The organism is Pseudomonas sp. LRP2-20, assembly GCF_024349685.1.
Classification (GTDB): Bacteria; Pseudomonadota; Gammaproteobacteria; order Pseudomonadales; family Pseudomonadaceae; genus Aquipseudomonas.
The window spans coordinates 2,817,005-2,932,347 of sequence record NZ_AP025944.1 but is presented as its reverse complement, the minus strand read 5'-3'; the positions used below and the strand labels follow the sequence as shown (position 1 = coordinate 2,932,347).

The 115,343-nt window shown below is 61.4% G+C and carries 97 protein-coding genes, 8 pseudogenes and 1 riboswitch (2 of these 106 running past the window's edge); of the genes and pseudogenes, 65 read left to right on the top strand and 40 right to left on the bottom strand.

Annotation, left to right across the window (positions count from 1 at the left end; translation table 11 throughout):
• From OCX61_RS12980 to tssI, 21 genes and pseudogenes are all read right to left on the bottom strand, one after another.
• On the bottom strand, positions 1–497 hold the 5' end (the start) of the coding sequence (locus tag OCX61_RS12980; protein WP_261944171.1) for a lipocalin-like domain-containing protein. Its footprint begins 568 nt before the window's first position; only the first 497 of its 1,065 coding nucleotides appear in the window; the start codon lies at positions 495–497; the stop codon falls past the left edge of the window.
• On the bottom strand, positions 487–2,934 hold the full coding sequence (locus tag OCX61_RS12975) for an ABC transporter permease (RefSeq protein WP_261944170.1): 2,448 nt from the start codon (positions 2,932–2,934) through the stop codon (positions 487–489). Before OCX61_RS12975 ends, OCX61_RS12980 begins: the two co-directional genes overlap by 11 nt.
• The gene (locus tag OCX61_RS12970) at positions 2,934–3,590 is read right to left on the bottom strand and encodes an ABC transporter ATP-binding protein (RefSeq protein ID WP_261944169.1); all 657 of its coding nucleotides are present in this window, start codon (positions 3,588–3,590) and stop codon (positions 2,934–2,936) included. The genes OCX61_RS12975 and OCX61_RS12970 overlap by 1 nt, the downstream gene beginning before the upstream one ends.
• A gap of 329 nt (positions 3,591–3,919) precedes the next feature.
• Complete coding sequence (locus OCX61_RS12965) at positions 3,920–4,693, bottom strand: IclR family transcriptional regulator (protein ID WP_261944168.1); 774 nt, start codon at positions 4,691–4,693, stop codon at positions 3,920–3,922.
• A 69-nt stretch (positions 4,694–4,762) separates the two neighbouring features.
• Positions 4,763–6,220 (bottom strand): amidase, encoded by a 1,458-nt coding sequence (locus OCX61_RS12960; protein ID WP_261944167.1) that lies wholly within the window; start codon positions 6,218–6,220, stop codon positions 4,763–4,765.
• Positions 6,217–7,527, bottom strand: a pseudogene (locus tag OCX61_RS12955) (citrate-proton symporter). Before OCX61_RS12955 ends, OCX61_RS12960 begins: the two are co-directional and overlap by 4 nt.
• Positions 7,528–7,609: 82 nt before the next feature.
• Positions 7,610–8,785 (bottom strand): M20 aminoacylase family protein, encoded by a 1,176-nt coding sequence (locus OCX61_RS12950; RefSeq protein WP_261944166.1) that lies wholly within the window; start codon positions 8,783–8,785, stop codon positions 7,610–7,612.
• A gap of 140 nt (positions 8,786–8,925) precedes the next feature.
• Entirely contained in the window at positions 8,926–9,276 is a 351-nt protein-coding gene (locus OCX61_RS12945) for a hypothetical protein (RefSeq protein ID WP_261944165.1), read from the bottom strand.
• A gap of 93 nt (positions 9,277–9,369) precedes the next feature.
• Positions 9,370–9,783: an alternative ribosome rescue aminoacyl-tRNA hydrolase ArfB gene (gene arfB, locus OCX61_RS12940; RefSeq protein WP_261944164.1), complete on the bottom strand. Its 414-nt coding sequence runs from the start codon at positions 9,781–9,783 to the stop codon at positions 9,370–9,372.
• A gap of 290 nt (positions 9,784–10,073) precedes the next feature.
• Positions 10,074–10,613: a DUF4303 domain-containing protein gene (locus tag OCX61_RS12935; RefSeq protein WP_261944163.1), complete on the bottom strand. Its 540-nt coding sequence runs from the start codon at positions 10,611–10,613 to the stop codon at positions 10,074–10,076.
• Positions 10,614–10,647: 34 nt separating this feature from the next.
• The gene (locus OCX61_RS12930; RefSeq protein ID WP_261944162.1) at positions 10,648–10,995 is read right to left on the bottom strand and encodes a hypothetical protein; all 348 of its coding nucleotides are present in this window, start codon (positions 10,993–10,995) and stop codon (positions 10,648–10,650) included.
• Between the two features lie 21 nt (positions 10,996–11,016).
• Positions 11,017–11,457: an immunity 22 family protein gene (locus OCX61_RS12925; protein WP_261944161.1), complete on the bottom strand. Its 441-nt coding sequence runs from the start codon at positions 11,455–11,457 to the stop codon at positions 11,017–11,019.
• A 119-nt stretch (positions 11,458–11,576) separates the two neighbouring features.
• Complete coding sequence (locus OCX61_RS12920) at positions 11,577–11,945, bottom strand: immunity protein PIM1 family protein (protein ID WP_261944160.1); 369 nt, start codon at positions 11,943–11,945, stop codon at positions 11,577–11,579.
• A gap of 231 nt (positions 11,946–12,176) precedes the next feature.
• Positions 12,177–12,713 carry a DUF8309 domain-containing protein gene (locus OCX61_RS12915; protein ID WP_261944159.1) on the bottom strand — a complete coding sequence of 179 codons (537 nt, stop codon included), beginning with the start codon at positions 12,711–12,713 and terminating at the stop codon, positions 12,177–12,179.
• Positions 12,714–12,895: 182 nt separating this feature from the next.
• Positions 12,896–13,414, bottom strand: a complete 519-nt coding sequence (locus OCX61_RS12910; protein WP_261944158.1) for an SMI1/KNR4 family protein — start codon at positions 13,412–13,414, stop codon at positions 12,896–12,898.
• Between the two features lie 72 nt (positions 13,415–13,486).
• Positions 13,487–13,867: a hypothetical protein gene (locus OCX61_RS12905; protein ID WP_261944157.1), complete on the bottom strand. Its 381-nt coding sequence runs from the start codon at positions 13,865–13,867 to the stop codon at positions 13,487–13,489.
• 14 nt (positions 13,868–13,881) lie between these two features.
• The gene (locus tag OCX61_RS27355; RefSeq protein WP_410011108.1) at positions 13,882–14,013 is read right to left on the bottom strand and encodes a hypothetical protein; all 132 of its coding nucleotides are present in this window, start codon (positions 14,011–14,013) and stop codon (positions 13,882–13,884) included.
• Between the two features lie 79 nt (positions 14,014–14,092).
• Positions 14,093–16,609 (bottom strand): annotated as a pseudogene (locus OCX61_RS12900) (DUF6531 domain-containing protein); the annotation flags it as partial.
• A 6-nt stretch (positions 16,610–16,615) separates the two neighbouring features.
• The gene (locus tag OCX61_RS12895) at positions 16,616–17,083 is read right to left on the bottom strand and encodes a DcrB-related protein (protein ID WP_261944155.1); all 468 of its coding nucleotides are present in this window, start codon (positions 17,081–17,083) and stop codon (positions 16,616–16,618) included.
• 37 nt (positions 17,084–17,120) lie between these two features.
• On the bottom strand, positions 17,121–17,705 hold the full coding sequence (locus OCX61_RS12890; protein ID WP_261944154.1) for a hypothetical protein: 585 nt from the start codon (positions 17,703–17,705) through the stop codon (positions 17,121–17,123).
• Between the two features lie 10 nt (positions 17,706–17,715).
• Positions 17,716–18,750: pseudogene (gene tssI / locus OCX61_RS12885) on the bottom strand (type VI secretion system tip protein TssI/VgrG); the annotation flags it as partial.
• Positions 18,751–18,852: 102 nt separating this feature from the next.
• Here tssI and OCX61_RS12880 point away from each other — a divergent pair.
• The 3 genes from OCX61_RS12880 to OCX61_RS12870 all read left to right on the top strand — a co-directional run bounded on the left by OCX61_RS12880 (position 18,853) and on the right by OCX61_RS12870 (position 20,108).
• Positions 18,853–19,161, top strand: coding sequence for a hypothetical protein (locus OCX61_RS12880; protein ID WP_261944153.1), 309 nt, complete (start codon positions 18,853–18,855; stop codon positions 19,159–19,161).
• A gap of 73 nt (positions 19,162–19,234) precedes the next feature.
• Positions 19,235–19,579, top strand: a complete 345-nt coding sequence (locus tag OCX61_RS12875) for a hypothetical protein (RefSeq protein WP_261944152.1) — start codon at positions 19,235–19,237, stop codon at positions 19,577–19,579.
• 64 nt (positions 19,580–19,643) lie between these two features.
• The gene (locus OCX61_RS12870) at positions 19,644–20,108 is read left to right on the top strand and encodes a DUF1240 domain-containing protein (protein WP_261944151.1); all 465 of its coding nucleotides are present in this window, start codon (positions 19,644–19,646) and stop codon (positions 20,106–20,108) included.
• A gap of 30 nt (positions 20,109–20,138) precedes the next feature.
• Here OCX61_RS12870 and OCX61_RS12865 read toward each other — a convergent pair whose 3' ends face one another.
• Together OCX61_RS12865 and tri1 are read right to left on the bottom strand one after the other, a co-directional pair.
• Positions 20,139–20,840 (bottom strand): hypothetical protein, encoded by a 702-nt coding sequence (locus OCX61_RS12865; RefSeq protein ID WP_261944150.1) that lies wholly within the window; start codon positions 20,838–20,840, stop codon positions 20,139–20,141.
• Positions 20,841–20,936: 96 nt separating this feature from the next.
• The gene (gene tri1 / locus OCX61_RS12860) at positions 20,937–22,052 is read right to left on the bottom strand and encodes an ADP-ribosylarginine hydrolase Tri1 (RefSeq protein WP_261944310.1); all 1,116 of its coding nucleotides are present in this window, start codon (positions 22,050–22,052) and stop codon (positions 20,937–20,939) included.
• 127 nt (positions 22,053–22,179) lie between these two features.
• On the opposite strand from tri1, the gene OCX61_RS12855 reads away from it, so the two are divergent.
• From OCX61_RS12855 to OCX61_RS12685, 36 genes and pseudogenes are all read left to right on the top strand, one after another.
• Positions 22,180–22,728, top strand: coding sequence for a hypothetical protein (locus tag OCX61_RS12855; protein WP_261944149.1), 549 nt, complete (start codon positions 22,180–22,182; stop codon positions 22,726–22,728).
• Between the two features lie 27 nt (positions 22,729–22,755).
• Positions 22,756–23,325, top strand: a complete 570-nt coding sequence (locus tag OCX61_RS12850) for a hypothetical protein (protein WP_261944148.1) — start codon at positions 22,756–22,758, stop codon at positions 23,323–23,325.
• Between the two features lie 439 nt (positions 23,326–23,764).
• Positions 23,765–24,514 carry a hypothetical protein gene (locus tag OCX61_RS12845; protein WP_085679696.1) on the top strand — a complete coding sequence of 250 codons (750 nt, stop codon included), beginning with the start codon at positions 23,765–23,767 and terminating at the stop codon, positions 24,512–24,514.
• Positions 24,515–24,578: 64 nt separating this feature from the next.
• The gene (tssB, locus tag OCX61_RS12840; protein WP_261944147.1) at positions 24,579–25,112 is read left to right on the top strand and encodes a type VI secretion system contractile sheath small subunit; all 534 of its coding nucleotides are present in this window, start codon (positions 24,579–24,581) and stop codon (positions 25,110–25,112) included.
• A gap of 14 nt (positions 25,113–25,126) precedes the next feature.
• On the top strand, positions 25,127–26,629 hold the full coding sequence (gene tssC / locus OCX61_RS12835; protein ID WP_261944146.1) for a type VI secretion system contractile sheath large subunit: 1,503 nt from the start codon (positions 25,127–25,129) through the stop codon (positions 26,627–26,629).
• Positions 26,630–26,661: 32 nt separating this feature from the next.
• A complete protein-coding gene (tssE, locus tag OCX61_RS12830) occupies positions 26,662–27,144 on the top strand; it encodes a type VI secretion system baseplate subunit TssE (RefSeq protein WP_027917415.1) in 483 nt (160 codons plus the stop codon).
• Complete coding sequence (gene tssF / locus OCX61_RS12825) at positions 27,144–28,976, top strand: type VI secretion system baseplate subunit TssF (protein ID WP_261944145.1); 1,833 nt, start codon at positions 27,144–27,146, stop codon at positions 28,974–28,976. The genes tssE and tssF overlap by 1 nt, the downstream gene beginning before the upstream one ends.
• Positions 28,940–30,010 (top strand): type VI secretion system baseplate subunit TssG, encoded by a 1,071-nt coding sequence (gene tssG / locus OCX61_RS12820; RefSeq protein ID WP_261944144.1) that lies wholly within the window; start codon positions 28,940–28,942, stop codon positions 30,008–30,010. Before tssF ends, tssG begins: the two co-directional genes overlap by 37 nt.
• Positions 30,007–32,610 carry a type VI secretion system ATPase TssH gene (gene tssH / locus OCX61_RS12815; protein ID WP_261944143.1) on the top strand — a complete coding sequence of 868 codons (2,604 nt, stop codon included), beginning with the start codon at positions 30,007–30,009 and terminating at the stop codon, positions 32,608–32,610. Before tssG ends, tssH begins: the two co-directional genes overlap by 4 nt.
• A gap of 83 nt (positions 32,611–32,693) precedes the next feature.
• A complete protein-coding gene (gene tssJ, locus OCX61_RS12810) occupies positions 32,694–33,416 on the top strand; it encodes a type VI secretion system lipoprotein TssJ (protein ID WP_261944142.1) in 723 nt (240 codons plus the stop codon).
• Entirely contained in the window at positions 33,413–34,756 is a 1,344-nt protein-coding gene (tssK, locus tag OCX61_RS12805) for a type VI secretion system baseplate subunit TssK (RefSeq protein WP_261944141.1), read from the top strand. The genes tssJ and tssK overlap by 4 nt, the downstream gene beginning before the upstream one ends.
• Positions 34,753–35,466: a type IVB secretion system protein IcmH/DotU gene (gene icmH / locus OCX61_RS12800; RefSeq protein WP_261944140.1), complete on the top strand. Its 714-nt coding sequence runs from the start codon at positions 34,753–34,755 to the stop codon at positions 35,464–35,466. Before tssK ends, icmH begins: the two co-directional genes overlap by 4 nt.
• 21 nt (positions 35,467–35,487) lie before the next feature.
• Complete coding sequence (locus OCX61_RS12795) at positions 35,488–39,399, top strand: type VI secretion protein IcmF/TssM N-terminal domain-containing protein (RefSeq protein ID WP_261944139.1); 3,912 nt, start codon at positions 35,488–35,490, stop codon at positions 39,397–39,399.
• A 34-nt stretch (positions 39,400–39,433) separates the two neighbouring features.
• Positions 39,434–40,354: a type VI secretion system-associated protein TagF gene (gene tagF / locus OCX61_RS12790; RefSeq protein ID WP_261944138.1), complete on the top strand. Its 921-nt coding sequence runs from the start codon at positions 39,434–39,436 to the stop codon at positions 40,352–40,354.
• Complete coding sequence (gene tssM / locus OCX61_RS12785) at positions 40,354–42,846, top strand: type VI secretion system membrane subunit TssM (RefSeq protein WP_261944137.1); 2,493 nt, start codon at positions 40,354–40,356, stop codon at positions 42,844–42,846. Before tagF ends, tssM begins: the two co-directional genes overlap by 1 nt.
• 108 nt (positions 42,847–42,954) lie before the next feature.
• A complete protein-coding gene (locus OCX61_RS12780) occupies positions 42,955–43,473 on the top strand; it encodes an Hcp family type VI secretion system effector (protein ID WP_028687575.1) in 519 nt (172 codons plus the stop codon).
• A gap of 101 nt (positions 43,474–43,574) precedes the next feature.
• Positions 43,575–44,672: a type VI secretion system protein TssA gene (gene tssA / locus OCX61_RS12775; protein WP_261944136.1), complete on the top strand. Its 1,098-nt coding sequence runs from the start codon at positions 43,575–43,577 to the stop codon at positions 44,670–44,672.
• Positions 44,673–44,707: 35 nt separating this feature from the next.
• Positions 44,708–44,962 (top strand): PAAR domain-containing protein, encoded by a 255-nt coding sequence (locus OCX61_RS12770; RefSeq protein WP_261944135.1) that lies wholly within the window; start codon positions 44,708–44,710, stop codon positions 44,960–44,962.
• A gap of 11 nt (positions 44,963–44,973) precedes the next feature.
• A complete protein-coding gene (locus OCX61_RS12765) occupies positions 44,974–46,095 on the top strand; it encodes a hypothetical protein (RefSeq protein ID WP_261944134.1) in 1,122 nt (373 codons plus the stop codon).
• A 19-nt stretch (positions 46,096–46,114) separates the two neighbouring features.
• Positions 46,115–48,868 carry a type VI secretion system Vgr family protein gene (locus OCX61_RS12760; RefSeq protein ID WP_261944133.1) on the top strand — a complete coding sequence of 918 codons (2,754 nt, stop codon included), beginning with the start codon at positions 46,115–46,117 and terminating at the stop codon, positions 48,866–48,868.
• Positions 48,865–49,854, top strand: coding sequence for a DUF2515 family protein (locus OCX61_RS12755; protein WP_261944132.1), 990 nt, complete (start codon positions 48,865–48,867; stop codon positions 49,852–49,854). The genes OCX61_RS12760 and OCX61_RS12755 overlap by 4 nt, the downstream gene beginning before the upstream one ends.
• 52 nt (positions 49,855–49,906) lie before the next feature.
• The gene (locus tag OCX61_RS12750; RefSeq protein ID WP_261944131.1) at positions 49,907–50,707 is read left to right on the top strand and encodes a hypothetical protein; all 801 of its coding nucleotides are present in this window, start codon (positions 49,907–49,909) and stop codon (positions 50,705–50,707) included.
• Between the two features lie 35 nt (positions 50,708–50,742).
• Positions 50,743–53,439: a type VI secretion system Vgr family protein gene (locus OCX61_RS12745; protein ID WP_261944130.1), complete on the top strand. Its 2,697-nt coding sequence runs from the start codon at positions 50,743–50,745 to the stop codon at positions 53,437–53,439.
• A 47-nt stretch (positions 53,440–53,486) separates the two neighbouring features.
• On the top strand, positions 53,487–55,172 hold the full coding sequence (locus OCX61_RS12740) for a Tle4 family T6SS lipase effector (protein WP_261944129.1): 1,686 nt from the start codon (positions 53,487–53,489) through the stop codon (positions 55,170–55,172).
• A gap of 88 nt (positions 55,173–55,260) precedes the next feature.
• On the top strand, positions 55,261–56,139 hold the full coding sequence (locus OCX61_RS12735) for a T6SS immunity protein Tli4 family protein (RefSeq protein ID WP_261944128.1): 879 nt from the start codon (positions 55,261–55,263) through the stop codon (positions 56,137–56,139).
• 267 nt (positions 56,140–56,406) lie between these two features.
• A pseudogene (locus OCX61_RS12730) lies at positions 56,407–57,472 on the top strand (type VI secretion system protein VgrG); the annotation flags it as partial.
• Positions 57,473–57,747: 275 nt separating this feature from the next.
• Positions 57,748–58,545, top strand: coding sequence for a lipase family protein (locus tag OCX61_RS12725; RefSeq protein WP_261944127.1), 798 nt, complete (start codon positions 57,748–57,750; stop codon positions 58,543–58,545).
• Between the two features lie 7 nt (positions 58,546–58,552).
• Positions 58,553–59,446: a hypothetical protein gene (locus OCX61_RS12720; protein WP_261944126.1), complete on the top strand. Its 894-nt coding sequence runs from the start codon at positions 58,553–58,555 to the stop codon at positions 59,444–59,446.
• Between the two features lie 28 nt (positions 59,447–59,474).
• Entirely contained in the window at positions 59,475–60,443 is a 969-nt protein-coding gene (locus OCX61_RS12715) for a T6SS immunity protein Tli4 family protein (protein WP_261944125.1), read from the top strand.
• Positions 60,444–60,772: 329 nt separating this feature from the next.
• Complete coding sequence (locus OCX61_RS12710) at positions 60,773–61,099, top strand: hypothetical protein (protein ID WP_409261930.1); 327 nt, start codon at positions 60,773–60,775, stop codon at positions 61,097–61,099.
• Between the two features lie 236 nt (positions 61,100–61,335).
• Complete coding sequence (locus OCX61_RS12705; RefSeq protein ID WP_261944124.1) at positions 61,336–62,223, top strand: T6SS immunity protein Tli4 family protein; 888 nt, start codon at positions 61,336–61,338, stop codon at positions 62,221–62,223.
• A 176-nt stretch (positions 62,224–62,399) separates the two neighbouring features.
• Positions 62,400–63,068, top strand: a pseudogene (locus OCX61_RS12700) (type VI secretion system Vgr family protein); the annotation flags it as partial.
• 992 nt (positions 63,069–64,060) lie between these two features.
• The gene (locus OCX61_RS27350; RefSeq protein WP_410011107.1) at positions 64,061–64,255 is read left to right on the top strand and encodes a T6SS immunity protein Tli4 family protein; all 195 of its coding nucleotides are present in this window, start codon (positions 64,061–64,063) and stop codon (positions 64,253–64,255) included.
• A 126-nt stretch (positions 64,256–64,381) separates the two neighbouring features.
• A pseudogene (locus OCX61_RS12695) lies at positions 64,382–65,572 on the top strand (type VI secretion system Vgr family protein); the annotation flags it as partial.
• Between the two features lie 227 nt (positions 65,573–65,799).
• Positions 65,800–66,678 (top strand): T6SS immunity protein Tli4 family protein, encoded by an 879-nt coding sequence (locus tag OCX61_RS12690; RefSeq protein ID WP_261944123.1) that lies wholly within the window; start codon positions 65,800–65,802, stop codon positions 66,676–66,678.
• An 11-nt stretch (positions 66,679–66,689) separates the two neighbouring features.
• A complete protein-coding gene (locus tag OCX61_RS12685) occupies positions 66,690–66,815 on the top strand; it encodes a hypothetical protein (protein WP_261944122.1) in 126 nt (41 codons plus the stop codon).
• Between the two features lie 97 nt (positions 66,816–66,912).
• Here OCX61_RS12685 and OCX61_RS12680 read toward each other — a convergent pair whose 3' ends face one another.
• Positions 66,913–67,203 carry a hypothetical protein gene (locus OCX61_RS12680; protein ID WP_261944121.1) on the bottom strand — a complete coding sequence of 97 codons (291 nt, stop codon included), beginning with the start codon at positions 67,201–67,203 and terminating at the stop codon, positions 66,913–66,915.
• Positions 67,204–67,332: 129 nt separating this feature from the next.
• Between OCX61_RS12680 and uvrA the strand changes: the two genes are divergently transcribed.
• The 5 genes from uvrA (at position 67,333) to OCX61_RS12655 (ending at position 75,865) form a co-directional block, all read left to right on the top strand.
• Positions 67,333–69,861 carry an excinuclease ABC subunit UvrA gene (gene uvrA / locus OCX61_RS12675; RefSeq protein WP_261944120.1) on the top strand — a complete coding sequence of 843 codons (2,529 nt, stop codon included), beginning with the start codon at positions 67,333–67,335 and terminating at the stop codon, positions 69,859–69,861.
• 389 nt (positions 69,862–70,250) lie between these two features.
• Positions 70,251–72,005 carry an L-lactate permease gene (locus OCX61_RS12670; RefSeq protein WP_261944119.1) on the top strand — a complete coding sequence of 585 codons (1,755 nt, stop codon included), beginning with the start codon at positions 70,251–70,253 and terminating at the stop codon, positions 72,003–72,005.
• 325 nt (positions 72,006–72,330) lie between these two features.
• Positions 72,331–73,980 (top strand): MFS transporter, encoded by a 1,650-nt coding sequence (locus tag OCX61_RS12665; protein WP_261944118.1) that lies wholly within the window; start codon positions 72,331–72,333, stop codon positions 73,978–73,980.
• On the top strand, positions 73,977–75,119 hold the full coding sequence (locus OCX61_RS12660) for an HlyD family secretion protein (protein WP_261944117.1): 1,143 nt from the start codon (positions 73,977–73,979) through the stop codon (positions 75,117–75,119). The genes OCX61_RS12665 and OCX61_RS12660 overlap by 4 nt, the downstream gene beginning before the upstream one ends.
• Positions 75,120–75,232: 113 nt before the next feature.
• Positions 75,233–75,865 carry an SEN1982 family lipoprotein gene (locus tag OCX61_RS12655; protein WP_261944116.1) on the top strand — a complete coding sequence of 211 codons (633 nt, stop codon included), beginning with the start codon at positions 75,233–75,235 and terminating at the stop codon, positions 75,863–75,865.
• A 55-nt stretch (positions 75,866–75,920) separates the two neighbouring features.
• Here the strand turns inward: OCX61_RS12655 and OCX61_RS12650 are convergent, their stop codons facing one another.
• A complete protein-coding gene (locus OCX61_RS12650) occupies positions 75,921–76,796 on the bottom strand; it encodes an AEC family transporter (RefSeq protein ID WP_261944115.1) in 876 nt (291 codons plus the stop codon).
• A 531-nt stretch (positions 76,797–77,327) separates the two neighbouring features.
• On the opposite strand from OCX61_RS12650, the gene OCX61_RS12645 reads away from it, so the two are divergent.
• The 3 genes from OCX61_RS12645 to OCX61_RS12635 all read left to right on the top strand — a co-directional run bounded on the left by OCX61_RS12645 (position 77,328) and on the right by OCX61_RS12635 (position 80,008).
• Positions 77,328–78,626 (top strand): MFS transporter, encoded by a 1,299-nt coding sequence (locus OCX61_RS12645; RefSeq protein ID WP_261944114.1) that lies wholly within the window; start codon positions 77,328–77,330, stop codon positions 78,624–78,626.
• A 476-nt stretch (positions 78,627–79,102) separates the two neighbouring features.
• Positions 79,103–79,408, top strand: coding sequence for a hypothetical protein (locus OCX61_RS12640; protein WP_261944113.1), 306 nt, complete (start codon positions 79,103–79,105; stop codon positions 79,406–79,408).
• A gap of 48 nt (positions 79,409–79,456) precedes the next feature.
• A complete protein-coding gene (locus OCX61_RS12635; RefSeq protein WP_261944112.1) occupies positions 79,457–80,008 on the top strand; it encodes a YbhB/YbcL family Raf kinase inhibitor-like protein in 552 nt (183 codons plus the stop codon).
• Positions 80,009–80,266: 258 nt separating this feature from the next.
• Here the strand turns inward: OCX61_RS12635 and OCX61_RS12630 are convergent, their stop codons facing one another.
• Positions 80,267–81,199, bottom strand: a complete 933-nt coding sequence (locus OCX61_RS12630; RefSeq protein WP_261944111.1) for a LysR family transcriptional regulator — start codon at positions 81,197–81,199, stop codon at positions 80,267–80,269.
• Between the two features lie 125 nt (positions 81,200–81,324).
• Here OCX61_RS12630 and OCX61_RS12625 point away from each other — a divergent pair, with 125 nt between their 5' ends.
• Complete coding sequence (locus tag OCX61_RS12625) at positions 81,325–81,585, top strand: DUF2790 domain-containing protein (protein ID WP_261944110.1); 261 nt, start codon at positions 81,325–81,327, stop codon at positions 81,583–81,585.
• Between the two features lies 1 nt (position 81,586).
• Here OCX61_RS12625 and OCX61_RS12620 read toward each other — a convergent pair whose 3' ends face one another.
• Positions 81,587–82,282, bottom strand: coding sequence for a tRNA (adenine(22)-N(1))-methyltransferase (locus OCX61_RS12620; RefSeq protein WP_261944109.1), 696 nt, complete (start codon positions 82,280–82,282; stop codon positions 81,587–81,589).
• A gap of 140 nt (positions 82,283–82,422) precedes the next feature.
• Between OCX61_RS12620 and OCX61_RS12615 the strand changes: the two genes are divergently transcribed.
• The 3 genes from OCX61_RS12615 (at position 82,423) to OCX61_RS12605 (ending at position 87,251) form a co-directional block, all read left to right on the top strand.
• Positions 82,423–82,782 carry a RidA family protein gene (locus OCX61_RS12615; protein WP_261944108.1) on the top strand — a complete coding sequence of 120 codons (360 nt, stop codon included), beginning with the start codon at positions 82,423–82,425 and terminating at the stop codon, positions 82,780–82,782.
• Positions 82,783–82,957: 175 nt separating this feature from the next.
• Positions 82,958–85,051, top strand: coding sequence for a TonB-dependent receptor family protein (locus OCX61_RS12610; RefSeq protein ID WP_261944107.1), 2,094 nt, complete (start codon positions 82,958–82,960; stop codon positions 85,049–85,051).
• Between the two features lie 199 nt (positions 85,052–85,250).
• Positions 85,251–87,251 (top strand): peptidase U32 family protein, encoded by a 2,001-nt coding sequence (locus OCX61_RS12605; protein WP_261944106.1) that lies wholly within the window; start codon positions 85,251–85,253, stop codon positions 87,249–87,251.
• A 131-nt stretch (positions 87,252–87,382) separates the two neighbouring features.
• Here the strand turns inward: OCX61_RS12605 and OCX61_RS12600 are convergent, their stop codons facing one another.
• Positions 87,383–88,777 (bottom strand): aspartate aminotransferase family protein, encoded by a 1,395-nt coding sequence (locus OCX61_RS12600; RefSeq protein WP_261944105.1) that lies wholly within the window; start codon positions 88,775–88,777, stop codon positions 87,383–87,385.
• 84 nt (positions 88,778–88,861) lie between these two features.
• Positions 88,862–89,710, bottom strand: a complete 849-nt coding sequence (locus OCX61_RS12595; protein WP_085678937.1) for a helix-turn-helix transcriptional regulator — start codon at positions 89,708–89,710, stop codon at positions 88,862–88,864.
• Positions 89,711–90,111: 401 nt separating this feature from the next.
• Positions 90,112–90,336, top strand: a riboswitch (cobalamin riboswitch).
• Positions 90,337–90,444: 108 nt separating this feature from the next.
• Between OCX61_RS12595 and OCX61_RS12590 the strand changes: the two genes are divergently transcribed.
• The 7 genes from OCX61_RS12590 to OCX61_RS12560 all read left to right on the top strand — a co-directional run bounded on the left by OCX61_RS12590 (position 90,445) and on the right by OCX61_RS12560 (position 96,946).
• Positions 90,445–90,630 carry a CbtB domain-containing protein gene (locus tag OCX61_RS12590; protein ID WP_060512890.1) on the top strand — a complete coding sequence of 62 codons (186 nt, stop codon included), beginning with the start codon at positions 90,445–90,447 and terminating at the stop codon, positions 90,628–90,630.
• Positions 90,631–90,637: 7 nt separating this feature from the next.
• Positions 90,638–91,330: a CbtA family protein gene (locus OCX61_RS12585; RefSeq protein WP_261944104.1), complete on the top strand. Its 693-nt coding sequence runs from the start codon at positions 90,638–90,640 to the stop codon at positions 91,328–91,330.
• 17 nt (positions 91,331–91,347) lie between these two features.
• A complete protein-coding gene (locus OCX61_RS12580; RefSeq protein WP_261944308.1) occupies positions 91,348–91,740 on the top strand; it encodes a cobalamin biosynthesis protein in 393 nt (130 codons plus the stop codon).
• A gap of 30 nt (positions 91,741–91,770) precedes the next feature.
• Positions 91,771–92,523 (top strand): precorrin-4 C(11)-methyltransferase, encoded by a 753-nt coding sequence (gene cobM / locus OCX61_RS12575; RefSeq protein ID WP_261944103.1) that lies wholly within the window; start codon positions 91,771–91,773, stop codon positions 92,521–92,523.
• 61 nt (positions 92,524–92,584) lie between these two features.
• The gene (locus OCX61_RS12570; protein ID WP_261944102.1) at positions 92,585–92,827 is read left to right on the top strand and encodes a DUF1272 domain-containing protein; all 243 of its coding nucleotides are present in this window, start codon (positions 92,585–92,587) and stop codon (positions 92,825–92,827) included.
• Positions 92,828–93,041: 214 nt separating this feature from the next.
• Positions 93,042–93,656, top strand: coding sequence for a response regulator transcription factor (locus OCX61_RS12565; protein ID WP_261944101.1), 615 nt, complete (start codon positions 93,042–93,044; stop codon positions 93,654–93,656).
• A gap of 14 nt (positions 93,657–93,670) precedes the next feature.
• A complete protein-coding gene (locus OCX61_RS12560) occupies positions 93,671–96,946 on the top strand; it encodes a transporter substrate-binding domain-containing protein (protein WP_261944307.1) in 3,276 nt (1,091 codons plus the stop codon).
• Here the strand turns inward: OCX61_RS12560 and OCX61_RS27345 are convergent.
• From OCX61_RS27345 to gnuR, 3 genes and pseudogenes are all read right to left on the bottom strand, one after another.
• Positions 96,921–97,349: pseudogene (locus OCX61_RS27345) on the bottom strand (methyl-accepting chemotaxis protein); the annotation flags it as partial. The gene OCX61_RS12560 and the pseudogene OCX61_RS27345 sit on opposite strands and share 26 nt — an antisense overlap.
• Positions 97,350–97,505: 156 nt before the next feature.
• Positions 97,506–98,135 (bottom strand): annotated as a pseudogene (locus OCX61_RS27340) (PAS domain-containing protein); the annotation flags it as partial.
• Positions 98,136–98,355: 220 nt separating this feature from the next.
• The gene (gnuR, locus tag OCX61_RS12550) at positions 98,356–99,375 is read right to left on the bottom strand and encodes a transcriptional regulator GnuR (RefSeq protein ID WP_261944099.1); all 1,020 of its coding nucleotides are present in this window, start codon (positions 99,373–99,375) and stop codon (positions 98,356–98,358) included.
• A gap of 206 nt (positions 99,376–99,581) precedes the next feature.
• Between gnuR and OCX61_RS12545 the strand changes: the two genes are divergently transcribed.
• The 3 genes from OCX61_RS12545 to OCX61_RS12535 all read left to right on the top strand — a co-directional run bounded on the left by OCX61_RS12545 (position 99,582) and on the right by OCX61_RS12535 (position 101,971).
• Entirely contained in the window at positions 99,582–100,121 is a 540-nt protein-coding gene (locus tag OCX61_RS12545) for a gluconokinase (protein WP_261944098.1), read from the top strand.
• A 111-nt stretch (positions 100,122–100,232) separates the two neighbouring features.
• Positions 100,233–101,585 carry a GntP family permease gene (locus tag OCX61_RS12540; RefSeq protein ID WP_261944097.1) on the top strand — a complete coding sequence of 451 codons (1,353 nt, stop codon included), beginning with the start codon at positions 100,233–100,235 and terminating at the stop codon, positions 101,583–101,585.
• An 83-nt stretch (positions 101,586–101,668) separates the two neighbouring features.
• Positions 101,669–101,971, top strand: a complete 303-nt coding sequence (locus OCX61_RS12535; RefSeq protein WP_261944096.1) for a hypothetical protein — start codon at positions 101,669–101,671, stop codon at positions 101,969–101,971.
• A 135-nt stretch (positions 101,972–102,106) separates the two neighbouring features.
• Here OCX61_RS12535 and OCX61_RS12530 read toward each other — a convergent pair whose 3' ends face one another.
• The 4 genes from OCX61_RS12530 to OCX61_RS12515 all read right to left on the bottom strand — a co-directional run bounded on the left by OCX61_RS12530 (position 102,107) and on the right by OCX61_RS12515 (position 107,464).
• Complete coding sequence (locus tag OCX61_RS12530; RefSeq protein WP_261944095.1) at positions 102,107–103,534, bottom strand: sigma-54-dependent transcriptional regulator; 1,428 nt, start codon at positions 103,532–103,534, stop codon at positions 102,107–102,109.
• Complete coding sequence (locus OCX61_RS12525; protein WP_261944094.1) at positions 103,509–105,002, bottom strand: sensor histidine kinase; 1,494 nt, start codon at positions 105,000–105,002, stop codon at positions 103,509–103,511. Before OCX61_RS12525 ends, OCX61_RS12530 begins: the two co-directional genes overlap by 26 nt.
• 289 nt (positions 105,003–105,291) lie before the next feature.
• Positions 105,292–106,764 (bottom strand): sensor histidine kinase, encoded by a 1,473-nt coding sequence (locus tag OCX61_RS12520; protein ID WP_261944093.1) that lies wholly within the window; start codon positions 106,762–106,764, stop codon positions 105,292–105,294.
• A gap of 106 nt (positions 106,765–106,870) precedes the next feature.
• On the bottom strand, positions 106,871–107,464 hold the full coding sequence (locus tag OCX61_RS12515) for a lytic transglycosylase domain-containing protein (RefSeq protein ID WP_261944092.1): 594 nt from the start codon (positions 107,462–107,464) through the stop codon (positions 106,871–106,873).
• Positions 107,465–107,650: 186 nt separating this feature from the next.
• On the opposite strand from OCX61_RS12515, the gene gspG reads away from it, so the two are divergent.
• Both gspG and OCX61_RS12505 read left to right on the top strand, forming a co-directional pair.
• A complete protein-coding gene (gene gspG / locus OCX61_RS12510; RefSeq protein ID WP_261944091.1) occupies positions 107,651–108,076 on the top strand; it encodes a type II secretion system major pseudopilin GspG in 426 nt (141 codons plus the stop codon).
• An 11-nt stretch (positions 108,077–108,087) separates the two neighbouring features.
• On the top strand, positions 108,088–109,278 hold the full coding sequence (locus OCX61_RS12505) for a type II secretion system F family protein (RefSeq protein WP_261944090.1): 1,191 nt from the start codon (positions 108,088–108,090) through the stop codon (positions 109,276–109,278).
• A 114-nt stretch (positions 109,279–109,392) separates the two neighbouring features.
• Here OCX61_RS12505 and OCX61_RS12500 read toward each other — a convergent pair whose 3' ends face one another.
• Entirely contained in the window at positions 109,393–110,307 is a 915-nt protein-coding gene (locus OCX61_RS12500) for a site-specific integrase (RefSeq protein ID WP_261944089.1), read from the bottom strand.
• A 132-nt stretch (positions 110,308–110,439) separates the two neighbouring features.
• On the opposite strand from OCX61_RS12500, the gene OCX61_RS12495 reads away from it, so the two are divergent.
• Positions 110,440–111,087: a DUF1345 domain-containing protein gene (locus tag OCX61_RS12495; RefSeq protein WP_261944088.1), complete on the top strand. Its 648-nt coding sequence runs from the start codon at positions 110,440–110,442 to the stop codon at positions 111,085–111,087.
• On the opposite strand, the gene OCX61_RS12490 is transcribed toward OCX61_RS12495, so the two are convergent.
• Entirely contained in the window at positions 111,013–112,242 is a 1,230-nt protein-coding gene (locus OCX61_RS12490) for a pyridoxal phosphate-dependent aminotransferase (RefSeq protein WP_261944087.1), read from the bottom strand. The two genes, OCX61_RS12495 and OCX61_RS12490, sit on opposite strands and share 75 nt — an antisense overlap.
• 295 nt (positions 112,243–112,537) lie before the next feature.
• On the opposite strand from OCX61_RS12490, the gene OCX61_RS12485 reads away from it, so the two are divergent.
• Positions 112,538–112,798, top strand: coding sequence for a DUF1652 domain-containing protein (locus OCX61_RS12485; RefSeq protein WP_261944086.1), 261 nt, complete (start codon positions 112,538–112,540; stop codon positions 112,796–112,798).
• On the opposite strand, the gene OCX61_RS12480 is transcribed toward OCX61_RS12485, so the two are convergent.
• Positions 112,795–114,882, bottom strand: coding sequence for a putative bifunctional diguanylate cyclase/phosphodiesterase (locus OCX61_RS12480; protein WP_261944085.1), 2,088 nt, complete (start codon positions 114,880–114,882; stop codon positions 112,795–112,797). The genes OCX61_RS12485 and OCX61_RS12480 overlap by 4 nt on opposite strands.
• Positions 114,883–115,288: 406 nt before the next feature.
• On the bottom strand, positions 115,289–115,343 hold the final stretch of the coding sequence (locus tag OCX61_RS12475; protein ID WP_261944084.1) for an efflux transporter outer membrane subunit. 1,433 nt of this gene lie beyond the right edge of the window; only the last 55 of its 1,488 coding nucleotides appear in the window; its start codon lies beyond the right edge, outside the window; it ends in the stop codon at positions 115,289–115,291.

The following is a 115,343-nucleotide window of genomic DNA, read 5'->3' as shown; positions in this document are numbered from 1 at the left end:
TCATAGCCAAAGCCCTGGCCGCCAGCACGCATCTGCAAGCGCTGCAGGTTGTCGTCACCTTGCAGCGACCAGTCGTTGATCCACGCCCGGAACGGCCCGGTCTCGACGCCAGCCTGGCCGATGCCGCCACGGGCCAGGGTTTCGCTGACCTGGTGGCCGCTCGGGTCGGTCAGGGCGGCATGGCCCATCCACAGGTTGGGGCTGTTCCAGCCGTGGGTTTCGGGGCCGGGGCGCAGGGCTGACCGGAACAGCGTCCATTGCACGCCCCAGTCGCGGCCCTGGGCATCGCGCAGGTTGGCGGTGACATACCACCATTCGATGCGATAGCCGTCGTGGGCGCCGTGGTCGCGGGGGAACACCAGCGCGGTGTCACGCGTGACCTGCTTGAACGCCGCCGCCTGCGCGCCGAGGCCGGCATAACCGCTGGCCGGCGGCGCAGGCGCGTCACACCCGGCCAGCAGCAGGCAGACCAGCAACAGCCAGGCTTCAACCTTCATCGGCAAACCGCCGCAACAACTCACTCGGCTGGCGCCGCGCCAGTTGCCACAACGGCCAGGCGCTGGCCAGCAGGCTGGTCAGCACGCCAAGCGCGGCCAGTTGCAGCAGTTGGCTGGCAAACACGTGCCAGGGCAGCCGCCAACCGAATGCCTGAACGTTCACCACCGCCACCAGGCACCAGGCCAGCAGCAACCCGAGGGGGATGGCCAGCAGCACGGTGAAGGCACTGAGCATCAGCGTCTGGCCCAGGCTCAGCCAGGCCAGCCAGCGGCGCGGCACGCCCAGCGCCCACAGCGGTGCCAGCTGCCCCAGGCGCTGCTGGCCCAGGGTCAGCTGGCTGATGAACAGCGCCACGCCAGCCACACCGAGGGTGAGGCTGTTCAGGGCTGCGGTGACGGCGAAGGTACGGCTGAATATCTGCGTCGACCAGGCTTTGAGGCTGGCCTGCTCGACCAATTGCGATTCGTCCAGGCCATAGCGCTGCTGCAACGCGCCCTTGACCTTGGCAACCTGCCCAGGCCGGATCAGCAGGCTCAGACCGCTCAGGCTGGCCGTCGCCGCGTGCTGGCGCAGCCAGTCGGCATTGACCAGTACATGCCCTTTCGGGTTGCCGTAGTCGGCGTGAATGCCCACCACCCGCATGCCCTGCGGCGGTTCGCCCGGCAGCTGCACGGTATCGCCGATGCCTACACCTAGGCGCCGCGCCAATTGTTCGCTGAGCATGGCGCCCTGCCCGTTGGCCACCTGCGCCCAGGCGTCCGGAGCCTGTTCCAACAGCGGCCAGTGGCTGCGGTAGAACGGATGATCACTCACCCCTTGCACCTGCACCGGCCACCGCTGCAGGCGCCACTCCACTCGCCAGCTTGGCAGCACGGCATCGATGTCGGGGGCCTGCTGCAAGTGTTGGTACATCTGCAGCGCCTGCGTGCTGTCGCGGGGTGTGACATACAGGTCCGCAGCCAGGCGCTGGTCGAGCCAGCCGACGAAGGTGCGGCGGAAACCTTCGGTCATGCCACCCACCCCGACGCTGGCGGCCAATGCCAACAGCAGCGCCATCAGCGCCAGGCTCAGCGCCGGCAACTGCTGGCGGCTGTCGGCGACGAACCACTGCGCCAGCGGCCGCCGGGCATGCCGCGCCAGGCCAGCCAGCAACAGGGCCAGCGTGCCCGGCAACAGCAATGCGGCCGCCAGCAACAGGGCGGCCAGCAGGGTGAAGGCACTCGGCAGGCTGTTGCCGAAGGCGCCGCAGCCCAAGGCCAGCAACGCCAGGGCTGCGGCAACCCACGCCTGGCGCTGCAACCAGGGCCGCTGGGCCAACCGCCAGGCTTGCGGTTGAGCCAACGCCAGCAACGGCAACCGCGCTGCACGCAACAGGCTGTCGATGCCCGCCAGCAAGGCGCCGAGCAGGCTCACGGCGATGCCCACCAGCCACCAGTACAGCGGCAGATGCAGCTGCCCGGAGACCTGGGCACCATACAGGCCGCGCAGGCTGGAGGCGAAGTCGGGCAGCAACAGCGCGGCCAGCAGGTAACCCGCCGCCACACCCGCCAGGCCGCCGACCAAGGCGAATGCTCCCAGCTCCAGGGCCAACGCCGCCAGCAGCACCTTGAGGCTCACGCCGCAAGCTCGCAAGGTGCGCATCAGGCCGCGCCGCTGCTCCAGCGCCAGGCCGATGGCGGCATGGGCAATGAACAGCCCGACCACGAAGGCCAGCAAACCGAGGGCCGTCAGGTTGAGATGAAAGCTCGCGGTCAGGCGTTGCAGGTCGCTGTCATCGTCCGGCGGCTGGACCTTCAAACGCTCTGCGAAGGCCTGTGGCAACGGCCGGTCGGTGTCGCTGATCAGCCGCGACAGCTGGCCCGGCGCATCGAGCAAGGCCTGGGCCACGCCGATATCCACCAGCAGCACGCCGGGTGCCAATTGCTCATTCAGGGCCAGTGGCGGCAACGCCTGGCCATCGGCCGTGCGCCGCTTGCCCGCCAATTGGCGCAGGGTATCCGGCCCGGCCCAGGCTTGCCCTGGTGTGCCGATGAAAGCCTGCAGATCGAAGCTCGCCGGGTCGGCACCTGCGACGGCCATGCCGGGCAGCAGGCTCAGTGGCTCGATGCCGATCAGCCTGACGGCAACGGCTGGCTCACCGGCCAGGCGCAAGCGCCCCTCCAGCACCGGCGTCACGTGCCAGCCTTGCCTGCGCAGCTGCACATACAGCGCCTGGTCGAAACGCTGCCCGTCGCGGGCAACGATCTGCCGCTGCGCCGGCCCGCTCAATACGGCGCTGGCCTGGGCATAGTCGCTGCGCGCCTGGGCGTTGAGGGCCTGTACACCGGTCCACAACGCCGTGGCCAGCCACAGGCCAGTAAAGACGCTGATGCACTGCAAGCGGTGGCGCCCCCAGTGGCTGCCCAGTGCCTGCAGGGCGAGCAGCAGGTTGTTCATCAGCCTTGCACCCGGCCCTGGTGCAGCACGCAGCGGCGCTGCAGGCGAGCGGCCAGGCGCGGGCTGTGGGTCACCATCAGCACGCTGCTGCCGGCCTCGCCGACCAGTTGCAGGAGCAAGGCCAGCACCTCGTCGCTGCTGGCTTCGTCGAGGCTGCCGGTGGGCTCGTCGGCGAGCAACAACGCTGGTCGGCTGGCCAGTGCCCGGCCGATGGCGACACGTTGCTGCTGGCCGCCGGACAGCTGCTCCGGGTAGCGCTCGAGCAAGGCGGTCAGCCCCAGGCGCTCGGCCAGGTAGGCCAGCCACTGCGGGTCGTGGCGCTTGGCCAGGCGCGCCTGGAAGGCCAGGTTGGCTGCCACGTCGAGGCTGCTGATCAGGTTGTATTGCTGGAATACCAGGCCGATGCCCTCGCGTCGCCAGCGGGCCAGGGCGGCTTCGCCTTGGCCATGCAGGGGGGTGCCGTCGATGAAGATGCGCCCGCTGTCGGCGCGGTCGAGGCCGGCGACCAGGTGCAGCAAGGTGCTCTTGCCGCTGCCGGATTCACCCATCAGCGCCAGGCTGCTGCCGTGGGAAAGGCTCAGGTCGACGCCGCGCAGGACCTGAAGCGGGCCTTGGGCGGTGGGGAAGGACTTGTGCAGGTGCTCGATGACCAGCATGGGGTTACCTTTGGGAGGTAAATGCTGAGTGTATGCCTTGAATTTTATAGCGCCTGGGAGATCGAGCGCCGCCCGCGCGGCGCATCGCGAGCTTTGCTCGCTCCTACGTTTGTTTCGGGCCAGTAACGCCTGTGACAGGCGCGCGCGACCGCCTGGTTTGTACGACGGGATGTCGCGCCATGCGCCAAGGCGTTCGCGCGCATATCCCCCAGGACTGATTGGCCCGAAACAAACGTAGGAGCGAGCAAAGCTCGCGATGCGCCGCGCGGGCGGCGCTCGATCTCAAACCCACCAAAAATCTACCGCCAAACACCCCACCCCTAACGCCCCTAACCCACCAACGCATGCTGAACCTCCCCCACCGTCGCCGCCAAGCTGTTCAGGTGCAAACTCAACACCTGCTCAACCGGCGCCTGGTCCAGCGGCCAGTGCAAGGCAATGCTCCCGGCCAGTTGCCCCTGCACCCGCACCGGCAAGGCAATCGCCCGGATCAGGAACGGCAAACGCACCGGATACTCCCAATACCCCTCGGTACGCTGCCCGAAGCCCTTCTGCGCATCGCCTTCCAGATCGCGCAGCAGCGCTTCACCGCCTACCCGCTCGTGCTGGGCCAGGCGCTGCACCTCATCGACCGCCAACTCCTTGAGGCACGCCCGGCCCATCGCCGAATGAAACAGGCTGGCATGCTGGCCGACGATCTGGCAGTTGTTCGGGTAACGTTTGCGCAATACCTGGGGAATCGCGCTTTCCATCACCTCCAGCCGCTCCCCATCGAAGCACGACAGGTCGACCACCAGCCCGGTGCGCTCGCTAAGATCCAGCAACAGCGGCGCGGCGCTTTCCACCAGCTGGCGCTTGAAGCGCTGCTGGCGGTCGCCGAACAGGCGGCGGGCGCACAGGCGGTAGCGCCGGTCGCTGAGCCCACGGTAGACCCAGCCCTGCTCCTGCAAGGTGGCGAGCATGCGCGAAGCCGTGGCCTTGGGCAGCCCGGTGAGGTAATGCAGCTCTTCCAGGCCGAGGGCCTGATGCTCGCCAAGCAGTTCGACGATGGCCAGCGCACGCTCCACCGAGCGCACGCCGCCGCTGTCTGTCGCTGTGCCCATGTTTCCGACCTCCCTGTCTGTGCGTGGATGGTCATCATGCCCAGCAAGATACGGGCCGGGCCAGCCCCCTCAACGTGGCAACAGGCTCGGCGGCGGGCACCGTTCCACCCAGCGGGTCAACTGTTCATGGGCATAGGCCAGCTGCAGCACGGCATGGTCGGCCTGGGCCGGGCCTATGATCTGCAGGCCCGTGGGCAGCCCGGCGGCATTGAAACCGACCGGCACGCTCATGCTCGGCAAGCCGGCCAGGGTCGGCCCGATCACCACCTCCATCCAGCGGTGATAGGTGTCCATGGTCCGCCCCCCGACCACCTTCGGCCACGCCTCGGCTGCGTCGAAAGGGAACACCTGGGCCGCAGGCAACAGCAGGTAATCGTAACGCTCGAACAGTTTCTGCATGGCCTGGTACCACGCGCTGCGGTCCAGCGACGCCTGATACACAGCAGCGGCGCTGAGCTGCAGGCCACCCTCCACTTCCCATTGCGCTTCGGGCTTGAGCAGCGCCCGCTTGGCTGGGTCGGCATAGGCCGCCGCCAGGTTGCCGTGCACCAGGAAGTGGCGGTGCGTCAGCCAGCATTGCCATAACCGCGCCAGATCAAAGGCGGGCTGGCAAGCTTCGACCACGCAGCCCAGCTCGGCGAAATCGGCCAGGGCGGCTTCGCACAGGCCCAGCACCCCATCCTCCATCGGCAGGTAACCGTCGTAGTCGCCCAGCCAGCCGATGCGCGCCCCCTTGAAGTCACGCTGCAGCCCCGCCGCGAAATCCCGCCCGCCGTCATTGAGCGACAAGGGCACCCGCGCGTCATGGCCGGCCTGCACCGTCAGCAAGCGAGCGACATCGGTCACGCTGCGCCCCATCGGCCCCTCGGTGGCCAGTTGCTGGACGAACAGCTCAGGCGTCGGCCCATAGGGCACCCGCCCCAGCGACGGGCGCAGGCCGAACACGTTGTTGAACGCCGCCGGGTTGCGCAGCGAGCCCATCATGTCGCTGCCATCGGCCACTGGCAGCAAGCGCATGGCCAGCGCCGCCGCGGCGCCACCGCTGCTACCCCCGGCCACGCGGCTGTGGTCGTAGGCATTGGTGGTGGTGCCGAACAACGTGTTGTAGCTCTGCGAACCCAGGCCGAATTCCGGCACATTGCTCTTGCCGATGATGATCGCCCCGCTCGCCCGCACCCGCGCCACGCTGATGGCGTCGTGTGCCGGCACCTGCTCGGCGAACAGCGGCGAACCCAGCGTGGTTCGCAGCCCGGCCGTGGCGGCCAGGTCCTTGATCGCCTGGGGCATGCCATGCATCCAGCCACGGGACTGGCCGCGCGCCAGTTCGCGGTCGCAGGCCTCGGCCTCGGCCAGCAACTCCTCCCCTGCGCGCAGCGACACCAGCGCGTTGACCTGCGGATTGCAACGCTCGATATGGCCCAGGTAAGCCTGCATCACCTCGCGGCACGCCACCTGGCGGGCATGAATGGCCCGGGACAGGGCCTCGGCGTCGAGGGCGACGATTGGGTCGATAGCTAACGCGTTCACGGTTTTACTCCAAGGTTGTAGGCGACGGCCTTGCCGGCGCGCGGTGCTTCTTTCAGGCAATAGGTGCCAAGCAGGGTCAGCAGGCAGGCGAACAGCACGTAGAACGATGGCGCCACCGGGGTGCCGAGCACCTTGCTCAGCCAGGTGACGATCAGCGGGGCAAAGCCGCCGAACACCATCACCGCCACGTTGTAGGCCACCGACACGCCGGTTGAGCGCACCTCGACCGGGAACTGCTCGGCCAGCGCGGTCGGCGCAGGGCCGAAGAAGCCGCCGATGGCGCTGCACAGCAGCAGCTGCATCACCAGCAGGCGCTCGATCGAGGGCGCCGCAGCCACCCACACATACAGCGGGTAGACCATGACGAAGAACGCCAGGGTGAAGGCCATCAGCACCGGCCGCCGGCCGAGCCGGTCCGACAGTGCGCCGGACAGCGGAATCACCACGGTCATCAGGCCCACCGCGAGCATCTGCACCAGCAGCACCTGGTCCAGCGGCAGGCCGAGGTTCTTGTGGGCGAAGGTCGGCATGTTCACCAGCACCACTTAGAACGACACCGTCGCGCCACAGGCCAGGCCCATCGACACCAGCAGGCTGCGGCGGTGCTCACGCAGCACCTGCCACAGGCTCGGCGCCTGGCCCTTGGCCTGCTTGCGCGCCTGCAGAAACTCCTCGGGCTCTTCCATGTGCTTGCGAATCCACAGCCCCACCGGGCCGATCAGCAGGCCGAGCACGAACGGAATCCGCCAGCCCCAGCTGTCCAGCGCCTCGGACGTGCACAGGTGGGTGACCAGCGCGACCATCGCCGCCCCGGAAAACACCGCCAGGCACTGCCCCACCAGCTGCCACGAGCCATACAGGCCCTTGCGGTTGGCCGGCGCGCTCTCCACCAGAAACGCCGTGGCGCTGGCGTACTCACCGCCGGTGGCAAAGCCCTGCAGCATGCGCGCGACCACGATCAGCAGCGGCGCGCCCATGCCGATGGCCAGGTAGTTGGGGGCGAAGGCGATCATGGCGATCGACACGGTCATCAGGCGGATGATCAGCTGCATCGCCGCCTTGCGCCCCTTGCGGTCGGAATACACACCCAGCAGCACCCCGCCCACCGGGCGCATGAAAAAGCCCACGCCAAAGGTGGCCAGGGCCATCAGCAGCGAGGCGTATTCGTCATCCGAGGGGAAGAACTGGCGGGCGATGATGCTCGCCAGAAAGCCGTACACGATAAAGTCATACCACTCCAGCGCATTGCCGATGACCGCCGCGACCACTTGCCGGGTACGCGACGCGCCTGTATTGGAAATCTGCATGCGGAACACTCCATCTTCTGTTCAAGTGATCACCAGGCGCAGCCGCGCCCGGGCTCCAGCGGCAGTCGTCAATACAGGGCAGTCAGGCAGGCTTGAGCCAGCTCTCGGTCAGCGCGCCCCAGTAGGCGGCGCCGGTCAGCAGGATGTCGTCGTTGAAGTCGTAGGCCGGGTTGTGCACCATCGGCCGCTGTACGCCGTTGCCGATGAACAGGTAGGCGCCCGGGCAGCGCTGCAGCATCCAGGCAAAGTCCTCGCTGCCCATCAGCTTGCGGGTGTTGCCATCGACCTTGTCGGCGCCCAGCAACGCCTCACCCACCTGCTGGGCAAAGGCATTTTCCTTGGCATGGTTGACCAGCACCGGGTATGCCGGGCGGTGTTCGATACGGGCCGTGCAGCCAAAGCTTTCGGCCTGACTGACGATGATCGCCCGCACCCGCTCCAGGGTCTGCGCCCGCACCTGGGCATCCAGCGCACGCAGGCTCAGGCGCAGCAGCGCCTGCTGCGGAATCACATTGGCCGCCTCGCCCGCCTGCAGCGCGCCGACCGTGACCACCGCCGCCTCCTGGGCATCGATGTTGCGCGCCACCACCGTCTGCAGCGCCATCACCACACTGGCCGCTGCCACCAGCGGGTCGACCGTCAGGTGCGGCATCGAACCATGCCCGCCGACGCCCTCGAGGGTGACCGTCAGCAGGTCCTGCGAGGCCATCATCGGCCCCTCGCGAAAACCCAGATGCCCGGCCGGCAGCCCCGGCATGTTGTGCATGCCGAACAGCGCATCGCAGGGGAAGCGCTCCAGCAGCCCATCGGCGAGCATCGCCTCGGCACCGCCCTGGCCCTCCTCGGCCGGCTGGAAGATCAGCGTCAGCGTGCCATCGAACTGGCGCGTCGCCGCCAGGTAGCGCGCCGCGCCCAGCAGCATGGTGGTGTGGCCGTCGTGGCCGCAGGCGTGCATGCAGCCCTGGTGGCGGCTGCTGTACGCGGCACCGGTGGCCTCATGGATCGGCAGCGCGTCCATGTCGGCACGCAGCCCCAGCTTGCGCGGGCTGCTGCCATTGCGCAGCACACCGACCACACCGGTCTTGCCGATACCGGTGTGCACCTCGTAGCCCCACTGCTGCAGCAGCGTGGCGACCAGGGCCGAGGTGCGGCTTTCTTCGAAACCGAGTTCAGGGTGAGCGTGGATATCGTGGCGGATGGCGTGCAGGTCGCTGGCCACGTCGTTGAGCCAGACCAGGATGTGCTGGTGTTGCTGCATGGGGAATCTCCTCGCGCGGGTGGGTCCCGTTCTTGTTGTTCGCTTGAGATCACGACGGGAAAGGCAGGTCGTGCTTGGCGACAGATAAGCGCGAGTGGCGAGGGAGTACAAACGAATGTGGTTCCACGCAGTGGAACCACTTAGAAAAAGTGATTGTAGATTGCGTATCCACCCGCCAGTACCCAGAGGTTCAGGATGATCATGGATATGCTCCGCCCCTCATAGATATGACTCCAGGGCACCACATGGACCAGCTTATCAGGTGGTACGCTTTTCAAGTAACGGTGGCGGATGATGAAGTAGACGATGCTGATCACGGGGTAGATGAAGAGGGCTATTCCCACAGCACCGAGGCCGACAAAAAGCGCCAGGAACGCCGGTGTGAACAGGTAGGCGCACTTGACCCAGAAATCCATTTCTACCAGGTAATCGTGTACCTCACCGCCGGGGGGCGGTGGTTTTTTCTTGCGCTTGGTCGTCCTTGAGGGCATTTGCAGCTCCGTTTGAATTCACTGTACCGGTGCCTCCATGCTCTCCGATCAACCGGGAAAGCGACGGTTGGTATTTTGGGATTTCACAGAGTCTTAGAACTCCACCTTGCCCCGCCCCGCCTTGACCGTGCTGCGCCTGGCTTTTCCTTCGAGGCGACGGGTCTTCGAGCCGAGGGTCGGCTTGGTGGGGCGGCGTTTTTTCTCAGTCTTGCCGGCAGCGATGATCAACTCGGCAAGACGCGCCAGTGCGTCAGTGCGGTTCTGCTCCTGGGTGCGGTACTGCTGGGCCTTGATGATCAGCACGCCGTCGCCGGTGATGCGACTGTCACGCAGTGCCAGCAGCCGCTCCTTGTAAAACGCGGGCAGCGACGAGGCGGGAATGTCGAAGCGCAGGTGCACGGCGCTGGACACCTTGTTGACGTTCTGCCCACCGGCGCCTTGCGCGCGGATGTAGGTCAGTTCGATGTCGGCATCGGGCAGATGCACGTTGTTAGAGATGGTCAGCATGGCATGGCTCTTGTGATTGCCCTCCATTATCACAGCCTTGGCCGCTTGCTCACAGAACAAAACGCGTTTGGCCTAAACCGCATTGATTGAGACGCCCTACGATGTCGTCCGGCATGCCACTGCTCACAGTGTCGCCGTTACGGTTTGCTCAGCTGGCCGTCGTTTGATCCCAAGATCTTGCCCAGTTTCCAAGGACTGGCGCGAAACCTGTGGGAGCGGGTTTACCCGCGAACACGGGCGCAGCCCGTGCCATCCAGCGACACGCCTACCAGCCACTACACGATGCAGCTTCAAACTATAATTGCCGGATATCGCTGCACAAATTCCCGAAAAACAGCCTCAGTGTTCAACACCCTCGCCGAACGATCTTCAAGCCCCTCCGCCCCCGCATCATCCGTCACTGTCACGAACAATACTGGAACCTCTGAAAAAACAGCCTCGAAGAATCCCTGGCTCCTCAGCCCCGCCAATACATCGATCATCAACTGGCTCAAACGCTCTCTGAATACTCCGAAGTCCTCTTTCGGTTCGGCCGATGCCAGATCCATACACACAGCCCTGAAACATTCGCCCCGCCAGGCTTCATAAGCCCATTCCGACGTACACCAAGTGTAATAGGGCCGCAGTTCCGAGCGCTCGGCCTCAGCTTCCCTGTCGAGCTTGCGCTCAAGCGCTTGCTGTGAGTTGGCAGCCACCCCCAGTGTCATTGCCCCGCTGTCCGTGTAGACCGCGCAGGCGTAGAACACCTCACCGGGGTATGTGGCGCGCAAGTCAGACAGCGCAGTTTTTACTGCGGCGGCGGTGTCGGCTTCAAGTGCTTTCCAGTCCATTGTGTATTTCCTCAGTCAGGCAGGAACTCAGAACTCAATCATAAATGCCAAGATTTTGGGCTTTACTGAGAAACATATCCTGCAAATCGCCCTGAATCTCGACCCCATCGAGACTCACAACGCATTCGCCTTCAAGGCCATCAGGAAAATGGACGCCATCCAGCGCCCCCAATATTACAGAGGCAGTATCTGCGATTACCACCCTGAGAAACTCAACAACATCGAGCCTTTGTGCGCTATTTAACAAAGCAAGCGCATTGCGCGCGCGACCGTATGAATCCTGCTCCCCGGTAGTGGGTTTGGTAAGCGAGTCCTGATACCGACAAAAATTCTCATCGAACAGTTCGAAAAAAACAGCATCGACAAACTTTTGATCATTCATGCTCAAGCTCCTGACCAGGCTTTAATCACCCTCAAACAATCCAATGTAGCGCAGGCCATTGTAATCTTCTTTCAGTGGCGTCGGCATATGCAAGCCACCATCCGAATACCAAAACATAGCATTCATCTTGATAATGCCTAGATTCGCGCAAATGGCTTTCACCCTTTCCCATTCGCTTCTATCGATTGCGGATTCACCCAGCATGGCATCAATATCAACCAGATTGGGTTTCCGTGGGATGATGCCAATAAAATCCTCGTCATACCAGCGTTCGCCAATATCGGCACAGAACTGACAGACTGGATATTGAGGATCGTCAATTTCGTAATCGCTTGAATAGTCAATTTCAAAATATTTCAAGTACTCATCTTCTCTGGTGAAATTTATCCCAAGCCAGAGGTGAACCTTGCTGAATCGTTCAACATCGTACTTATCTTCGATCTCGCCTTGTATATCATTCATGATCTACACATCAACCCCTTCATAATACACCGTGATATTTATGGCTCATGTCACTAACAACCACCCACCGCCCAAATGACCCTACCACCAGCGATAGCACTATTTCGATACAAGAGCTCCTAACACGGAAAGCGCCCAGCCTTGTAGCTAGCAAGCAACTGATCGCAGTAAGTAGACATCAGAGCTTTTGCCAGCGCATCGGCAATCAGGCCGATATCATCCGAGACGTAAGCGGCGACTTCTGCATCTTGGGTGAGTTGTAACATGGCCTTGAATGCAAACTCCCTCAACGAGGTAACTTCAGCTTCGGCCATTGGGTTTTGATAGCTCATTATATGCAGGGTTTGAAATACACTCCCCCAGGCATCATCAAATGCAGGCTGCTCCCGCCTATCGAGCAAGATCTCCCAGTCCTCGACGCCTGCTGCAATTGCCTCAGAAAAGCCTTTGCCATGGATCAGATGTGTGAATGCAGACAAATCTTCCACCGCTTAAATCCCCCTCGATTTATGCCCTTGCAGACGACATGTTCAGAAACCATTGACAAACCACTTTCGCGGACCAGCCGCTATAAAGCAAGGTTAGTCAAGAAAATCATCAAGCCCACGATGATAAATGACGGCACCTAGGCATCAACTCTGCTAAAATGCCATCATCACTCTGTAAATATTACAGTTGAGCCCAGCCCCCTCCTGCCCCCTATATACATTCCAAGAATCTCAACTTAGAGGTTGTTGAATACCAGGAAACAAAAACTCTTTAGATGAATCCCAGTTAATTCCAGTTTCCCGATAAGTCTTAATGCGAGCAACAATTTTTTCGGGATCGCCTACCATCCCGCAAAGTTCATAGCGATAAATTAGATCCAGATTTCTATCCGGCGACAAATTCTCATTAATAACTTTAGCCCCAATATTAGAGCAGCCGTCAGTCAACTCAATGAGTTTCGCACCCGTATTCCCTGGCGTTCCAAATATCGCAGAAAGCATACGCTTTTCCACAGGCCGAACATTCGGCACTACAGCATCAGTTGAAACCACTCGCGAAAAAATCTTTTTTATGTTTTTTATGAAAACGAAAATTGCAAACAATACATCAACGTCATTTAAATCAACGCCCGCCCAATCATCATCACTTTCGAAAATATTAAAAACCTCCAAAAGGTGGTTGCTTCGCATCTGAGCAATAAGATACAAACCCTCTTCAACCTTAATGCTTAGAACCAGACCTTCTTGCCACATTAAAGACTTTAACATATTTTAGCTCCTTTTGCTTTTCCATAACGCTAGCAGGGCCAGAAAAACCGTGGCCTGTTAAACAACCGACGCTAATGCTCTCTCAATCCTGAGGGCGGAACTCAACACTGCTATCACTCAATGGACAATCCCAACCAATAGCAGCCCAACCTAGTTTCAAAAGATAAAAAACACCACTAAACTCAACTCTCTTCTAAAAATTCAACACCATCAGGAAGACCTGTCAAAATCAAAGAATAAAACTCATCGAAGTCACCTGCAATCCTATATAGATGACCACAATCATCCTGCCCAGCTATATCATATATATTTATTTTATCAGACTCATGTAAGTGAGTCCTATCCCAATAATAGACCCCATCCTTACTCGCTTCAGTAACAAGCACATAAGGATTGCCTCCCCCATCCTCCCCAATCACCAAAATACCTTTAATAAATGCTAACTCAGAAATAAATTCATTATTAAAGCTGATCAGGTCATTGCATTCTTCCTCTGAATCAACCCCAAACAATCGGTCAAAACTAATCACCCCATCTTCAACTGCGCTTAATGGCAACTGCCCATAATCAGGATCAGTCAAGTGAAATCCATTCATGCGCGCCAAAAAGTTCTTATATGCTATGGGCAAGGTAAAATTAACTGCAGACTCAAGCGATATTAGCTCCGCATCAGTCAAGCCAGCTCTGTATTTAATAGGCATTTGTTTTCTCTGCTAGCGGCTTTATTTTATATCTTGATACATACTCTGGCGCAGAGCGGCTTGGCCTTAGCTTTAAGCAACAAGATTAACTGCACTCCCCTCAAAAATCACCTCAAGAGCCTCACGCAAGGAGCATACTCCCCCTGCCCTCAAAACTTCATCGCTGAACTTAGCCAAAACTATCGCTGCACCAAAATGCATTGCAAATTCCGGCTTTATTTCAACCCTTAAGCAATCACCCCCTAAAATCACCTTGCTAATCGAGTTGTTTATTTCGTAACTAGCACCAGCGACCTGAAGCCCTATTGCATCATCGATAGTCGCATTATCCTCATCATCTAATCGAGAAATAATCAGATAATTCTGGGGATCGATTGCCCCATCACCAACTGCAACGATTAGCACCCCATCTTCTTCAAAGCACTTTATATTTGAGACATCAATGCTAATCACATAACCTCCTGTAGTTAACTGCATACAGTTCCAGAAATTTTTTGCGTCTTCTTGGCTTTGGCGGTCCAAACTTCATTTGATGAGCCGTCGCTTGCCGCCCAACAATACTCAACGTCTGCGCCGGTAGCACCTTTGAATGAATTCAACTTACCTTTGCAGCTATGACCAGCCTATCACCGGGTACTGCTTGAGGGCTCAGTTGACGTGTAATTTTTGCCTCTGATGCCGCTCGATGCTCAGCAGCCGGTCGCCTACGTCGTAGGTGAACTGCTGCTGTGAATCGCGGTTCAGCTTGGCGATCAAGCGGCCAATGCTGTCGCGCTCGAACAGCGTGTGACGCTCGGGCCGCTCGGCATTTTCGCCGTAGCCGATTTCATCCAGTCGGGTCAGATGGCCACCGACGTTGTAGCTGAAGCGCCGGGTCAGGTTGTCCACCCGCACTTCTTCACTCAGTCGGTCCGAGGCGTCATAGGCAAAGCTGTAGGTCGCGTTGTTCTCGTTGACCAGCGCGGTCAGGCGGATGGCCTTGTCGTACTCGTAACGCACCCGCTGACCCTTGGCATCCTCGCGGCTGCTGGGCAGGCCACGTGCGGTGCGCATCAGGCGAGTGGTCTGGCCCTTGCCATCGGTATGGCTGAGCACCTGGCCGTAGACGTTGTAGCTGAAGGTTTCCTTCGTGCCGTCCGGATGAATGATGCGCAGCACCTCACCGTCCGGCTTGCGCTCCAGGGTGGTGGTCTGGTTCAGCGCATCGGTCACCGCTACCAGGTGCTGACGCTCGTCGTAGCGGTAGTAGGTGCTCTTGCCCGAGCAATCCTGATAACGCTCGACCTGGGCCAGGGTGTTCCACCACAGGTACTTGGACTTGTAGGTGGCATCGATGATGGTGTGCGGCAGGCCGTCGTCGCTGTTGAGGTACTCGGTCATCTGGCCGAGGGCATCGAATTCGGCGAGCAGGTTGCCCTTGTCGTCGTAGCGCGCTCGCCAGGTGCTGCCATCCGGATAGCTGACCTGGGTCACCAGCGTGGTCAGGTGGTGATATTCGTAGGTGGTCTTGCGGCCCAGCGGGTCGGTTTCTTCCAGCAGGCGGGCGAATTCGTCGTACTGGAAGGCGAGCCGGTTGCCATCCGGCAGGTCCAGGCCGACCATGTTGCCCTGCTCGTCCAGCTCGATGGCGTAACGCTCGCCACCGTAGTCACGGCTGGCGATGACACGGTGGTCGGCGTTGTACTGCACTTCCAGCTCGCGGCCGAGCACGTCGGTGGCCCAGCTGGTGCGGGCATCGAGGTCGTAGCGGAAATGGTAGTGCTCGCCATCGCTGGTCCAGTGCTCGACCACGCGTGGTTTATCGCCGAGGGTTTCCCAACGGTAGTGGCAGCCCAGGCCCAGGGCGTTGCTGTGGGTGACCATCAGGCCTTCGGCGTAGCTGAAGTTGCGCACGGTGTCGCCGTTGCGGTTGATCACCGCGCTCAGCTGGCCGTGTTCGTCGTAGCGGTACTGGGTGAGGGTTTCGACGGCCTGGTTGTCGACCACGCGCTTGATGTCGGTCAGGCGGCCCAGGGGGTTGTCGTAGTGCAGGTGGATGCGGGTGCCGCCGGTGGCGCTGATGTCGGTCAGGGTGCCGTCGGGCGTGCGGGTGAAGTGCAGGAAGTGGCCGAGGGCGTTTTCGATGCGCTGCAGCGGCACTTCGGTGTTGCTGTCGGGGACTTCACCGAAATAGAAGAACAGGTTGTCGAGGGTCTGCAGCAGGTAGTGACCGCCTTCGGTGCAGACCAGGTACACCTGCTCATGCGGGTTGTAGATGCGTTCGCCCGGTTGCAAGGTCACGAATGGAACTTCGCGGCCCTGGTTGTCGGTGAGGCAGATGAATGAGCCCTGGCGGCGCAGGCTTTGTTCCCAAGGCAGCACCCAGCCGCTGCCGAGCACGCTGTCGACGGTGAGGTCGCTGGCGTAGAAGCGCGACCATTCGATGGGCATCAGGCCGGGCAGGCTGAAGTCGATTTCATCAGGGATCAGTTTGCGCCCGGTGGTGAGGTCGACCGGGTTGCCGACCAGCCCGCCGATGGCTCGGCGTGCCACGGGTTCGACCACGTAGCGGCTTGCCACCTCCCCTGCAACGAAGCCTGCAGTGAATTTGAGGGCGCAGGGCATGATCGCTTTCATGCCGGCCTGGGTGCCGGCCTTGATCAACTGGGCGATACCACCGGCGGCACCGGCGATGGCCATCAGTACGTCCACGGTGGTACGCAGCCATTTCGGGACTTCGTCGTCCACCGGCAGGTATTGGTAGGTACCACCGCCAATGAACACATTGCCCGAACCACCGGAAATGGTCGCACCACAGGTCAGTTTGTCGCCTTTGCGCGCAGCCGCCACGCTGTTGATGAAGACGTTGGTCGAGCCTTCGGCGATCTTCACCGGCCCCGGGTGCTTGTCACAGGCACCGATGCTTTTTTCGACGCGTGCGGCTTTTAGGCTGTTGATGAAGACATTGGGTGACGCGGTAGCTATCGTCCCTGAGGGGGATGATCTACTTCGTCCCCACGCCTCCCCCGCAGCAGTAAGCAGGCTGCCGCCGATGCCTGCTGCCATACCCGCCAGCAGCGCAACGCCAAACCCACAGGTGAAGGTGGCGATGGCCACCGTGGCCACCAGCGCGATACCCAGGGCGGCTCCAAGGAGGAACCCTCCGAGCGCGCTGGTGTGCGAAATTTCGTCGCCGAACCTGGCCGCTTCGAACATGAGGGGTTACTCCTGTTCGCTTGGCTCGGTAGTCGCTCCACCGTTCGTACGGGGCTGGAAGCTCGCTAGCAGGTTTTGCCAGTCCTGATTCTGTTGAGGGCTGAAATCTGCCTGGGCGGTGGTGGAGAAAATCAGGGCGCGCTCGGGCGTCAGCAGGAACGCTGCCTGGCGCTGGTAGAACGGGCGGCCTTCATTCATGTAGTAGGCATCGATCTGCAGGCCCTCGATGGGCGCCGTGCTCGACAGGGTTACGGCTTTGGTCCCCATGAGCGAGTAGCTGCGCAGCTTGGACGAAAGCATTTTCACCTGCCGCTCAACGTAGGCTTTCAACGCTTCCCCCGGCAGCAGATTGTCCCTGGAAACCGTGATGCTCAAGGGGGCAGGAATGCTGGCACCCAGTACGAACATGTTGACGGTGCGGTCTTGGAAGCCTTCAGGCAGTACGATGCCGCCTTCCTGTAGTTGATAGTCCATGTAATGAAAATTCCTGATAACGAAAAGGGGTTGAGCCTCAGTTGCCGACAAGGCCTGCCAGCATGCTGTCAAATTCGATCAGCCAAAGGCTGAGCGCTGGCCTTGAGGGGTCGACCACGCACGAGATGTCGACCCATTGCAATTTATCCTGACCTTGGACTGGCACCAGAGCACCTACCAGTCTGCCGTGCCTTTGTTCAAGGCCCGCCGCAAAATGAAAATCCAGCACCTTGGCTGCATTACCGGCAAGGCTGCAATCACGCTGCCGGATAACCCGCAATGTCGGGTTCGACTCACGCAGCACCTGTAGCGAGGCTTCGAAAAGTTGCTCCAATGTTTGCTGCGCAGGCGCATCGCGGCGGCGTATCTTCAACGAGACAGGTTCGCCTTCATGCTCGAGGGTGGTCTGGATATCGCGAAAACGAAAGCCGCCCGGAAACTGCAGGTTGAACCCGCCAAAGGTGAAACTGCTGGCCACCTCCTGCAGCGCCACGGGTACCGGTTCCGGCTCGGGCAAAGGTTCGGCGGCCTTGGCTTCTTCCGCCAGTTTGGCCAGGCGCGCCTCCTCCTCCAGCGCTTCGCGCCTGGCGGAGATCCGGTCGTAGATCGAGGGTTTGTACATGAGTCTGGCCTCAGTCGTTGATCCGCACCGGGGCGCCTGTGATCTTGGTGATGTCGGAGCTGGTCGTGGTAATGACCTTGCCCTTGATTTCGATGCCTTCCGGCCGAAGCGTGATGCTACTGTCGCCCACCTGCAGGATGATGTGCTGGTTGGCGGCAATCTGAATGAACTGGTTGTCCACCTGCAGGGTGTAGGAGCCCTCGGTCACCTTCACCACGGTGTCTTGCTTGACTACTTCGGTGTGCGTGCCACCAACCGTGATCTTCCGGTTGTTCCCCACATCATGGGTCTCATCGAGCTCGATCTCGGTATCCATGTTGCGCTCGGCATGCATGATGATCTGCTCGGCGCCGGCCTTGTCCTCGAAGCGGAAGAAGTTGGCGGTACCGCCGTCACCCTTCATCGACCGGGTCAGGAAGCCGCTCTGGGTCTTGTTCGCCGGCAGCGACCATGGCGGGGTATTGGTGCTGTTGTACAGGCTGCCCATGATCAACGGGCGGTCGGGGTTGCCATCGAGGAACACCACCACCACTTCGTCACCCACCCGCGGGATCTGGATGCTGCCGAAGCCACCGCTGGCACCGGACTGGGCGACGCGCACCCAGCACGAACTGTGGTCGTTATGCTGGCCCTTGCGGTCCCAGTGGAACTGGATCTTCACCCGGCCCAGTTCGTCGGTGAAGATCTCTTCACCCGGTGGGCCGACAATGATGGCGGTCTGCGGGCCGGCAATGGTCGGCCTGGGCGTGCTCAGCTGCGGGCGGAACGGGATTTTTTTGCGCACGCAGGTGAAGGTGTTGTAGTAGCTGGCCTGCTGGCCGCTGAGGTAGTTGTTGTGGCCTTCGCTCTCCACGCTCATCAGCAGGAACTGACGGTCTTCGACGGCGCCCTGGTCGTGGCTGTAGTGCTGCAACAGCTCGAAGGTGTAGCCGGGCTTCATGGCCCGACAGTTACTGGCGCCTTCGAACTTCTTGCCACGCAGCTCCAGTGCCTCGATGCGCAGGCGCAGCAAGGTTTCGCCTTCGTCGTAGGTGCCGTGGGTGTAGCATACAACGGGCTGGCGGCGCGCTTCAGTTCTTGACGCCCAATCGAGGCGAATGGTCAGCAGCCAAGCTTGTCGGCTCGATAGATAACTAGGAATGCAATCATGAATTCAGATGCACTGAAACTTGCAGCCACGCAGTTGCGTAGCCTGCTTGAGCACTATCAACATCAAGAGCGTGCTGCGGCCATGTTGCTCCAGGAGCTGGATGGACTGATGACACGCGCAATGAAAAAAGAAATTACCTCCCCCATGGAGCCACGGGACATCCCCGGCCATCGCTACTTCACTGAAACCCAACTGGGTGCTTACCGGGACCTTGAGGAACTGTATGCATCGTTTTACGTCGAGCTCATCGACGGCCAAGCCTCGAAAGCATTTCAGATGCTACAAGCCAAAATGAACAAGCCCTGAACATCTTGCCACTTAAAGCGCCAATCATAGTTACTACTAAACTGAGTGGCGCCATCTCCACTCAGGACTGAGCATGAACACCGAAACACTCAAACAGAAGTCACTCAAGCTTCGCTTGATCATCGGCAGCCTGAAGGCGCAAGACCCTGCCGCGACGAAGTTGAGCGTCGAACTGGAGCCACTGCTGAAAGCAGCAGACCAGGAACGCATCCGCACCCCGATGGAATGGCGCGACATCCCCGGGCGCTACCTGTTCACCGAAGAAGGGCTGCAGCAGTATGACGATCTCGAGCGAGCCTTCGCCGAGTTCCGCATTGAGCTGACGGGAGGCGAGTCCCCTACCCTGCGCAAGCTCAAGGCGCGCATGGGGGAGAAGCCTTCGCAGGAATCTCAAGGCAGACCCAATGACCTCGGCTAGCAGCGAAACTGGATCAATAGCATTCAGGCTTCGAGCTGTTCTGACCTTACTCCTCTGTGCAAGCGTGGGTCTGTTCGCCGTCTATTGGCTAATCACACACGTGCTTCCCATTTACGGCCAGATGTGGCGTCTCGCCGCTGTTATCGAAGTCCCGTATATGGCTTTTGGCTTGCTCATGGCCCCGCCTGTCATGCTCGCTTGTGTCGTTGCCAGTGCTTTTGCGATATATACAGGCGAACGATTCGCGCCACACAACAAGTCCGTGTTCGGAAAACTCCAGAACGCAATGCTGAAAGCCTCTGTCTACTCATTAATTGCGGTCGCCCCCCTCGCAGCCATCCTCACCACGGTAGCGCTCAACAAACTCGACTATACGAGTTGCCCCCAACTCAGAAAATCTGGCTCGGCCTGGCAAACCTATTGGGTAAGTCACCCTGGCTTTTGCTTTGTCCCTGACAGCTATACAGAAAACAGGTGGCCCTGCAAAAATGTAGAGGGCAAGCAGTTATGCATCAACATGGATGAATAAGCAGGGCCCACCAGCGCAGCGCAATACGCCTCACTCGCCGTTCGTCCTGACAGCAAAAAGCCTCCCCAGCCACGAAGCGGCGCGCTGGGCTCTAATAGCGTCTACATCCCTGAAGGTGTATCGACAGTTCTTTTTTGCCTCACGTGCCTTCAGCGCCCTCAAAGCCCAAATTTTGTCACGATGGTAGAACACCATGAACAAGGCTATGAACATGAAGAAGTAGATCAAACCGGTCATCGGCACATCATGGGATTTCATCAGTGGGTAGGTCAAACTGCTCAGCCCCGCACCCAGCCCGGCTTGCCACCACCTCACCGGCTCCGGAATCTCGATGGACTCCACACAAAGCCCCTCAAACTGAAGCACGCTGCTTTTGCCAGGCCAGACGCAAACCAGGCCATATGCCAACAGTGTAAGAACCACAGGAGCAAGGCACAGCGCAGTTGAGGTCAAACCGCCTAGCTTCATCTTTTTGTAACTGATGGCCATTGTTAGCAGGGCAGCGAACAACGGAGCGATAGAAAGATTAAAGAAGAGCCGCAGATTAGCATATATAACAAAGCGTTCAGTTCGAAAGGCGCATTCAATGCACCACACACTCATCACGACCACCGCAATGGCTGACAGGATGAAAAAAAATGGCGGGGCAACGCCAATCATCAACACCGCTATCATTAACATCAGTAGCCATGCCGCCCAAATTTTTGCGAAAAAGCGCTCAACGGTAAACATGAGTTCAATCCATTTTATCAATCGGACGCAGAGCGCCAATCGTGCCTAACCTGCGCGTCTCGACCAGAGAGCAGGCAACCGACATACCGTTAAATTTCACTGCCGGTCGTAAGTAAGCTCATCCAACTCATCACCCGGCGGCGCAAGTTCAAATAGCCGGCTAGCCAAATCACGAATGTGTTGCGACCAGGCAACTTTAGCCACCCACTCCGGCGGCATGCCCGACACGCCATACAAGGCTCCGGCAATCTGCCCCGCCGTCGCCGCCACACTGTCGGCATCATCGGCAAGGTTGGCCGCCAACAGAATCGCATCCCTGAAATTGTCCGTATTCCATACGGCCCAGAGCGCTGCTTCCAAGGTATCGACCACATACCCGGACGAGCGAATCTGCTCACGGGTTTTGTGCTTGTACTCGCCGGCATTGATGATCAAGGCCCGGGGCTGCAGGGGGCGCACCTTCGGCGACAATGCCTCATCCTTGTCCGCGCCATTGAGCGCCAAATGCAACTGCGCACCAAATAACTTGCAGCACTCCGACACCTCGATCGCGCGGTGAGTCACACTGCTCTGCGTTACGCTCTGCCACCAGGTTGCCGACAGTGAATGGCGTCGGAAAATGGCCGTGGGCGCGAGCCTGATCAACGAACCATTGCCTGCTGTCGAGGCCTCGAGATTACCCATCCACCCAAGTCCTTGGGCCTCCCACCCCTCCAGGGCTCGGCGCGTGACATTACCGATGTCGAAGCAGCGGCCATTGACGCTGTTTTCGCCCTGCCGATACCAGCGCACCATGGCATCGGCAAAGGTCGCGAAATCGAACTTGCCTTGGCTCGCGTAGGTGTCCGCCAGGCACAGGGCCATGCTGGTGTCGTCGGTCCATTCACCTGGCGCCAGGCGGAAAGGGCCACCACCGACCATATCGCTGACCTGCCCCTGATCGCGCCGCTGAAACTCCAGGGTCGTGCCTACCGCATCACCAATCGCCAGTCCCAACAGCGCCCCTTGTGCACGGTCCAACGCTTGCTCCGGTGACAACGTGCAGGGCCTGTCGCTCAACCAGGCAGGCTTGATACGCGGCAGCCTGGGGGCATCGGGTTCGATCATGTAGCTCATGCGCTGCTGCAACTGCGGCGACCACTCGGGCAGCAGGTCGACGTAGCGCTGGGCGTACTCGCTCAGGGTTGCATCCGGGCTTCTCAGATCGATCATGTTCATTCCTTGCTGTGGGTTGCGCTCATCCATGCGAACATTCTGCTGAACCTGCTGCTCACTGGCAACGACCCGTCCAGACAGCAGCAAAGACCAGACCGATGCAGCAAGGAACGCTGAGGCTACCGTGAAGAATCATGCCGAACTCCATGTGCGATCCCCGATCCTTTTCAAACTGGCGGGCATTGGCCTGGCCCTTTGCCTACTGGCCGTAGGGGCGCTTGGCGCCTACGTGCTCTGGACTGAAATCGTACCGCTCTACGGTCGCATCTACCGGAATGCACCGGTCGTGGAAACGCCCCTCAAATCATTCTTCGTTGTCGCGGCAATACCGTTCGCACCGGTCATGGCCCTGGGCTGCCTGATCGCAGCCTGGACCGGCCAGAAATTCGCCCCGCCCAAAAAGACCTGGCTCTACGGGTTCCAACTGCGCTCGATGCAATTGACGGTTGCACTCATGGTCGTAGCGCCTGTCATGATCGCGCTGACCACTGCCACACTCTCCGCCAAGGGCTACTGGTCGTGCCCCAAGCTGCGCATCTCGGGTTCAGGATGGCAAATGTTCTGGGTGAACGATGAGCGCATGTGCTTCACACCAGACAGCTACATCAACGATAACTGGCCATGCAAGATCGTAGGCAAGCAGAACATCTGCATCCAGGTGGATGGCCGCTAGCTGCTTACATCGAAGGCGCTTCTCAGCATGAAATTCAACGATACCTACACAAGCTGCAAGCATCGCTTTTCGCTTGGAGTAGAACTGACTTCACAGCAGTGCTACCTGTCCATCCCGGTGAGCAATGCTCTGGTCGATTACGAAGAGTACTACCGCATCGACAGGGCCCAATACGATGCCTGGCTAAAAGAATCTTCGGCAGCGCTGCCCATGGTCGTTCGCTGCCGCCGCCGCGAACTGGACCACCTCTTGATGACGCAACCTGGCACCCAGCGCGGCACGGCTGCCCCCTGCACCTGGGAGCTGGCGGAGATCTCGGCGGTACTGGCGCGAACAGCAACCTTGCTGCTGCGCGATGGCGGCTACCCAAGCTGGGCCAACACGCTCCTGGGCTACCACTCACGGCTGCACAGCGACCCCGAACAGGTTCGTTTGAGCGTGTTTGCTATGCCCTGCGGCATGGGCACGCTCAGCGATGCCGTCCTGCATGAAAACGGCGCGCTGTCGGTCGAGGCCACCGATGAATTGCACGCCTTGCTCGGGTGGTTGCGGGAGTGGGGAATCGAGGGTCGCATGGCCGGTGCAAAACCGCTTTAGCTACCCATGCGAAACCGCTTTGGCGCGGCATATTTCGTCGCGTTGCCATCATTGAAACGGGCCGCGATGGCAGCCGGCTGCTAACGGCTCCTCGCACAAAAATGAGACCGGCTTCACTTTTTTACAAAAACTTTTTACGGTCATTTTTTCCGTCCCATTAGCACTTTCGCCCCCTGAGTTTAGGGGCCAAGGCCCCATTTTCAGTAGACAAAACCATACAGAGCCACCATCCAGCCATCATTGCGCAACTTCACAAAACAGGGAAAAAATCGCGCCCCTCGCCGGAACTTCTTCCGCAGCGGGGTGCCCTACTCGGCATTGCTGGCAACACGATATTCATGTGCCAGCACTCAAATTTGCCGCAGCCGAGAGGCGCGATTTTCAGGTCCACGCCATTGGCGTTTCAGGACGATCAAGCAGGCTCATGGACGATGTACCGATGACACAGACATTCGATGTCGAAGCACTGATCAAGCTGCGTAGCCAGACGCGGGCGATCTCCGATGCGCTGAAGGCGCAGGCGGCGGATTACCTTGCCACCGTGGCACCGCTGATCCGTCCGCAAACCCTGTTTGGCGAATACCTGCAAGGCGCCCAGCGCAGCAGCGGGCGCGAAACCCAGGGCCACTTCCAGTCGTTGATCGAACTCTACGAGCGCATCGGCTCGGCCGCGCCGTTCCAGCTGGTCAGCGAGCTGGAAGTGCCGCTGAACCTGATCAGCACCACCCCCGAACTGTTCCCGCTGGAATACGACAAGGTCCTCGAACAGAGCGGCCAGGTCATTCGTATCACCAGCCCGACGCGCTGGGTGGTGGGCTTCCACGCCTTTGATCTGGCGCAGTTTCGCACCGTCATCAAAGACCCCAACCGCAGCAGCGCCGAGCTGTACCGTTTCGTGGTGCACTACCTGGTGCTGTTCTACTGCCTGAGCAAATCGCCAGGCCTTGGCCGGCTGTTCGAAGGCCTGCGCTACGGGCTCAGTTTCGAGCGCCTCAAGGGCTTTGGCGACCTGCCGTTCTGCGTCATCAGCTCGCCGGTGCGTTCGCAACTGCCTGACGACTCGGTGATCCGCAGCAGCACGCAAATTGCCGGCAACACCAGCTTCGAAGAGCTGGTGGGGCGCGACAACATTCTGGAAATGAACGACGACATCCGTCAGCGCCTGCTGCTGACGATCGAAGGACTGTAACGCGCTGCGCCCGCTCGCGGGCGGCGCAATGATTCGCAGCGAATTGCTCGCACTGGAGAACACGATGGCGAAGAAGGAAAGCACCCAGCACAAACTCGACCGCGTTCGCGCGCCTCGGGTCCATATCACCTACGACGTGGACATCGGCGATGCCATCGAGAAGAAAGAGCTGCCCTTTGTCGTCGGCGTGCTGGGCGATTTCTCCGGCAACCCGCTGGAGCCGCTGCCCAAGCTCAAGGACCGCAAGTTCGTCTTCATCGACCGCGACAACTTCAACGGCGTGCTCAAGGGCATCAAGCCGCGCCTGACCTACCGCGTCGACAACACCCTGGCCAAGAACGGCACCCAGCTGGGCGTCGAACTGAACTTCAACAGCCTTGAAGACTTCGAGCCACAGAACGTGGTCAAGCAGGTCGAACCGCTGCGCAAGCTGCTGGAAGTGCGCAACAAGCTGGCCGACCTGCGCAACAAGATGGGCGGCAACGACAAGCTCGAAGAGCTGCTGATGGACGTGCTGCAGAACACCGAAAAGCTGAAAACCCTGGGCAAGGAATTCGGTCGCGAAGCCGCCGTACCTGCCGACGATGGCAAAGAGTAAGCAGGAGCCAGACGATGACCGACAAGCAAACATTGCCCCAACAGGAATCCGACCTGGTCGAAGTCGAGAACTTCGCGCCCCAGGCATCTCTGCTCGACAGCATCATTTCCGAAAGCCGCGTGGCCCGTTCGGAAACCGAGCGCAGTCGCACCCGCGACCTGATCGGCGAACTGGTCGGCCAGGTGCTGGAAGGTGAACTGACGCCCAGCAAGGACCTGATCGCCGTACTCGATGCGCGTATCGCCGAAATTGACGCGATGCTTTCTGAGCAGATGAACGAGATCATGCACGCCAGCGAGTTCCAGCAGCTAGAAGCCTCCTGGCGCGGCCTGAAGTACCAGGTCGACCAGACCGAGACCAGCACCACGCTGAAGATCCAGTTGCTCAATGCATCGAAAAAGGATCTGGTCCGCGACCTCAAGGCCGCCTCCGAATTCGACCAGAGCGCTCTCTTCAAGAAAATCTACGAAGAAGAGTACGGTACCTTCGGCGGTGCGCCTTTCGGCATGCTGGTGGGCGACTACGAGTTCACTCGCAGCCCAGAGGACATGTACCTGCTTGAGGAAATCTCCCACGTCGCCGCTGCCGCCCACGCGCCGTTCATTTCTGCAGCATCGCCGGAACTGTTCGGCTGGGACTCGTTCACCGACATGTCCGGACCGCGCGACCTGGCGAAGATCTTCGACACCGTCGAATACGCCAAGTGGAAGTCGTTCCGCGCCTCCGAAGACTCGCGCTATGTCGGTCTGACCCTGCCGCACGTACTCGGCCGCCTGCCCTATGGCCCGGATACCGTGCCGGTGGACGAGTTCAACTTCGTTGAAAGCGTCGATGGCCGTGACCACAACAAGTACCTGTGGATGAACGCCGCCTACGCCCTGGGCACCCGCGTGACCGATGCCTTCTCCCGCTATGGCTGGTGCGTGGCGATCCGTGGTGTGGAAGGCGGTGGCCTGGTCGAAGGCCTGCCGACCCACACCTTCAAGACCGACGACGGTGAAATCGCGCTCAAGTGCCCGACTGAAATCGCTATCACCGACCGCCGCGAGAAAGAGCTGTCAGACCTGGGCTTCATCCCCCTGGTCCACTGCAAGGGCACTGACTACGCTGCGTTCTTCGGCACCCAGTCGACCCAGAAGCAGAAGCAATACAACACCGACATCGCCAATGCAAACGCACGGCTGTCGGCGCAGCTGCAGTACATTTTCGCCACCTCGCGTATCGCCCACTACATGAAGGCGATCATGCGCGACAAGATCGGCAGCTTCGCCTCGCGCAAGGACGTGGAGTCGTTCCTCAACGAATGGCTGGCCGACTACGTGCTGCTCGACGACACCGCCAGCCAGGAGGCCAAGGCCAAATTCCCGCTGCGTGAAGCCAGCGTCGAAGTGGTGGAGGTGCCGGGCAAGCCAGGTGCCTACAAGGCCGTGGCGTTCTTGCGCCCGCACTACCAGCTTGACGAACTGACCGCCTCGCTGCGTCTGGTCGCCGAACTGCCGCAATCCACCCGTAGCTGATCGAACCCAAGCCAGGAAGGCGCCATTTACCCATGAGCCGTAACTATCAATTAGTGCCAACACTGTTGGATCGCCTGCTTGATGACACCCCTCATCAGGCAAGCGAGGCGGTCTCCAGGCGGCTGTGCTCCCTGGCCGATTACAAGGCCAGCCTGATCCGCGACCTTGAAGTGCTGGTCAACACCCGTCAGTGCATGGTCGCCGAGCGCCTGGGCGGCCATGCGCAGCTGGCCGGCACCATCCTCGAGTACGGCATGCCCGATTTCACCAGCAAGGGCGTACTTAACCCAGAGGACCGGCGACTGATCCAGGCCCAGCTTGAACGAGCCATCACCGTTGGTGACAAGCGTTTTCGCGCGGTACGCGTACAACTGATGACCCAGCAGGTAGGCCACCGCATGCTGACCTTCCGGGTCGATGCCGTGCTGCATTTGCAGGATGCCACCCGCCAGGTCTCGTTCGACGCCGTACTGCAGATCAATACCCAAGAATACAAAGTGCAGAACCTCAACTGATGCTCGACGATCTGCTGCCCTACTACGAAAAGGAACTCTCGCACCTGCGCTTTCTCGGTCAGGAGTTTGCCCGCGAGTACCCGAAAATCGCCTCGCGTCTGCTGATCGAGGGGGACAACTGTGAAGACCCTCATACCGAGCGCCTGATCGAAGCGTTTTCGTTCCTTTCCGCACGCATTCACAAGAAACTCGATGACGAGTTTCCGGAAATCGTCGAAGCCTTCCTTGAGGTGCTGTACCCACATTACCTGCGCCCGACACCGGCGCTTTCGATCGCCGAGTTTTCCGCCAGTAACCGTTCGACCCTGGCGGCGCGCTACGACATCGCCCGCCACACCGAAATCACCTCGCGCAGTATCGAGGGTGTGGCCTGCCGATTCCGCACCTGCTACCCGGTGCAATTGTGGCCCGTGGCCGTGCAGGACGCCTCTTTCACCGAACTCGAACGCTCGGTGTTCAACGGCCACAGTGCCGACCTCGTGGCGCACCTGAAGATCGGCCTGGCCGCCACCACCGACGTGCATTTCGGCCAGCTTGACATCCATTCGCTGCGCTTCTTCCTCGACGGTGAGAGCACGCTGATACTGCAGCTCTACGAGCTGCTGTTCAACAACCTGGCCAAGGCCACCATCAGCTTCAACGAAAACGGCCAGCGCCGAGAGATCGGCCTGCCGGCTGATGCCTTGCAGGCCGTCGGTTTCGAGCAGGATGACGGCCTGGTGGATTATTCGGCCCGCTCGTTTGCCGGCTACCGCTTGCTGCACGATTACTTCATCTTCCCCGACAAGTTCATGTTCTTCGACATTGGCGGACTCAAGCGTAGCCTGGCAGGTCGTGACATCCAGGCCATTGAGCTGAACTTCTATTTTTCCCACTTCGAGCTCGGCGAGCGCCTGGTACGCCTGGCGCAGAACCTGGGGCGGCATAATTTCAAGCTGGGCTGCACGCCGATCATCAACCTGTTCAAGCAGCAGGCCGAGCCGATCAAACTGAGCCATACCCAGCATGAATACCCGGTGACCCCGGATGTACGCCTGCAGGGCAATGCCGAAGTGGTGTCGATCGACCGCGTGCAGCGCGTGCGCAAACTGGCCGGCCGGGACAAGGTCAGCCAGTGCAACCCCTTCTTCGAGCCACGTGGCGAGCTCGGCCCCGATGCCTGTTACTGGATCGGCCGGCGCCAACCGTCACGGCGTGGTAGCCAGAGTGGCACGGAAATGGTGATTCGCGTGGTGGACCGGGAGCTGGACCTGATCGACAGCAGCAGCGATACCCTCAGTATCGCCCTGACCTGCAGCAACCGGGACCTGCCGCAGCTGCTCAGCTATGGCGGCAGTCAGAGCGACCTGCGCCTCGACGAGGACAGCGTGGTCGACACCATCCGCCTGCTGCGCAAGCCCACCGCCACTGCTCGCGTGCCACTGGGCGACGGTCTGATCTGGCGGTTGATCTCGCACCTGTCGCTTAACCACATGTCGCTCGTGAGCCAAGGCAAGGAAGTGCTGCAGGAAATGCTCAGCCTCTACAACTACCGTCGCAGCCTGGCCGTGCGCAAGCAGATCAGCGGCATCCTGTCGATCAAGAGCGAACCGGTAGTCGCCCGCATCGGCCACCCACGGCCAAACTTCGTGCGCGGCGTGGGTATTACCCTGGAGCTCGACGAGAGCCAGTACATCGGCAGCGGTGTGTTCCTGTTCGGCAAGATCCTGGACCATTTCTTCGGCCAGTACTGCACCGTCAACAGCTTTACCCAACTGACCCTACGCACCCGCCAGCGGGAAAAGAGAATCGTACAATGGCCACCCAGAACCGGCGATCAGCCACTGGTCTGATCGACCAGGCACGTGCCCAGCCCTACCGGTTCGAATTCTTCCAACTGGTGCGGCTGCTGCGCCTGCACTACAGCAGAGCGGGACGTATCGACCCGGAAACCCGGCCGCACGACGACCCGCTGCGCTTCCGCTCGCAACTGTCGCTGGCGTTTCCGGTCAGCGAAGTCAGCGAGCTGAAGTTCGAGCGCGCCGAACGCACCAACGTCAACGACCAACCGCTGTCGGAAGTGCAGGTCACCTTCATGGGCCTGGTCGGGCCGTCCGGTGTACTGCCTCGACCGTACACCGAACTGCTGATCAACCGTCACATCCAGCACCGAGACGATGCCGCGCACGCGTTCATGGACCTGTTCTCCCACCGCATGGTCGCGCAGTTCTACCAGGCCTGGCAGAAGTACAAGTTCCATATCGAGCACGAACGCAAAGGCAGTTCGGACTTCGAGCGCTACCTGCTGAACATGGTGGGCTTCGGTGAGCAAGCACGTGCGCGCAAGTTCGCCAACAAGGGTTCAGGCCTGCGCCACGAACTGTTCAGCTACTTCGCCGGGTTGTTCAGCCAGCGTCCGCGCAACCCACAGAACCTGCAAGCGATGCTCAGCTTCTATTTCGCCCTGCCGTTCACCCTGCGCCCGTTTGCCGGGCGCTGGCTGAAGCTCGAACCCGAGCAATGTACGCGCCTGGGGCAGCAGAACGCCCGACTGGGGCAGAGCAGCGTGGTCGGCAACCGCGTGTGGGACTACCAGTCGTGCGTGCGGATTGAAATCGGCCCGCTGGAACTGCCTGACTACCGGCGCTTCCAGCCCGGCACCGAGGACTATCGCCGGCTCGTGGACCTGGTGCGCTTCTACCTGGGCCCAAGTCTGGACTTCGAACTGGCACCACTGCTCAAGGCCGAGGCTGTGCCGGTCGCCCGCCTGGGACGTGAAGGCGGCGTGGCGCTTGGCTGGCTGGGCTGGCTGAAACGCCCTGGCAGCCAGGTCGAACCTGCCCGCTGCGGCATTTTTAGTATTCCTTTTGATGGGGTCTCGCTGTGAACCTTAAGTCACTGTTTGCCAAGCTCAACGACACCTGCCGCAGCGCCACGGAAAGCGCTGCCGCGCTGTGCCTGGCCGAGCGTCACTACGAAGTGGACATCGAACATGTACTGCTGCAACTGCTGGAAGGCGATGACAACGACCTGCGGCCTGTGCTGCGCCACTACGATGTGATCGTCGAGCGCCTGCAGTCACAGTTGGCCGATGCCCTGCAGGGGTTCAAGACTGGCAATACCCGCACCCCGGCGCTTTCGCCACACATCACCCAACTGATCGAACGCGCCTGGGTGCTGGCCTCGATCGAATACGGTACCAGCAAGATCCGTAGCGGATACCTGCTGCTGGCCCTGCTCGACGATGCCGATCTGCGTCGCCTGCTGCTGGCCAGCGCGGCAGAACTGGACAAGATCAACGCCGACGACCTGCGCGCCAACCTGCCGGCCCTGACCAACGCCAGTGGCGAGGCCCAGCAGGCTGCGGCCTTGCCGGCCGACGCCAGCGGCCCTGACCCAATGCGTGGCACCGGCAAAACGCCGGCGCTGGACCAGTACACCGTCGACCTCACCCGCAATGCCCGCGAAGGCCGGATCGACCCGGTCCTGGGGCGTGAGTTCGAGGTACGGCAGATGGTCGACATCCTCACCCGCCGCCGGCAGAACAATCCGATCCTCACCGGTGAAGCAGGGGTCGGCAAGACCGCCGTGGTCGAAGGCTTGGCCTTGCGCATCGCCCAAGGCGACGTGCCGGAGCCGCTCAAGGGCGTGGCCATCCATACCCTCGACCTGGGCTTGCTGCAAGCCGGGGCCGGTATCAAGGGCGAGTTCGAAAATCGCCTGAAATCGGTGATCGAGGAAACCAAGCGCAGCGTGCACCCGATCATCCTGTTCATCGACGAAGCCCACACTCTGATCGGCTCCGGTGGCCAGGCCGGACAGAACGATGCCGCCAACCTGCTCAAGCCGGCACTGGCACGGGGCGAACTGCGCACCATCGCCGCGACCACCTGGGCCGAGTACAAGAAGTACTTCGAAAAAGATGCCGCCCTCGCCCGCCGCTTCCAGGTGGTCAAGGTCGAAGAGCCTGAAGAAGACCAAGCCATCTACATGCTACGCGGCCTGCTGGAAAAAATGCAGAGTCACCACCGGGTGGCGGTGATGGACGACGCGCTGGTCCAGGCAGTGCGCCTGTCCAGCCGCTACATCACCGGTCGGCAACTGCCCGACAAGGCCGTCAGTGTGCTCGACACGGCCTGCGCCCGGGTTGCCCTGGGCCAGACCTCGCAGCCCGGCCGCCTGGAAGACTGCCTGCGCCTGGTAGACAACCTGCGTGCCGAAATCGGCCTGCTTGAACAGGAGCAAAGCAAAGGCACCGACCACCAGCGCCGCCTCGCACAACTGCACGAGCAGATCGAACAGGCGGGCCAGCGCCAGCAGCGTCTGGAGCAACAGTGGCAGCGCGAACTTGAACTGGTCAAGCAGATCCATGCCCTGAGCGAAGCCAGTGACAGTGACAGTGACAACCGTGCGGCCCTGTCCGAACTGCGGGTGCAACTGGCCGATGTCCAAGGCGAAGAGCCGCTGGTCCACGCCCTGGTCGATGGCGCTACCATCGGTGAAGTGATTTCCGGCTGGACGGGCATCCCCCTTGGCAAGATGCTACGCGACGAAATCGACACCGTTCAACGCCTGCCGGCGCTCATGGCCGAGCGCGTACTGGGGCAGGACCATGCCCTGCACGAGATCGGCAAACGCATCAAGATTTCCCGCGCGCGCATGGAAGACCCAAATAAGCCGATCGGCGTATTCCTGCTGCTCGGTCCCAGCGGGGTGGGCAAGACCGAGACCGCACTGGCCTTGGCCGACACCCTGTACGGTGGCGAGCGCAATGTCATCACCATCAACATGTCCGAGTACCAGGAAGCGCATACCGTCTCCAGCCTCAAGGGCTCACCGCCCGGCTATGTCGGCTACGGCGAAGGCGGCGTACTGACTGAAGCGGTGCGGCGCAAGCCTTACAGCGTGGTGCTGCTGGACGAAGTGGAGAAAGCCCACCCGGACGTTCTCGAACTGTTCTTCCAGGTGTTCGACAAGGGTGTGCTGGACGATGGCGAAGGGCGCGAAATCAACTTCCGCAACACCGTGATCATCCTCACCTCCAACGTCGGCACCGAGCACATCATGCGCACATGCCTGGGCGCCGGACAGGTACCGGCGCCGGCGCAGCTGGTCGACGACTTGCGCGACCAGCTCAATGGCGTGTTCAAGCCGGCCTTCCTCGGCCGCCTGAGCATCGTCCCTTACTACCCGGTGCAGGACGCCATTCTCGAGCGCATCGTCGGCCTCAAGCTGGAGCGCATCCGTCAGCGCTTCGAGCGCAACCACCAGGCCCAGCTGCACTTCAGCCCGGCCCTGGTGCCGGCGATTGCAGCCCGCTGCACCGAAGTCGACAGCGGTGCCCGCAACATCGACAACATCCTCTCGGGCAGCCTCATGCCGGAGCTGGCCGAACAGGTGCTGGCGTGCATGGCCGAGGATCGGCCGATCAACAGCCTGCGCATCGACCTGGACGAGGCCGGCGGCTTCGCCTACAGCCTGGCGTGAAGAGGCGGCCATTGACACAAGGACCATCAGCAGCGGCCCGGGGCAACCGGGCGCTGCCAGAACATGATTTCAGGAGCAGGGCAATGGGCAGGTTACTGGGCGTATTGATCATGGCGTCGGCGCTTTGCGCCTGCGGCATCACTGACCGCGTTGGCAAGCGCGTCGATGACACCTGGGCAGGCGACATGCTGTTCAGCAGCGACGAAAAGGTGGTGCTGACCATCGACGGCGGCAACCACCTCAACCCGGACGTGGCCGGCACGCCGCTGTCGGTGGTGGCACGCGTCTACCAGTTGACCAGCCTCGACCGTTTCATCAGCGCCGATGCCGACAGCCTCCTCGACCACCCTGAACAGGCGCTGGGCAATACCGTGCTCGATACCCGCGAAACCGTGGTACTGCCGGGCATCGGCAACATTCAGCACTGGCCCCTGGCCAAGCAGGCGCGGTATGTCGCGGTGGCCGCGTTCTTCCGCGACGAAAGCGGCGGGCGCTGGAAGATGGCGTTCAATGCCGACGCCTTCCGCAAAGACGGGATCTTCTTCTCGTCCGAGGGCGGGCGCGTGCTGCTCGACCTCAACCAGATTACCGCCGAGCGCGGCCAGGACGTGCTCCAGCTGCCAGCCCAGCAAGCCATTGCCACCCTGCAGCCAGCGCAACCGCTGGACACGGAACCCACTGTCGCCCAGCAACTGCAGGCCAAGGCACTGGACGCTGCCCAGCAGGCCGCTGGCGATGCCGCCGAGCAATCGGCCAAGAAAGCCATGACCAACGTGTTCGATTCAGCACTGGAAGGTATCCAATGAGCAACAAGAGCCGCGTGATGTGGTCGGAGGGTATGTTCCTTCTGCCGCAGCACTTCCAGTATCAGGACGAGTTCCACCAGCACCAGCTGGCCCAGGCCACCTTGCGTTCGTCGCCCTTCCACTGGGGCGTGCAGTCGCTCGAAGTCGATGAACAGGCGCTGAGCAGTGGCGTGCTGCAACTCAACCGCCTGCACATGGTGTTCCCCGATGGTTCGGTGTTCGACGCCCCGCAACATGACCCGCTGCCCGCTGCGCGTGACCTCAAGGACCTGTTGCAGGGCTCGGGCATCAAGGTGTATGCCGCACTCAAGCTGGCCGAACCGTACAGTGCCAACTATCTGGAAGAAGGTGCCGAGCGCAAAGGCGCTCGACGCTATCGCAAAGCGTTCGCGACCCTGCCCGACCTCAACGAGGGCGACCTGGAGAACGAAATCACCAGTCTGCGCCTGAATGTGGTGCTACTGGTCGATGGCGATGTACTGGATGGTTACAGCTACTGCCCGCTGCTGCACTTGCAGCGCAATAACGTCAACGCGTTCAGCGTCGACAGCCAGTTCGTCCACCCAGCCTTGCACCTGGGCGCCCATGAAACCCTGCTGGCCATCGCCCAGCGCCTGCTGGCGCTGCTGCAGAGCAAGAGCGAGACCTTGTCCGGGCGCCGCCGCGAGCGCGCCGACCAGATCGCCGAGTTCGGCTCCAGCGATGTCAGCCTGTTCTGGCTGCTGTACACGGTCAACCGCGCCTATCCGGGCCTTGCCCACCTGCTGCAACACCCGCGCCTGCACCCGGAGCAGCTTTATCGCTTCCTTGCCGAGCTGGCTGGCAGCCTGCTGACCTTCTCGCTCAATGGACGCCTGGACGACATCCCGGCCTACGATCATCAGGACCCAGCCGCCTCGCTGCTCAAGCTCGACCGCCTGGTGCGCGAGCTGCTCAACAGCGTGGTGCCGAACCAGTACATCCCGATTCCGCTGGACCAGACCCGTTCGTCCTACTACGTCGGCCGCCTCAACGATCCACGCCTGGCCGACGCCGACTTCTATATCTCGGTGCACGCCGACATGCCCGGGGCCCAAGTGCTGGAGCTGGTACCGCGGGCCTTCAAGGTTGGCTCGCCGGAGGACATCGAAGTGGTGGTCAACACGGCGATGCCAGGCGCCACGCTCAACCACTGCGTGCGCACACCCAATGCCATCCCGGTGCGCCTGGACAACCAGTACTTCGCGATCGAACCCCATGGACGGGTCTATGAACGCATGATGAGCGCCCACGCCATCGCCTTCTACGTCCCCAGTGCCTTCAAGAACCTCAAGCTCGAACTGATGGCGGTGCTCAAATGACTGTTGCCGTAATGCCGGGCGGCGCGACCGCCGTCGAACATCCCTCCACCCTCAAGGACATGGTCAAGGACTTCTTGACCATGGCGCTGATGATCCGCCGCGGCAACAAAGTCGCCGACGTACAGCGCCTGCGTGCCGGCGTCGACGAGTTCTTCCCGGCCCTGGAACGCGATGCCCGCCGCGCCAACTACAGCGTTGAGCAGGTCAAGGATGTGCAGTACGCGTTGTGCGCCTTTCTCGACGAAAGCGTGCTCAACGCCGGCCCCAGCGAAATCCGCAACCAGATCGAGATCAACCCGCTGCAGTTCCAGTACTTCGGCGTGCACTTGGCCGGCCAGGGCTTCTTCGACAAGCTCGAGGCCCTGCGCACCGACGTCAAGCGCAACCTCGACGTTCTGGAGGTTTATCACCTGTGCCTGGCCTTGGGCTTCGAGGGCAAGTACAGCCTCGAGCAGAAAGACCAGCTGCGCTACATAGCCAATACCCTCGGCCAGGACATCGCCCGTCACCGCGTGCCACGCAAGGCACTGGCACCGCAGTGGGCGCTGCCCGATCAGGTGTCGCAGATGCTGCGCTACGAAGTGCCGCTGTGGTTGTACCTGGTGCTCATCGCGCTGGTCTGCGGGGCGGTCTACCTGACCCTCGACTGGTTGCTGGGCAAGGAAGTCGCCGCATTGGCAGAGCAGGTCCGCCGGCTGTTCGGCGTTTAACTCGGGTACGGTCAGGAAGACATGAAAGCACTACTGCGCTGTTTGAAAAATTTTTGGTTTGCCTTGGTAGTGGTCTGGGCCATCGGGCTGCTGGCCTGCTGGTTCGCCCTGCCGCGCTGGCAGTTCACGCCTGAGCAAGCGTATGTGGCGATGACGCTCTTCAGCGCCGTGTGCCTGTTGTTGATCGTGTTGCGCCAGTACCGTCGCATCCGCGCCGAGCAGAACATCGAGAGCCTGGTGCAACTGGAAGTCGACCGTTCGCTGGGCGCCGAAGGGGAGTTCCGCGACCAGCATGTGCTGCGCGAACGCCTCAAGCACGCGATCGCCATGTTGCGTTCGGCGCGCTCGGCTGGTGGCGGCGGCGCATCGGCATTGTCGGACCTGCCGTGGTACCTGGTGATCGGCATGTCGGCCTCGGGCAAGACTTCGCTGTTGACCCGCTCCGGGCTCTCGGCCTCGATCGCCGGTGCCCAGGCCAGCGGCTTCGACAGCGGCACCCAGCACTGCGACTGGTACTTCAGCCCCGAAGCTGTGTTGATCGACACCGCTGGCCGCTACTTGCGCGATGACGCCTCGGCCAGCGAGTTCGCCTCGTTCCTCAAGCTGCTGCGCAAGCAGCGCAGCAAGCCTGCGGTGAATGGCCTGGTGCTGGTGGTGAGCCTGCCGGAAATCATCTGTGCCACCGTGGCCGAGCGCGAAGCCATGGCGGCACGCCTGGTCAGCCGCATTGATGAATACAGCGAATGCCTAGGGGTGAACCCACCGCTGTACCTGATGCTCAGCAAGACCGACCTGCTGCCAGGCTTCAACCAAGCCTTCGACGGCCTGGACAATGCCCAGCGCCAACAACCTCTGGGCATGACCTTCCCGCTCGCCGAAGTGCGCAACAAAGGCCTGCGCAGCGTCGCCGAAACCAGCTTCGCCCAGCTTCTGGCCAGCGTGCGCGAGCATGTCGACCATCAGGTAATCGCCGGCGGCAACACGGCCAACGTCGAATTGCTGCAGTTCCCCAGCTACTTCGCCGAACTGTCGAGCGTGCTCGGTGGCTTCCTCGAGCAGTTCGAGCGCAGCGCCGACGGCCGCACTCCGCCGATAGTGCGTGGCGTGTACTTCACCAGTGCGCTGCAGACCGACGAGCAGTTGCCACCGGTCTACGAAGAGGCCCTGGGCGCTCACTATGCCTTGCAAGCCAGCGAGCGCACCGCGTCGAACAAGGCCGCCAGCAAGATCGGCGACAAGAGCTTCTTCATCACCGAAACCTTCCGCCAGGTGGTGTTCCCCGACCGCAACCTGAGCCTTTACTACTCGCGCCAGGGTCGTACCCGTGCCCTCACCCCTGCCCTGGCCGGCGCCGCCGCGCTCGCCGGTGTCGCCCTGCTGGCCTGGGAAGGCGTGTCGTTCCACAACAACCGCCAGGTACTGGCTACCATTGGCGGCGAGCTGAGCGAACTGGAACAGGCTCCCGACCAGACCGAACGCCTGGCATCCGGCCAGGCCATGGAACAGCTGCGCCACTACCTAGGCCAGTTCGAGGGCTATGACAGCCAGGGTGTGCCGCTGGCACTGGGCGCTGGCCTCTACAGCGGCGCCGAGCTGCTCAGCCCGCTGCGTCAGGCTTACCTGCAGCAATTGCGCACCCAGGCCCTGGAACCGATCGGCAAGCAGCTGCAAGTGCAACTACGTGCGCTAAACCAGTTCGCCGAAACCGTCGATCGCACACCGTTGGCCGAAACCGGCAAGCGCCGAGCGCCGAAGGTACAGGCCGCAGATGCCGGGCCAGGCAAAGGTGTCAAGGTGTTCACCGCACCGACCGCAGCAGCGCTGACCAGCAACGTTCCGCGCAGTGGCGCCCAACTGGCTGGCCAAGTGCAAACCGCTGCCAGCGAGGCAGGCCAGGACGGCCGCCGCCGCGCCCTCGATGCGCTGCGTGATAAGGCACACTCGGTGTCCAGCGCTGACCCGTCCGAAGACACCGCACTGACCGCAGGCCTGTCGCTGTCCGAAGACAGTCTCGGGCGCCTCAGCGAGCAGCAGGTGGCCTCGGTGATCGAAGCTTACAGCGCACTGAAGCTGTACCTGATCCTGACCCGCCCGCAGGAACATCCGGATGCTGACTTCGTCGCCGCCGAACTGCCGCGGGCCTGGGCCCAGGCCGCGCAGGCACAGGGCCATGACGCCGACCCGGCGCTTGTCGAAGCCAACAGCGCCCTGTACGTGCGCTACCTGCAACAGGGCACGGCACCGGCCCTGCGCCGCAACGAACAACTGGTCAGTGATGCCCGCCAGAGCCTGCGTTCGTTCATGATCGCCAGCTCGCTGGTCGACCGCGAGTACCTGCGCCTGCAACTTGAGTCGGGCCGCCAGTATCCGAACCTGACCCTGGCCGACATGGTTCCGGCCGACAGCCGCAACCAGCTTTTCTCCTCCGAAGCCGTGCCGGCCTTCTACACCCGCCAGGGTTGGGAAGAATACGTGCAGCCAGAGCTGATCAAGCTGCTTTCGGGCGACCTGCGCAACGACAGCGACTGGGTGCTCGACGGTGAAGGCGGCAACGGCTTGGTGCAGAAAGCCAAATTCATGCGTGAATTGCTGGCCCGCTACAAGGCCGACTACGCCGAAGCCTGGTTCAACCTGCTCGAAGGCGTAGGCGTGCGTCACTTCAGCGACATGGCCAATGCCAATGAGCGCCTGGCGGTGCTCAGCGACGTACAGAACTCGCCGGTGAAGAGCCTGCTCGCCGCCGTCAACCACAACACCAACTGGGACCTGCCCAAGCAAGTCACCGCTTCCACGGCCAGCGCGACGCAGGACAGCTTCTGGAGCAGCATCAAAGGCGCGTTCAGCAGCCAGGGCGCTGCAGTGGAAAACGTTGTCACGCAACTGCCACGCGTCGATGACGGCAGCCTGGCAAAGCGCTTCGAACCGGTCTCGCGACTGTTCGCCGCACAGAATGCCGAAGGCGCCGACAGCACGGTGATGGACCGCTATCTGGCCGCGCTGCGCAAGCTCAAGGTACGCCTGAGCAACATCCAGCGCTCGCAAGACGTTGGCAAGAACAGCAAGCTGTTGATCAGCGAGACGCTCGAAGGCCAGCCTTCGGAAGTCACCCTGGTGCGCAATTACGTCGAAACCAGCGTCGACACCTCGGCCGGTAAGCTGTCCAGCGCCCTCCTGCGCCTGTTCAATTCGCCGCTGCAGTATACCTGGGAGACCTTGCGCGACCCGGCCGGCCAGCAGATCGCCAAGGCCTGGGCACAGGACGTGGCACGCCCTTGGCAGCAAGTGATGGCGCACCGCTACCCGATTGTTGCCAACAGCAACAATGAAGCCTCGGTCAAGGACCTGCAGCGTTTCGTCGACCCTGAAAGCGGCCTGCTGCCAGCCTTCAAGCGCGATCAAATCGGCAACCTTGCCGGTGGCGAAGGCCTGGGCATTGGCACCGGTAACAGCACCAGCCCACTGGTCAACGCCAAGATGGTCGACAGCATCGACAAGGCCAGCTCGGTAGGCCAGGTGATCGCCAGCCTCTCGGATCGGGAGAACGGCTTCGAGATCATGCTTGAGCCTTCTGCCCGCTACACCGACATCATCTTCACCCTCGACGGTCAGGAACAGCATTACCGCAACGGCCGTACCAGCTGGAACCGCTTCGCCTGGCCGGGCAGCAACAACGCCCCGGGCGCTCGCCTGGACGTTGTCACCCTGGAGGGCCAGCGCATCACCGTGTTCGACTACCCCGGCCGCTGGGGCCTGTTGAAGATGAACGACAGTGCCCGCGTCAGCGACCTCGACACCGTGCAGCAGCGCTTTACCTGGCAGTCGGTAGCCGGCCCGGTAAGCCTGGTGGTACGCAACTATGGCGGCGTGAAGATGACCGACCTGGCCCAGGTCAAGGCGCTCAGTGTGCTCAACGACAGTGCTCGGGTGAACTGATGCTGATCCACATTCTGCAAGGGGCGCTTGGTCAATGATCGGATGTTTCGGCAAAGTCCCCGCCAGCGCCGACTTTGTCAGCCTTAACGGTGCCCTGCCGGAGGTCTGCGAATTCGACCTGTGGCTGCAGAACGGTCTCGGCCGCATGCAGTCGCAGGCCGACTGGCGAGAGCGTTTCGACGCCCTGCCGGTATGCTTCTTCTGCTACCGCAGCCGCGCCGGGCAGTGGCTGCTCGGCGGCTTCATCAGCTCGCGCGATACCAGTGGCCGGCGCTATCCGTTCATGGTGTTCCAGAGCATTCGCATCGACAACGACGCCCGCTTCGTCAGTCCGCACATCCTCTGCGAGCTGTTCGCCGGGCAGATCAAGCCATTGCTAATGCAAGCAGCCCAGGGCGCCGACATGGCCGAGCTGTTCAACCGGATCAAGGCCATGCGCGGCTGGACCGCTCAGGACCTGGATCTGTACCGCCGGGTGCACGAGAAGTTTCTCCATGACTTCAACCTGCGCGACGTGGCCCGGCCGCTGCGCCACAGCTACCCGGAGTTCGACACCCAGGCCGGCATGGCCAGCCTCTACCGCCTGCGTACCGCCTTGCAGCAGGCTCACACGGCGCCGATCTGCCTGCCGCTGCCGGCCCAGAGCGGCCTCAAGCGGCCCATGGCCGACCTCTGGTGCACGCTGCTCTCACGCCTGCGCGGCAGTGCTGGCATGCCTGACGTGAGCGTACTGGTGGACAACTTCATGCGCCCGGGGCTGCTGTGCTTCGCCTCCCGCGGCAGCGACGAGATATACCGGCTGCTGACCGGCATTGCCGACAGCAGCGAGCGGCATGACCTGCTGGACCCTTTGCCGTACCCATCGACTGGCGGCCCCCTTGCGCTGCCAGCCGATGATCTGGCCCTGAACGATTTCATAGAGCGCTTTGCCAGTGCGCGGGACGAACAGTATTGATGAACAGGCTCAAGTACTACTTTTTCAAATATCAGCCGTACGTGCTCGGCATAGCATTTTTCCTGGCCATCTTTCTGGTCTGGGCGGCTGGCATGGCACTGGGCTTCGCCTCACTGTCCAGCCTGCTGGCCGGCATCGGCGTGTTCGTGTTGCTGTCTGCCCTCTACGTGCTGCTGATGTACCGCGGCGTCTCCCAGCACCATGACCTGGAAGCCCTGCTGCGCGAGGACGCCGACCAGGCAGTGCTCAATGCCAACCCGCAGGACCGTGAAGAAGTCAGCCTGTTGCGCGAGCGCCTGCTGCAAAGCATCGAGCGCCTGCAAGGTAGCGCCAAGGGCGCAGCTAGCAAGGACGCGCTGTACGCGCTGCCCTGGTACCTGGTAATCGGCCAGCCGGCATCGGGCAAGAGCACCATGCTCTACCAGTCCGGCCTCACCTTCCCTTACGCCGAGCGCGAAGGCGCACGGGTCGCCGGCCTTGGTGGAACGCGCAACTGCGACTGGTTCTTCAGCTCCGAAGCGGTGCTGCTCGACACTGCCGGTCGCTACATGGACAACCAGCAAGAAGCCGGCAAATGGCGCGCCTTCCTCGGCCTGCTGCGCCAGCACCGCCAGCGCCGACCGCTGAACGGCCTGATCGTCGCGGTCAGCATCGAAGATATCCTGCATGCCGGTGCCGATGGCCGCGAACGCCTGGCCAAGCGCCTGCGTGAGCGTATCCAGGAAGCCCACGAGCTGCTGGAGCTGTGCCTGCCGATCTATCTGGTGTTCACCAAGTGTGACCTGCTGCCCGGCTTCACCCACTTCTATCGCCAGCTGGACGCGCAGTCGCGTGATGAAGTGATGGGCAAGACCTTCAGCCACGAGGGCTTCCAACAGTCCGACTGGAGCACACGTTTTGCCACGGCCATGAACGACCTGGTCGAACACTGGCAGGCGCTGGCCGATCAGCAATTGCTGCAACAGGATATCCAGCTGACCCGTCGCGATCCTGCCGCCTACCGCTTGCCACTGGAGTTGGCTGCGCTCAAGCCGCTGCTCAATACGTTCGTCGCTGACCTGCTGCGGGCCAATCCGTACCAGAGTGCCGAGCTTCTGCGTGGCTTCTATTTCACCAGTGCCCTGGATGCTGACGAGCCAGCCCACGGCCATTATGCCAGCGAGGTGCGCGAGCGCTTCGCACTGGCCGTGCCAGGCAGCAGCACAGCCGCGGTCCGCCAGGCCGAGCCGCTGTTCATTGCCAGCCTGTTCCGCAAGGTGATCATCCCTGACCAGCATTTGGTGGCGCTGTACACCAGCAATCGCCGCGAGCACCGCCGCAAGGCTGCCTGGGTCGGCGCTGCGAGCCTGGCCGCCCTGCTGTTGTGTCTAGCTTGGGGGTGGTCATACAGCAACAACAAGGCGGCGATCCAGACCTTGGCCGCCAACCTCGACAGCGCGCGCCAGCACGATGCTGCCGCGCCCCAGCAGTACACCGACTGGCATAGCCTCGACCAGTTGCGCCAGGCCGCCGCCGAGCTGTATGCCCGCCACCATGGCGAAGGCGTGCCGTTGAGCATGCGCATGGGCCTGTACAGCGGGCATGACATCGAGCCGTTCGTGCGTGAGGCGTACTTCGCCCAGCTGGAAAAGGTCATGCTCAAGCCCACCGCCGACAACCTGACCCGTTCGCTGTACCTGCTCAGCAGTATCAAGATCTACCAGCGCAACGCCTCGCGCCTGGAAAGCGTCAGCGGCATCGACAGCGTCGAGCCACGAGCCTTGCCGGTTGACAACCGCGCGCAGTCGGTGGCCACCTTCGGCCAGACCACCCTGGATACCTACCTGATGCTGTCCAAGGCCCAGCGTGAACAGGCCCAGCCGGCCGTGCTCAAGGCGCGCATCCCGGATTACTGGTACCCGGCCATCTACAAGCAGGTGCCCCGCCAGGCCGGGCAGTCGGCGCAGGCTTCCGGCGAGGGCGAGGACTACCAGTTCGCCGGGCGCCAGATCGCCTTCTACAGCGACCAGATCCGCGAACCGGACGTGCCACGCATCCTCAACAACGCGTTCCTGGTATCGAGTTCGCGCAACTACATCAACAGCTTGCTGACCCGCTCGCTGCGCGCCATCGAGACCATCACGCTGGAGTCCGACACCCTGTTCGCCTTCGGCCGCGCCGATTTCCAGAGCCTGGAGGCGGCCGGTCAGCGCCAGCTCAGCAGCATCGCCACCAAGCTGCTGAACACCCCGAATGTCGGCAAGATCGTGATCACCGGCCATGCCGATCAGATCGGCGACCACCAGAGCAATCTGCAGGTTTCGCGACAACGTGCGCAGACCATCAAGACCTATCTGGTGGGCAAGGGCCTGCCAGCGGAGCTGGTCGATGCGGTGGGCGAAGGCAGCAACAAACCCCTGGTGCGCTGCAACATGCAAGCGCCGCGCGCCGAACTGATTCAGTGCCTGGAACCCAACAGGCGCGTCGAGATCGAGGTCCGGGCACTTGATTGAACGCCTGGTCTCAACACGACGCCTGCGGCAGGTCCGCAGGGGTCACACTCAGGGCAGGTCCACGTACTGGATCAAGGAAGCCCTTTATACCTATGGAGAAAAGTAAAAATGGCATTTGACGCTTACCTCAAGATTGACGGCATCCCAGGCGAAGCTCTGGATGACAAGCACAAGGACTGGATCGAAGTACTGGGCTACCAGTACGGCGCTACCCAGGCGACCTCGGCGACCGCCAGCTCCTCCGGTGGCGCTTCGTCCGAACGTGTCAATCTGAGCGATTTCACCATCCGCAAGTACGTCGACAAAGCCTCCGCCAAGGCCTTCGAAGCGTGCTGCAAAGGCCAGCACATCAAGGAAGTGGTGCTGAACGTGAACCGTGCCGGTGGTGACAAGGTGACCTACCTGACCATCACCCTGGAAGAAGTCGTGATCTCTTCGGTCAACTTCCTCGGCAACCTGCCGCTGGACGGCGAAGCCAAGGCTGAAAGCGACCTGCCGATGGAAGAAATCAAGTTCAACTTCTCGCGCATCAAGACCACCTACACCCAGCAGAAGCGTTCCGATGGCGCGGGGGGCGGCAAGGTCACTGGCGGTTGGGACCGTTCGCTGAACAAGGTCTACTCCTGAGCCTGACCTGAGCTGGCGCCGGTAACGCCCAGCTCGCCCGAGGGTCCCGTGCCTGCAAGGGCACGGTGACCTTCCTTTCACCCTTGCATACAGAGCCGTCCATGCACGACATTCTCGACGACCTTTCGCTGTCTGCCCTGCGTACCCCGATCGACGGGGGCGCTGGCGAGGACTTGAGTTTTTCCAGCCTGTTCGATCAGATCAAGGAAGCGCGTCGCGCTGATCCCGAATACCTGACCCAGGGCGACTGGCAGACAGACCTCAAGCAGGCCGACTGGGAGCAGGTGATTCAGCTGGCTGCCGCTGGCCTCACCGAGCAAAGCAAGGACCTGATGCTGGTGGCCTGGCTGAGTGAAGGCCTGGCCCACAGGAAGCAGTTTCCGGGCATCCGTTTTTCCCTGGCGGTGGCGCAAGCCCTGCTGGAAGATTTCTGGGACACGCTCTACCCCTCCCTCGACGAGGGCGTTGACGAGCGTGCTACCCGCCTGGCGTGGTTGACCACCACGCTGACCGAGGTGGTCCGCACCTTGCCGATCACCCAAGGGCAAGGCTATAGCTTGCTTAAGTATGAAGAGTCGCGTCAGGTCGAGAACCTGGCCCGGCAAAACCCGTCGGCAATGCACCAGGCCCTCGAAGAAGGCAAGATCAACGCCGAACTGTTCCAGCGTTCGGTGGTACTGACCGACACCGAGCACCTACACACCAGATACGCGCAGATCAGTGAGTGCCTGGCTGCCTGCCAACAGCTGCAAGCCACCGCCGATGCCGCATTCGCTAGTGACGCGCCGAGTTTTCTCGCCCTTAACGATGTACTGGTGCGCGCTCGGCAATTGGTCGAGCGCCTGCTCAAGGAGCGCGGTGTGGAGCTGGCACAAGCATCAGGGGCGTCGGCCGAAGAGACCGCGCAGCCCGAACGGCCGGCAGCAGCAGCCGGGACGGTCCCGGCCGCTGTACAGCGTGGCGACAACGCGCCGTTGCGAACCGTGCCGCTGAACCGTGAAGAAGCCTTCACCCTGCTTCAGGGCGTGGCGCAGTTCTTCAAGCAGACCGAGCCGCACAGCCCGGTGCCGTACCTGGTGGAACGCGCCATCAAGTGGGGCAACATGCCGCTGGAATCCTGGCTCAACGATGTGATCAAGGACAGCAGTGTGGTCGATGGCATTCGCGATGTGCTCGGCACGTTGCAACCTCGTGACTGATTTGTGGTCCTAGCCGGCTGAAAAGGAGTTTCGACATGCGTCCCATCATTCTCTTGAACGACCCCACCGACCGCGGCGGCATGGTTGTGCAGGCCTCCACCTCTACCCTGGTCAACGGCCGGGCCGTGGCCAGGCTCGGCGACAAGGTAATGTGCCTGCACGGTGCCTGCATGATCGCCAGCGGCGACACCACCACCCTGGTCGACGGCATGCCGGTAGCCCGCCACGGCGACAAGACCGCTTGTGGCTCCAGCCTGATCGCCACCAACAGCGACACCGGAATACTGTAAGGACTGCCAGCATGTTGAAACCTTTCGCCCAGGGCCATCGCTCGTTATGGGACGTGATCGGCGAACGCCGCGAGCAAGCGCAGCGCCTGGCGCCGCCACCACGCCCGCGCGCCGAGTACGACACCACCCGCATTGGCGTCAGTGATGCCTGGCTGTGGCTGCCCAATCTGTCCCCGGCCGAGGCCAAGGCAGGCAAGGCGCTGGGCAGGGTCAACGCCGACTTCGAGCACGACCCGCGGCTGGTCACCCCGGCCGGGCACCGCCACACCGTGCGGCGCATTCGCGCGGGCAGCGCCCGTGCCGAGATCAGGGCATTGCCCAGGGCCCTGCAGTTGCTGCAAGCCATGCTCGGCCAGTGGCACGACTTCGCTGGCAGCCTGGACTGGGAGCAGACCCAGGTGGTGGTGTTCGCCCCTACCGGCGTCGACGCCGACCCCTGGCTGGATGCGCTGCTCGAAGCCTGGCCGTTCGACTACCTGCCCGGGCATGGCTTCAGCGCCCCCGCGCAGACCTTCGCCTCCTGGTTGCCGTGGGCCCGGTGCAACGAGCTGGAAGCCGCCAACCTGCTGTGCATCGGCATCGACAGTTGGGCCACGGTGGACCGCGCCGGCAGCGTGAAGGGCGAGCGCATGGCCGGTGAAGCGATCGCCGTGCTCAACCTGCAACGCATCGACCTGGCCAATCCCGAAGCCAACGCCCGCTGGCAGCTGCACCCTGCTGTTGCCCACGTTCATGAACCGCGTGCGCTGCTGCCGCGCAGAGGTTGCGGCGGCCTTGAACAGGTGAGCGAGCAATTGTGCGAACAAAGTGGCATTGCCCTGACGGACGTGAAGGCCCTGGTCACCGATGGTCACCACGATGACAACCGCCTTGATCATGTGTACCAGCTGCTCAACACCCACCTGCCCGACTGCGATCCGCAACAACACGTCATCGGCCATGCGTTGCTGGCAGGTGAATACGCACCGGGCATCAGCGAGATGAGTGCGCTGGCGCTAGCGTTGCAGGCGGCCAACAGCCTGGAAGGCGCAGTGTTGGTACTGGACCGGCATGCATCGACACTGACCCAGGGCTGGCTGCTGGGTCCGGCACCGGCGACGGTTACTGACCTGCCGCCAAGAGAGAATGTTTGATTATCAGGAGACCCTTGTCATGGACCTGACCTTCGGCACCCCGCTCTCGCAAAGCGGCCGCCTGCTGCAGCTGACCACCCCGTTGGGTGCCGATCAGCTGCAGGCCCTGCGCGCCCACGGCGTCGAGCGCATCGGCCGCACCCCGCGCTACACCCTCGACGTGCTGGTGCAGGACACCGAGTACGACCCGGAAAAACTCATCGGCCAACCCGTCAGCCTCGCCCTGCTCTGCGACGACGGCAGCCAGGCCCAACGCCATGGCCTGGTCGAGAGCGTGCGTTATCTGGGCAGCGACGGCGGCCTGCATGACTGGCAATTGGTGTTCGCGCCCTGGTTCAGCCTGCTCGAATACCGCAGCGACTGCCGCATCTGGCAAGACAAAACCCTACCCACCATCCTCGAGTCCGTGTTCGCCCAGTACGAACAGGCCAAGGGCAACTATCGCCTCGACCTGCGCCGCGAATACGCGCCGCTGTCCTACGTCACCCAGTTCAACGAGACCGACGCCAACTTCGTGCAGCGCTGGTGCGAACTCGAAGGCATCTTCTGGTACGTCGAGCACAAGGCCGACAGCCATTGCATCGTCTTCACCGACAGCAACGACACCCTGCCCGCCCTCGCCCCGCAGCAACTGCCGTTCCACACCCAGAGCGTGACCCAGAAGCAGGACGGCATCACCCAGTGGAGCACCGGCTCGCAACTGCTCAGCGGCAAGCTCAACTGGCGCAGCGTCGACTACCTGGCCCACAGCCAGCCGCGTGAAAGCGTGATGCCGGCCTTGCAGGCCGCTTCGGCGCCGGCGGCGCTGGAACGTTACGAATACCAGGGCCAGTACAACTGGCAGAAGCAGGAGCGCGGCAACTGGCTCAGCCGCGTGCAGATCGAGCAGCGCGAATCCCAGGCCCGCCGCGTGCACGGCCAGGGTGGCGTGCGCCAACTCGAAGCCGGTCGTTGGTTCGAGCTGACCCAGCACCCGCTGTACGAGCGCAAGGCCGCCGAGGCCCGGCAGTTCCTGCTGATCGAAGTGCAGTTCTTCGCCGAAAGCAACCTGCCCATGGCCCAGCAGCGCCGCGAAGCCCCCGGCAGCCTGGCACCCTTGTTCAAATCGGTACGCCCGGCACCGGACGATTCGCTGCTCGGCTCGAAGCTCAGCGAAGCCTCCTACGGCTTCTTCCTCAGCACCTTCGAAGGCCAGCTGCACAACGCGCCCTACCGCAGCCCGTTCGAGCACGCCAAACCCACCAGTCCTGGCCCGCAGACCGCCGTGGTGGTCACCCCCAGCGGCCATGAGCTGTTCACCGACAGCCTCAACCGCGTCTGTGTGCGTTTCCACTGGGACCGCCTCAGCCAGGACGGCGAGCTTTCCTCTTGCTGGCTACGCATGCTGCAACCAAGCAGCGGCCCGGACTGGGGCAGCGTGCACGTGCCACGGGCCGGCGAAGAGGTGGTGGTCACTTTCCTCGACAACGACATCGACCGCCCGCTGATCATGGGCCAGGTATACGGCGGCCACAAACCGGCCTGGCACTCCAGCGGTTTGATGAGCGGCTACAAGAGCAAGGAAATCGGCGGCGGTGGCTTCAACCAGTGGGTGATGGACGATTCCACCGGCCAGGTGCGCACCCAGTTGCACAGCAGCCACGGCCACACCCAGCTCAACCTCGGCTACCTGATCGACCAGCGCGGCAACAACCGTGGCGCCCTGCGCGGCACTGGCTTCGAACTGCGCACCGACGCCTACGGCGCCCTGCGCGCCCAGCAGGGCCTGTACCTGAGCACCTGGAAGCGCAGCAACGCCCAGGGCGCCCAGCTCGACGTCAGCGAAGCCCAGCAACAACTGCAGAACAGCGAGCAGCGTCTCAAGACCCTCTCCGACACCGCCAAGCAGCACAACGCCGACGCCCTGCAAGCTGGCCTCGACAGCCTGACCCAGTTCAACGCCGACACCGACGTCACCTACGGCAGCGACAACAGCAGCCCGAGCCAGGGCCCGAGCGAACAGCAACGCAACGGCGGCGACACCGCCTGGGCGATCCGCAGCGGCGGCCGCGGCAAAACCCCGGGGTACCAGAAGCCGCTGCTGATCGCCTCCTCCCCGGCCGACATCGCCACCGCCACCCCGCAGAACACCCACCTGCACAGTGGCAAGCACCTGACCGTGAGCACCGGTGAAGACGTCAGCATCGCCAGCGGCAAGTCACTGCTGGCCAGTGTGGTGCAGAGCATCAGCCTGTTTGCGCAGAACGCCGGGGCCAAGCTGTTTGCTGCCAAGGGCAAGGTCGAACTGGAGGCACAAAGTGATGCGATGGAACTGACTGCGCTGCAGAACATGAAGCTCACGTCGCTGGAACAGTTGATCGAGATGTCGGCGCAGAAGGAAATCCTGCTTACCAGCGGTGGTGCCTATATCCGCATCAAGGGCAGCAACATTGAGGTGCATGCGCCGGGGACCATCGACATCAAAGGGGCGAAGAAAACGCTGGAGGGGCCGGCCAGCATGGAGCACACGTACAAGGAGCTTCCAAACGGTCCTGACTCGGGCATGTACGACGAACAGAACAGGTTGATGACCAGTTTCGGTGTTCCGCTGGAAAACGTGGCTGTCGAGTTCGACATTCCAGGCAAAGGCAAGCAGGTTTTCTTCACCGATCAGGAAGGTATGACACCCCGCCTTTTCAGCGACAAACCCGACACGGCCAAGATGAGGCTCGTACCCGATGAGTTGGTGGTGCCGGCAGGTGCTGACACATTTGTGCCGAGAAACAAATCATGAAGCAGGATTTCAAGTTCAACGAGCAAACGTGCTCTGAAAACAAACCCAATGTCCATTACAAAGAACTGTGGACACTCGGCCAGCAAGAAGCGGTAAGACGGTTATCGGTGAAAACCCGCGTTGAATTCAAGGCTACTGCGCGGTATCAGTTAATCAAAGATTTCAGCACGCGAGCAGAGCGCATCGCCGGCAACTACGCGCGAATTTATCTTGAGCTGGAGAAAAACGGAAAGCCTGAACTTAAAGGTCGGTTCTACTGGACTGGACTTGCGACATTCGCCAGCAAACAGGTCATGTGCGCCCTTGATTATGCCAGCAACAGTAAATGGCGCTGGACAGGCGCAGCAACGCCATTTTTTGAAATCACCAAAATGCACCTGGGCGAAGGGAATTTCTGGTTATTCCAGGATATTTTTGTATGGCACTGGTTTTATATAAATTACCCTGACGAGTTTAAATCAGCCACACCCATACGTGACTGGAACGAATACCTCTGTAATTTTAGAGAGGCATTCAAGGAATTGCCTTGGGTTGATGATGCGCTGCCAAAAATAAACAATCTCAAAAAAACACCTGAGCTCGTTGAGGGTTTCCTATTGATTTCGGAGACCGAGAGGATGCCGTTAGGCAAAGACCGAAGAGACAAGCAACTCGCATCGCTAATGGCAATCGCAAAGCATGAGCAAATTAAAATCTTGCAGCCTTTGATCTATGAAAGCTGGGATTTCAAGAAGTTGCTCGATGCTCAGGCAGTGATGGAGGGGCACCTTGGAGTGCCTCGACGGCTCGCGGCCATGAGCACCCTGTGCGAAACGAACAATCCTGATTACGATTCGGTAATGACCGAAGGGCAATTGCATAACCAAAATGACCGAATGAAATTTATTACTGACATCGCGAACAATTACCACAAGCTCATGAAGATCAAAGGGACCTACATGCACGAAAGCATTCGCGCCATAGCAGGCTGGAGTGAAAATGTATAAACCCTTAGGATTGACACTTTTTTTATTTCTTATGGCGTGCGGAGAGTCACAGATGGGAAGCAACAAGCCGACCGTGCAGTTTCAAATCAATGACACCATCCAGAACGCAATCGCCAACTCTTCGGTCGACTTCAAAAAAGATTGCATGCTGGGCATCTGCCTCTACAAATATTCACTGTCTTTTGCCAGTGGGCACAGAGCGGTCATTGACATAAATCCAGCGTCATCAACATCCATTCATTACAACGATGGCGTGGGTGTCACACTGGGCACCTATGAGAGCGATACGGTGAATGATGCCGAGATTACCCTCGGCGGGGTCGATCCCGATTCTTCCCATTCACTTGCCATGCATTACTTCCGGGACCAAGCAGACGGTTTGCTTGCCAAAGGATGGCATCGGTTTATCATGCCCAACGAAGCGAGACTTTCGGGCAGCCAGGCGAAAAAATTCGATAGCCCAAGAGAAGTGCTGGGCAAACCCATTGGGACAGGCCCATGGAATGATCCCGCCTTGGTACTCAGCCAGGAAGAGTGGCTAGCGATGCCAATGTTCAGCAGTTGGTATTTTTACAAGGATGGCGTGTATCTGACACTTCGAGTTCAGCGCGAGAACAACGAAAGTGCTCCGGAAGAAAAAGGCTCCTACTTGTTCACTCTGACGGTCGAATCCGAAGCCGAGTTTTACAAAAGCTTTTTTGAAAGCGACGACCGTGAACAGTGGACAACCCTCCTCCCCACCGAACTCAAACGCATGGCCCAGGAACGCGCCCTAACCGAAGCACGCCTGAAAAAAATGGGCATCGCCATCGATGAGGACTACCAGGACCCGCCCATCAAGGCCCTGGAATAACCACCCGATCAGCCCCCACTCAGGAGACCCTTGTCATGGACCTGACCTTCGGCACCCCGCTCTCGCAAAGCGGCCGCCTGCTGCAGCTGACCACCCCGTTGGGTGCCGATGCGCTGCAGGCCCTGCGCGCCCACGGCGTCGAGCGCATCGGCCGCACCCCGCGCTACACCCTCGACGTGCTGGTGCAGGACACCGAGTACGACCCGGAAAAACTCATCGGCCAGCCCGTCAGCCTCGCCCTGCTCTGCGACGACGGCAGCCAGGCCCAACGCCATGGCCTGGTCGAGAGCGTGCGTTATCTGGGCAGCGACGGCGGCCTGCATGACTGGCAACTGGTGTTCGCGCCCTGGTTCAGCCTGCTCGAATACCGCAGCGACTGCCGCATCTGGCAAGACAAAACCCTACCCACCATCCTCGAGTCCGTGTTCGCCCAGTACGAACAGGCCAAGGGCAACTACCGCCTCGACCTGCGCCGCGAATACGCGCCGCTGTCCTACGTCACCCAGTTCAACGAGACCGACGCCAACTTCGTGCAGCGCTGGTGCGAACTCGAAGGCATTTTCTGGTACGTCGAGCACAAGGCCGACAGCCACTGCATCGTCTTCACCGACAGCAACGACACCCTGCCCGCCCTCGCCCCGCAGCAACTGCCGTTCCACACCCAGAGCGTGACCCAGAAGCAGGACGGCATCACCCAGTGGAGCACCGGCTCGCAACTGCTCAGCGGCAAGCTCAACTGGCGCAGCGTCGATTACCTGGCCCACAGCCAGCCGCGTGAAAGCGTGATGCCGGCCTTGCAGGCCGCTTCGGCGCCGGCGGCGCTGGAGCGTTACGAGTACCAGGGCCAGTACAACTGGCAGAAACAGGAACGCGGCAATTGGCTCAGCCGCGTGCAGATCGAGCAGCGCGAATCCCAGGCCCGCCGCGTGCACGGTCAGGGTGGCGTGCGCCAACTCGAAGCCGGCCGCTGGTTCGAACTGACCCAGCACCCGCTGTACGAGCGCAAGGCCGCCGAGGCCCGGCAGTTCCTGCTGATCGAGGTGCAGTTCTTCGCCGAAAGCAACCTGCCCATGGCCCAGCAGCGCCGCGAAGCGCCTGGCAGCCTGGCTCCGCTGTTCAAGACCGTGCGCCCGGCGCCCGACGATGGTCTGCTCGGCTCGGCCCTGAGCGAGCTTTCTTATGGCTTCTTCATCAGCCACTTCGAAGGCCAGCTGCACAGCGCGCCGTACCGCAGCCCGTTCGAACACACCAAGCCCACCTCGCCCGGCCCGCAGACCGCCGTGGTGGTCTCGCCCAACGGCCATGAACTGTTCACCGACAGCCTCAACCGCGTCTGCGTGCGTTTCCACTGGGACCGCCTCAGCCAAGACGGCGAGCTGTCGTCGTGCTGGCTGCGCATGCTGCAACCAAGCAGCGGCCCGGACTGGGGCAGCGTGCACGTGCCACGCGCTGGTGAAGAAGTGGTGGTCACCTTCCTCGACAACGACATCGACCGCCCGCTGATCATGGGCCAGGTGTACGGCGGCCACAAACCGGCCTGGCATTCCAGCGGTTTGATGAGCGGCTACAAGAGCAAGGAAATCGGCGGCGGCGGCTTCAACCAGTGGGTGATGGACGACTCCACCGGCCAGGTGCGCACCCAGTTGCACAGCAGCCACGGCCACACCCAGCTCAACCTCGGCTACCTGATCGACCAGCGCGGCAACAACCGTGGCGCCCTGCGCGGCACCGGCTTCGAACTGCGCACCGACGCCTACGGCGCCCTGCGCGCCCAGCAGGGCCTGTACCTGAGCACCTGGAAGCGCAGCAACGCCCAGGGCGCCCAGCTCGACGTCAGCGAAGCCCAGCAGCAACTGCAAAACAGCGAGCAGCGTCTCAAGACCCTCTCCGACACCGCCAAGCAGCACAACGCCGACGCCCTGCAAGCTGGCCTCGACAGCCTGACCCAGCTCAACGCCGACACCGATGTCACCTACGGCAGCGACAACAGCAGCCCGAGCCAGGGCCCGAGCGAACAGCAACGCAACGGCGGCGACACCGCCTGGGCGATCCGCAGCGGCGGCCGCGGCAAAACCCCGGGGTACCAGAAGCCGCTGCTGATCGCCTCCTCCCCGGCCGACATCGCTACCGCCACCCCGCAGAACACCCACTTGCACAGTGGCAAGCACCTGACCGTGAGTACCGGTGAGGACGTCAGTATTGCCAGCGGCAAGTCGCTGCTGGCCAGTGTGGTGCAGAGCATCAGCCTGTTTGCGCAGAACGCCGGCGCCAAGCTGTTTGCTGCCAAGGGCAAGGTTGAATTGCAGGCGCAGAACGACGAGATGCTGCTGACCTCGCTGCAGAACATGAAACTCAGTTCGACGGCTGCCGGTATCGAGATCGCTGCCAAGGACGGGATTCTGCTGACCAGTGGTGGCGGTTACATCCGTATCAAGGGCGGCAACATCGAAATCCATGCGCCGGGCACGATTGATGTCAAAGGGGCGAAGAAAGTCTTCAGTGGCGGGACGAGCCTGTCGCACAGCTTCAATGAAATGCCCAAGACCGACTTTGCCGACCCGTATGTGATCAAGAAGCTGAGCACTGGGGAGCCTGCGCCGGGGGTGAAGGTAGAGGTGACCAGGGCGGATGGCAGCGTGATGCAGTATGTGTCGGATGCGGCAGGGAAGATTCCGGTGCAGCAGAGTCAGATTGCAGAATTCATTAACATTAAAGTGCTCGATAAAACCTAAAACGGTTCGTGCAATCGCGTGGCACGGAAAAACATGAGGGTGAGATAATGATTGACCCACTAAAACTTTATACAGTTGTAAACTCTGACGGCACTCGCACCGCGTCTTCAACGATGTCGAGCTCCGCACACCAACAAGAAAAAGAAATTGGCGTTAAAGCAAACAGGGTTGTACCGATAGTATTTATCCCAGGAATCATGGGAACGAACCTGTGGAACAATAGAACAAAAAAAATCGCATGGATTGCGCCTAATACCGATACCATTTTATCCAGTGTCGCCGCTATCGGCTCTTTTCTTTCATCCTTGTTCAGCTCCGCAAAAGATCGGCAAAACGATCTAGATGGCAGACCTGGCATGGTTACAGTATATAATGATGGACCAATAGGCGGGAGCGGGTTAAAAGAAGACATTAGCAAAGACGAGCTTAAACGGAGGGGATGGGGGGGCATTATGCGATCGGCTTACCATCCAATAATGGAATCCATACAAAACGAAATGAATTCCGTATTGCTTGACAACAACCTTCAAGGGTGGTGGCGCGACCATGCGGATCACTCTCCTGCCGAGTGGGGTGACTGGAACGATAACCCGCCCCTTTCTAAGCTCCCTGACGAACAAGGTCTCAAGCATGTAGCGGAGATCCGCTATGAAGTGTGGGCAGGAGGGTACAATTGGCTTCAGTCGAACGATGACTCAGCAACTGACATTATTAATTTTATCGAAAACTCCGTACTTCCCAGCTACGAGTCAGCAGAAAAAGTCATTATTGTCACGCACTCAATGGGGGGGCTCGTTGCTCGCGCAATGGTCGGCAGACACAACTGCGAGCAGATCTATGGCGTTATCCATGGTGCAATGCCTGCCACTGGAGCACCTGCGGCGTACCGTAGGATCAGAGCTGGTTTTGAAGGTGAAGGCGCAGCCGGATTTGTTGCTCGACAAATTTTGGGACCCACCGCATCTGAGACAACCGCTGTATTAGCATTCTCCCGAGGTGGTCTCGAGCTCTTGCCAAGCAAACAATACGATAACGAAAGCCCTTGGTTATTCGCGCGAAAAACAAATGCTCCTTCTGAAAATCTTATAGCTCTGCCCAAATCAGGAGACCCTTACAATGACATCTATTTATCCAAGAAATGGTGGGGGTTAGTGCCCGAGGAAAATGAAAAACTAATCGACCCTAATCAATTTATCGAAACCAAATCAAAAGGCGACTGGGGAGGCACCCCAACAAAAAGACAAGTCTTCGAAAGTAATGTACGTGCGGTCAGGGGGTTCCACGACTCGATCAAGAAAGCCTATCACCCATACACGTACGTTCATTATTCTGGCGAAGCAAAAGAACTTGAGCTTCTCACATGGAGAGATATCACTTGGCAATCTGATTGGATTGGCTGGGGAGATATTAATGAATTCAAAATAACTAAAGATGACAGCACGGGCACCGTTGAACTTGACGCAGGATACAAGTTCACCTTTGCACCAAAGTATTCCCCGGGCGATGGGACAGTCCCCCTCTGCTCGTCAGCGAGCTCTAGAGATTTCCCAACCACCCGAGCGGCTTTTGCACATGGCAATAATAGCACACTAAACCCAACGGCTTGCAGGCAGGGAATCTACAACAACTCCACTGGTTACGAGCATCAAAGCTCATATAATGACACTAAAGGCCGTAGCTTGTTCGCCACGCTCTACAGCATCGCAAGAGTATCCCAGCATGTCAAACTTTAGAAGTCTAACTAAACGCCAACATCTCCGAGCACTAATATTAACCACTGCACTGACATTGCTACATTGCGTAGGCGCTGGAGCTGAAAATATGCCAAATGAGAAAAAAACCTTTTACTTCGGACGCTACTCTCTTGCGGTCCCTACTGACGGAGGCGGTACATGGTCCTCTTATGAAGTAGTGAAGATGAAAATCGAATTCATCAGCAAAAATGGCAAACGCGACCTTCCCAAAAACACCGCGGAAACAATTGCCACAATAACCAGCAAGCATAATGCTGGTTATGATGATGCATATGACCGCACACTTCCGCTTGACGGAGGTGGCGCAATTGTGATCTCAAAGGGTTACGATTATACTTTTTATATCTACTATCTAACCAAAGAAAATACTCTTTATCGCCAAAAAGTCGAATTCATACCACTCAGTGCCTTTGACAAAGCAGTCGCTAGAGGAAAAGAACTGAACAGCCTCATCCACTATCGGAATCCCGCTGAGCGCCCACCCAACAACACCTTTGCGTTAGAGGCCGGGTACATGAATTTGCCGATTGACAAATTTGATGAAAAAGTTTCAATTGGATTACCTGTATCGTCGACACCCGGAATTCACTTGACTTTCGATACGCAAGTTATTGGAAAGCCCGAGCCTGGACTTTTATCGAGGTTTGAAGAGAGGTCAGCAGGTGCTTTACCTCTTCTAAAAAACCTCCTAACCCGCTCTAGCGTCATCAGGAAAGGCAAAAGAAATGTTGCCGGGTTAAGTTTTGAAGAACTGTTGATAAAGACCAGGGCTGAAGGGAAAAACGTCTATGCATTCCGACTGGAATTTCCGGGCACACCTGAACTAAGCCTGGAGCCTTATACAGTTCTTGAACTTAGCACAGTCGATGGCGGCCCAGGATTTGAGAGCGACGAACAAGCCGTCAAGTTTTGGGATGAAGTAGTAGAGAGCTTACAGCGGATATAACTCGGCAAAAGAGCTGCGGCGTGCAGTGTAATCTAATGTCTTTTCGCACCCGCAGCGCAACCTAGGTAACAAGCTTCGATTGTTTATATTTATGGCATCCTCCATCACTCCGGCTTTATTTTAGATAGGCGAAGCTTCTGGATAGGCAGGCAAATATGAAAGGCAAGCTTGGTGCGCCTCGCAGATTGGCAGCATTAAGCACGCAGTATGAAACTGGAAAAGCAGAGCTTGATGCGATCATGACCAAAGGCTATCTCTATAACGACAAAGACAGGCGAAGAAGTGGTGGTCACCTTCCTCGACAACGACATCGACCGCCCGCTGATCATGGGCCAGGTGTACGGCGGCAACAAACCGGCCTGGCATTCCAGCGGTTTGATGAGCGGTTACAAGAGCAAGGAAATCGGCGGCGGCGGCTTCAACCAATGGGTGATGGACGACTCCACCGGCCAGGTGCGCACCCAGCTGCACAGCAGCCACGGCCACACCCAGCTCAACCTCGGCTACCTGATCGACCAGCGCGGCAACAACCGTGGCGCCCTGCGCGGCACCGGCTTCGAGCTGCGCACCGACGCCTACGGCGCCCTGCGCGCCCAGCAGGGCCTGTACCTGAGCACCTGGAAGCGCAGCAACGCCCAGGGCGCCCAGCTCGACGTCAGCGAAGCCCAGCAGCAACTGCAAAACAGCGAGCAGCGTCTCAAGACCCTCTCCGACACCGCCAAGCAGCACAACGCCGACGCCCTGCAAGCTGGCCTCGACAGCCTGACCCAGCTCAACGCCGACACCGATGTCACCTACGGCAGCGACAACAGCAGCCCGAGCCAGGGCCCGAGCGAACAGCAACGCAACGGCGGCGACACCGCCTGGGCGATCCGCAGCGGCGGCCGCGGCAAAACCCCGGGGTACCAGAAGCCGCTGCTGATCGCCTCCTCCCCGGCCGACATCGCTACCGCCACCCCGCAGAACACCCACTTGCACAGTGGCAAGCACCTGACCGTGAGTACCGGTGAGGACGTCAGTATTGCCAGCGGCAAGTCGCTGCTGGCCAGTGTGGTGCAGAGCATCAGCCTGTTTGCGCAGAACGCCGGCGCCAAGCTGTTTGCTGCCAAGGGCAAGGTTGAATTGCAGGCGCAGAACGACGAGATGCTGCTGACCTCGCTGCAGAACATGAAGCTCAGTTCGACGGCTGCCGGTATCGAGATCGCCGCCAAGGACGGAATTCTGTTGACCAGCGGTGGCGGGTATATCCGCATCAAGGGCGGCAACATCGAAATCCATGCGCCGGGGACCATTGATGTCAAAGGGGCGAAGAAAGTCTTCAGTGGCGGGACGAGCGTGTCGCACAGCTTCAATGAGATGCCCAAGACCGATTTTGCCGACCCGTATGTGATCAAGAAGCTCAGTACCGGGGAGCCTGCGCCGGGGGTGAAGGTCGAGGTGACCAGGGCTGATGGCAGCGTGATGCAGTATGTATCGGATGCTGCCGGGAAGATTCCGGTGCAGCAGAGTCAGATTGCTGAGTTCGTGAAGATCAAAATATTGGGGGATACATGATGCTTTATTTCTCTAAGCCTCGTGTATCCACATTTGGAAATAAGGGCACTCGCCATGGGAACTAAAATCTCGACACCTAAAGATGCCGCGCTGCACCTGCCTCAAGAATATGACGAGGATGGCATGCTGGCGGCTCATACCACACTTTCCTCCATTACGAACAGAGTTGAGAAATCTATTGCTCTCAAAAGTGGAAAAGTAGTACCGATTGTTTTCATACCTGGGATCATGGGCACCAATCTCATGAACATGAAAACAAAGAAAAAAGTTTGGGCCGCACCTAATATTGACAAACCATGGCCTATTGTAAAAACCCTAGGGGTGCTAATTTCAAGCATTCTTAAGTCCTCAAAGCAACGACAAGTAGAGCTGGACCCTACACCTGGCGCCGTTGGCGTTTACGAAGACGGTGAAATTGATAATGCAGGAAGCAACTTATCAACGCAAGAAATGAAAAAAAGAAGATGGGGGGCCATTATGCGATCTTCGTACCACCCAATTATGGGTGAGATGCAGAAGCAAATGAATCATATAATGCTAAATGGTGATCTTCAGGAAGACTGGGCAGATCGCGCGGTACAAGTCCCAGGAGAGTGGGGAGATTGGGAGGAGAATCCAAGCCTAGCCTCTTTGGAGGGTATGGGCGGATTAAAAAAAGCGGCAGATACGCAATATGAGGTATGGGCCGCCGGTTATAACTGGTTACAATCCAATAAAAACTCCGCTCTCGACATTATAGATTACATAGAGCATACAGTGCTTCCTCACTACGAGGGCAGAGCTGAGAAAGTTATGATTGTAACTCACTCGATGGGGGGGGCTCGTTGCAAGAGCAATGGTTGCATGCCATAACTTTGACATGCTTTACGGCATCATCCACGGAGCCATGCCTGCTACAGGCGCCCCAGCAAGCTATAAGCGCGTCCGGGCTGGATTTGAAGGATTTTCAGAAAAGCAAATCCTTGGCCGACACGGCGGCGACGGGGTAGCTGTAATGGCATTCGCACAGGGGCCGCTGGAACTCCTACCCACGCATGACTATAATGATTCGTCACCTTGGCTATTTGCTCGAGACAAAAAAACCCTAGAAAGATTTCTCAGCCTCCCTAAAAAATGCCCATACGAAGAGATATATAAATCCGAAAAGTGGTGGGGTCTAATCCCGAAAGAATACGATGGGCTATTTGACCCCGCTGGGATTGTTACAAGAAAGCACAACAAGTCATCCAAAATCGAAGGTGCAGAGCCAGAGCCAGCTAGCTTAAGAGAGGTCTTCAACACGCGCATCGACCAGGTGAAAAAGTTTCACAGCATGATTGAAACAAAATACCACGATGAAACTTATGTACATTACGCCGCAGAGTCAAAATCCAGCGACCTTTACACATGGGGGAGCATAGAATGGGGATCAGGCAATCTCGCTGGCTTAGATGCTGAAAGCGCCAAATTAACAGGAGATAATCTTGACGCCGAGATTACGCTTAACGGGCTTTATTCACTAAAAATAAGTGATGGATTCTACCCCGGGGACGGTACGGTGCCTGCATTTTCATCTACAGCGCCTCGCGAAAAGAAAGGGGTTAAAGCAGTTTTTGCTCACGGCCAAAACGGAGGCCAATTGAACCATTACTGCAAGCCAGGCGAGCATAATAATGCCACAGGTTATAAACACCAAGATGCCTATACAGACAAATTTGGACGGACCCAATTTGCGACCCTGTATAGCCTGATAAGATTAACCGAACTTATCTAGCGAATTAAAAACCTAGAAGGCAGTAATTATGCAAATCAAGAAATTCTTCGCCTTGGCGATCTTAAGTTTATACACGTTTGCAGCAACACCCACCTACGGCGAGGACATAAATATGAGCAACGCAGTTTGGAAAAAGCACTATTTCGGCCGATTGATGCTTGCCCTACCGATAAACGTAGAGATTGCGGCTGACTATAAATTATTCGACGCGAAACTTGATCTTATTAGTAAAAATGCGCGCAATCAGGTCCCTACCCTAGCAAGCCAAAAGATTGACGAAATCAGAAGAGGCGTCGCTAGAGACACCAATGGCGATTACGTGAAGACAATCGAATTGGACAACGGAAGCAAGCTTGTACTGTCGCGCATGTCTTCGCTCTACACTTTTCACATTTACTTAATTACTAGCAAAAATACCGCATACTACATGGTGGTCCCTAACATTACTGAAAAAGGTATGCCTGGCGCTGTAGAAAGAATGCGAATGTTGAGCAACGCCATTCATTACCGACACCCAGATGAAGCGCCGCCGAGCGGGGGGTTCGCTTTGGAGGCCGGATACACCACACTACAAAGAAACAAGTTTTTTGAGTCAGTTTATATGGGGGCGCAGATTAATGATCACCCAGGCACCTATGTAAGCTTATTAACGAACACCATAACTGAGAAGGAGAGCACACTCATCGAGCGATTTGAAGAAAAACAATACGACACCGCCATCGGCGAGCTAGTGAGCGCTGGCTCCATAAAGACTCTTCGAAAGCGTAAGCGGTCCATAGGAACTATTGACGGAGAAGAGGTTGCGCTATCCACTAATATAGAGGGAAAAACTTATTATGCATTTCAGTTCGAATATGAAGGGACCATTGACTCAACCACCGAGCCTTATATTGCCCTAGAACTGGGGACTCATGAAGCGGGAAGTGACTTTGAATCCGACGATGAAGCTTTAGCATTTTGGGATCAGATGCTGAACGGCCTAACTTTACTTCATTAATTACTCGCGGCGGCCTTCAAACCCCTCTCTAGTGGACCTATGAAAACGATAACTTGCAAGTGATTTTACTTTTTAAATAATCTCACCCGCATATCGTAGACAGCCGCCCTGGACCTCAGCATGGCGAGCAATATTTGCTATTTCTGAATAAGCCAAATGGAAGCATAAATCTGAGACAAGCCTCATAAATAGCTGCGATGCTGACCTAGATCACAACTCCAGTCAGTTTCGCAGCTAAGTTCACATCCAAGCAATATGGCGGCGCAGCTAATCAATATTTATCTCAAAGAAAAAACAGCAGCTTCAAACCGGCTGACGGGTCTGCATGGATGATGAAATCTGATTTCCAGCACCGCATCTACCGTAACACCCAGCGGGCTATTAATAATCTTCTAGGCGAGGAGATAATTGAGGCGAGCACAGAGAAATCCGGTGAGGGATATCTCACCGAAGTCAATGCCGTTTGGTATTATCCCGGCGAACCTAATAGCGATGATAAACCTGAAGTTCGTTTCGATTTGGATTACAGCTACACCACCAAACAGCCGCCGAACAATGGCGCAGGATTTCCCGACCCAACGGAAACGGACTCGATACACGAGGAACGATTTATGGAGATATGGGATGGGGCTCTTAATTCACTCATCTCATACTAGTATCTGTGCGAAAAGTGTTGAGACGAAGCTCTGTCAAAGCGAAATAGCTAAGAAAGCGGAGTCCCCGGGTTGTAAGTTAGAGTTCCGAGGTGGTTTCAACAGAGTCTCCAAGAGCATATGACTTTCGATAGCGAAAGGGATCCAGGATGATAGCCAACCGATTTTTACTTGCTGTAATTTTAACATGTGCATCATACTCCCTTCTCGCAGCCACCAATATATCAAGAGAGGCCGCCATGCCCAGCAACAACTGGAATACGCACTACTTCGGCCGCTTCCAATTATCGCTTCCGCAAGGATCGGAAATCGCTGCTGACTACAAGATTTTTGATGAGAAAATTGAACTGGTAAGCAAAAACGGAAAATCTCAACTGCCTATCCTCACTCAGCAACTTATAGATGATCTAGATAAAGGAGTGGCTCGCGGAACAAGCAGCAAATACGAAAAAACAATTCAGCTCGACAACGGAAGTGTTCTTTTGCTTTCGCGCCTCAGCACTCTTTACACCTTTAATGCCTACTTGCTCACCAGTAAAAATACGCTGTATCACATGATGATAAAACGTGTTACACCTAACGGAGTACCTGAAGCAGTTGAGAACATGCGAAAGCTAAGCAATGCCATTTATTTCAGACACCCTGATACGGAGCCACCGCACGGTGCGTTCGCATTGGAAGCAGGTTATTCTATGCTTCCAAATGATCAGTTCTTCGAAGAAATATATATGGGCGCACAAATCAAGGGGCACTCAGGAAACTACGTAAGCCTTCTTACAAAGAGCATCATTGAGAAAGAGCCCAGCCTGCTCGAACGATTTGAGCGAAAGGACTATGATCCGGCAGTAGGAGAGCTGTCAAACAATGGCCGTTTACAAACCCTTCGCAAGAACAAACGTACTGTTGGTGGCATTGATGGGGAAGAAGTGGCAGTTAGCGCTGTCATAGAGGGTAAAACCTTATATGCTTTCCAATTCGAATACGATGGCACACTGGAGTCCAATACGCGCCCTTATATCGCAATTGAGTTAGGCACTCATAAAAATGGAAGCAACTTTAAGTCGAATGAGGAAGCGTTGGTATTTTGGGATGAATTATTACAGAGCTTCAAACCTCTTCCGGAGTGATAGATGATCGCGACTGGCGAAGTAATTATACATTTCGCCCTGCAGCCGCCTGCTTGACCGCGCCTTTGTGTGTCAAGTGGCTGCAGCCCCCGCTGAGCCTTATCAGATGTGGCTTGCGCTTTAGCTTCGTCGAGCGCAGGTGCCTGGCACTTGACAATTCGCTGCTCTGGCCGGCCCTGAGCGAAGCTTCTTATGGCTTCTTCATCAGCCACTTCGAAGGCCAGCTGCACAGCACGCCGTACCGCAGCCCGTTCGAACACACCAAGCCCACCTCGCCCGGCCCGCAGACCGCCGTGGTAGTCTCGCCCAACGGTCATGAACTGTTCACCGACAGCCTCAACCGCGTCTGCGTGCGTTTCCACTGGGACCGCCTCAGCCAAGACGGCGAGCTGTCGTCGTGCTGGCTGCGCATGCTGCAACCAAGCAGCGGCCCGGACTGGGGCAGCGTGCACGTGCCACGCGCTGGTGAAGAGGTAGTGGTCACTTTCCTCGACAACGACATCGACCGCCCGCTGATCATGGGCCAGGTGTACGGCGGCCACAAACCGGCCTGGCATTCCAGCGGTTTGATGAGCGGCTACAAGAGCAAGGAAATCGGCGGCGGCGGCTTCAACCAGTGGGTGATGGACGACTCCACCGGCCAGGTGCGCACCCAGCTGCACAGCAGCCACGGCCACACCCAGCTCAACCTCGGCTACCTGATCGACCAGCGCGGCAACAACCGTGGCGCCCTACGCGGCACCGGCTTCGAGCTGCGCACCGACGCCTACGGCGCCCTGCGCGCCCAGCAAGGCCTGTACCTGAGCACCTGGAAACGCAGCAACGCCCAGGGCGCCCAGCTCGACGTCAGGTTCCTGTTTGTTCGGCGGCGAGCTCTAGAGCGTTCACAACTACCCGCGCAGCATTCGCTCACGGCAATAATAGCACTCTCAACCCCGACGTCTGCAGGCAAGGGGCATACAACAACTCTTCAGGGTACGAGCATCAAAATGCATACAACGATACAAAAAAACGCACATTATTTGCGACACTCTACAGCATTGTTAGAGTATCTCAGCATGTTCAGCTCTAAAAAAAACACAACACTAATAAAATCATACCTAAAGGCACTTACCATCCTTGCAACACTCACATTTTGCATTGGAGCAGAGAGCATGCCAAGTCAAACCAAGATCTTCTACTTCGGACGCTACAAGCTCGAAGTGCCCACTGACGGCGCAGAAATCTGGTCTTCCTACGACGTTGTCGAGGAAAAAATCGAACTCATCAGCAAGAACGGTAAACGTGACCTAACGATAAACAGTAATAATACCATTTCAGAAATCAACAAAAAACATAAGGCCGGCTATACCGACGCCTATGACCAGACACTTCCGCTTGAGGGCGGAGGTTTGATTGTAGTCTCGAAAGGTCGAAAGTACAATTTTTACATCTACTACCTAACCAATAAGAATACGCTATATCGGCAAAAGGTAGAATCAATTCCTTTTGAGGAATATGCAGACGCCGTAAAAATCGCAAAAGAATTGAACGCATCCATTCATTATCGCAATCCAGATGAGCAACCGCCTGCCCATACATTTGCTATTGAAGCTGGCTATTTAGATTTTCCAGTCAACAAGTTCGATGAAAAAGTATCAATTGGCTTGCCCGTATCATCACTTCCTGGAATCCACTTAACATTTGACACACAGCTTATAGGCAAACCGGAGCCAGGTCTCTTGTCAAGATTTGAAGAGCGCTCAGCAGGAGCGCTGCCACTTTTGCGCGATATACTAACTCGCTCAACAGTCCTTAGAAAGGGAAAAAATATATCGCAGGCATCATATTTGAAGAGTTGTTAGTCAAGACAAGCACTGAGGGAAAAGACGTGTATGCTTTCCGCCTAGAGTTCCCTGGAAGCCCTAACTCAAGCATGGAGCCATACACAGTTCTAGAATTAAGCACTGTGGATAGCGGCCCTGGATTTGAAGATGATGAGGAGGCCATAGCCTTTTGGGACAAGCTAGTTGCTAGCTTGAGTCGAATCTGAATTAATCTAAATAATACGAAAAACAATCCACTCACCATTAACTTTCACACATCGCAGCACAATATCTATCTCAGAAGTGACTCTATTTATAATAGCCTGATGCTGAACTTACAAGTCCCCTCCACCTTGGCGGCCCTGGAACGTTACGAATACCAGGGCCAGTACAACTGGCAGAAACAGGAGCGCGGCGACTGGCTCAGCCGCGTGCAGATCGAACAGCACGAGTCCCAGGCCCGCCGCGTGCACGGCCAAGGCGGCGTGCGCCAGTTGCAGGCCGGCCGCTGGTTCGAACTGACCCAGCACCCGCTGTACGAGCGCAAGGCCGCCGAGGCCCGGCAGTTCCTGCTGATCGAAGTGCAGTTCTTCGCCGAAAGCAACCTGCCCATGGCCCAGCAGCGCCGCGAAACGCCTGGCAGCCTGGCTCCGCTGTTCAAGACCGTGCGCCCGGCGCCCGACGATGGTCTGCTCGGCTCGGCCCTGAGCGAGCTTTCTTATGGCTTCTTCATCAGCCACTTCGAAGGCCAGCTGCACAGCGCGCCGTACCGCAGCCCGTTCGAACACACCAAGCCCACCTCGCCCGGCCCGCAGACCGCCGTGGTGGTCTCGCCCAACGGCCATGAACTGTTCACCGACAGCCTCAACCGCGTCTGCGTGCGTTTCCACTGGGACCGCCTCAGCCAAGACGGCGAGCTGTCGTCGTGCTGGCTGCGCATGCTGCAACCAAGCAGCGGCCCGGACTGGGGCAGCGTGCACGTGCCACGCGCTGGTGAAGAAGTGGTGGTCACCTTCCTCGACAACGACATCGACCGCCCGCTGATCATGGGCCAGGTGTACGGCGGCCACAAACCGGCCTGGCATTCCAGCGGTTTGATGAGCGGCTACAAGAGCAAGGAAATCGGCGGCGGCGGCTTCAACCAGTGGGTGATGGACGACTCCACCGGCCAGGTGCGCACCCAGCTGCACAGCAGCCACGGCCACACCCAGCTCAACCTCGGCTACCTGATCGACCAGCGCGGCAACAACCGTGGCGCCCTGCGCGGCACCGGCTTCGAACTGCGCACCGACGCCTACGGCGCCCTGCGCGCCCAGCAGGGCCTGTACCTGAGCACCTGGAAGCGCAGCAACGCCCAGGGCGCCCAGCTCGACGTCAGCGAAGCCCAGCAGCAACTGCAAAACAGCGAGCAGCGTCTCAAGACCCTCTCCGACACCGCCAAGCAGCACAACGCCGACGCCCTGCAAGCTGGCCTCGACAGCCTGACCCAGCTCAACGCCGATACCGACGTCACCTACGGCAGCGACAATAGCAGCCCGAGCCAGCCTAAATGTTTATAAAACTGGCGCCTACAACCAAACTACTGGCTACGAGCACCAGAATGCCTATAACGATCCGGATGGACGGACGCTATACTCCACGCTATATAGCATAGTGAGACTCTCCGCCCATGTTGAAATTTAATATTTACCAAGCCTTTACGCGCACTCTAATACTATTTAGCGTTTTCGCAATACTTTTCTCCTCCACTGCCGAAAGCGGAGCGCTAGACATGAATACTCAATCAAATACTTTTTATTTTGGCCGCTACTCCATCTCGGCGCCTACAGATGGATCAGGCATATGGACGTCTTATAAAATAGTCCAGAAAGACTTGCAGTTCATAAGCAAAAATGGCAAGCGAGACATCAACATAAAAGTTGACGAGTCCATTGCCGAAATAAATAAGCTCCACAAAGCTGGATACAAAGAATTTGATCAGAAAATCCCGCTAGAAGGCGGCGGCGTTATTGTAGTATCCAAATCAACAAATTATGATTTTGATATATATTACTTAACCTCCAGCAATACGCTTTATCGCCAAACTGTGGAATCCATTTCAATAGACGCTTTCGATAGAGCCGTAGGACTTGCGAAAGACCTAAATTCGATGATTCATTACCGCCACCCAGAATCGAATCCTCCCGAAGGAACTTTCGCTGTTGATGCGGGCTATCTGACTCTTCCTTCCAATAAATATCCTGAGCAAGTTTCAATAGGCCTACCCATTTCCACAATACCAGGGATCCATGTCATTTTCGATACACAGGTAATACGAAAACCAGAACCTGGATTGATCGAACGTTACGAGCAGCGTACTGCAGGCATTGTAACCCCAATGCTCCAAAAAGTTCTTACGAACACCAAACTTTTGAGAAAAACAAAAAGAACAGTTGCAGGCCTAACATTTGAAGAACTTCTGCTGAAAACCCAGACTAACGACCGAAACTTTTATTCATTCCGCATAGAGTATCCAGGCACACCAAAATCGAGCAGGGAGCCCTATACAATTCTCGAACTAAGCACTCTGGATGAGGGCGAGACTTTCAACAATGACGAGGTTGCCATGAAGTTCTGGGACACCTTGGTAAACAGCATCAAACGACTATAACCTACGTTGTCATGGACCTGACCTTCGGCACCCCGCTCTCACAAAGCGGCCGCCTGCTGCAGGTGACCACCCCGTTGGGTGCCGACCAGCTGCAGGCCCTGCGCGGCACCGGCTTCGAGCTGCGCACCGACGCCTAGCTTTGCACCGCTGGCGCGGGTCGATCAGGCAGAGGGTGAAGAGCAGGCCTTACAGTTCCGGGATCGCTTGACGAGCAGCTTGAAGCGCCTGTAGCGCTCACCCCTCCACGAACAGCAAGCCGATCGCCACCAGCGATTGCACCGCAATGGTCCAGCTGAGCCAGGCAGGCCGGCGCCCGCAGAGCCAAACGACGGTATTCATCACGAGGGTGATCACGTTGGTCAGCCAGAAGAATGTCAGGCCCCACATGACTGCATCGCTGCCCAGAAAAGGCACATAGCCGCCTGAATCGACGGCGACAAACAGTGAGAACAGCACACCGACTACGGCGATGGCGAGGGAGGTAGAACCGAGGTAGCGCGACAAGCGGGTAACAAAAGGCGTCATGCGGGACAGTGCTCCTTGAAAAGGCACAGTCTACCCAGAAGCCCCACCGCCACAAACCCCGCCTGGTCGCGCCTGCCATTGGAAATGCTGTTAACTTGAGCTATATCCCAACCGCCAAGGACATGCACCATGTCGCCCCGCAACCCCGCCCCCACTGGCTTCATCCGCGTCCGTGGCGCCCGCGAGCACAACCTGAAGAACATCGACGTCGACATCCCCCGCGACGCGCTGGTGGTGTTCACCGGTGTGTCAGGCTCGGGCAAGTCCTCCCTGGCCTTCTCCACCGTCTACGCCGAGGCCCAGCGCCGCTATTTCGAGTCGGTCGCGCCCTATGCCCGGCGCCTGATCGACCAGGTCGGCGTGCCGGACGTCGATGCCATCGAAGGCCTGCCCCCGGCCGTGGCGCTGCAGCAGCAACGCGGCACGCCCAGCGCGCGCTCTTCGGTGGGCAGCGTCACCACCTTGTCCAGTTCGATCCGCATGCTCTACTCCCGCGCCGGCAGCTACCCGGCCGGGCAACCGATGCTGTACGCCGAGGACTTCTCGCCCAACACCCCGCAAGGTGCCTGCCCGCAGTGCCATGGGTTGGGGCGGGTCTATGAGGTGACCGAGGCGACCATGGTCCCCGACCCGTCGCTGACCATCCGTGAACGCGCCGTGGCGGCCTGGCCGATGGCCTGGCAGGGGCAGAACCTGCGCGACATCCTCGTGACCTTGGGCTATGACGTCGACATCCCGTGGCGTGACCTGCCCCAGGAACAGCGCGACTGGATCCTCTACACCGAAGAGACGCCCACCGTGCCGGTGTATGCCGGCCTGACCCCGGCGCAGACCCGCGCCGCGCTCAAGCGCAAACTGGAACCGAGTTACCAGGGCACTTTCAGCGGTGCCCGGCGCTACGTGCTGCATACCTTCATGCACTCGCAGAGCGCGCAGATGCGCAAGCGCGTGTCGCAGTACATGCGCCCCAGCCCGTGCCCGTCGTGCCAGGGCAAGCGGCTCAAGCGTGCAGCGCTGGACGTGACCTTTGCCGGGCGCGACATCGGCGAGCTGTCGCGGCTGCCATTACAGGCGCTGGCCGAGGTGTTCCGCCAGGTCGCGGCGCCAGGCTACCTGGAGCAGCACGATGACAACCTGCCCCTGGAAAAGCGCCTGGCCGCGCAACGCATCGCCAATGAACTGCTGGAGCGCATCGACACCCTGATCGACCTGGGCCTGGGCTACCTGGCGCTGGAACGCAGCACGCCGACGCTGTCGTTTGGCGAACTGCAACGGCTGCGCCTGGCCACCCAGCTCAATTCGCAGCTGTTCGGGGTGATCTACGTGCTCGACGAACCCTCGGCGGGCTTGCACCCGGCCGACAGCGAAGCGCTGTTCGATGCCTTGCAGCGGCTCAAGCAGGCCGGCAACTCGGTGTATGTGGTAGAGCACGACCTGGACACCATGCGCCGCGCCGACTGGCTGGTGGACGTCGGCCCCGCTGCCGGCGAGCATGGCGGGCAGGTTCTCTACAGCGGCCCGCCGGCCGGGCTTGCGCAGGTCGAGGCGTCGCGCACTGCCGCCTACCTGTTTGCCGAGCAGCAGCGCAACCTGCGCACGCCACGCCAGCCGCACGACTGGTTGGCGCTGGAAGGCATCACCCGCAACAACCTCGACAACCTCAGCGCGCGCTTTCCGCTGGGTTGCTTCACCTCGGTCACCGGTATTTCCGGTTCGGGCAAGTCGAGCCTGGTCAGCCAGGCCTTGCTGGAGCTGGTCGGTGCCCATCTCGGCCATGCCGAGCAACAGGCCGAACCTGAAGAGCAAAGCCTTGAGGACGAACCCGAACAGCTCAGCAGCGGGCGTGTCAGCGCGGGGCTCGACAGCATCAAGCGGCTGGTGCAGGTGGACCAGAAGCCGATCGGCCGTACGCCGCGTTCCAACCTCGCGACCTACACCGGCTTGTTCGACCATGTGCGCAAACTGTTCGCCGCCACCGAGCAGGCCAAGGCCAGCGGTTTCGATGCCGGGCGGTTCTCGTTCAACGTGGCCAAGGGCCGTTGCGACAACTGCGAGGGCGAAGGCTTCGTCAGCGTCGAACTGCTGTTCATGCCCAGCGTCTATGCGCCCTGCCCGACTTGCCATGGTGCCCGCTACAACCCGCAGACGCTGGCGGTGACCTGGCAGGGCATGAACATCGCCCAGGTGCTGCAGCTGACAGTCGAACAGGCGCTGGCGGTGTTCGCCGAGCAGCCGGCGGCGCGGCGTTGCCTGCAGGTATTGCAGGACATCGGCCTGGGCTACCTGCGCCTGGGCCAGCCGGCTACCGAGCTGTCCGGTGGCGAGGCGCAGCGGATCAAGCTGGCCACCGAGCTGCAGCGCGTGGCCCGTGGCGCAACCTTGTATGTGCTGGACGAGCCTACCAACGGGCTGCATCCACAGGACATCGACCGCTTGCTGGTGCAACTGAACCGGTTGGTCGAGGCTGGGCACAGTGTGGTGGTGGTCGAGCATGACATGCGCGTGGTGGCGCAGAGTGACTGGGTGATCGACATCGGGCCGGGGGCTGGAGACGCCGGCGGCCGGGTGGTGGTCAGTGGCACGCCGCAGGTAGTTGCTGGGTGTGCTGACAGCCGCACTGCCGCGTTTCTCGCCCGGGCGTTGAAGGGTATGCCTTGAGATTTGCAGCGCCTGGGAGATCGAGCGCCGCCCGCGCGGCGCATCGCGAGCTGCGCTCGCTCCTACGTTTGTTTCGGGCCAATTATTCCTGGGGGATTTTCGCGCGAACGCCTTGGCGCATGGCGCGATATCTCGTCGTACCAACAAGGCGGTCGCGCGCGCCTGGCACAGGCGTTACTGGCCGGAAACAAACGTAGGAGCGAGCGCAGCTCGCGATGCGCCGCGCGGGCGGCGCTCGATCTCCCAGGCGCTGAAAAACCCAAGACGAACCCCTCCAGCCCCCGTAGCCGGCACAGCTAAAGGAATTCCTACCTATACTCCCCCTGGCATCCCTGCATGCCGTCTGCCCAAAAACGCGATACCTCACAGAACAACAAACGAGGTGGCAAATGGTCTGGCAGCAAATCTACGACCCGTTCGCAAGCCCCCTGCTCTCCACGCTCATGGCCGCGGTGCCGGTGGTGGTGATGCTGGCAGCACTGGCTTTCTTCCATATAAAAGCGCACATCGCCGCCCTGCTGGCCCTGGGCTCGGCGCTGCTGATCTCGATCTTCGCCTTCGGCATGCCGGCCAACATGGCAGGCTCCGCCGCGCTGTACGGCGCGGCCAACGGCCTGCTGCCAATTGGCTGGATCGTGCTGAACATTATCTTCCTGCACCGGCTGACCACCGAGAACGGCTCGTTCAAGGTGCTGCAGGACTCGTTGGCCCGCATCACCGACGACCGCCGCCTGCAACTGCTGCTGATCGCCTTCTGTTTCGGCGCCTTCTTCGAGGGCGCAGCGGGCTTCGGTACACCGGTGGCGGTGACCGGTGCAATCCTGATCGGCCTGGGCTTCTCGCCGCTGGCGGCGTCCGGGCTGGCGCTGATCGCCAACACCGCACCGGTGGCGTTCGGCGCTCTAGGCACGCCAATCATCACCCTGGCCAAGGTCACCGGGCTGGATGAAATGGAGCTGTCGGCCATGGTCGGCCGGCAATTGCCGTTCTTCTCGGTGATCGTGCCGTTCTGGCTGATCTGGGCCTTTGCCGGCTGGCGCAAGATGCTCGAGGTGTGGCCTGCGATCCTGGTGGCCGGGGTCACCTTCGCGGTGCCGCAGTTTTTGGTGTCGAACTTCCACGGGCCGATGCTGGTGGACGTGATCGCCGCGCTGATCTCAATGGCCTGCCTGACAGCCTTCCTGCGGGTGTGGAAGCCGGCCACGGTGCACACCTCGGCGGCGCTCACCGGGCGGGTGGACGACTCCAAAGTCGAGGACGACGGCAAGGCGGGCGCCGCGGCCTCCTTCGCCCAGCGTGACCAGCGCAGCGTGTTCAAGGCCTGGTTGCCGTGGATCATCCTCACCGTGTTCGTGTTCGCCTGGGGCACGGCGGGCTTCAAGAACCTGTTCGACACCCGCCCGGCGCTGGACCCGGCCAGCGGCGCGGCCATGCTCGACCCGCAGGGCAAGCCGCTGCGTGAAGGCAACCCGGTGTTCGCCCCGGTGTTCACCTTCGACGCGATCCACCAGCAGATCGAGAAAGTACCGCCCGTTGTCCCGGCGCCGAAGAAAGAGGACGCCCAGTACAAGTTCACCTGGTTCACCGCCACCGGCAGCGGCATCTTCCTGGCGGCAATCCTCGGCGGGTTGCTGATGGGCTATTCGCCACTGGAACTGGGCCGGCAGTACCTGCGTACGCTGTGGGTGGTGCGCTACTCGCTGATCACCATCGTCGCGATGCTGGCGCTGGGCTTTCTCACGCGTTACTCGGGGCTGGACGCGACCATGGGCCTGGCGTTCGCCGCCACGGGTATCTTCTATCCGATGTTTGGCACCTTGCTCGGCTGGCTGGGCGTGGCGCTGACCGGCTCGGACACGGCTTCCAACGTGCTGTTTGGCGGGTTGCAGCGGGTGACGGCGGAGCAGCTGGGGCTGAGCCCGGTGCTGATGGCGGCGGCCAACAGTTCGGGCGGTGTGATGGGCAAGATGGTCGATGCGCAGTCGATTGTCGTGGCCTCTACCGCGACCCGCTGGTATGGGCACGAGGGTGAGATCCTGCGTTATGTGTTCTTCCATTCGATCGTGTTGGCGGTGCTGGTGGGTGGGCTGGTGACCTTGCAGGCCTATGTAGCGCCCTTCACTGCGATGGTGGTGGGCCATTAGGGGTAGGTCTTGAGTTTGTCAGCGCCTGGGAGATCGAGCGCCGCCCGCGCGGCGCATCGCGAGCTGCGCTCGCTCCTACGTTTGTTTCGGGCCAATTATTTCTCGGGGATTTGCGCGCGAACGCCTTGGCGCATGACGCGATACCGCGTCGGACCAACAAGGCGGTCGCGCGCGCCTGTCACAGGCGTTACTGGCCAGAAACAAACGTAGGAGCGAGCGCAGCTCGCGATGCGCCGCGCGGGCGGCGCTCGATCTCCCAGGCGCAATAAATCTCAAGGCGAACACCTGTTCCCACACCCATCCCCCCTCAAGTACAGTCAGCCCCATGGACAAATACACCCCGCGCCAGTGGCTCCCGCACGAGAAGCCCAGCCTCCCCGGCTCCCCTTCCACGCCCCTGCATACGCCGGCCAAGCGCCTGGCGTATGGCGTGGTCGGCCTGCTGGTGGCGATAACCGGTGGCCTGGGTAACGCACTGGTCACCGCCAACCTGGTGTTCCTGCAGGGCGCGCTGGGCGCGACCAGCGCCGAGATGGCCTGGCTGCCGGCGGCCTATGTGATGACCAACGTGTCGATCAACCTGCTGCTGGTCAAGTTCCGCCAGCAGTTCGGCCTGCGCGCCTTCACCGAAGTGTTCCTGGTGCTGTATGCCCTGGTCACCTTCGCCCACCTGCTGGTCAACGACCTCAACTCGGCCATCGCCGTGCGCGCCGCCCACGGCATGGTCGGCGCGGCGCTCAGCTCGCTGGGCCTGTACTACATGATCCAAGCATTCCCCGAACGTTGGCGGCTCAAAGCCATGGTGCTGGGCCTTGGCGCTTCGCAACTGGCCCTGCCGCTGGCGCGGATATTCTCCGAAGACCTGCTGCAGATCGCCGAATGGCGCGGCCTGTACCTGTTCGAACTGGGCCTGGCGCTGGCCGCACTGGGCTGCGTGCTGCTGCTCAAGCTGCCCCCTGGTGACCGCTTCAAGACCTTCGAGCCGCTGGACTTTCTCACCTTTACCCTGATGGCCAGCGGCGTCGCCCTGCTCTGCGCCGCACTGTCGCTTGGGCGCATCGACTGGTGGCTGGAGGCCCCCTGGATCGGCATCGCCCTGGCCTGTTCCATTGCCTTGATACTCACCGGCCTGGCCATCGAGCACAACCGCCAGAACCCGCTGCTGATGACACGCTGGCTGGGCAGTGGCGCGATCATCCGCCTGGGCCTGTGCGTGATACTGATCCGCATGGTCACCTCGGAACAATCCACCGGCGCGGTGGGCTTTCTGCAAGTGTTGAACATGGGCAGCGAGCAGATGCGCTCGCTGTACTGGATCATGCTGCTCGGCGCCGTGGCAGGCCTGGCCAGCAGTGCGCTGACCATCGACCCCAAGCACCTGGTGATCCCGCTGTTCATCTCGCTGCTGGCGATGGCCACCGGGGCGTTCATGGACAGCAGTTCGAGCAACCTCACGCGCCCCGCGCAGATGTACCTCAGCCAGTTCCTGCTGGCCTTCGGCAGCACCTTCTTCCTCGGCCCGTCGATGGCCCTGGGCATCAGCCACGTGCGCGCCAACCCGCGCAACCTGGTGAGCTTCTCGGTGCTGTTCGGCATCTGCAACAACCTCGGCGGGCTGATCGGCGCGGCGCTGCTGGGCACCTTCCAGACCTGGCGCGAGAAATTCCATTCCAGCCACCTGATGGACCGCCTCAGCTACCTCGAACCGCTGGTCAATGCCCGTGTGCAAAGTGGCGGCGCCGGTTACGCCGGGCTTCTCGCCGACCCGGCATTGCGCAGCGAGGCGGGCCTGCGCGTGCTGGCCAGCGCCGCCACCCGCGAGGCCAACGTGATGGCCTACAACGATGTGTTCGTGCTGATCGGCAGCATCGCCGTGCTGACCATGATCTGGATTACCATTCGCGGCTCCTGGCTGTGGTATGTCGCCCGCCAGGCTGCTTCATCCGACTCCACCAGCGGTACTGCCAGCCGATGACCGAAGAAACCCGCAGCACAACCACCACCGCCATTGCCGAAACCCCGGAAGGCAGCACGCCACCCAGCGAACCGACCAGCCCGGTGCGCACGCGGCGGGTGCGCATCCTGTCTTCGATCAGCTTTGCCTGCGTGGCCCTGGCCGGCATCCTGCTGGTGCTCTACGCCTGGAACCTGCCGCCGTTCAGCAGCACCATCGAAAGCACCGAAAACGCCCTGGTGCGCGGCCAGGTGACGATCATCGGCCCGCAGCTCAGTGGCTATGTCGTCGACGTGCCGGTGCATGACTTCCAGTTCGTCAAGGCCGGCGACCTGCTGGTGCAGCTGGACGACCGCATCTACAAGCAGCGCCTGGCCCAGGCCATCGCCCAGCTGCAACAGCAGCAGGCGGCGCTGGCCAACAACCTGCAGCAGCGCAACAGCGCCGAGGCCACCATTGCCCAACGCCAGGCAGCCATCGGCGATGCCTCGGCCCAGGCGACCAAAGCCAAGGCCGACCTCAGCCGCAACCAGGCGCTGGTCAGCGATGGTTCGGTGTCGCGCAGCTCGCTCGACCTGGCCCGCGCCAGCGAGGCCGCTGCCGTCGCCAGCCTGGCCCAGGCCAAGGCCGCGCTGGAAATCGCCCGCCAGGACCGTGAGACGGTCATCGTCAACCGCGCCTCGCTGGAGGCCTCGGTACAGAACGCCAAGGCCGCCGTCGAACTGGCCCGCATCGACCTCGACAACACCCGCGTCACCGCCCCGCGTGACGGCCAGCTGGGGCAGATCGGCACGCGCCTGGGCGCGTACGTCAATTCCGGTGCACAGCTGATGGCGCTGGTGCCCGATACCCTGTGGGTGATCGCCAACATGAAGGAAACCCAGATGGCCGACGTGCGCATCGGCCAGCCGGCGACCTTCACCGTCGATGCCTTGAACCACCTCAAACTGTATGGCCATGTGCAGCAGATTTCGCCGGCCACCGGCTCGGAGTTCGCCTTGCTGCAGGCCGACAATGCCACCGGCAACTTCGTCAAGATCGCCCAGCGCATTCCGGTGCGCATCACCGTCGACCCCGATCAGCCCGCAGCGGCGCGCTTGCGCCCGGGGATGTCGGTGGTGGTGAGCATCGATACCCGGGAGCCGCAAGGGCACCATTGACTGGCGCTTTGTGAACCCTGTCCAGATGCCGTACTGCCACGATTGCGCCGCTCTAGCCCGTGGGTTTTAATGCCGCCCTCCGGCTTAACTTCGCAATCCAAGGACGTTTCATCATGTACAGGAAGATCGTACCGCTGGCGTTGCTGGCCACCCTGGCAGGCTGCTCGGACACCAAGGACGCCAGCGAGGCCAATTTCCACAAGGCGGCCCAGGCCTACCTCGACACGCAGTACCCGCACTGTTTCGTGGTCGCCGACTTCCCTGCCAAGACCCAGGACTTCGACGTCACCGGCACCAACAAGGCGCTGCATGCGCTGGCCAGGGTCGGCATCGTCAGCGAGAAGGAAATCTCCCGCGTCGAGGTGCCGGAGCGCCTGTGGCAACCGGCGCGCACCGACATCTACTACGCCTACGACCTTACCGATGAGGGTCGCAAGTACTACAAGGCCGATGCCCAGAAGCTGCTCAACGGCCAGACCCGCGGCGGGCTGTGTTTCGGCAAGGCCGAGGTGACGGCGATCGAGCAGTTCAGCGAACCGGGACAGATGATGGGGCGCACCGTTGCCGATGTGACCTATGCCTACAAAGTCACCGGCTTGCCGGATTGGGCGGCCAATGACCAAGTCAGGGCCAATATCCGTGACCTGGGCAAAGCCGTGGCGACCAATGACACGCCGGCCAGGGAGAAGCGGGTGATGGTGCTGACCAACCAGGGTTGGGTGCACGAGCGCCTGTTCGACAAATAATATTGCCCTGTAGCGGCCCTTTCGCGGGCGAAACCGCGAAACGGCCGGTGCAGGTTCACATCCACCAGGCCAGTACCACCGGCAGCCAGACGAACGACAGCACGGTCGAACACATCACCAGGTTGGCCACCTGCTCCGGCTGCCGGTTGGCCCTGACCGCCATCAGGTAATTGAACACCGCCACCGGCATCGCCGACTGCACCATCAGCACCGCCCGCTCCATCGCTTGCATGCCCAGCGCAGCGCCCACCGCCCAACCGACCGCCGCCCCCAGCACGATGCGCGCGCCGCCGAGCAGCAGGCCGCCGCCGATATGCTGCGGGCGAATGCTGGCCAGCGACACGCCCAGGGTCAGCAGCATCAGCGGGATCGTCATGCCACCCAGCAGGTCGGCGGTATTGGCCAGCCAGCGCGGCAATTCGAAGTCGAGGAAGATGATCGGCATGGCACCGGCCAGGCTGATGACGATGGGGTTGCGCAGCAATGCCTTGAACGAGGCAACCGTACCGGAGATGGCCATGCCCAGGGTGAACTGCACGATCGACAGGGTCAGGAAGAACGCCACGGCCAGGGCCAGGCCATGCTCGCCGAAGGCATACAGGCTGATCGGCAGGCCCATGTTGCCGGTGTTGGGGAACATGAATGCCGGCAACAATACCCGCCAGTGCTGACCCGAGATGCGGCACACCAGCAGCCCGGCCACGGCCATGCCCACGGCGCACAGCAGGCAAGCCAGGGCCATGCTGCTGAACGCCGTGGCATCCAGTTCGGTGCGGCTCAGGGTCGACAGCACCAGCGACGGTGTGCCGACGGTCATGACCATGCGGGCGATGAATTCAGTGGGGTAATCGAGGCCCTTGCGGGCCCAGGCGTAGCCGATGCCGGCGACGATGAAGACGGGGGCGAGGACGGCGAACAGCGAAGCGAGCATAGGGCGGGTCTTCCTTGCTGAGGGTGGCGGCATTATCGGCTGTTTCAGTAGCTGCCTGCACTGGCCTCTTCGCGGGTAAACCCGCTCCCACGGATACTACACAATGCCTGAGACCAGTAGCTTGCCTGTGGCAGCGGGTTTACCCGCGAAAGGGCTGCAACGCAGCCCCGGCGATGTCGGGTCCAGGCACAAAGCTGTCGCATGCCGCCCTGCGTCGTCTCGTCGCAGGCCTTGACCTCTTGGGCAAATCGATCACAACCCGTAGAATCGCGCTTCCTTTTCGCCCGTCGCCTTGAAACGGTGGCAACCGGCAGCAACGACAGAGTCCAGGCCTGAACACATGGCGCCCATGTGAAATAGGCTCAACCCACCCCGCCCGGCCCAGCTCTTCCAGGGTCCAGCGGTTGAGTCTTGCCCAGGTCGCATCCAGCCCAGGCACACCCGTGCACTTATATCGGCCCTCTAGGGGGCCGTTTGGCGTGCGCGTTCGAAGAGGCGCTCCTTGAATCGCCACTCCAACTTGAGGTACCTATGTCTGCGCGTTTGCTGGCCATGGCGCTGGCGCCCCTGCTCGGGCTGTTCATCATTGCCCTGGGCAACGGCTTCATGTCTTCCCTTACCACCCTGCGCCTGGACGCTGCCGGCGAATCGGCAACGACCATCGGTATCGTCTCGTCGACCTACTTCATCGGCCTGACCCTCGGCGCCATCTTCAACGACCGGCTGATCCTGCGCATCGGCCATATCCGTGCCTACACCAGCTTCGCCTCGCTGATCGCCGCGACCATTCTGCTGCAGGGGCTGTTCTACGACGCCACCTGGTGGTCGGTGCTGCGCCTGATCAATGGCTGGGCCGCAGTCGGCGTGTTCCTGGTGATCGAAAGCTGGCTGCTGCTGGCCGGTGACGCGAAGATCCGTGGGCGCCTGCTGGCGCTGTACATGATTGCCTTCTATGGCGCAGGCGTGATCGCCCAGGCCGGCCTTGGCGAAATCACCCACCTGGGCGACAGCGCCCCGTTCATGCTTGCCGGCATGCTCGCCGCGCTGTCGGTATTGCCCATCGTGATCCTGCCGCGGGTGTCGCCGTTGCTCGACCAGGTCGAGCCGCTCAAGCCACGCCAACTGCTGGGCGTGGCGCCGTCGGGGCTGGTCGGCTGCTTCGGCTCCGGTGTGGTGATTGCTGGCATCTACGCCCTGCTGCCGCTGTACCTGCAGCGCATCGGCCTGGATGTCGGTGAAGTTGGCAACATGATGGCCTGGGTGATCCTCGGCGCCATGCTGCTGCAGTACCCGGTGGGGCGCTGGTCCGACCGCAAGGACCGCCAGGATGTGCTGATCGCCCTGGCTGCGCTGTGCATGGTGCTGTCGCTGGTCACGGTGTTCCTGCCATCGGATTCGGCCCTGCTGCCGGCCACGCTGTTCCTGCTCGGTGGCGGCGTGTTCGCGCTGTACCCGGTAGCGGTCAGCCATGCTGCCGACCGGGCGCCATCCGACGCCCTGGTGCCGATGATCCAGGGCCTGCTGTTGATCAACTCGCTGGGCTCGGCCATGGCGCCGTTGGCGATTTCGCCGGCCATGAGCGAATTTGGTGAAGTGGGGCTGTTCTGGGCCTTTGCCGTGGTCAACCTAGGCATGGTGTGGTTCTTCCTCTGGCGTCGCGGCAAGCGCCCGGCAGCGGAGCATCCGGCACCGTTCACGGCGTCGACCACCTTCTCGCCGACCGGCGCGGAACTGCGGGTGACCGAGGACCTGATGCATGCGGCGCAGGAGCACCCGCCGCTGGAACCGGTGGACGCCGCTGCGCCGACAGCGCAGCCAGAAGCCAAGTAAATGAAAGGGCCGCTCCAGCGGCCCTTTTCTTTGGTTGTCACGGAATGTTGGAAAAGAGTGGCTGTGGAATGGCCTTACGGCAGCTTGGTGAGAGCCACCAAGTGCTTGTCTTGGAGGTTGAGGGGGTGCGTAAATCGAGCGCCGCCCGCGCGGCGCATCGCGAGCTGCGCTCGCTCCTACGTTTGTTTCGGGCCAATTATTCCTGGGGGATTTGCGCGCGAACGCCTTGGCGCCTGACTCGGTATCGCGTCGTACCAACAAGGCGGTCGCGCGCGCCTGTCACAGGCGTTACTGGCCCGAAACAAACGTAGGAGCGAGCGCAGCTCGCGATGCGCCGCGCGGGCGGCGCTCGATCTCACAGGCGCCAACTACCTTACGGCAGGCATGAACCTCTCTTTACCGCCCGTCGGCCCTACGGCACCCCTCCACGCTGCGCCAGCCAAACGAATGACAGATCAGCCTCCAGGAGACGTGCCATGATCCGCATTCACTCGCTGTTGCTCGCCCTCGCCTTGGGTATCGCCGCTACCAGCAGTTACGCGGCCAGCGATGCCACCAATACCGACAGCAAACCCAAAACCGACCAGCACGGCGGCAAGACCGCGGGTGAAGGCAGCAGCGTCAACAGCCCGGGCAGCGCCAAGGACAACGACAGCAGCGACACCGGCAGCAACTCTGACGCCGCCGACGGTGCTGCTGGCGGCTCCAACAGCACCGGCGAGGCCACGGGTTCAGGCGCTGGCGCCAGCGGCGGCACCGCAGAAGACCAGGACAGCCGCTGACCGGCCGCTGGTCTACACTGCGGCGAAACGCCCTGCCGAGGCATCGCCATGAACCTCAAACCCTGGCTGCTCACCGCCTTGCTGCCCTGCACTGCAGTGGGGGCTGGCGGTGATTCCGCCGCACTGTCGATCAGTTCGTCGTCGTTCACCGATGGCGGTGTCATCGGCCTGCAGCAGGTCGGACCCGACCCGGCCTGCGGTGCCGGTGAGGCGCGCACGCCGCAATTGAGCTGGAAGAACCTGCCCGACGGCACGCAGTCGCTGGCCTTGGTGATGTTCGACCCAGACGGCGCCAAGGGCCTGGGCGTGGTGCACTGGCTCGCCTACGACATCGACCCGGCGCTCGGCGCGCTGGAGGAAGGTGCGGGCTGGCAGACCAGCAAGGCACTGATCGTCGGGCGCAATTCGCACGGGACCATGACCTATCGCGGGCCTTGCCCACCGGCCGGGGATAAACCGCACCATTATGCGCTAACGCTTATTGCCACTGACCTGCCGCTTGGCACTTTGCCGGAAGAGCTGGATCGCGGCGGCTTGATGGAATTGCTGAAAGAGCATGCACTCGGGGCGCAGAGCCTGGTCGGCCGCTACGGCCACTGAAACTCTGATGCTGAATTGACCGGCCTCTTCGCGGGGCAAGCCCGCTCCCACAGGGATCGCGCCAGATTACAGACATTGAGCAACTGTCTCGCTTGATTGCAAAAGCTGGCGCGATGTGGGAGCCGCGCTTGCCGGCGATGGGCCGCGAAGCGGCCCCGGTATATAAGTGATCGCTATCGACCCATGTCAAACGCAAGAATGTTGGGGCCGCTTCGCGGCCCATCGCCGGCAAGCGCGGCTCCCACAAACCAACACCGCTTATCGCCAGTAACGCGCGTCATCGACGAGCCGTTCATGACTGGCAAACAACCCCGGTAGCTGTTCCTTGAGGTAGTCGATCCAGGTCCGCACCTTGGCATCCAGATAATGCCGCGACGGGTAGATCGCATACAGCGCGCTCTCTCGTAACCGGTACGGCGCCAGCAAGCGCCGCAAACGCCCCTGCTCGATGGCCTGGCTGGCGGTGTAGAACGGCAGCAGGCCAATGCCCATACCCAGTTCACTGGCCACCAGCATGGCATCGGCGACGTTGGTCAGGAAGCTGTCGCGCGGCGCGATCACGCAGTGGTCGACCCCCTGTGGAAACACCCAATCGCCTTCATGCATGGGATAGGACATGCGCAGGCAACGGTGCTCGTGCAAGTCTTCCGGCCGCTCGGGCACGCCATGGGCCTCAAGGTAGCTGGGCGCCGCACAGGGGATGCTGAAGATGGTGCCCAACGGCACGGCAATCAGCTGCGAATCGGGCAACGCCTCATCCACGGTGATCACCACATCATGCCCCTCGGCCAGCGGGTCGGGGTTGCGCTGGGACAGCGTCAGCTCGATGGCCACTTCCGGGCACAGGGCGTTATAGCCGGCCACCAGCGGCATCAGCAACATGCCCAGGCCATGCGGGCAATGCAGGCGCAGGCGGCCACGCGGAGTGAGGTGCGCACCGCGCGCTTCGTCCATGGCCTCGTCGGTCAGCGCCATGATCTGCCGCGCCCGCTCCAGAAAACGCTCGCCCGCCTCGCTCATCCGCAAGCGTCGGGTGGTGCGGTGCAGCAGGCGGGTCTGCAGCTGGTTCTCAAGCTCCGCAACGATCCGCGACACCTGCGCGGCAGAAATGTCGAGGGCATTGGCGGCTGCAGCAAAGCTGCCGCACTCCACCACCCGGGCAAAGGTACGCATGGCGTGCAGCATGTCCATGAGGGCTGGGCTCCTTGATCTGTCTTATTCGTACGTTCCAGGCAGGAATCTATCACGACTTAGCCCATTTATTGAGGATCACCAATGAATACATCATTGGTAAAACATTGAAAAAGGAGCCTGCCATGAAACGTTCGATTGCTTTTGTCGCCCTCTCTGCCGCCCTTGCCTCGTTCGCTGCCTTGGCCGATGCACCCGCCAGCCAGCCGGCCAACAGCAACTATGAGTACGGGATGCCACTGGATGTGGCCAAGGTCATCTCGATCACCCCGCCCAGCAACGCCGCCGACTGCCAGATCGGTACCGCGCACATGGTGTATGTCGACCACCAAGGCCAGAAACGCGAAATCGACTACCGCGAAATGGGCAACTGCTCGCAGCAGTGATTCAACCCAGGACCGCGTTGATCCAGCCAATCTGCCGAGCGAAGTCACGCAGTTTTTCCTGCGGGATGGCATCGCGGGCACGCTCGAAGTTGGCCAGGCTCTGCTGTTTCTGACGCAGCATGCGCTGCCACTTGGTCTGAAACGCCGGGCTTTTCTCACGCATCAGCAAAGGGCCGAAATACAGCTCTTCGGCACTGTAGGCCACCGCCTCGGCGGGTTCGGCCACAATGATCTCGTAGTCGAAACGGTTTTCCCGCAGCAGCTCTTCGCTGACGATCCGGTAGCCGTTGTCCATCAGCCAACCGCGCAGTTCACGCTCGTCGCCATTGGGCTGCAGGATCAGGCGCTCGTTGCCGTTCAGGCGTGCCTTGCCGCGCTCGAGAATCTCGCACATGGTCTTGCCCCCCATGCCGCACAGGCTGATAGCCGTGATGCGGTCTTCGGGCTCGATGGCCTCCAGGCCGTCGGCCAGGCGCACGGTCACGGTCTCCGTCAGGCCATTGCGGCGCACGTTGCGCTGGGCTGAGGCATAGGGCGTCTGCGCCACTTCCCCGGCCACCCCGGCTTCGATCACGCCGCGCAGTGCCAGTGCCACCGGCAGGTAGCCGTGGTCCGAGCCGATATCGGCCAGGCGTGCGCCCTGTGGCACGTGCGCCGCCACACGCTCCAGGCGCATCGATAGTGTCTGTTCGTTCAACGCCAGCCCCTTGGTTAACAATCGGCGGCGATTCTGACCGCCAGGGCGCGGCATTTCAATGCGAACGAGCCCAACGGCTCGACCCTTGCGCCCTGCTCGCGTAGGCTTGCCTGTTTCCTTCCGTTGCAAGGCAAACACCCATGGCAGAGCTCATCTACACACCGGACTCCGACGTCGAGTCGATTTCCTCCGACGTCGCCGAATACAACGGCATCCTGGTGACTACCCAGATTCCGGCCGATCTCGACGCCGACATCACCCAGCAGAGCGAGAGCACCCTGCAGGCCCTGAAGGACGCGCTGGAGAAAGCTGGCAGCGGCATGGACCGGGTCATGCACCTGACCATCTACCTCACCGACATGGCCGACCGCGCCGCGTTCAACGAGGTCTACCAGCGCTTCTTCAGCAAGCCGTGGCCCGTGCGTGCCGCCGTTGGCGTTGCGGCGCTGGCCTTCCCTGAGATGCGCGTGGAAGTCACTGCGATGGCTGCAAAACGCTAACCCGATTGGATCTGTGGTTGGGCCCTGGGGCTGCTTTGCAGCCCATCGCAGGCAAGCCAGCTCCCACAGGTACCGTGCAAAGCTCGAGAGCGGCGCTGTACCTGTGGCAACTGGCTTGCCTGCGATGGGCTGCAACGCGGCCCCAGCGGTTCCAACCTTCAACGCAGGACGCTGCATGCAATTCCCTCCGTTTCATCGCAAGGCCCTGTTCGCCTTGCTGCCCGGCCTGTGCCCGCTGGCCCAGGCCGAACCCACCACCTTCAACCTGCTGGAACCGGTGGTGGTCACTGGCACCTACACACCCAACCCAAGCTTCGACCTGCCCTACTCCATTGACACCGTCGACCGCCAGCAGATCACCGATGGTCAACTGGGCGTCAACCTGTCGGAAGCACTCAACCGGGTACCCGGCCTGGTGGTGCAGAACCGCCAGAACTACGCCCAGGACCTGCAGATTTCCTCGCGTGGCTATGGCGCCCGTTCGGCCTTCGGCATCCGCGGTATCAAGCTGCTCAGCGATGGCATCCCGGCCAGCACCCCGGATGGCCAGGGCCAGGCGGCCTCGCTGAACCTGGACGTGGCTGACCGCATCGAGGTGTTGCGCGGCCCGGCGTCCGCCCTCTACGGCAGCAATGCCGGCGGCGTGATCCAGATGTTCTCCCGCGACGGTTCGGGGCCACCGAAGGTCGGTGTCCAAACCACCTTCGGCAGCGATGGCTTCAACAAGAACCACGTCTACAGCGAGGGCGGCAGCGAGCAGGCCGGTTTCCTGGTCGATGCCTCGCGCATGGACACCGACGGCTACCGCGACCACAGCGCCGCGCGCCGCGACCAGACCTTCGCCAAGGTGCACCTCAAGCCGGACGAAGACAGCCGCCTGGCGCTGATCGTCAGCACCCTGGAGCAGAACGGCACGCAAGACCCGCTCGGCCAGACCTGGGATGCCTACCAGCACGACCCGCGCTCGGTGGCGGCGCGCGCCGAGGAGTACAACACGCGCAAAAGCATCCACCACCAGCAGGTGGGCATGAACTACGAACGCTACTTCGGCGAGGCGACCCTGCAGTTCAACCTGTATGGCGGCAAGCGCAGCGTCATCCAGTACCTGTCGATCCCCAAGGGCACGCCCGCGAACAACCGTGGCGGCGGCGTGGTCGACTTCGACCGTGAATTCCACGGTGGCACCCTGCGCTGGGTCCAGCCGGTCAGCGCCGCCCCCGGCAACCTGACCCTGACCTTCGGTGCCGACTATGACCGCAGCCGCGACGACCGCCGTGGTTTCCAGAACTTCAGCGGCGACACCCTGGGCGTGAAAGGCGAGCTGCGCCGCGATGAAAAGGACACCGCCACCAGTTTCGATCCCTATGTGCAGGCGCACTGGGAACTGGACCGCTGGACCGTGGATGCCGGCCTGCGCCACAGCAGCATGGAGATGGAAGTGGATGACCGCTTCCTGGCCAACGGCGATGCCAGCGGCTCCAAGAAGTACCAGCGCACCACGCCGACCCTGTCGGTCATGTATGCCTTCACCCCCGACCTGCATGGTTACATCAGCACTGGCAAGGCCTTCGAGACGCCGACCCAGGCCGAGATGGCCTACGCCCCCGGGGCACTGGAAGGCTTCAACTTCGGTCTTGAACCGGCCACCAGCACCCAGTACGAGCTGGGCCTGAAAATGCGCCCGGATGAACGCACGCGGATCAACGCGGCGGTGTTCGAGATCCGTACCAAAGACGAGATCGTGGTCGCTGCCTCGACCGACGGCCGCACCAGCTACCGCAACGCCGGCAAGACCCTGCGTCGTGGCTTCGAGCTGAGCCTGCAGCGTGAGCTGAATGAGCACTGGCAGGCAAACCTCGCCTATACCCTGCTCGATGCCACGTATGACGAGGCCTTTACCCAGGGCAGCAACACCATCGACAAGGGCAACCAGTTGCCGGGCGTGCCACGCAGCAGCCTGTTCGGCGAGCTGGTGTGGAAGCCGCGTGACGGTATCAGCATGGGGCTGGAGGGGCAGTACCGGAGCAAGGTGTATGTCGAGGACACCAATGACCAGCATGCGGCGCCGGGTTATGCGGTGTTCAACTGGCGCACGCAGTTCCAGCAGCAGGTTGGGCCCTGGACGTTCCACCAGCTGGTGCGCCTGGACAACCTGCTCGACCGCCAGTATGTAGGGTCGGTGATTGTCGGCGATGGCAATGGCCGCTATTACGAGGCGGCGCCAGGCCAATCCTGGTATGCCGGTGCGGGGCTGGAATACCAGTTCTGACCGCTTTGCAGCCCTTCGCGGGCAAGCCCGCTCCCACAGGTACCGCACAGGCCCACGGCCTGAGGAAATCCTGTGGGAGCGGGCTTGCCCGCGAAAGGGCCGGTACAGCCAGCACACCTCTGGGCACTCAAAGATGCCACCAGCCCAATTCACCGCTACAATGCCGCCCTAAACCGTGACAGCCCGAACCTATAACGACATGTCCCTTCCAAAGAATCACCTGGAACTGCTCAGCCCTGCCCGTGACGTGGCCATCGCCCGCGAGGCGATCCTGCACGGCGCTGATGCCATCTACATCGGCGGCCCGAGCTTCGGCGCGCGCCACAACGCCTGCAACGAAGTCAGCGATATCGCCGAACTGGTCGAGTTCGCCCATCGCTACCATGCACGCGTGTTCACCACCATCAACACCATCCTCCACGACAACGAGCTGGAACCGGCGCGCAAGCTGATCCACCAGCTCTATGATGCCGGTGTCGACGCGCTGATCGTGCAGGACCTGGGGGTGATGGAGCTGGACATCCCGCCGATCGAACTGCACGCCAGCACCCAGACCGACATCCGCACCCTGGAGCGGGCCAAGTTCCTCGACCAGGCCGGTTTCTCCCAGCTGGTGCTGGCCCGCGAGCTGAACCTGCAGCAGATCCGCGCCATCGCCAGCGAAACCGATGCTGCCATCGAGTTCTTCATCCACGGTGCGCTGTGCGTGGCTTTCTCGGGCCAGTGCAACATCTCCCACGCCCAGACCGGGCGCAGCGCCAACCGCGGCGACTGCTCCCAGGCCTGCCGCCTGCCGTACACCTTGAAGGATGACCAGGGCCGCGTGGTGGCGTTCGAGAAACACCTGCTGTCGATGAAGGACAACAACCAGACCGCCAACCTGGCTGACCTGGTCGATGCCGGCGTGCGCTCGTTCAAGATCGAGGGGCGCTACAAGGACATGGGCTACGTGAAGAACATCACCGCCCACTACCGCAAGGAACTCGACGCCATCCTCGAAGGCCGCCCGGAACTGGCTCGCGCCTCCAGCGGCCGTACCGAGCACTTCTTCCTGCCCGACCCGGACAAGACCTTCCACCGCGGCAGCACCGACTACTTCGTCACCGACCGCAAGGTCGACATCGGCGCCTTCGACTCGCCGACCTTCACTGGCCTTGCGGTCGGCGTGGTAGAGAAAGTCGGCAAGCGTGACCTGCAGGTGGTCACCGAGGTGCCGCTGACCAACGGCGACGGCCTCAACGTGCTGGTCAAGCGTGAGGTGGTGGGTTTCCGCGCCAACATCGCCGAGCCACGTGGCGAGTTCGAGGAAGACGGCCAGAAGCGCTACCGCTACCGCGTCGAACCCAACGAAATGCCAGAAGGCCTGCACAAGCTGCGGCCCAACCACCCGCTGTCGCGCAACCTCGACCACAACTGGCAGCAGGCCCTGCTGCGCACCTCGGCCGAGCGCCGGGTTGGCGTGGAGTGGCATGCGGTGCTGCGCGAGCAGCGCCTGATGCTGACCGTCAGCAGTGAGGAAGGCGTCAGCGTGCAGGTGGCCCTGGACGGCCCGTTCGGCGCGGCCAACAAGCCACAGCAGGCATTGGACCAGTTGCACGACCTGCTCGGCCAGCTGGGCACCACGATGTACCACGCCAACCGCATCGAACTGGATGCACCGCAGGCGTTCTTCATCCCAAACTCGCAGCTCAAGGCCCTGCGCCGTGAAGCCATCGAGGCGCTGACCGCGGCCCGTGTGCAGGCGCACCCACGCGGCGGGCGCAAGGCCGAGACCACGCCACCACCGGTGTACCCGGAGTCGCACCTGTCGTTCCTGGCCAACGTCTACAACCAGAAGGCCCGCGACTTCTACCACCGCCATGGCGTGCAGCTGATCGACGCGGCGTACGAGGCCCACGAGGAACACGGCGAAGTGCCGGTGATGATCACCAAGCACTGCCTGCGCTTCTCGTTCAACCTGTGCCCCAAGCAGGCCAAGGGCGTGACCGGCGTGCGCACCAAGGTGGCGCCGATGCAGCTGATCCAGGGCGATGAAGTGTTGACCCTGAAGTTCGACTGCAAGCCGTGCGAGATGCATGTGATCGGCAAGATGAAGAACCACATCATCGACCTGCCGACGCCAGGTAGCGCGGTGGCTCAGGTGGTTGGCCACATCAGCCCGGAAGACCTGCTCAAGACCATTCCACGCGGGCCTCATTGATCGTCAGCCTGTAACGGCCATTCGCGGGCAAGCCCGCTCCCACAGGCACTGCGCCGGCCAGTAAGGCAGCACATACCCTGTGGGAGCGGGCTTGCCCGCGAATGGGCCGCAAGGCGGCCCCGCTTTCAACACTAGAGAATGCCCAGCCCCCGCGCCGTGCGGTCCACCGCAATCCGCGTCTTCTCCACCAATTCATCCAGCTCGCTGTGGTTGGCCACCAGGGCCGGCGCCATGATCATCCGCCCCAGGGTCGAACGGATGATCACCCCTTCCTCGAAGCCATAGGTGCGGCACTGCCAGGCCAGGTCGTTTTCATTGGCATAGCGCTTGCGGCTGCCCTTGTCCTCGGCGAACTGCAACGACGCCACCAGGCCGGCGCCTTGCACCTGGCCAATCAGCGGGTGGTTGGCGAACACCTCGCGCAGGATGCGCTGCAGGTAGGGCCCGGTGTCTTCCTTCACCTGGCGCACGATGCCTTCATCACGCAGCGCCTTGAGGTTGGCAATGGCCACTGCTGCCGCCACCGGGTGCCCGGAATAGGTCAGGCCGTGGGCAAACACCCCGCCACGCTCGACCAGCGCCTCGGCAATGCGCTTGCTCAGCACCAGGCCGCCCATCGGCACGTAACCCGACGTCAGGCCCTTGGCGATCGACAGGGTGTCCGGTTCGAAACCGAAGTATTCGTGGGCGAACCACTCGCCGGTGCGGCCAAAGCCACCGATCACCTCATCGGCACACAGCAGCACGTCGTACTGACGGCAGATGCGCTGGATTTCCGGCCAGTAGCTTTCCGGCGGGAAGATCATGCCGCCAGCCCCCTGGAACGGCTCGGCGATGAAACCGGCAACGTTCTCGGCGCCCAGTTCGAGGATCTTCTGTTCCAGTTGCAGGGCACAGCGGCGGCCAAACTCGGCCGGGGTCAGGTCACCGCCGGCGGCGTACCAGTATGGCTCGTCGATATGCGCCACATCCGGGATCATCCCGCCCATCTCGTGCATGAATTTCATGCCGCCCAAGGCGGTGGCTGCCAGGGTCGAGCCGTGGTAGCCGTTCCAGCGGCCGATCATGATCTTCTTGCTCGGCTGGCCGACCACCTGCCAGTAGCGGCGCACGGTGCGGATCAGCACCTCGTTGGCCTCGGAGCCGGAGTTGGTGTAGATGGCATGGCTGTAGTGGCCCGGCAGCAGGCTGAACAGCAGCTCGGACAGTTCGATCACCGCTGGGTGGGTGGTGTGGAAGAACATGTTGTAGTAGGCCAGCTGATCCATCTGCGCGGCGGCTGCGGCGGTCAGGTCCTTGCGGCCGTAGCCAAGCTGGGTGCACCACAGGCCCGACATGCCGTCCAGGTAGCGCTTGCCGTCGCTGTCCCACAGGTGCAAGCGCTCGCCACCCACCATCACCCGAGGGCCTTCGGCGTTCAGCGCCTTCTGGTCGAGGAAGGCATGGATGTGGTGGGCGGCGTCGCCAGCCTGGTAGTCACGGGTATCGCGCTGGGTTTGCAGCTTGGCTTGGAACGGTGCGTTCATTGTTGTTCTCCAGGGTAAAACGCGGCGTGCAGTTGTCCCTGCCAGACCGCTGACAGTAAAAACAGGTGGGGTGAAACGGCGCGTTCAGCGCCTTCGCAGGTAGCTTTCCAGCGGGTCCTTGCTCAGGCCTTCCTGGGCCTGGGCCAGCGAGTCGATGAACAGTGAAAACAGTTCGGACTGCTTGGCGATATCGAGCTTGGTGTAGAGGTTCTTGCGGTGGGTCTTGACCGTGTCCTCGCTGATGCCCAGGCGCTCGGCCAGGGAACGGGTCGAGTGGCCACGCAGCAGGTACTGGGCGATGCGGCACTCGCGCTCGGTGAGCAAGGAAGAGCCGAAGTTGTTCAGCGCGGCGTTGATCTGCCGGCCCAAGGCGCTTTCGAATCGCCCGCCGAGGGCGTCGACATCAAGGTGGCTCCACTGCCGCCGCACCGTGGCCACGACCCACGGGGCCACGCACTTGAGGTCATTGACCTGTTGCCGGTCGAGGCGGCGGGTGCTGGCCAGGGCCACGGCGATGGTCAGGTGCTCGTCGAGTGGCACGATGAAGTTGAGTTCGTCTTCCAGGTGGGCGTGCTGGTAGAACGCCAGGTAGTACTCGCTACGCTTGAAGTGGTCGGGGGCGACGTCGCTGAGGCGGTAACAACCGGGGGCGATGCCGTCCATGCAGGCACGGTAGAACGGGCACAGCAGGTAGTAGCCTTCGAGGTACTTCTGGATATTGCCTTCCGGCAGCCAGGGCCCTTCTTCGTCCTTTTCGAACAGCGCCGAGGGCAGGCCTTTGCGCGGGTAGAGAAACACGGTGATGGCCTGGCATGGTGCAATCAGCTTGAGCGCGGCGAACAGCGCCTCGACGAAGCCCGGCGAGCCCTGGGCGTCTACGACACGGGCCATCTGCGCGTACCAGTCGGGCGATTTCAGCCGGTCTTTGCTCATTGTCGTGGTCCCATGCCGGGGTTGTTGTGGTTGGGATTCTTGCATGGGGGCGGGGGGCAGGCCATCACCCTTCGGGGTGAGCTACGTGCTTGCCGATGGTTTTGCAGCGCCTGGGAGATCGAGCGCCGCCCGCGCGGCGCATCGCGAGCTGCGCTCGCTCCTACGTTTGTTTCTGGCCAGTAACGCCTGTGACAGACGCGCGCGGCCGCCCGGTTGATACGACGTGTTATCGCGCCATGCACCAAGGCGTTCGCGCGCAAATCCACCAGGAATAATTGGCCCGAAACAAACGTAGGAGCGAGCGCAGCTCGCGATGCGCCGCGCGGGCGGCGCTCGTTCTCCCAGGCGCTGCAAGCCCATCGGCAAGCCATTACATTTGACGCCACCCGCGCCGCGTGCTCTCCTTACGCCTTGCGTCAGGTGCCCCCACTGGGGGTGAAACGGGAAATCGGTGCGTCGCAGGCCCTCGCCAGGGCCGGGCAAATCCGGTGCTGCCCCCGCAACGGTAAGCGAGCGAAGCGTCCAGACCACTGTGCCACGCAGTCCGGCATGGGAAGGTGATGCTTTATCAAGGAGCCCTGCTCCTCCTCGCAAGCCCGGAGACCGGCCTGGCGTTCATGAACACCCCGCGGTGGGCGGGCGCTGTCGCATTCCCTCGGGCGCCTCGCACCCGGGGCTGCCGCGCCTGTCCGTTGCCCCATTGTCTATCAATAAGCAAAGCAGAGGATCGCGTCATGCCCGTCACCAGCGCCAAACACAGCATCGCCACTCCCGTCACCCTCAGCCAGCGCATGGTCATCGCCGTCGGCGCCAGCCTGCTAGGCCTGTGCCTGGTCTACTTTGCCGGCTTCTCGCACATCGAAGCCGTGCACAATGCCGCGCACGACACCCGCCACAGCGCCGCCTTCCCTTGCCACTGAGGCTGCCATGATCAAGCGCATTGCCCGCACTGCCGGGTTCAGCGGCCTGCTCGCCGCCCTGCTGCTGACCCTGTTGCAAAGCTTCTGGGTCGCACCGCTGATCCTCCAGGCGGAAACCTATGAATCGGCCGCCCCCGCTGCCGAGCACCACAGCCACGGCGAAGAGGCCGGCGCTGGCCACAGCCACAGCGAAGAAGCCTGGGCGCCAGAAGATGGCTGGCAGCGCATCCTGTCGACCACCGGCGGCAACCTGGTGGTCGCCGTCGGTTTCGCCCTGATCCTCGCCGCCTTGTACAGCCTGCGTGAACCAGGCCGTACCAGCACCGGCGCACTGTGGGGGCTGGCCGGCTTCGCCGTGTTCTGCCTGGCCCCGACCCTGGGCTTGCCACCAGAGCTGCCCGGCACCGCCGCCGCCGACCTCGGTCAGCGCCAGAGCTGGTGGATCGGCACCGCCGCCGCGACTGCACTGGGCCTGGCGCTACTGGTGTTCGCCCGCCACGGCTTGCTCAAGGTACTGGGCGCGGTGTTGCTGGTGGTACCCCACGTGATCGGCGCACCGCAGCCGGAGGTCCACGAAAGCCTGGCCCCGCAAGCCCTGGAGACCCAGTTCAAGATCGCTTCCTGGCTGACCAACGCGGCGTTCTGGGTGGCCCTGGGCCTGCTCAGCGCCTGGCTGTATCGCCGCCCCAGCCACGCCTGATGACCATCGACCCGCCCATGCCGGCGCTGTACGCCGGCTTCGGTTGCCGCCGTGGCTGCCCAGTGGCGGTCCTCGAGCGCTTGTTGCATGAAGTGCTGGAACGTCATGGCCTGAGTGCCACAGCACTTCGCGGCATTGCCAGCGTCGCCGGCAAAGCCGATGAACCGGGCCTGCAACAACTCGCCGCCCGTCACGCCCTGCCATTGGTGGTTTTCGATGTCGAGCAATTGCAGGCATTCGAGCCACAACTCAGCCACCGCTCCGCAGTCGCCTACGCCCACAGCGGCTGCTGGGGCGTGGCCGAGAGCACGGCACTGGCCCTGGCCAACCTCAACCACGCAAACGCCACCCTCAAGGTGGCCCGGCAGGTGCTCGGCCCGGCTACCCTGGCGCTGGCCTGCGGCAGATAATCGCCGCCTTCATCTAATCAAGGATTTGCCATGACGGTCTACTTCATCGGCGCCGGCCCCGGCGACCCGGAATTGATCACGGTCAAGGGTCAGCGCCTGATCCGCCAGTGCCCGGTGATCATCTACGCAGGCTCCCTGGTACCCGCAGCGGTGCTCGAAGGCCATCAGGCCGAGACTGTCATCAACAGCGCCGAACTGCACCTGGAGCAGATCATCGACGCCATCCGCGCCGCACATGCCAAGGGCCTGGACGTGGCCCGGGTGCACAGTGGCGACCCCAGCCTGTACGGTGCCATCGGCGAGCAGATCCGCCACCTGCGCGAACTGGGCATCGATTACCAGATCATCCCAGGGGTCACGGCTACCGCCGCCAGCGCGGCGCTGCTCGGCTGTGAACTGACCCTGCCGCAAGTCGCACAGACGGTCATTCTCACCCGCTACGGCGACAGCTCACCCATGCCCCCAGGCGAACAGCTCGGCGACCTGGCCCGGCACGGCAGCACCCTGGCCATTCACCTTGGGGTCAAGCACCTGCCACGCATCATCGCAGAATTGCTGCCCCACTATGGCCCCGACTGCCCGGTCGCGGTGGTTCATCGCGCCACCTGGCCAGACCAGGACTGGGTACGCGGCACGCTGGCCGATATCGTCGAGCAGGTTGCCAGCAAAGGCTTCCGGCGCACCGCCCTGATCCTGGTTGGCCATGTGCTCGGCGATGCGCCGTTCACCGAGTCGGCGTTGTACCGCGCCGGCCACGCCCACCTGTACCGCCCTGGTGACTAGCATTGCCAACGCGACGAAAGGCGGAGCAGACTGCGCTTTTGACCAGACCGGAGGGATACCCATGCTGGAGCTGCGCCCTAATTGCGAATGCTGTGATACCGATCTGCCGGGCGATAGCCCTGACGCCATGATCTGCTCGTTCGAATGCACCTTCTGCCGCCACTGCGCCGACAGCCGCTTGCAGGGGCGCTGCCCGAACTGCGGTGGCCAGTTGCTGGCCCGCCCTACGCGGGTGGGCCAGGCCCTGAGCAACAACCCTGCCTCGACCCAGCGCATCCTCAAGCCTCACCCCACCCGCGCCTGACCTCTCCCCAGCACAGGCATCGCCGTCTCTGGCGGTGCCTTAACGGCTGTTTTGTAGGAAATTTCTACAATACCGGCTCGCTTGTTCAACACATCTATACTCGCCATTACCAGAGATCTGGAATGGTCGTATCGTGCCGCACAGCAGAAAAGGCTTGCAGATGTCTTCCTGATTGCTGCAAGTAACCGACCACATTCCGACAGGAGTTAGTGACATGACAACCGTGCTGATCGTTGATGATCATGCCATCGTCCGTTTTTCCTTGCGTATTCTGCTCGAGCGCGAGCGCTTTAAAATCGTCGGCGAAGTCTCGGATGGCAGTGAAGTGGCGCAGGCTGTGCGCGACTTGCGCCCGGATGTAGTGGTGCTCGACATAGGGCTCCCCGGCCTGGATGGCATGGAGGTCATCAAACGCCTGCAGCAACTGGCCCCAGCACCGAAAATCATGGTGCTCACCGGGCAAGCCACCGATCTATACGTGCGCCGCTGCCTGGATGCCGGCATCGGTGCATTCGTCACCAAAGGCGAAGACCTCGAGGCCGTGGTGTTCGCCATCAAGGCACTGATCAAGGGCTACTCCACCTTTCCGCAAATGTCGGTCAACAGCAACACCCTGGAGAGCGAGCCGCAACGCCTGGGCAGCTTGTCCAACCGCGAGATGGAAGTGCTGCGGCGCTTGAGCCGGGGTGAAAACAACAAGAGCATCGGCACCTGCATGAACCTCAGTGCCAAGACCATCAGCACCTACCGTGGCCGCATCATGGAGAAGCTCAAGACCGAATCACTGGTGGAAATGGTTGATCTGGCCAAACGCAACCACGTCAACTGAGCGCCCCGGTGAACATGAAACGTGTACTGGCCAGCTTGCCCCTGATCGTCAGCCTGGTCTGCTTCCCGCGCGTGGTGCTCGCCGACGGTGAGCCACGGCATTTACTGGCTCGCGCCACCAGTGCCACGCAAACGCTGCAAATGGAAGACGCAGACCGCCAGTGGCTGCAGCAGCGCGGCACGTTGTTGCTGGGGACTTCACGGCCGGATTACCCCCCCTTCGAGATAAACGTCAGCCTGGCCGATTACGAGGGCCTGAGTGCCGACTATGCCGGGCTGATCGCCGAACAGCTGGGCATCCCGATTGAAGTCAGACGGTTCGCCAGTCGCCACGAGGCGATCGCCGCGTTGCGCACAGGCAAGATCGACATGCTCGGCAGTTCCAACGGCTTCGAGGCTGCCGATGCCCAGCTCAGCCTGAGCCAGCCCTATGCCGATGACCTGCCGGTCATCGTGACTCGCCAGAACACCAGTTTGCAGCATGGCAAGGACCTGGCCGGGCTACGCCTGGCGATGGTCGACCACTACCTGCCTGGCGAGGCGGTCCGTGCACTCTATCCCAGGGCACAACTGAGCCTTTATCGCTCGACCCTGGCGGGGTTGGCAGCCGTCGAGCTGGGTGAGGCAGACGCCTACCTGGGGGATGCCATCAGCACCGATTACCTGATTGGCAAAAGTTACCAGGGCATGATGAAGATCGACCATTTCAGCCAGGCGACTCCCGGAAAGTTTGCCTTCGCCTTCGCCAACGACAACCTGCGGCTGCGCAAGCTCGTCGATCGCGCCATGGCCAGGATCACCGAAAGCGAACGCCTCAACATCCTGCGCCGCTGGAGCAGTGGCAATACCAGCCTGTTGCTGGAACGCCACCTGTCCGCGCTGTCTGACGAAGAGAAGCACTGGATAGCCAGCCACCCGACCGTGAGCGTGCTGGTCGACACCGCCCTCGCCCCCCTGACCTTCAACGACGCCCACCAGCATGTCAGCGGTATCACCATTGACCTGCTCAAGCAGATCACCCTGCGCACCGGCCTGCAGTTCGAGTTCGTCGAAAAGGCCACCGTGCAGCAGATGGTCGAACAAGTAGCACGCGGCAAGGCGCAAATGATCGGGGCACTGGGCTATGGCACAGAACGCGCGGCGCAGCTGCGCTACACCCGCCCCTATCTGGTCAGCCCAAGGGTGCTGGTGACACGCAGCCAGACGCCCTGGCCTCTGCAAAGCAGAAACCTCGACGGGCAGCGCATCGCCCTGCTCCATGGCTCCCACCTGCGCGCCGAAGTACAGCGCCGCTTTCCGCAGGCGAAACTGGTCATGGTCAATAACTCACTTGGCCTCATGGAAGCCGTGGCCAATGGCGATGCCGACGTCGCCTACAGCAGCTACATCAATGCGTCGTACTACATCAACCACGTGTTCAACGGGCAGCTGCGCATCGCCAGTGTCATGGGCGACGAGCCGGCTGCCGCCGCCTTTGCCGTTGCGCCTGACCAACCACAATTGCAGGCCATCCTCGACAAGGCATTGATGAGCATCCCCCCCGAAGAGCTGGATCAGCTGATTAACCGTTGGCGCACCAGCACCTTGGTCAGCGACAGCCCTTGGCGCAACTACCGCACACTGGCATTGCAAGTGCTGGTGCTGTCTGCCCTGCTGCTGGCGGGCGTGGTGTTCTGGAACAGCTACTTGCGCAAACTGATCCACCAGCGCACCGAAGCTCAACGCGCGCTGCAGACACAATTGGCCTTCAGCCGCGGGCTGCTGGAGCAGCTGCGCCAAGCCAAGGACGAAGCTGAACAGGCCAGCAAGACCAAAAGTTCGTTCCTGGCGAACATGAGCCATGAGATCCGTACCCCCATGAACGCGGTGATCGGCCTGCTGGAACTGGCTTTGCAGGACAGCCGTGCGGGTCACTGCGACACCCAGACCCTGCAAACCGCTCACGACTCTGCCATCGGCCTGCTCGGGCTGATTGGCGACATCCTCGACATCTCGCGCATTGAAACCGGGCACATGACCCTGCAGCCGGTGGCGACTGACCTGGTCGACCTGGTACGCAGCACCCTGCGCGTGTTCGAGGGCAATGCACGGATAAAAGGCCTGCACCTGCAAGGCGATCTGCCAGGCGAACCGCTCTGGGTCCTGGCTGACCCGTTGCGGCTCAAGCAGATCCTTTCCAACCTGCTGAGCAATGCCATCAAGTTCACCGACCGAGGCGACGTGATAACCCGCCTTGCATGCAAACCCTCGGCATCGGGCGACACCGCCTTGGTCGAGCTGGGCGTGAGCGACGCCGGCATCGGTATTGCCACCCAGGATCAGGCGCGGCTGTTCAACACCTTCACCCAGGCCTCAGGCCCACGGGCCAGCCAGGGTGCTGGCCTGGGCCTGGTGATCAGCCGCAACTTGGCAGAACTGATGGGGGGCAGGCTAGACCTGCAAAGCGTGGAAGGTGTCGGCACCCGGGTACTGGTCCAGTTGCCGCTGCCACTGAGCGCACCGTCGGCATCCGTGGAGCACAGCGCAGCTGCCGATGAAACCGACAGCAGGCCACTGAATGTGCTGGTGGTCGATGACTACCCTGCCAACCTGATGCTGCTGGAAAAACAGCTCAACAGCCTCGGCCACCAGGTGACGCTTGCCGAAAATGGCGAAAAGGCGCTGGCCCTGTGGCAAGCGCACAGATTCGACCTGGTCATCACTGACTGCAGCATGCCGGTGATGGATGGCCATGAGTTGGCCCGCAGGATTCGGCAGCTGGAGCAAGAACGCGGCCAGCCTGCCTGCTGCATGCTCGGGGTGACCGCCAATGCCCAGGCCGAGGAGCGTCAACGCTGCCTGGAGAGTGGTATGGACGACTGCCTGTTCAAGCCCATCGGGTTGCGGACATTGAAGGCTCACCTGCCGCACGGGCTCAGCCGCACACCGACTTCGGCCCCCAGGGCGAGCGGCTTCAACCTGAATGAACTGCGTCACCTGACCCAGGGTGACCAGGCGTTGACCAGGCGCCTGCTCGAACAACTCACGCAAAGTGCCGACGAAGACCTTGCCGCCCTGCAAGCGTTGGATACCGCCGCTGACCATGAGGCATTGCACACCCTCGCCCATCGCATCAAAGGGGGCGCCAAGATGCTGCGGGTACGCGGGGTGGTCAAGGCATGCGAGGCCATCGAGCAGGCACATGCCCAAGGGCTGCCGACAGAGGCACTGCGCCTGCAGCTGGAAGTGAGCCTGCAGGCGTTGTTGCGGGACCTGGGCGACAGCCTCAGTTCAATTGCAGCGTCGAGCTGATCTGGCTGATGGCATCGACCACGTGACGAGAACCCTGCTGGATTTCCATGATCACCGTACCCGCCTCGTTGGCCAGGGCAACACCCCGCCCAGTCCGTGAAAGGCTCGACTGCATGCTGGCCACGGCGGTCAATGACAGGTCGTGGTTCTGCCGCACCACATCGACGATCTCCAGCGTTGCCTTGCTGGTGCGCGCCGCCAGGCTGCGCACCTCGTCGGCCACCACGGCAAAGCCGCGGCCATGCTCACCGGCCCGGGCCGCTTCAATGGCCGCATTCAAGGCCAGCAGGTTGGTCTGGTCGGCGATGCCGCGGATGGTCAGCACGATCTGCCCGATCACATCCGATTGCTTGCTCACCGCATCGATGCTGCGCGCGGCGTCATTGAGCTCCTGGGAAATCTGCTCGATGACCTCCACGGTCTGCTGCACCACTTCGCTGCCCTTGCGCGCGCAGGCATCGGTCTGCACCGAACTGGCATGGGCCGCTGTGGCGGCGCTCTGCTGGGTACTGACCTGCGCGGTGATGTCGCTGGCAAACTTGACTACCTTGTACAAGCGGCCCTTGCTGTCGAAGATCGGGTTATACGAAGCCTCCAGGTACACCGTCTGGCCTTGCTTGTTGACCCGTTCGAAGCGGTGCGAGTGATATTCGCCGCGATTGAGCGAAGCCCAGAACTCGCGGTATGCGCCGGATTCGCGCTCATGGGGCAGGCAGAACAGCCCATGGTGACGGCCTTGCACTTCTTCCAGGGAATAGCCCATGGTTTCGAGGAAGTTGCGGTTGGCTTTGATCACCCGCCCTTGCGGGGTGAACTCAACCACGGCCATGGACCGGCCAATGGCCTTGAGCAGGCTTTCGCTTTCGTGCTCGTCCTTGATCCGCTGGCTGATATCAGCCGCCACCTTGATCACGCTGGTGACCTGCTGTTGCTCGTCGAGCACCGGCATGTAACTGGCCTCCAGCCACACTTCACGGCCGGCCTTGTCAATGCGTTCGAAGGTGCCGCTGATGGCCTTGCCCTGCCCCAATTCATGCCACAGCAACTGGTACTCGGCGCTCTTGGCATAGCCTGGGTCACAGAACAGGCGGTGGTGTTTGCCGCGCAGCTCTTCTCTGCTGTACCCCATGGCCTGACAGAACTGGGCATTGGCATCGAGAATGGTGCCGTCGGGGGCGAACTCGATCATCGCCATGCAGCGGCTGATCGCGGCGAGCTTGGCCTGGGTCTCGGCCAAGGCCTTGCGGGTGTTCTGGATTTCGAGCAAATCTGACTTGCGGTGGAAGTCGAACATGGCGCCAGGATCCTTTGATGCCCAGGGTTTTCTGAGCATAGATCGGCATTGTTGCCGCGCAAGCAGTTTGATATCACTTTGCAATTAATTAGTTAGCGAAGGTTCCTGAGTAACCTTACGAGCTCTCGCGCACCATCAGTTCAAAGCCCAGGTCCTGCTGTTCGGTCGCTACCCGCTTGCCATCGAGCAATGCCAGCAGCGCCTGGGCCGCCCCCCGACCAACGGCAGCCCGTGGGGTGCGGATGGAGGTCAGGCGCGGCACCATGTGCGCCGAAGCCGGCAAGTCGTTGAAGCCGACCATGGCCACCTGGCGCGGCACCTCGATGCCTTGGCGCAACGCCTGCAACACCGCGCCCTGGGCCAGGTCGTCGTTGCAGAAGAAAATGCCATCCACATCGGGCGCCTGGGCCAACAGTTGGCTGAACAGTTCGCTGCCCAAGGCAATGGACGACGGTTGCGGCGCCAGGATCTCCAGCTCGGTGGCCTGCATGCCGGCTTCGGCAAGGGCCTGGCGGAAGCCTTCGGCACGCTGCATCACCCGTGGGTCGAGCTGCGCGGCAATGAACGCCAGGCGCCGCCGGCCACGCGCAATCAGGTGCGTTGCGGCGGCCCGCCCGGCCTGCTGCTGGGAAAAGCCCACCGACAAGGCGCCCGCCTGACCGCCCAGCTCCATCATGTGCACGCAAGGCACGCCGCTGGCTGCCAGCATCTGCCGCGACGCGTCGCTGCGATCGAAACCGGTCAGCAGCATGCCGCAGGGCTGATAGGCCAGGTAATTGCGGATCAGGTTTTCTTCTTCGTCGATGTCGTAGTGATAGTTGCCAATCAGCACTTCGAGCCCACGGGGGCGCATGACCTCGTGGATGGCCTCGAGGGTGTCGATGAACAGCTGGTTGGACAACGACGGGATCAACACCACCACCGACTGGCTGCGCGCCGAGGCCAACGCCCGGGCCGCAGGGTTGGCGACGTAGCCCAGGGATGCGGCAGCTGTCATGACCTTTTCTACCAGTTCCGGGGCGACCGTACTCACGCCGCGCAACGCGCGCGAAGCGGTAATTGGGGAAACCCCGGAGAGCCTGGCGACTTCAGCCAGCGTGGGACGACCTGTGGTGCGAGAGCCTGAGCGAGACATGAATGTTGTAATTTTACTACTTGCAGGAATGGGGAACGGCCACTAAGGTAGCGCTGTCTCAGGACGCAGGCAATGTAATCTTTGGTAGTGGCCACTGCAGCACGCTGCCAAGCGTCCATACTGCGTAAGGACAAGATCAATAACACTGGGGAGGTGGCGTTTCGTCCATGACGAGACAGCGCTGTCTCACCCCGCAGGAGGTACTGATGAATTCTCCCCTGTCCGCCATCGTGGTGATGGGCGTGGCCGGTTGCGGCAAAAGCTGCGTCGGTGAGGCCATTGCCAAGCGAAGCGGTGGTCGCCTCATTGAAGGCGACGCATTCCACCCTGCCGAAAACATCCGCAAGATGAGCGCTGGCATCCCTCTGGACGACGACGACCGTGCCGGTTGGCTGGTGCGCCTGGGCCAAGAGCTGCAAGCGACGGTGAAGGCTGGCGAACGGCCAATTCTCACCTGCTCCGCGCTCAAGCGTCGTTACCGCGACACGCTGCGCGCGGCAATGCCAGAGCTGGTGTTCGTGTTCCTCGAACTGACTCCTGCCGAGGCGGAAAAACGCGTACTCGCCCGCCCCGGCCACTTCATGCCGGCCAGCCTGATCGACAGCCAGTTCGCTGCCCTCGAGCCGCCCCACGGCGAGCCGCTGACCCTGCCGCTGGACGCCACTCAACCGATTGCGGTACTCGCTGAAAGGGTCGATGCCTGGCTAAAGCCCTGCGGTGACCGGAAGCTGGCGCGGACTGCCTGAACCGGCGGTTTTCCCGGCTCACCAAAGATAGCGCTGTCCCGGCGCCCCAAGGCGACGGACGTTCCATAAAAGCTACGCCCAAAACAACGATAAGACCGAGGCATCAAAACCATGTTCGGACTGGCTACAGATACCTACCTGCTGCTCGACGCGCTGGTCACCATCGTCGGGCTGATCCTGCTGATCACCCATTTCAAGGTCCACCCCTTCGTCGCCCTGACCCTGGCTGCCGGTTTCCTCGGCCTGACCTCCGGCATGCCGGTGGCCAAGGTCATGAAGTCGTTCCAGGACGGTTTCGGTGGTGTGCTCGGCTTCGTCGGCATCGTCCTCGCCCTGGGCACGATGCTCGGCAAGCTGATGGCCGACTCCGGTGGCGCCGACCAGATCGCGCAAACCCTGATCCGCGCCTTCGGCAAGAAGAACGTGCATTGGGCAATGATGTTCGCCGCCTTCCTGGTCGGCATCCCGCTGTTCTTCGAGATCGGCTTCGTGCTGCTGATCCCGCTGGTGTTCATCGTCGCACGGCGCTCGGGGGTGTCGCTGATCAAGATCGGCATTCCGCTGCTGGCCGGGCTTTCGGTGGTGCATGGCCTGGTCCCGCCACACCCGGGCCCGCTGCTGGCGATCGGCATCTTCCACGCCGACATCGGCAAGACCATCTTCTATGGCCTGCTGGTTGCGTTGCCCACGGCGATCATCGCCGGCCCGCTGTTCGGCAACTTCATTGCCCGCTACATCCCGGGCAACCCGTCGCAGGAGCTGATGGACCAGATTGCCAAGGAGTCGGACCAGAGCAACCTGCCAAGCTTCACCATCACTCTGGTCACCGTGCTGCTGCCCGTGGCGCTGATGCTGCTCAAGACCTTCGCCGACGTGGTACTGCCGGCCGAGCACATCTTCCGCCAGTGGATGGACCTGATCGGCCACCCGATCACCGCGCTGCTCGCCGCCCTGTTGCTGGCCTTCTACACCTTCGGTTCGGCCCGCGGCTTCAACCGCCAGCAGATCATGAAGATGCTCGACCAGAGCCTGGCACCGACGGCGGCCATCGTGCTGATCGTCGGCGCCGGTGGCGGCTTCAAGCAGATGCTGGTGGATACCGGCGTGGGCAACGTGATCGGGCAGATGGCCGTGCAGGCCCAGATATCACCGATCATGCTGGCCTGGCTGGTGGCGGCGGTGATCCGCATCGCCACAGGTTCGGCGACCGTGGCGACCATTACCGGCGCCGGCATCGTCGCCCCGGTAATCGACCTGGTGCCCGGGGTCAACCGTGAACTGCTGGTACTGGCCACCGGCGCCGGCTCGCTGATCCTGTCCCACGTCAACGACGCCGGGTTCTGGCTGGTGAAGCAGTACTTCAACATGACCGTGGCCGAAACCTTCAAGACCTGGAGCATGATGGAGACGATCCTGTCGATCGTAGGCATCATCTTCATCATGGCGCTGTCGACAGTGGTGTGACCGCTGATCGGGGGGATGGCACCAGAGCTGTCGGGTAGGGCCCAACACAGGTATGAGCCCTACCCTACGCAAAGGAGCCTGCCATGCCCCGCTCGACCCTGCTGCTGCTCGCCCTGCTCACCTCACCGCTGGCCCTGGCGGTCGGCACCGGCCCCACTTATCCCGATGACCCGCATAACCCGGCACCGCAGCCGGGTGTCGACAGCACCCTGAACCCGATCGAGAAGCCCATGCCTCGGGATACCGATCCGCGCATTCAAGGCAATGACCCGCAACACCCGCCAGCCAGGCAGGATGATAACCGCGACCTGCCGGGGATGGATGGCAGCGGCTCGGAAGGGACCGGGGGCCAAGGCGCTGATGGAAGCAGTGGCAGTCAGCGTTGATACCCCATTATTCGCCAGCCAAACGACCTGTGGGAGCGGGTTTACCCGCGAATGCGACGGTGAATCTTTCATCGCTTTCGCGGGTAAACCCGCTCCCACAGGATATTCGTTCGCCAGTACAAGCGAGTTTGCGGTCTACCACTGGCGCTTGTCAGGCCGGGTGAGCCCCAGTTTCTCGATGCGGTAACGCAGCATGTCGCGCGACAGGCCGAGCATCCGCGCCGACTTGGTGACATTCCAGTCAGTACGATCCAGCGTCTTGCACACCAAATCACGCTCCATGTCCGGCAGGCTGGTGCCCGGCTCGGGCTCATGCCTTGGCATTTCGTACACGGTCGCGGTGGGCTGAGCCGCCACAGGCTCGTCGATCAAGGCCATGCACAGGTTCAACTGGTGTGCCTGCACCACTTCGTTGGGAGCCAGCAACACTGTCTGCTCCAGCATGTTACGCAGCTCACGCACATTGCCCGGCCAGCTGTAGCTCAACATCAAGGCTTCGGCCTCGGCACTGAAACGCAGGTTCGGCTTGCCGTAGCGGCGCCCGTGATGCGCCAGGAAATGCCGGGCCAACAACAGCACATCCTGGCCCCGGGCATACAACCGCGGCACCTTCAGGGCGATGATGCGCAAACGGAAGAACAAGTCACGACGGAACTTGCCCTGCTGTACCATCTGCTCAAGGTTGCAGTTGGTGGCACTGATCACCCGCAGGTCGACCTTGCGTTCCTTGACCGCACCGATGCGGCGGATGCTGCGATCTTCCAGCAGCTTGAGCAGCTTGGCCTGCAGTACCAGGTCCATCTCGCCGATCTCGTCGAGGAACAGCGTGCCGCCATCGGCCGCTTCCACCAGGCCCACGCGGCGCTCCTTGGCATCCGTGAATGCGCCCTTCTCATGACCGAACAGCTCGGCCTCCAGCAGATTGGCCGGGATCGAGGCACAGTTGAACTCGATGAATGGCCCCTTGCTGCGCGAGCCGTCGAAATGCAGCGCGCGGGCCACCAGCTCCTTGCCGGTACCGGTCTCGCCTTCGATCAATACCGGTGGCAGGTCGTCCATTGCCATGCGCCGCTCGGCGTCGAGCACCTGCTGCAGGGTGTGCTTGAGTGTGAGCATTGCTGGCGACTCACCGATCAACGCCTGCAACCCGGACTTCTGCGCCTCGCGTTCCTGGTAGAACGACAGGGTGCGCTCCATGCGTTCGGCAGCCAAGGCCTTTTCCAGAGTCAGCTTGAGCTCGGCCAGCACCACCGGTTTGGTCAGGTAGTGGAACGCGCCCTCCTTCATGGCCTGCACGGCGTCTTCGACATTGCCGTAACCGGTCATCATGATCACCTTCAGGTCCGGCGCCTGCGACACCAGGGTGCGCAGCAGGTCGTGCCCGCTCATGCCCGGCAGCGAGTTGTCGGTCAGTACCGCATCGGGCTGGGCCCGCTTGATCTGTTCCAGCGCCAGCTCCGCACTGTGGCAGAGCGTCACCTCGAAGCCCTTGAGGCTCAGATAGGTGCGAATGTTGTCGCCGAGGATTTCATCATCCTCAACTACCAGGATGCTGTGCTCCATGGTCCCCTCCCGCTGCGATATTGAAAGTGAGGCTGACGCGGGTTCCTTCCTCTTCACGGCTGCTCAGGCTGACCGAGCCGCCAAACCGTTCCATGATCCGCTTGACCAGGGCCAGGCCTACGCCAAGGCCGCCCTGCTTGGTGGTGTAGAAAGGCTTGAACACCATTCTTTCCTGCTGCTGGCTCATGCCCTTGCCGGTGTCGCTGAGCAGCAGCTGCGCGCGCAGGCCCTCCTGCACGGTGACCTGCGCATGCAGGACGCCACCCTTGGGCATGGCTTCCAGGGCATTGGAAAACAGGCTGTTGAGAATCTGCGTCAACTGCAGCGGCTGGCTGGCCACCCACTGCGTCTGCGGCCCTTCGAAGCTGAAACGTACGCCGTTGCGCTCGATCTGCTGGGCAAAGGCCAGGTGGGTATCTTCGATCGCCGCCACCAGGTCCACTGCCTCGGCGCTATCGCTGGCCGGGCGCAGCGACACCAGCAGCTCGCGTACCCAGCGCGACATGCGATCGACCTGGCTGATGATGTCACTGATGTTCTTCTGCGCCTGCGGGCTGGCTATTTCCTCTGCCAGCTCGGCGCTGGAACGGATGTTGGCCAGCGGGTTGCGCAAGCTGTGGGCCACGGCGGACGACATCTCGCCCAGCGCCACATAGGTTTCGCTGGCCACCAGCCGGTCCTGTTGCTGCTGCAGCATGTACGCGGCGCGGCGCACGATCCAGAACAGGCCAAAGTAGATCAGCGCCCCACCCACCAGGGTCGAGGCCCAGATCAGCACATAACCACGCTGGATACGCCGCACCAGGTCCTGGGGCTCCTTGTAGATCTCGACCATGGCCATGGCCTGGTCGCCCTGGCTGTCGAACAGGGGAATGTAGTTTTCGATGAACAGGTATTGGGGCTCGCGCAGGAATTTCTGCTCTTCGCGATCTTCATCGGCCTTGTGGTAACTGGCCGATACCGCCTTGCGCGAACGAAACGCGCGCTCCAGCTCGCCGTCGCCTTCAATGCGCTTGCCGATCAGCTCGGGGTTGGTGGACCAGACGATGCTGTGGTCACGGGCATAGGCAATGGCCAGCAAGGTATCCGGCAAGTGCTCGACGTGGTCGAGAAACTCGACCCGGGTGGCCTCGGCCAAGGCCGGGCTGACCTGCAGGTGCTGTTGGTCCAGGCGCGGGTTGAGCAGTTCGCCCATGGTGGTGCCGGGCGGCAGCTGCGAATGACGCACTTCGGCCACGGCCAGGGACTGGATGAACTGGGCCGTGAGCATGGCATCCCGCTGGACGCTGTCGCGCACCACGAAGCGGGTCGACACATAACCCAGGCCACCTGCCACCGAGGCGATGATCAGCAAGCTGATCACCGAGAACCAGCGCAGCAGGTTGAACTCGCGAAGCGGCACAGCCAGGCCGCTGCTGCTGGGCAGTGCGGCGGGCTTTGCGGGAACCTCTTCATCCAGCATCTGCATCGCGTCGTTCCCGTACAGGGAGTCCGTTCAGAAGGTGGTCAGCGCATTGCTACCGATAGTAGCAAATTGATGCCACCCCACCAGGGCGGTTGCCACCGCCATTTGTCGCGCGTTACCTGCTACGACAACCTGCAAGAACTCAGCCACACCTTTTAACCAATCGTCATATCTATATAAATCATACAGTTATGAGCCATTCATGATGCTGCTTCGAGACTGATTCCCCATTTTTGGGTATCCTTTACCCAAAACTGATAAAACACTTTTATTTCAGTAGTTTAAGACATATTTATAAAGCCTTTTGTGATGAGCAGGCCAACCGGAAATTGAGCGATACCCGCGTGCCATGGCCTGCGCTGCTACTCAGGCGGACCGAACCACCAAAGCGTTCCATGATGCGCTTGACCAGTACCAACCCCACACCCAGCCCACCTTGCTTGGTACTGAAAAATGGCCTGAACGCCAGGCGCTGCTGCTGCTCGTTCATGCCCTTGCCGGTATCGGCAAGGCGCAAGGTCAGGCTGCGCCGGTCCCGCTTGACCACCTCGATACGCAAGCGCCCGCCCTGCTCCATCGACTCCAGGGCATTGGCAATCAGGCTGTTGAAGATCTGCCCCAGCAGCGCCGGGTGGCCAAGCACGTGCACCGACGGTATTGGTTGCAGATCCAGCGTCACCTCGCTGCGCGCCAGCGGCACGGCAAAACTCTGCAGGCTTTCCTGCAGAACCTGGGGCAAGTCGACCGGCACCGCTTCGTCGTTCAGCGGCCGCAAGGATTGCAGCAGTTGGCGAATCCACTGCGACATGCGGTCGACCTGGCTGATGATGTCATTGATGTTGCGTTGTGCCGGGCCTTCATCGAAGGCCTGGGCCAGTTCGGCGCTGGAGCGGATGCTGGCCAACGGGTTGCGCAGGCTGTGAGCCACCGCCGACGACACCTCGCCAAGGGCCACGTAGGTCTCACTGCTGATCAGGCGCTTCTGTTGCACCGCCATCACTCGCGCGGCGCGGCGCATGATGCCGTACAGGCCGATATAGACCAGCGCAGCACCGACGGTGATGGCCAGCCAGATGAGAATCAGCCCATGCTCGATGCGCACGATCAGGTCGCGCGGCTCCTTGTAGATTTCCACCATCGCCGTGACGGTATCGCCATCGGCATCGAACAAGGGGATGTAGTTTTCGATGAACAGCTGTTCCGGCGGGACCACGAACTTCTGCTCGATGCGTGCCTGCTCGAAATTGTGGTAACTGGCCGAGACCCGCATCTTGTACTCGAAGGCCCGATCCAGGTCTTCATCACCGGCGATCAGCTTGCCCATCAGCGCCGGGTTGGTCGACCAGATCACCGTCCGGTCCGGGGCATAGATGTTGGCCAGCAGCATGTCCGGCAGGTGGGCGATATGGTCGAGGAACTCACCGCGGGCCTTGCGCCGCGCTTCCGGGTCGACATCGGGCAAGACCGTGTGATCGGCGCGTGGATCGAGCAGTTCACCCATGGTGCGCACATTGGGGATCGACACGTGGCGCACTTCGGCATCGGCGATCGAGGTGATGAACTGCGCGGTGAGCAAAGCGTCGCGCTCGATGCTCTCATCGATGATGAAACGGCTGGAAATCAGCCCCAGACCCGCAGCCACCGACAGGATGATCGCCAGGCTCACCCAGGCGTACCAGCGCAGCAAATTGAAGGGCCGGCGCGGCGCAGCGGCTTCGCTACCCGCAGGCACCTCGATTGCTTCGGTACGGGGGGCGACGTCCATGGCGGACTCCACTGCAGGGCACCTGTTCAAAGGTTATAGCCCAGAGTTGGGTGACCATGGGATTGATTGGGGACGAATTGCGCCACTTGTGCGACGCAAGGTCCGTTCAGAGCGGCGAGTCATCGGCCAGCCCCTGCAGCTTGCGGTATTCGCGCAGCACAGTTGGCACATAGCGGCGGGTCTCGGCGAACGGTGGTACCGCACCGCGCCGCCGCACGGCATCGGGGCCAGCGTTGTAGGCGGCCACGGCCAGGGTGATGTCATTGTCGAACAGGGTCAGCATGCGTTTGAGGTAGCGCGCGCCGCCCTGCACGTTGTCTTCGGGGTCGAGGATGTCCTGCACCCCCATCTCCTTGGCCGTGTCCGGCATCAGCTGCATCAGCCCCACCGCCCCAGCCGCCGAGCGGGCCTTGGGGTTGTAGCCTGACTCGGCCTTGATCAGCGCATGCAGCAGCGCCAACGGCACCTCGTAGTCGCGGGCCGCCGCCGCCACCAGTTCGGCATAGGGCCGCCCGGTGATCAACTGCGCATCGGCCGGGCCTGCCTGGGCGAGGGGTTCGCTGATCACCCGCTGGTAATGGCGTCCTGGCCGGTGGACGTTGCTCAGTACATAGCCGCCATTGGCATCGACGGAAATGTACATGTCGGCCTGGGCGAATGCCGCCACCAGCCAGGTCACTACCAGGATCACCACACGCATGTCGGTCGCCTCCCCGCCGTGCCCCCCCGATATGGGGGAAATGCCCCGGAAAACCCGGGCTTTTGTGCAACGACGCAAGCACCGTGCCGCTTGCCATGGCGCATGGCGCAAGGCCCCGAGGCAGACGTGCACGGCTGTTGCATGTGGCTTGGAAAAGCGTGTCCCCATCCAGCGGAGGGCTTCACCATGCAGCGCAAATCCAACCCCCAACGGGGCTTCACCCTGCTTGAACTCCTGGTAGTCCTGGTGGTGCTCGGTTTACTGGCCGGCATCGTCGCGCCCAAGTACTTCAGCCAGCTCGGTCGCTCGGAAGCCAAGGTGGCGAAGGCGCAGATCGAAGGCCTGGGCAAGGCCCTTGACCTGTACCGCCTGGAAGTGGGCCATTACCCCACCAGCGAGCAGGGCCTGCAGGCGCTGGTCACCGCCCCCAGTGGCGAGGCGCGCTGGTCGGGGCCCTACCTGCAGAAGGCGGTGCCGCAGGACCCATGGGGCCGCCCCTACATCTACCGACAGCCCGGCGAAAACGGGGGTGAGTACGACCTGCTGTCGATGGGCAAGGACGGCCAGCCCGGCGGCGATGGCGAAAACGCTGAAATCACCAGCTGGCAATGAGGAGAACGGACATGCGCTATAGCCTCAAGGCCCTCGGCAGACAGGGCATCGTGCAGATACAGGTCGACGCCGAAGACGCCGAACACGCGCGTCGCCAGGCCGAGCACCAAGGGTTGCGGGTGGTCAGTGTGCGCGGCCAGGGCAAAGCCCTGGGTGGCCTGGCCTGGCGCCGTGCGGCGACATTCGACCTGGTGCTGTTCAGCCAGGAACTGACCACCCTGCTGCACGCCGGCCTGCCACTGATCGATGCCCTGGAGAGCCTGGCGGAAAAGTCCCCCGTCGGGGCTACGCGCAAGGTCCTGACCGAGCTGGTGCGTCAGCTCTATGAAGGCCGCTCGCTGTCCCAGTCGCTGGCACAGCAGCCACGGGTGTTCCCGCCACTGTACGTGGCGCTGGTGCAGTCCAGCGAACGCACCGGCGCGCTGGGGGACGCCCTGGCCCGCTATATCGGCTATCGCCAGCGCCTGGACCTGGTCCGGCAGAAACTGGTGGGCGCATCGGTCTACCCATTGCTGCTGTTGCTGGTGGGCGGCGGTGTGGTGCTGTTCCTGCTTGGCTATGTGGTGCCGCGCTTCAGCCTGGTGTTCGAGGGCATGGGCAGCGAACTGCCCTGGTTGTCCCGGGTACTGATGGATGTCGGCCTGTTCCTGCATGCCCAGCAGCTGCCGCTGGCCCTGGCGGTCGCGGGCGGCATCGGAGCGCTGGTGGTACTGCGCCGCAACCCGTTGGTACGGCGCTTTGCATCACGGCAACTGCGGCGTTTGCCCGCCTTGCATCAGCGCCTGGTGATGTATGAGCTGGCGCGTTTCTATCGCTCGCTGGGGATCCTGCTGCAGGGCGGTATTCCGATTCTCACCGCCATGGGCATGGCCCATGGGCTGCTCGGCAGCGCTTCGGCGCAAGGCCTTGAGCAGGCCAGCCGGCGCGTGGGTGAAGGGCTGCCGTTATCAGACGCACTGGAGGCCGGTCATTTGGTCACCCCCGTATCGCTGCGGCTGCTGCGGGCGGGGGAACAATCGGGGAACCTGGGGGAAATGCTCGAACGCTGCGCCGATTTCCATGATCAGGAAATCGGCCGCTGGGTAGAGTGGTTCGTGAAGCTGTTCGAACCGCTGCTGATGACCTTCATCGGGCTACTGATCGGCGGGATCGTGATCCTGATGTACATGCCGATCTTCGACCTGGCTTCGAGCATTCATTAGCTTGTCAGGGCCTCTTCGCGGGACAAGCCCGCTCCCACGGAACTTCACTGGATTCGAGCCTTTGGTGTTTTTGTGGGAGCGGGCTTGCCCCGCGAAAGGGCTGGTGCAGGCGAATCAGTAGTCGAAGCGGTCCACCGCGCGCCGCCGTTCGTTGTCATCACGCCGGTCATAACTGGCAGTGGTCTGGATGTTGGCATGGTGCGCCAGCTTCTGCGCAATCGACAGGTCATGCTCTTCGATCACCCGGGTGATGAACGCCCGGCGAAAATCATGGGGCATGATCTTTACCCCCACCTGGGCGCCGCGCTGGCGGGCGATGTAATAGATCGCATGCTTGGTGATGCGTGCGCGGGTGATGTGGTTGCCACGGCGGATACGGTTGAACAGGAACGGGTCGTCCGACGCCCCTTCGGGCAGCGCCTGCCGGCGCAGGTCCAGCCAGGCCTGCAGCTTTTCGAATGCCCAGGCCGGGGCATATTTGATCAACTGCCGGTTACCCTTGCCCGTGACCTGCAGGCTGCGCGCCTCGAAGTCGACCTGGCTGAGGTCGATATCCACCGATTCGGACTTGCGCATGCCAGTACCGTAGAGCAAGGCGATGATGGCGGCGTCGCGCACCCCCTGCGGCCGTGGGTCGGCCTCGCACAGGTCCATCAGCTCGCGAATCAGGCTGCGCCGCAGGTTGCGCCCGGGCGGCAGGCGGCTGCCGGACGCCGGCTTCACTTCACGGATGCGCAGCAACTGCTCATGGTCGATCAGGCCTTGGCGCCACGCCTCGTTCATCACCCCGCGCACGGCGTTTACATAGAGCGAGGAGCTGTTCGGCGCATAACCATCGGCGCGCAATGCCGCCACCAGCGCAATCACATGGCCAGGGTCCAGCCGGTGCCACGGCACATCGACGAGGTTGCAGTCGACGAAACCGAGCCGGTCGGCGGCATCCTGGAGGATGTAACGCATGGTCTGCTGGCTGGACGGTGCCAGCCGGGCCAGGTATTGCAGCAGTGGATTTTGCGAAAGGTCGGACAAAACGTGAATCCTGAAGCGAATCAAAGCAACGGCGCGCAATGGTACCGCAAACCCAGTAACTTGATCGAACCCATACCGTGGCAGGTGATCTGTGGTCTAGAGTTCAGACCGAGCATTCACACGCGAGCACCCATGGTTTTCCACCGCCTGACCCGTACCCACCCACGCCTGAGCATCGCCGCCCTGGCCGGCATGCTCGGCGCCTGGCTGATCCCTGCCGACGACACCGTGCAGCGCATCCTTGCTGGCTGGAATCTGGGCGTATGGCTGTACCTGCTGCTGGTCCTGTGGCTGACCTGGCGTGCCAGCCCCGATAAAGTGCGCAAGGTCGCCAGGGTCGAGGACGAAAACGCCGGCCTGGTGCTGTTCACCGTGTGTGTCGCGGCCATCGCCAGCCTGGCCGCCGTCACTCTGCAGCTGGTTTCGAGCCGCGGGCTGCAAGGCAGCGCATTGGCCCTGCACTACCTGTATACCGGGCTCACGGTGGCCGGCTCGTGGCTGCTGATCGGCTGCATCTTCAGCCTGCACTACGCCCGCCTGTTCTATACCGGCGAGCGCAATGCGCCGGCGCTGCGCTTCCCGGACGGTGAGTGCAACCCGGATTACTGGGACTTCCATTACTTTTCGTTCACCATCAGTGTTGCCGTGCAGACTTCCGATGTCGGCGTCAGCGGGCGCGGCATGCGCCGGGTGGTGCTGGCGCATTCACTGGTAGGCTTTGTGTTCAACACGGCGATTCTGGGCTTTACCATCAACATTGCGGCAGGCCTGCTCGGCTAGCACGCGCCCGGCACAGGCAACGATGCGCCGACAGGCTTGTTCCAGGCGCTCGGCGTCGAGCACCAGCCCCATGCGCACATGGCCCGCCGCACTGGGGCCGAACGCATCCCCAGGCAAAAGTGCTACGCCCTCCTCCAGCAGCAGGCGCTGAGCGAAGGCCTGGGCGCTGAGCCCAGTGGCACGGATATCGAGCATGACGAACATGCCGCCCGCCGGCCGATGGGCGAGCAGCCCGGGGCAATCTGCCAGGGCAGCGCAGACCCGATCGCGCCGCTGTCGATAGGCCTCACGCATCTCCCGTACGGCCGGCAGATCCTGCTCCAGCGCCATGCAAACAGCAGCCATGACAAATTCGGGCAGGCCGAACAGCATCACCATGGCCAAGGTGGCGAGGTGTGCAATCAAGGGCTGCGGGCCGACCACCCAACCCACCCGCCAACCGCTCATGGCGTGGGACTTGGACACGCTGTCAATCAGCACACAGCGCTCGGCCATGCCCGGCAGACTCATCGGGTCTGCCGGTTCGCCGTCGAACAGCAAGCCGCTGTACACCTGATCGCACACCAGCCACAGGTCATGTTCCCGGCACAGCTGCCCCAGCCGCGCCATGTCCTGCGGCGAAATGGCGGCGCCCGTCGGGTTATGCGGGGTGTTCAGCAACAGGCCACGGGTACGCGGGGTTATCGCCCGGGCCACTGCCAACGGGTCAAGGCGAAAACCCTGCTCCGGACTGATCGGTACCTGCACCGGCTGTGCGCCACTGGCTGCAAGCACGCCTTGATAGGTGACATACATGGGCTCGGCAACGATCACCTCGTCACCGCTTTCGAACAGGCACTGGCAAACCGCGTACAGCGCGCACTGGGCACCGGCCAGGACCATCACCTGGTCGGCCGAGACTTGCGCCCCCGTGCGCCGGGCAATCGCCTGGCGCAGCGCCAGGCTACCGTGCACGTCGCTGTAATGGGTTTCGCCGCGCTGCAGGCTGGCTATCGCTGCGTCGACCACCGGCGCTGGCGTGTCGAAATCCGGGTCCCCCATCGACAGCAGGAAGATTTCGCGCCCCGCGCGGCGCAATGCCTGGGCCTGATAGTGAATATCCCACGCCGCACCGGCGTCGCTGGCAATGCGGTGAGTGAGCGTGGAATAGCGCATGACTGTCTCCCTGTCTGCCCAGCTCGCACCGCTCGTCCGAAAACGCTGTGCGCCGTATGACGTTAAAACTAGCAGAGCAAAACGACAACCTTGCTGCCATCATGCAGAGAAAACGTTTGCGTGGCCATTTGCCGTCAGACGGTTGTCCTGACGGCTCTGTGAACGCTGTCATGTATTAATACATTTGTCTTGTTTTGCACCGAACATGGCCTGTGACAGATGCTATGGTTAGGTTCCCGGCAGCCGAGCGAACGGCAACCGATCACCGCGTCCAGGCAAGGACAAGGAGGCTGGCTTGAACAAGATGACGTTCCCCAACGCCTGCCAGGTGATGCGCTGGCATTTCCATCCGCTGGGCTTCGAGGCCAGCATGGATGCACCGCGCAGCATGGTTGCACGGCTGTTCGACCGCGCCACCGGCGAGACCCTGCTGGCCATCGCCGGTATCCCCTGCACGGCGATCATGGCCGCAGCGGATGTCGAACGTATCATTGAGGCCGTGGAGGCCGAGATGGAGGCGTTCTCGCCCCCCTTTACCCTGCTTGACGCGGGCTAGACCGCCGCCTCGCTTTCCTCGCGCAACACCTGCAACCTGCCCATGAACTGCTCGGCCGGCACCGGCTGACCGAGCAGATAGCCTTGCAGCGAATCACAGCCCAGACGGGTCAGGAAGTCCTGCTGGCGGTTGGTCTCCACCCCTTCGGCAACGATGCGCAGCCCCAGCGCCTGGCCCAGGGCGACGATCGCCGAAACAATCGCCGCGTCGTCGCTGTCCTGCTCCAGGTCACGCACGAAACCACGGTCGATCTTCAGTTCGTTGGCCGGCAGGCGCTTGAGGTACATCAGGCTCGAATAGCCGGTACCGAAGTCGTCGATGGACAGGTCCACGCCCATGTCCGACAGCCGCTGCAGCACCGCCATGCTGGCATCGGCATCGTGCATGGCGGTGGTTTCGGTGATCTCCAGGGTCAGGCGGTTGGCTGCCAGGCCGTTCTCCCGCAGGGCCCGGGCGACGCTGTCCACCAGGCCGGCGTGGCAGAACTGGATGGCCGACAGGTTGACCGCCATGCGCCAGTCCGTATGGCCCTGTTCGACCCACTGGCGCATCTGCCGGCAGGCTTCATCCAGCACCCACTCGCCGATGGGGATGATCAGGCCGGTCTTTTCCGCCAGGCCGATGAAGCGGTCCGGCAACATCAGGCCGTGCTGTGGGTGCTCCCAGCGCAGCAAGGCTTCGGCACCGATCGGTGCGCGGGCCTGAGCGTCGAACTTAGGCTGGTAGTGCAAGCGGAACTGGCCCTGCTCCAGGGCCATGCGCAGGTCCTGCAACAATTGCAACTGCTGACGGGCGTTGCTGTTCATCGACGCGTCGAAGAAGCTGTAGCCGTTCTTGCCGGCGCTCTTGGCGTGGTACATGGCCGCATCGGCGTTGCGCAGCAGTTCCAGCTGGTCGTGGCCGTTGCCGGGGTACAGCACGATGCCCAGGCTGGCCGTCAGTTGCAGGTCATGCTCGGCGACGCGGAACGCGCGTGACACCAGGTTGACCTGCTTGACCGCTACATCCATGGCGTCTTCCGGCTCCTGCAGTTCCACCAGCAACACGAACTCGTCACCGCCGATCCGCGCCAGGGTGTCCTGGCTGTGCAGATGGCCGCGCAGGCGGGCTGCCACGGCCTTGAGCAGCAGGTCGCCGACATGGTGGCCAAAGGCGTCGTTGACCGGTTTGAAACCGTCCAGGTCGATGAACATCAAGGCAAAGCAGCCGCCCTGCTCCGCCACCTTGCCAATCGCCTGATCGATGCGGTCGGACAACAGCGTGCGGTTGGGCAGCCCGGTCAAGGTGTCGTGCAAGGCCAGCTGGGTCAGCTCCTGGTTGGCCAGGGTCAGCGAGTGGGCCAGTGCTGCGGTACGCGCCTCCAGGCGTGCATCCAGCACCGAGGTGAGCAAGGCCACGGCCAGCACCGCCAGGGTGGTGATCAGCACCAGGTAGACCAGGCCATCGCCCTGCAACCCGCTGGTCAGCGCGCCGCAGTAGCTGCCCTCGGGGAAGTTTGCCGCAGCCATGCCGGTGTAGTGCATGCCGACGATGGCAACCCCCATCACCATGGCCGCCAGGCCGCGGACCTGGCGCACGTAGGGGGTGTGCTGGCGCAGGCGGAAGGCAATCCACAAGGCGGCTGCCGATGCGCCCACCGCAATGGCCAGTGAGGCGCCGAACAAGGCCGGGTCATAATCGATGCCGGGCAGCATGCGCAGCGCCGCCATGCCGGTGTAGTGCATGAAGGCGATGCCGGAGCCCATGATCAGCGCGCCGAACGCCAGCTGCAGCTTGGGCAGGCTCGGCTGGCTCACCAGCCACAGGGCGAAACCGGAAGACAGCACGGCAATCAGCAGTGATAACACGGTCAGGCCGATGTCATAGCCCAGGGCGATGGGCAGGCTGAAGGCGAGCATGCCGATGAAGTGCATCGACCACACGCCGATGCCCATGGCCAGCGCGCCCCCGCCCATCCAAAGATGCACGGCACGGCCCTTGGCCGTGGCGATACGGCCAGTCAGGTCGAGTGCGGTATAGGAAGCGAGGATAGCCACGCAGAGTGAGATAAGCACCAGCGCGGAGGAGTAACTACCGTTCAGCATTGGAAAATCCAGCTCGGGACAGGGGGCCCGGAAAAAACTGACGATTGTACTCAAGCTTTGGCGAAACGCACGGGGTTTGTGCGAATGGGAATGGATCCAAGGAACACGAAAACCCGCTGAACAACCTGATTTAGAGCAATTTCAAACCAAATGAAGGCAAATTGCCATTTGTCGGGCCACCGCGCTTTTCTGTGGGAGCCGCGCTTGTCGTGGCGACGAACCGCGTCGATGGGCCGCAAGGCGGCCCCGGCAATTTATGCAACAACCTTGAAAATCGGGGGGCCGCTTCGCGGCCCATCGACGCGGTTCGTCGCCACGACAAGCGCGGCTCCCACCAGAATCGCGGCAGCTTTGAGAAGCAGAGCAAGACAGTCCCACAGTAAACGGAGCCTGCTTGCAGGAATACTTACTCCTGCTGGGCAAACGCCTGCTCGGCATCCCAACCACCGCCAAGCGCAGCG

What these genes read in the sequence shown, in the direction of transcription:
- OCX61_RS12530 (WP_261944095.1), bottom strand. Translation starts at nt 103,534, where the DNA reads ATGGAGCACAGCATCCTGGTAGTTGAGGATGATGAAATCCTCGGCGAC.
- OCX61_RS12670 (WP_261944119.1), top strand. Translation starts at nt 70,251, where the DNA reads ATGGTCTGGCAGCAAATCTACGACCCGTTCGCAAGCCCCCTGCTCTCC.
- OCX61_RS12710 (WP_409261930.1), top strand. Translation starts at nt 60,773, where the DNA reads ATGATGAAATCTGATTTCCAGCACCGCATCTACCGTAACACCCAGCGG.
- tssK (WP_261944141.1), top strand. Translation starts at nt 33,413, where the DNA reads ATGAGCAACAAGAGCCGCGTGATGTGGTCGGAGGGTATGTTCCTTCTG.
- OCX61_RS12935 (WP_261944163.1), bottom strand. Translation starts at nt 10,613, where the DNA reads ATGGACTGGAAAGCACTTGAAGCCGACACCGCCGCCGCAGTAAAAACT.
- OCX61_RS12760 (WP_261944133.1), top strand. Translation starts at nt 46,115, where the DNA reads ATGGACCTGACCTTCGGCACCCCGCTCTCGCAAAGCGGCCGCCTGCTG.
- OCX61_RS12650 (WP_261944115.1), bottom strand. Translation starts at nt 76,796, where the DNA reads ATGCTCGCTTCGCTGTTCGCCGTCCTCGCCCCCGTCTTCATCGTCGCC.
- OCX61_RS12720 (WP_261944126.1), top strand. Translation starts at nt 58,553, where the DNA reads ATGCTTTACGGCATCATCCACGGAGCCATGCCTGCTACAGGCGCCCCA.
- OCX61_RS12705 (WP_261944124.1), top strand. Translation starts at nt 61,336, where the DNA reads ATGCCCAGCAACAACTGGAATACGCACTACTTCGGCCGCTTCCAATTA.
- OCX61_RS12915 (WP_261944159.1), bottom strand. Translation starts at nt 12,713, where the DNA reads ATGTTAAAGTCTTTAATGTGGCAAGAAGGTCTGGTTCTAAGCATTAAG.
- arfB (WP_261944164.1), bottom strand. Translation starts at nt 9,783, where the DNA reads ATGCTGACCATCTCTAACAACGTGCATCTGCCCGATGCCGACATCGAA.
- OCX61_RS12845 (WP_085679696.1), top strand. Translation starts at nt 23,765, where the DNA reads ATGACACAGACATTCGATGTCGAAGCACTGATCAAGCTGCGTAGCCAG.
- OCX61_RS12745 (WP_261944130.1), top strand. Translation starts at nt 50,743, where the DNA reads ATGGACCTGACCTTCGGCACCCCGCTCTCGCAAAGCGGCCGCCTGCTG.
- OCX61_RS12770 (WP_261944135.1), top strand. Translation starts at nt 44,708, where the DNA reads ATGCGTCCCATCATTCTCTTGAACGACCCCACCGACCGCGGCGGCATG.
- OCX61_RS12630 (WP_261944111.1), bottom strand. Translation starts at nt 81,199, where the DNA reads ATGGACATGCTGCACGCCATGCGTACCTTTGCCCGGGTGGTGGAGTGC.
- OCX61_RS12590 (WP_060512890.1), top strand. Translation starts at nt 90,445, where the DNA reads ATGCCCGTCACCAGCGCCAAACACAGCATCGCCACTCCCGTCACCCTC.
- OCX61_RS12925 (WP_261944161.1), bottom strand. Translation starts at nt 11,457, where the DNA reads ATGAATGATATACAAGGCGAGATCGAAGATAAGTACGATGTTGAACGA.
- tssM (WP_261944137.1), top strand. Translation starts at nt 40,354, where the DNA reads ATGAACAGGCTCAAGTACTACTTTTTCAAATATCAGCCGTACGTGCTC.
- OCX61_RS12560 (WP_261944307.1), top strand. Translation starts at nt 93,671, where the DNA reads ATGAAACGTGTACTGGCCAGCTTGCCCCTGATCGTCAGCCTGGTCTGC.
- OCX61_RS12680 (WP_261944121.1), bottom strand. Translation starts at nt 67,203, where the DNA reads ATGACGCCTTTTGTTACCCGCTTGTCGCGCTACCTCGGTTCTACCTCC.
- gspG (WP_261944091.1), top strand. Translation starts at nt 107,651, where the DNA reads ATGCAGCGCAAATCCAACCCCCAACGGGGCTTCACCCTGCTTGAACTC.
- OCX61_RS12665 (WP_261944118.1), top strand. Translation starts at nt 72,331, where the DNA reads ATGGACAAATACACCCCGCGCCAGTGGCTCCCGCACGAGAAGCCCAGC.
- OCX61_RS12640 (WP_261944113.1), top strand. Translation starts at nt 79,103, where the DNA reads ATGATCCGCATTCACTCGCTGTTGCTCGCCCTCGCCTTGGGTATCGCC.
- OCX61_RS12865 (WP_261944150.1), bottom strand. Translation starts at nt 20,840, where the DNA reads ATGTTTACCGTTGAGCGCTTTTTCGCAAAAATTTGGGCGGCATGGCTA.
- OCX61_RS12715 (WP_261944125.1), top strand. Translation starts at nt 59,475, where the DNA reads ATGCAAATCAAGAAATTCTTCGCCTTGGCGATCTTAAGTTTATACACG.
- OCX61_RS12655 (WP_261944116.1), top strand. Translation starts at nt 75,233, where the DNA reads ATGTACAGGAAGATCGTACCGCTGGCGTTGCTGGCCACCCTGGCAGGC.
- OCX61_RS12490 (WP_261944087.1), bottom strand. Translation starts at nt 112,242, where the DNA reads ATGCGCTATTCCACGCTCACTCACCGCATTGCCAGCGACGCCGGTGCG.
- OCX61_RS12520 (WP_261944093.1), bottom strand. Translation starts at nt 106,764, where the DNA reads ATGGACGTCGCCCCCCGTACCGAAGCAATCGAGGTGCCTGCGGGTAGC.
- tssG (WP_261944144.1), top strand. Translation starts at nt 28,940, where the DNA reads ATGGCCACCCAGAACCGGCGATCAGCCACTGGTCTGATCGACCAGGCA.
- OCX61_RS12595 (WP_085678937.1), bottom strand. Translation starts at nt 89,710, where the DNA reads ATGAGCAAAGACCGGCTGAAATCGCCCGACTGGTACGCGCAGATGGCC.
- OCX61_RS12780 (WP_028687575.1), top strand. Translation starts at nt 42,955, where the DNA reads ATGGCATTTGACGCTTACCTCAAGATTGACGGCATCCCAGGCGAAGCT.
- OCX61_RS12610 (WP_261944107.1), top strand. Translation starts at nt 82,958, where the DNA reads ATGCAATTCCCTCCGTTTCATCGCAAGGCCCTGTTCGCCTTGCTGCCC.
- OCX61_RS12950 (WP_261944166.1), bottom strand. Translation starts at nt 8,785, where the DNA reads ATGCAGCAACACCAGCACATCCTGGTCTGGCTCAACGACGTGGCCAGC.
- OCX61_RS12615 (WP_261944108.1), top strand. Translation starts at nt 82,423, where the DNA reads ATGGCAGAGCTCATCTACACACCGGACTCCGACGTCGAGTCGATTTCC.
- icmH (WP_261944140.1), top strand. Translation starts at nt 34,753, where the DNA reads ATGACTGTTGCCGTAATGCCGGGCGGCGCGACCGCCGTCGAACATCCC.
- OCX61_RS12850 (WP_261944148.1), top strand. Translation starts at nt 22,756, where the DNA reads ATGAAATTCAACGATACCTACACAAGCTGCAAGCATCGCTTTTCGCTT.
- OCX61_RS12765 (WP_261944134.1), top strand. Translation starts at nt 44,974, where the DNA reads ATGTTGAAACCTTTCGCCCAGGGCCATCGCTCGTTATGGGACGTGATC.
- OCX61_RS12480 (WP_261944085.1), bottom strand. Translation starts at nt 114,882, where the DNA reads ATGCTGAACGGTAGTTACTCCTCCGCGCTGGTGCTTATCTCACTCTGC.
- gnuR (WP_261944099.1), bottom strand. Translation starts at nt 99,375, where the DNA reads ATGTCTCGCTCAGGCTCTCGCACCACAGGTCGTCCCACGCTGGCTGAA.
- OCX61_RS12690 (WP_261944123.1), top strand. Translation starts at nt 65,800, where the DNA reads ATGAATACTCAATCAAATACTTTTTATTTTGGCCGCTACTCCATCTCG.
- tssB (WP_261944147.1), top strand. Translation starts at nt 24,579, where the DNA reads ATGGCGAAGAAGGAAAGCACCCAGCACAAACTCGACCGCGTTCGCGCG.
- tssJ (WP_261944142.1), top strand. Translation starts at nt 32,694, where the DNA reads ATGGGCAGGTTACTGGGCGTATTGATCATGGCGTCGGCGCTTTGCGCC.
- OCX61_RS12750 (WP_261944131.1), top strand. Translation starts at nt 49,907, where the DNA reads ATGGGAAGCAACAAGCCGACCGTGCAGTTTCAAATCAATGACACCATC.
- OCX61_RS12735 (WP_261944128.1), top strand. Translation starts at nt 55,261, where the DNA reads ATGCCAAATGAGAAAAAAACCTTTTACTTCGGACGCTACTCTCTTGCG.
- OCX61_RS12755 (WP_261944132.1), top strand. Translation starts at nt 48,865, where the DNA reads ATGAAGCAGGATTTCAAGTTCAACGAGCAAACGTGCTCTGAAAACAAA.
- OCX61_RS12635 (WP_261944112.1), top strand. Translation starts at nt 79,457, where the DNA reads ATGAACCTCAAACCCTGGCTGCTCACCGCCTTGCTGCCCTGCACTGCA.
- OCX61_RS12535 (WP_261944096.1), top strand. Translation starts at nt 101,669, where the DNA reads ATGCCCCGCTCGACCCTGCTGCTGCTCGCCCTGCTCACCTCACCGCTG.
- OCX61_RS12570 (WP_261944102.1), top strand. Translation starts at nt 92,585, where the DNA reads ATGCTGGAGCTGCGCCCTAATTGCGAATGCTGTGATACCGATCTGCCG.
- OCX61_RS12975 (WP_261944170.1), bottom strand. Translation starts at nt 2,934, where the DNA reads ATGAACAACCTGCTGCTCGCCCTGCAGGCACTGGGCAGCCACTGGGGG.
- tssA (WP_261944136.1), top strand. Translation starts at nt 43,575, where the DNA reads ATGCACGACATTCTCGACGACCTTTCGCTGTCTGCCCTGCGTACCCCG.
- OCX61_RS12505 (WP_261944090.1), top strand. Translation starts at nt 108,088, where the DNA reads ATGCGCTATAGCCTCAAGGCCCTCGGCAGACAGGGCATCGTGCAGATA.
- OCX61_RS12740 (WP_261944129.1), top strand. Translation starts at nt 53,487, where the DNA reads ATGATTGACCCACTAAAACTTTATACAGTTGTAAACTCTGACGGCACT.
- OCX61_RS12725 (WP_261944127.1), top strand. Translation starts at nt 57,748, where the DNA reads ATGGGAACTAAAATCTCGACACCTAAAGATGCCGCGCTGCACCTGCCT.
- OCX61_RS12645 (WP_261944114.1), top strand. Translation starts at nt 77,328, where the DNA reads ATGTCTGCGCGTTTGCTGGCCATGGCGCTGGCGCCCCTGCTCGGGCTG.
- OCX61_RS12970 (WP_261944169.1), bottom strand. Translation starts at nt 3,590, where the DNA reads ATGCTGGTCATCGAGCACCTGCACAAGTCCTTCCCCACCGCCCAAGGC.
- tssF (WP_261944145.1), top strand. Translation starts at nt 27,144, where the DNA reads ATGCTCGACGATCTGCTGCCCTACTACGAAAAGGAACTCTCGCACCTG.
- OCX61_RS12910 (WP_261944158.1), bottom strand. Translation starts at nt 13,414, where the DNA reads ATGCCTATTAAATACAGAGCTGGCTTGACTGATGCGGAGCTAATATCG.
- OCX61_RS12495 (WP_261944088.1), top strand. Translation starts at nt 110,440, where the DNA reads ATGGTTTTCCACCGCCTGACCCGTACCCACCCACGCCTGAGCATCGCC.
- OCX61_RS12895 (WP_261944155.1), bottom strand. Translation starts at nt 17,083, where the DNA reads ATGGACTATCAACTACAGGAAGGCGGCATCGTACTGCCTGAAGGCTTC.
- OCX61_RS12605 (WP_261944106.1), top strand. Translation starts at nt 85,251, where the DNA reads ATGTCCCTTCCAAAGAATCACCTGGAACTGCTCAGCCCTGCCCGTGAC.
- OCX61_RS12625 (WP_261944110.1), top strand. Translation starts at nt 81,325, where the DNA reads ATGAAACGTTCGATTGCTTTTGTCGCCCTCTCTGCCGCCCTTGCCTCG.
- OCX61_RS12890 (WP_261944154.1), bottom strand. Translation starts at nt 17,705, where the DNA reads ATGTACAAACCCTCGATCTACGACCGGATCTCCGCCAGGCGCGAAGCG.
- OCX61_RS12585 (WP_261944104.1), top strand. Translation starts at nt 90,638, where the DNA reads ATGATCAAGCGCATTGCCCGCACTGCCGGGTTCAGCGGCCTGCTCGCC.
- OCX61_RS12965 (WP_261944168.1), bottom strand. Translation starts at nt 4,693, where the DNA reads ATGGGCACAGCGACAGACAGCGGCGGCGTGCGCTCGGTGGAGCGTGCG.
- OCX61_RS12930 (WP_261944162.1), bottom strand. Translation starts at nt 10,995, where the DNA reads ATGAATGATCAAAAGTTTGTCGATGCTGTTTTTTTCGAACTGTTCGAT.
- OCX61_RS12795 (WP_261944139.1), top strand. Translation starts at nt 35,488, where the DNA reads ATGAAAGCACTACTGCGCTGTTTGAAAAATTTTTGGTTTGCCTTGGTA.
- OCX61_RS12580 (WP_261944308.1), top strand. Translation starts at nt 91,348, where the DNA reads ATGCCGGCGCTGTACGCCGGCTTCGGTTGCCGCCGTGGCTGCCCAGTG.
- OCX61_RS12600 (WP_261944105.1), bottom strand. Translation starts at nt 88,777, where the DNA reads ATGAACGCACCGTTCCAAGCCAAGCTGCAAACCCAGCGCGATACCCGT.
- OCX61_RS12545 (WP_261944098.1), top strand. Translation starts at nt 99,582, where the DNA reads ATGAATTCTCCCCTGTCCGCCATCGTGGTGATGGGCGTGGCCGGTTGC.
- cobM (WP_261944103.1), top strand. Translation starts at nt 91,771, where the DNA reads ATGACGGTCTACTTCATCGGCGCCGGCCCCGGCGACCCGGAATTGATC.
- tssE (WP_027917415.1), top strand. Translation starts at nt 26,662, where the DNA reads ATGAGCCGTAACTATCAATTAGTGCCAACACTGTTGGATCGCCTGCTT.
- tri1 (WP_261944310.1), bottom strand. Translation starts at nt 22,052, where the DNA reads ATGATCGATCTGAGAAGCCCGGATGCAACCCTGAGCGAGTACGCCCAG.
- OCX61_RS12540 (WP_261944097.1), top strand. Translation starts at nt 100,233, where the DNA reads ATGTTCGGACTGGCTACAGATACCTACCTGCTGCTCGACGCGCTGGTC.
- OCX61_RS12945 (WP_261944165.1), bottom strand. Translation starts at nt 9,276, where the DNA reads ATGCCCTCAAGGACGACCAAGCGCAAGAAAAAACCACCGCCCCCCGGC.
- OCX61_RS12525 (WP_261944094.1), bottom strand. Translation starts at nt 105,002, where the DNA reads ATGCAGATGCTGGATGAAGAGGTTCCCGCAAAGCCCGCCGCACTGCCC.
- tagF (WP_261944138.1), top strand. Translation starts at nt 39,434, where the DNA reads ATGATCGGATGTTTCGGCAAAGTCCCCGCCAGCGCCGACTTTGTCAGC.
- OCX61_RS12515 (WP_261944092.1), bottom strand. Translation starts at nt 107,464, where the DNA reads ATGCGTGTGGTGATCCTGGTAGTGACCTGGCTGGTGGCGGCATTCGCC.
- OCX61_RS12880 (WP_261944153.1), top strand. Translation starts at nt 18,853, where the DNA reads ATGAATTCAGATGCACTGAAACTTGCAGCCACGCAGTTGCGTAGCCTG.
- OCX61_RS12875 (WP_261944152.1), top strand. Translation starts at nt 19,235, where the DNA reads ATGAACACCGAAACACTCAAACAGAAGTCACTCAAGCTTCGCTTGATC.
- OCX61_RS12660 (WP_261944117.1), top strand. Translation starts at nt 73,977, where the DNA reads ATGACCGAAGAAACCCGCAGCACAACCACCACCGCCATTGCCGAAACC.
- OCX61_RS12565 (WP_261944101.1), top strand. Translation starts at nt 93,042, where the DNA reads ATGACAACCGTGCTGATCGTTGATGATCATGCCATCGTCCGTTTTTCC.
- tssC (WP_261944146.1), top strand. Translation starts at nt 25,127, where the DNA reads ATGACCGACAAGCAAACATTGCCCCAACAGGAATCCGACCTGGTCGAA.
- uvrA (WP_261944120.1), top strand. Translation starts at nt 67,333, where the DNA reads ATGTCGCCCCGCAACCCCGCCCCCACTGGCTTCATCCGCGTCCGTGGC.
- OCX61_RS12685 (WP_261944122.1), top strand. Translation starts at nt 66,690, where the DNA reads ATGGACCTGACCTTCGGCACCCCGCTCTCACAAAGCGGCCGCCTGCTG.